Here is a 111340-nt window from a genome sequence, read left to right as displayed (position 1 = left end):
CCGACATGCTGCTCGACGGGCTGGAAGGCATGAAGGCGCGGATCAGAGATCCGGAGGGGCAGCGGCAGGCGGCCGCTGCCCTGATCAGGGTGATCGACCTGACCTTGAAGGCATGATTGCAGACCAATCGATGCACATTGATTGGTCGCTCAGGCGCGCCGGCGCTCTGCCTCCGGGTTCTTGCGCGCCGCAAGAAATTCCTTGACCCGCCGGCCAGGTGCCGGACCGCGCACCGGCTTGAAGCCGTCATCGAGTTCGCCGGAGAGATCGAGCGTCGGTCGCTTGCCGACGGCCTCGTAATTCTCTTCCAGCCAGTCGCTGGCGGCGGTGCGGCCGAGATCACGCAGGTAGGTCAGAAACGCCCATTCGGCGTTGACCTTCGAGGACGCCGACAGATCCTTGAATGCCTCATCGGCATCGATCCGGTGCATGCGGATGTCGCGATACTCACCATGCGGCAGACGGCCGGCGGCGATCAGTTCCTTGACGAAGGCGATCGAGCGGAATTCGCGCAGCAACCCGGCGTTGAAGGCGATCTCGTCGATGCGGTTCTGGATCTCGTTGGCGCTTCTTGGTGTTCCCTCCCGCACCACCGGATTGATCTGCACCAGAAGCACGTCCTCGGTCGCAGCCGTCTTGAAGAACGGATAAAGCGCCGGGTTGCCGCCATAGCCGCCATCCCAATAGGGCACCCCCTTGATCTCGACAGCACGGAACAGTTGCGGCAGGCAGGCCGAGGCCATCACCGTGTCGAGGTCGATCTCGCCATCGGAAAAGACGCGCAACTGTCCGGTCTCGACATTGGTCGCCGATATGAACAGTTCCATCGACTTGCAGGCGCGGACATTGTCGAAATCGATCTCCTGCTGAACCACGTCGCGCAGCGGGTTGAAGCCGAGCGGATTGGCGACATAGGGCGAGAACACCCGCGACATGGTATCGAAGAAGACATAGCCAGGCGTATTCTCGATCGACCAGTTGCCCCAGGCGACATCCCACGGCATGCGGTGTACCGGGCTGAACCGGCCCTTGGCCGCCACCGCGCGCCAGAAATCGTCAAGTTTCTGCCGCGCTCCCTCGACACCTCCGCGCACATATCCGTCGGCCAGCGCCACCGCGTTCATGGCGCCGGCGCTGGTGCCGGACACTGCTGATATCTCCAGCCGTCCGTCCTCCAGCAGGCGGTCGAGCACACCCCAGGAAAAGGCCCCGTGCGAGCCGCCGCCCTGAAGCGCGATGTTGATCTTCTTCTTTGTCTCCTCCGCCTTGCCGTTTTTGGTCATGGCGTCGTCCTTGGTTCGTTTTGGATAGATGAGAAGATTTTGCGCCTCACGCGGCGGTCCAGCCGCCATCGACCGAGAGATGCGTGCCGTTGATCTGCGCTGCCGCGTCCGAGCACAGGAACACCGCCGCTGCCGCGATCTGCTCCACCGTGACGAATTCCTTGGTCGGCTGCTTGTCCAGCATGACCTCACGGATGACGGTCTCGCGATCCATCTGATGGGCTTTCATTTGGTCGGGGATCTGCGCCTCGACCAGCGGCGTCAGGACATAGCCCGGGCAGATGGCGTTGCAGGTGATTTTTTCGCGCGCCAGTTCGAGTGCGACCGTTTTGGTCAATCCCATGATGCCGTGCTTGGCTGAGACATAGGCCGATTTGAACGGCGACGCGACCAGGCCGTGCGCCGAGGCGATGTTGACGATCCGGCCACCGCCGGCCTCCTTCATCAGCGGGATCGCGGCTGCAATGGTGTGGAACGCCGACGACAGGTTGATGGCGATGATGGCGTCCCATTTCTCGATCGGAAAGTCCTCAACCGGCGCGACATGCTGGATGCCGGCATTGTTGATGAGGATATCGACCGATCCGAATGTCTCAGCCGCCTTGGCGATCAGCGCCCGGCATTCGGCCGGTTTCGACATGTCGGCCTTGATGTAGGCGGTTTTCACCCCGTGGTGTTTGGCGATCGCATCAGTGATGGCGTGGTCGGCGGCCGTGTCGGAGAAAGAGTTGACGACGACATTATGGCCTTCGGCCGCCAACGCCTGGGCGATGGCCAGGCCAATGCCCGATGTGGAGCCGGTGATGACTGCGGTTTTTCTGGCGGCCAAGGGCGGAGTCCTCTGGTTGCGGCAAGAGCGAGCTTATGTTGCACTGCAGCATATATGCTCAATGCGACGCAATAACAGCGGCCAGAGTTTTTGAGGAGATGAAATTTTCGTCATGAGCGGCCACACGGCCGCTCACCAGGAGGATATCGTTTGGATCGCCGGTCGCTCGCCAGGCGCCAAAAGACCTCAGGCAACCAGGTCCGGCACCGGCCCGACATAGTGCGACTGCGGGCGGATCAGCCGCCCGGTCGTCTGCTGTTCACGCGCATGCGCGATCCAGCCGGCGACGCGCCCGGCGGCAAAGACATTGCTGAAAGCTTGTGGCGGAAAACCCGCCGCCTCCAACAGCAGCGCGGTGTAGAACTCGACATTGGTCTGCAGCGAGCGCGACGGCTTGGCGATCCGCAGCACCTCGAGTGCCGTTTGCTCGACCGTCTCCGCAAAGGCCAGCCGGCGGCCAGTTTCGCCCTCGCCGCCGAGTTGCCGCACGACGGCCTTCAGCACATCGGCGCGCGGATCGCGCACGCGATAGATGCGGTGCCCGAAGCCCATGATGCGCCTGCCCTGCGCGATCTCGTCGCGAAGCCAGCCGGCGGCATCGCCATGCGCCTGGATCGCATCCAGCATCTCGATCACCGGACCGGGCGCGCCGCCATGCAGCGGCCCCTTGAGCGCGCCGAGCCCGGCCAGCACGGAGGATGTCAGCCCGGCCTTCGTCGAGGCGACCACGCGGGTGGCGAAGGTCGACGCATTGAGGCCATGATCGCAGACGGTCACGAGATAGGTATCGAGCGCCTTCGCCAGCGCCGTCGAGGCGACGCTGCCGCTCAGCATCTTCAACATGTCGGCGGCATGATCGGCGCGGCTGTCCGGCGCGATCGGCTGCTCGCCGCGCTGCAGGCGCAGCAGGGCCGGCGTCAGCACGGCGGGCGCTGCGATGAGCAGCAAGGCATCGGCCAAGGTCTCGCCGTCCGGCAACAGCGCCATGCCAGCGCGCATCGCGCTGTAGACATCGAGCGATGCCAGCAAGGGCAGCGATGGCAATAGCCGCTCGAGCACCTCCGCACGCGCCTGGCCCAGCGCACGCGTCAGTTGCGCATCATCGGGAAGGTCGTCGAAAAAGCCGTCGAGCAGCAGCCCCATCACCTGGGCATAGTTCCAGCGGCCGGCCAGCTCCGGCAGCGAATGACCTCGGATCGTCAGACGGCCACCCAGCCCATCCACATCGGAAAGCAAGGTTTCCGCCGCCACCACGTCATCGAGCCCATTCGCCATAGCCTTGTCTCCTTGAAGCATTTCCGGATCGGAGATAGAGATGGGCAACGTTTCCATCAATCTTGATCAATAGAATCAATATCAGGGCTCGATATGTCCGAATGGTTGTCCCGGGAAGAGGCGCTGGAGAGGCTCAAGGTGCGGGCGCAGACGCTGTACGCCTATGTCAGCCGTGGGCGCATCGGCATGCGGCCCGACCGCGCCGATCCGCGCCGCAGCCAGTACCGCGGCGACGATATCGCCGCACTGGCGACCCGCCGGGCGCGCGGACGGAGCCCATCAGTCATCGCTGAAAGCGCCATCGCGTGGGGTGAGCCCTCGATCGCAACGGCGATTTCGACCGTCTCGCACGGTCGGCTCATCTATCGCGGGCAGGACGCCGCAGTGCTCTCCGGGCACGCCACACTGGAAGAAGCCGCCGCCATTCTCTGGGCTCTGCCGGAACCGGTGGCTTTCGAAGCACCGTCGCCGGATGTGCCCCATCAAGCCGGCCGGGCCTCGGCTTTTGCGCAACTTGCCGTGCTTGCCGGCCAAGGGCGCCCGTCGCTTGGGCGCAACCGGGCCTCGCTGCATGCCGATGCCGCGCACGCTGTCGGCGTGCTGGTCGCCGCGCTGGGCGCACCGGCAGGACCAGATCCCGTCCATCAGCGGCTGGCGCAGGCCTGGTCGGTGGACGCCGGCGGCGCCAATGCGATCCGCCGCGCGCTTGTCCTGCTTGCCGATCATGAACTGAATGCGTCGACCTTCGCCGCGCGCGTCGCAGCCTCGACCGGCGCGCCGCTGGCCGCTTGCCTGCTGGCCGGGCTCGCGACGCTGTCAGGCCCTCGCCATGGCGGTGCCGGCGAGGCGGTGATGCAACTGGCCGAGGATGCGGCCCGACATGGCGCCGATGCGACGATCCGGCGCTGGCTCAGCCACGACCGGCCATTGCCGGGGTTCGGTCATCAGCTCTATCCCGACGGCGATCCCCGGGGCGCCGCGCTGCTGTCGGTGATCGAGGTTGACGGCACACTATCGTCGCTGCGCGATGCTGCCCTTGCCGCGACCGGCGCGCTTCCCAACATCGACTTTGGGCTGGCAGCGCTGACGCGCAGCCTTGGCTTGCCGCGCGATGCGCCGTTTCGCCTGTTTGCGCTCGCACGCAGCGTCGGCTGGGCCGAGCACACGGTCGAACAGATCACAAGCGGAAGTGTCATCAGGCCGCGCGGCCGCTATGAGGGCGTGCTGGTGTAGGGTTGCAAGAGCGCCAAGCGCTCAGGACATCGTGTCGAGCTTGCGCTGCATGGCCGCGATCTGGTCCTTCAGTTCCTGAAGATCGTCGGGTTTTTCTGACGTTTCCTTCCTGGCCGGCTCGGGCGACGGCGCGGCGGCTGGCGCGGTGCCGGCGGGCGGGAACGGCGTGAACAGCCGCATCGCATTCTGGAACATTTCCATGTTGCGGCGTGTCTGTTCCTCCAGCGCCTTGATCGGCGTGGTGATCTTCATCATGTCGAGCGGCGACTTGCCGATCGCCCCCTTCATCTGCTCGCGAAAGCGCTCCTGCTCCTTGGAAAAGGCAAGCATCGACTGTTCGAGGAAGCTCGGCACGATCATCTGCATCTGGTCGCCGTAATAAGCGATGAGCTGGCGCAGGAACGGGATCGGCAGCATGTTCTGCCCGTCCTTGTTCTCCAGTTCGAAGATGATCTGTGTCAGCACCGGATGCGTGATGTCGTCGCCGGTCTTGGCGTCCTGGACGGTGAACTCCTCGCCCTTCTTGACCATCTCGGCGAGGTCCTCGAGCGTCACATAGGTGCTGGTGCCGGTGTTGTAGAGGCGGCGATTGGCGTATTTCTTGATGATGATCGGATCGTCTTTAGCGGCCATCTACATCCTCCCGGGGACACCGGCGCGCCTCTGAGCAAGCCGCCGATAACGATTGTGCCTTTTTTTTGAGGATATGCGCAAAAGCTTCACAATTCCAAGCAGTTTGTGCAGTGCGGGATCACTAAATGCTGCATAGCAGGCAAAATATGCTGCGCAGCAATGGACGAATGGTCGCCCTGGCAAGGCACGGCCTGCTTGCGGCGCATGGGCGCCATGCCCATTTCCGGTTTGACTTGGGGTTGGGAAAGGGCAAGAAAAGTCCCCAACGACAGAGCAACACCCTTGAAGTCTGGAGAAGAAAATGTCCGCTTCCATCGTCATTGCCAGTGCGGCGCGCACGCCGGTCGGCTCCTTCAACGGCGCCTTCGCCGCCACCCCGGCGCATGAACTCGGCGCCGTCGTCATCAGGGAATTGCTGTCGCGTGCCGGTGTCGAACCAGGCGAGGTCGACGAGGTCATCCTCGGCCAGGTGCTGACCGCCGCGCAAGGCCAGAACCCGGCCCGCCAGGCATCGATCAATGCCGGCCTGCCCAAGGAAACCACAGCCTGGGGCCTCAATCAGGTTTGCGGCTCGGGCCTGCGTGCCATTGCGCTCGGCATGCAGCAGATCGCCACCGGCGATGCCAAGGTCATCGTCGCCGGCGGCCAGGAATCGATGTCGCTCTCGACCCATGCCCAGCACCTGCGCGCCGGCGTAAAGATGGGCGACTTCAAGCTGATCGACACCATGATCAAGGACGGGCTGTGGGACGCCTTCAACGGCTATCACATGGGCAACACCGCCGAAAACGTCGCGCGTCAGTTCCAGATCACCCGCGAAGACCAGGACCAGTTCGCGCTGGCTTCGCAGAACAAGGCCGAGGCCGCGCAGAAGGCCGGCAAGTTCAAGGACGAGATCGTCGCCGTCACCATCAAGGGCAAGAAGGGCGACACCATCGTCGACCAGGACGAATACATTCGCCACGGCGCCACGCTCGACGCCATGACCAAGCTGAAGCCGGCCTTCGACAAGGACGGCACGGTGACCGCCGCCAACGCCTCCGGCATCAATGACGGTGCCGCCGGCGCGCTGCTGATGAGCGAGGCGGAAGCGGTGAGGCGCGGCATCACCCCGCTGGCACGCATCGTGTCCTGGGCAACCGCCGGCGTCGATCCGCAGATTATGGGCACCGGCCCGATCCCAGCATCGCGCAAGGCCTTGGAAAAGGCCGGCTGGTCGGTCGGCGATCTCGACCTTGTCGAGGCCAACGAGGCCTTTGCGGCACAGGCCTGCGCCGTCAACAAGGACATGGGCTGGGATCCTTCGATCGTCAACGTCAATGGCGGCGCCATCGCCATCGGCCACCCGATCGGTGCTTCCGGCGCCCGTGTCTTCAACACACTGGTCTTCGAGATGCGCCGGCGCGGCGCCAAGAAGGGGCTGGCCACCTTGTGCATCGGCGGCGGCATGGGCGTCGCCATGTGTATCGAAGCACTCTGAAAAAGAAGTGAGTAGCGAATAGGGAGTAGTCAATAGGGAAGAATTGCGTCAGCGCGACGGGACGTAGAGCCCTACTCGCTATTCGCTACTCCCTATTCGCTCTCCCGACCAAAGGGAGGGAACACGCATGACCAAGGTAGCAATCGTCACAGGCGGATCGCGCGGCATCGGCGCGGCGATCTCGATCGCATTGAAGACCGTCGGCTATTCGGTTGCCGCGAACTATGCCGGCAATGACGCCGCAGCGGCGAAATTCAAGGCCGAGACCGGCATTCCGGTCTACAAATGGTCGGTCGCCGACTATGATTCCTGCGCCGCCGGCATCAAGCAGGTCGAGGCCGATCTCGGCCCGGTCTCGGTGCTGGTCAACAATGCCGGCATCACCCGCGACGCCATGTTCCACAAGATCACGCGCGAGCAGTGGAAAGAGGTCATCGACACCAACCTGTCCGGCGTCTTCAACATGACGCATCCGCTGTGGAGCGGCATGCGCGACCGCAAGTTCGGCCGCGTCATCACCATCTCGTCGATCAACGGCCAGAAAGGCCAGGCCGGCCAGGTCAACTATTCCGCCGCGAAGGCTGGCGACATCGGTTTCAGCAAAGCCCTCGCTCAAGAGGGAGCTCGCGCGGGCATCACCGTCAACGTCATCTGCCCTGGCTACATCGCCACCGAGATGGTCAAGGCGATCGACGAGAGGGTGCTCAACGACCGCATCATCCCGCAAATCCCCGTCGGCCGCCTCGGCGAACCGGAAGAAATCGCGCGCTGCGTCGTCTTCCTTGCATCCGAAGATGCAGGCTTCATCACCGGCTCGACCATCACGGCCAACGGTGGCCAATACTTCGCCTGACGACGTGGCGATGTAGGAGATCGACGGGCCGGCACATCGGCCCGTTTCCGGCACGGTCCCTTTGACGTGCTCGCGACCGTAGCTGACCCAATTCGGCACGCGAAGGTTAATAGCCGGTAGCCGCCCTGTGCAAAAGCTCCTTCGTAACCTGTGGATTCTCGGTGGATAAGCTGTTCACAACACAAGATATTGGGGTGAACAAATCGGGAAAATCGCGCCATCGCTGATTCGTCGCCGATTCGTTCCGGCTATGAGCCGAACGTTAACGACGACAGCCGGAATCGCCTGCCCAACTGCTTAACGCAGGTTAAGAAAGATCAACAATTTCATCATGTTGGTCGAGGCGCGCCTAGCCACCGTGATTGTTTCCAGGCAAAGCTTAACGGCAACACCCTCTTAGCATGAAACGGGCCAGTTCAGCGATTCAGCATGTGGTGCGACTCGCGGCCGCGAAATCCAGATGTAGCCGTGAACAAAAGCTGAATCTGCAGGAGTCACTGATTCGTCGCCGATTCGTTCCAGACTCGTTCTATCCGTTAATCCGCAGCCGATTGGAAGCTTGACAAAACCACCTTCTCGCCGCCGGCGGAACATTCCGCTTTCGCTTCGCGCCCGAAATCCCTATGTGTCGCCTGTCATACGCGCCATTTGAGGCACGCTCCCGACAACCAGAGGCCAGAAGCCTTATTTCCAGGTCCCAGAAGCCTTATTCTAGGTTGATGAACATCCAGCCCAAACACACAGAGCCGCTGATCCTGTCGGGCCGCGACGTGACCGCCGTGCTCGGGCCGACCAACACCGGCAAGACCCATCTCGCCATCGAGCGCATGGTGGCGCATGAGAGTGGGATCATCGGCCTGCCGCTCAGACTTCTGGCGCGCGAGGTCTACGCCCGCGTCTGCGAAAAGGTCGGCGCCCACAAGGTTGCGCTGATCACCGGCGAGGAAAAGATCCAGCCGCCGGGCGCCAGATATTCGGTCTGCACCGTCGAGGCCATGCCGCGCGAGACCGACGCCGCCTTTGTCGCCATCGACGAGGTGCAGCTCGCCGGTGACCTCGAGCGCGGCCACATCTTCACCGATCGCATCCTGCACCTGCGCGGCCGCCAGGAGACGCTGCTACTGGGTGCCGCCACCATGCACGGTATCCTGCAGCGCCTGCTGAGGGGTGTCTCGGTGGTGACGCGGCCGAGGCTGTCGCATCTTGCCTATGCCGGCTCCAAGAAGCTGACCCGCCTGCCGCGGCGCACGGCAATCGTCGCCTTCTCCGCCGACGAGGTCTACGCCATCGCCGAGTTGATCCGCCGCCAGCAGGGCGGTGCCGCCGTCGTGCTCGGCGCGCTCTCGCCGCGCACCCGCAACGCCCAGGTGGCGCTGTTCCAGTCCGGCGATGTCGACTACCTCATCGCCACCGACGCCATCGGCATGGGTCTCAATCTCGATCTCGACCACGTCGCCTTCGCCCAGAACCGCAAGTTCGATGGCTTCCAGTACCGCAACCTGACCGCGGCCGAGCTCGGCCAGATCGCCGGCCGCGCCGGCCGGCATCTGCGCGACGGCACCTTCGGTGTCACCGGCCAGGTCGACCCGCTCGACGAAGAGCTGATCAAGAAGATCGAAGGCCACGATTTCGATCCGGTGAAGGTGCTGCAGTGGCGCACCGCGCATTTCGACTTTGCCAGCCTCGACGCGCTGAAGCGCTCGATCGAGACCAACGCTCCGGTCGAGGGACTGACGCGGGCATTGCCTGCCGTCGATGCACAGGCGCTCGAGCATCTATCGCGCGACGAGGACATTCGCGCGCTCACCACCAATGCCAAGCGCGTGGCGCTGCTGTGGGAAGCCTGCGCGCTGCCCGACTACCGCAGGATCGCGCCGGCGCAGCATGCCGACCTCATTGCCTCGATCTACACGGACCTCGCACGCCACGGCCATGTCGACGAGAATTACATGGCCGAGCAGGTGCGCCGCGCCGACACCACCGAGGGCGACATTGACACGCTGTCGCATCGCATAGCCCAGATCCGCACCTGGACATTCGTGTCGAACCGGCCCGGCTGGCTGGCCGATCAGGCACACTGGCAGGAAAAGACGCGCGAAATCGAAGACAGATTGTCGGATGCGCTGCATGAGCGGTTGACGAAACGCTTCGTAGACCGCAGGACTTCCGTCCTCATGCGGCGCCTTAGAGAAAATACCATGCCTGAAGCCGAAATTAGCCCTACCGGAACCGTCCTTGTCGAAGGCCACCATGTCGGCGAGTTGCAAGGGTTCCGCTTCACCGCCGACCAGACCGTCGGCGGCGAAGACGCCAAGGCGGTGCGCACCGCTGCCCAGAAGGCGCTGGCCGCCGAGTTCGAATCGCGCGCCGAACGCTTCGGCGCCTGCGCCAATGGCGACATCGCGCTCGGCTCGGACGGCACGCTGCGCTGGATCGGCGCGCCGATCGGCACGCTTGTATCAGGCGAAGACGCGCTGAAGCCGCGGCTGGTGCTGCTGGCCGACGAACAGCTGACCGGCCCGGCGCGCGACAAGGTTGCCGCGCGTGCCGAGCGTTTCGTCAATTTCCAGATCGAGTCGCTGCTGAAGCCGCTGGTCGACTTGAAAAACGCCGACCAGATTTCCGGCATCGGCCGCGGCATCGCCTTCCAGCTGGTCGAGAATTTCGGCCTCATCAACCGCCGCGACATCGCCGAGGAGATGAAGTCGCTCGACCAGGAAGGCCGCGCCGCCCTTCGCCGGCTTGGCGTGCGCTTCGGCGCCTACCATGTCTTCGTGCCGGCGCTGATCAAGCCGGCGCCTGCCGGACTGGTGACGCTGCTGTGGGCGCTGAAGAACGACGGCAAGGACAAGCCGGGTTTTGGTGACGTGGTCCATGCGCTCGCCTCGGGTCGCACCTCGGTGGTGATCGACCCTGCTTTCGACAAGACGTTCTATAAGCTTGCCGGCTACCGCAATCTCGGCCGTCGCGCCGTGCGCATCGACATACTGGAACGGTTGGCGGATCTGATCCGTCCGGCGACCAACTGGAAGCCCGGCCTCGGCCAGCGCCCGGACGGCGCCTATGACGGCCAGTCCTTCATGGTGACGCCGCCGATGATGTCGATCCTCGGCGCCACCGCGGACGACATGGAAGAAATTCTCAAGGGTCTCGGCTATCGTGCCGAGCCCAAGCCGGCCGTCGAGGTCAAGGCGCGGCTCGAAGCGCAGGACAACGCCGCCCGCGAAGCGGCGGTGGCGAAACTGGCGACGGAAGAAGCTGCACGAGCCGAGCAGGCCAAAGCGGCGGAAGCCGCGGCAACGGATGCCGCAGCAGAGGCAGCCGTCGAAGGGTCGGAGCCGGCATCGGACGCAGTGGCCGTTTCGGAAACCGCGGCCGAAATTCCCGCCGAAATCACCTCCGACGCCGCGGCGGAACCTGCTTCGCCTGCCGTGGAAGAACAGGCGGACGCTCCGGTCGAAACCGTGCAAGACGAAGCGCCTGTTGCCGAGGCTGCTGCTGAACCGGCACCGGCTGAACCGCAGGCAGAGGCTGAAGCTGCCGAGACTGAAGCCGCAGCGGCAGAAGAAGCCGCAACGGCCGACCTGGCGGCAAATGCCGCGCCCGCAACGGACGCCGCGCCGGACGAACCTGTGGCGGTGACTGAAGCAGCTGTCGGCGAACCCGCGCCGGAAGCCGAAGCACCAAAACCCATCCTGTTGTGGCGTCAGGGCCGCTTCGAACAGCGCCCGCGCAACCGCGATGACAGCCGCAGGAACAATCGCCCGCGCAACGGACAAGCGCGCGGCCGAAGCGATGCGCCTGCGGATGCCGCCGGCGCACCGGCCGCTGCTGCACCCGGAGAACGCCCGGCCCATGAAGGACGGCGCGATGGAGCCGGCAAGCCGCGCTTCGACCGCTCGAAATTCAAGCCCAAGCCGCAGGCCGAAGGCGAACAGCGACGTGATGGCAGGCCGCAGGGCGAACGTCCCGACCGCCGCGAAGGCCGTCCCGACTGGAAGGGTGGCAGGCCGGATGGCAAAGGTGGCCCGCAAGGCGGCAAGCCGGCCTTCCAGCCGAAGCCGCGCGAGGAGCGCCCGGTGCGTTTCGATCCGGATTCGCCCTTCGCCAAGCTCGCCGCTCTCCGCGACCAGCTGAAGAAGTAGAACCCGGCTCGCTTCGATGGTTGCCGAAGGCCGCCAGCGCATCGACAAATGGCTGTTCTTCTCCCGCGCCGTGAAATCGCGCTCGCTGGCGGCGAAGTTGGTCGTCGCCGGCCGCGTCCGCATCAATCGCGACAAAGCAGCGCAGGCCTCCGACCAAGTCAAGCCAGGCGACGTCCTGACCATCACGCTCGAGCGTCGCATCTTCATCTGGAAGGTGCTCGGCGCCGGTACGCGACGCGGCCCGGCCGAGGAGGCCCGGACGCTCTACGAGGATATGTCGCCACCGCCCGCACCGAAGGGCGAAGCCCCTCCCGATGCAATTCCGGGGCTGCGCGAGGCCGGCAGCGGCCGCCCGACCAAGAAGGAACGTCGCCAGACCGACCGATTGCTCGGCGAAGATTGATGCCTGGCGTCCAAAAACACGCAGTGGTTCTGGGACAACGGCACGCCTGAGGCGAGAACTGAGCCCGGCAAACAGACGCTCTGCGGGACATGACTGACTTCCGCCGGGCCTGCAGTCTGGAATTCCATTCCGGAAACACCGGCACCGTCCGCAATGGCTACCCTTGCAAGCGGTCGACAAAGGCGTTACCTGACGGAAAAAGCCCAACAAAATGGGACGTCCCGGAGCCGACCGATGACCTATGTCGTGACCGACAATTGCATCAAATGCAAATACATGGACTGCATCGAAGTCTGTCCGGTCGACTGTTTCTACGAAGGCGAGAACATGCTCGTCATCCACCCCGACGAGTGCATCGACTGCGGCGTTTGCGAGCCGGAATGCCCGGCCGACGCAATCAAGCCGGACACCGAACCCGGCCTCGACAAATGGCTGCAGGTCAACACCGAATACGCCGAGAAATGGCCCAACATCACCGCCAAGAAGGAACCGCCGGCAGACGCCAAATCCTTCGACGGCGAGGCCGGCAAATTTGAGAAATACTTCTCGGCCGAGCCCGGCGAAGGCGATTGACAACACGGCCGCAAAGGCCGGTATTACGCTGGGTAAGAGGCACGTCACATTAACCGGCTTGACAGCCGGCGCTGACCTGTGGCCTTCGCGTATGCAGCAAAACCTTGATTCTTCCGACTTTTTGTGTTACATCAGCGAAACATGCCGGTGACACAACGTCGATTTATGGCGCAGACGCCCCAAATCACTGAAAGGTGAAAATCCCATTCGGACCAGAGCGATCTGGGCCAGGCGGTCGCGATGTTGCGGTTTGCCGGTCCGGCTTTTCCGATGGGTTCATCTGTTGTGCGGCTAACGATCGGCTTCCCCGATCGCGCGAGTTCGGACCGGCAGGACGCCGGTGCCACAACAAGGAGTTCAGGGCGTAATGGCAACGATCACCCCGCAGAAGAAGTCCACCGCTGCGCGTCACGGTTTCAAGACCGGCGAGTACATCGTCTACCCGGCGCACGGCGTCGGCCAGATCGTCTCGATCGACGAGCAGGAAGTTGCTGGACACAAGCTGGAACTGTTCGTCATCGACTTTTCGAAGGACAAGATGCGCCTGAAGGTGCCGGTCGCCAAGGCGACCTCCATCGGCATGCGCAAGCTGTCGGAGGAGGATTATGTCGAGCGCGCGCTGAAGGTCGTGCAGGGCCGCGCCCGTGTCAAGCGCACCATGTGGTCGCGCCGCGCCCAGGAATATGATGCGAAGATCAATTCGGGCGACCTGATCTCGATCTCGGAAGTCGTGCGCGACCTCTACCGCGCCGACAACCAGCCGGAGCAGTCCTATTCCGAGCGCCAGCTCTATGAGGCGGCGCTCGACCGCATGGCCCGCGAGATCGCGGCCGTCAACCGCATGTCGGAAACCGAAGCCGTGCGCTTGATCGAGGTCAACCTCAACAAGGGCCCTAAGCGGGGCGCCAAGGCCGACAATGAAGAGGCCGAGCAGGAAGAAGCTGCCTGATCCTTCTCGCCTTTTCGAGAGATCCTGCCTGAAACGATTGGAGGCTCCGGTTTGACCGGGGCCTCTTTTGCTTTTGGGCGGCAGCTTCGATGTTGATGATGCACCGCGCGCCAGCGTGCTGCATCGCGGCTTGCCGGCGCGTCGAACCGTGGTGCCGTCCAGCACGCGTTTTCGTTTAACGTGTGTCCGCACTTGTCGCCTTGCCAGCAAAGCAGACCGCAGCAATGGTTTCGCGCAATTCCTCGTCGGCGATCGGCTTGTGCAGGATGCGGCTGCCGCTGGCGCTGATCTCCTTGAGGCGCGAAGGCGAGGTATCGCCGGTGATGATGATGGTCGGGACAACGCGGCCGATATGGGCGTGAAGCGCACGGATCGCGTCGGTGCCGGTGCTGTCATTCTCGAGACGGTAGTCTGCGATGATCAGGTCGACCGGCGCATCGCCGGCAGCCAGCGCCGCCGCATGGGCCTTCCGTGCCTCTGCGGCGGAGCGGCCGGGATAGACACGATGTCCCTCCAGGCTGAGCAAGCGCACCATGGCATCGAGAACGTCGCCCTCATCCTCGACCACCATGATGCCGGCGGCACTGCTGGCCGGCGATGTCGTGTCGACCTCTAAGCGAGCCTGCACCGCGCCGGCCTTCGCGACGGTGATGGAAAACAGGGAACCGCGTCCTGGTGTCGAAGCCAATTTCAGGGGGTGCCCCAACAGTTCGGCGGTGCGACGAACGATGGCGAGCCCGAGTCCCAGGCCTTGCGTGCGGTCCCGCGCCGGGTTCTGCAACTGCACGAACTCCTCGAAGACCATCCCCTGCTGATCGGCGGGGATGCCGGGGCCGCTGTCGAGGACCTGTATCTCCACACATGCGCCGCGCCGGCGACAGCCCAGCAGGACACCACCTTGCTTGGTGTAGCGAAAGGCATTCGACACCAGGTTGTTGAGAATACGCTTCAGCATCATCGGGTCGCTGTCGACGCAGAGGCCGCTGTCGACCACGCGCCACGTAAGTCCGCGCTGTTTCGCCTCGGCGGCGAATTCATTGCGAAGATCACCAAAGAGGTCGCGCAGCGGCACCGCCTCGCTCGCGACCGTGACGATGCCCGCATCGAGCCGGGAGATATCGAGCAAAGCGTTGAGCAGCCCACTGAAGTTGCTGACAACCGATTTCGCCCGGCTGGCCAGGTCGCGCGCCTCGCCGGAGGGTACGTCGCCGCGCTGCCCCAAAACGGCAAGCGTCGAGACCAGCAGGCTCAGGGCATGGATCGGTTGGCGCAGATCGTGACTCGCCGCCGCCAGAAAACGCGTCTTGGCACGGTCGGCGGTCTGCGCCCTGTCGCGTTCCTCTTGCAGATGCTCGACCAGCGTTTCGTTCTCCAGTCGCAGGCTGACGGTTTCGCGCAGCATGCGGTAGGTGATACGGCAGTAGTAGAAATTGATCGCCACCAGCGACGCGAGCAGGAACAGGAAGGCGCCGGAAATATCGCTTTGGGTGGTCAGGCAGCGCAGGGCGACCGGCACCACCGTGGCCAGGATGGAACCAACCAGCGCCGGCGGAAAGGCCGACAGAGACGGCACGGTGCCGCAGACGAGACCAGTCAGGACGATGACCGTGAAGGACAGCACGATCGGCGCCTCGGGCATGAATCCGACCCAGCCAAGCACACCCCACAGAAGGCCTGACATGCAGGAAAATGCCGTCGCCAGCCATGCCCAGCGCAAGATCGAGTGGCGATCCCGGGCGCGGCTGAAAAAACGGCGCGACGCCAGCACCCGGATAGCCGTCAGCAGATACAGCGCCGCTAGCCAGCCGATCAGCCAATGGGTGGAAACGGCCGTTCTCAGCACATAGACCGCCGCCATCGAGATCACGATGTTGGAGATGACCACGCCGTAGGAATTGCGATACAGGAGTTCGATCAGGGCCTGGCGTATCTTGTCTTCCTGCATCGAATCCCCCCAATTGCCCCAAGTATTCTCCGGGCGGTCTTCCCCGGTACCGTTGATCTACCGGCAACCTGTTTCGCATAAGTTGGCGATTGATCCATATACGCCGCTGCAGTCCTGGATGATGCCCTGATGAATCGCCCGCTCACCGCCATACTCGCCGACGACCATGCCATCGTGCGCGAGGGGCTGAAGCTGCTCATCTCGGCGATGGACAATGTCTCGGTCGTCGCCGAGGCTGCGGATGGCGAGGCGCTGCTTGGCCAGCTGCGAAGCACGCGCGCCGACCTTTTGATCCTCGACCTCGGCATGCCAGGTGTCGCCGGGATGCAGTTCATCGCCACCATCAGGACCTTGGCGCCACACCTGCGGATCGTGGTGCTGACGGCCAATATCGAGCCGAGGACGGTGCGCGCCGCGCTCAGTGCCGGCGCCAGCGCCTACCTGACCAAGGACGGCGATCCCGAGGAACTCGGCGCCGCCATCGAAGCGGTCAAGAAGGGGGGCACCTATCTGGCGAAAACCGTTCGCTTCGCCGTCAGCGATATGGGCAGGGGCAGCGAGCCGATAGCCGCACAGGAAATCCTCTCCCCGGTGCCGCTGACGCGGCGCGAACGGCAGATCCTTCAACTGGTGGCGCAAGGCATGATCACGCGCGACATCGCCGAACGGCTGGGTATCAGCCTGCCGACCGCTCGCAAGCATCGCGAAAACCTGATGGGCAAGCTCAATCTCCACAACACCGCCGAACTGACCGCCTACGCGGTTCGTCTGGGATTGCCCGCCGGCTGATATCGCAGCCGCTCGGCAACGTCCCCTTAACCATCGGCAGATTAGCCAAGCCCGATCACGATCCAAATACGGCATCTGCCGTATGTTTTCGGCCTGACCCCCAGCCTACTCCTCCCACGGCTTGATCACATGGGAGGAGCCGTCATGCCGTCGCTGGATCTTTGGATTCCGTTCGCCCTCGCAACGCTCGCCTTCGCCTGCATGCCAGGGCCGGCGATTCTCTACATGACCGCGCAGACGCTGGCCCATGGCCGTCAGGCGGGATTGATGGCGGCACTGGGTGTTCATCTCGGCTGTTACGTGCACATCCTGGCCGCGGCGGTCGGACTCGCCGCACTGATGGAACACGCGCCGGTCGCTTTCTCGATGATCCGATTGGCGGGCGCCACATATCTCATTTCGCTGGGCCTTGCCATGTTCCTGGGATGGAACCGGATGGGCGAGGACGGTGCCAGGCCGGCCCCGAACACATTCCGCGACAGCATGGTCGTCGAGATCCTCAATCCCAAGACAGCACTGTTCTTCCTGACCTTCCTGCCGCAGTTCGTGGATCCGTCAGCCGCCATTGCCGTAGGGTTGCAATTCCTCATCCTCGGCATCGTCGTCAATCTCATCTTCTCGATGGCCGACCTGGCGGCGGTCGGCATCGCCTCGCTCGCCGTTGGCCGGTTCACTGGCGGCGGCGCCGGATGGATGATCCCCAAGACATGCGGTTCGATCCTCATCGGACTTGGCGTGGCGCTCGTCAGCCATCATATCTGAACCTGCAAACGAAAAGCCGCGGCTTCAGGGGAGAGCCGACGGTGAAATTTTAGCGGCTGCCGGCAGCAAGGGCCAGTATGCCGGAGGGCGGCTGACGGCCTGCTCGCGCACGGCAAGATATCCCGGAAACCGGCGCCCCTTTTGGGCCATCACCCGAATTCAACACACTCTGGGCCGCGCGCTTACGCGCCGCCGCCTTCCTTCTCAGCCTCCTGCTTCAGCGTTGCGATGAACCGCTTCGTCCGTTGCTGCTGCGGATTGTTGAACAGCACCGCGGCCGGCCCCTTCTCGACGACGACGCCGGCATCGAGGAACACCACTTCCTGGGCGATCTTGGAGGCGAGGCGCAGATCATGCGTCGCCATCACCATGGTCGTGCCTTCGCTGGCGAGCTTGCCAAGCACCTCGACCACCTCTTGCGCCAGTTCCGGGTCGAGCGCCGAGGTCGGCTCGTCGCAGAGCAACACTTTCGGCGACGGCGCCAACGCGCGGGCGATCGCCACGCGCTGCTGCTGGCCGCCCGACAGCGTCGCCGGCCAGGCGTCGGCCTTGTGCGCCATCCCGACCTTCTCCAGCAGAGCCAGTGCCCGCTCGCGTGCCATCTCAGGCGGCCACTTCAGCACCGTCACCAGCCCTTCCATGACGTTCTCGATCGCAGTGCGATGCGGAAACAGCTGGAAGTTCTGGAACACCATGCCAGTCTGCAGCCGCAGGCGCTGGATATCCCTGGCCGGAACCCTGCCGCCGGGGTGGAATTCGAGCGTCTCGTCGCCAATGCGCACCGTGCCCGAGGTCGGGATCTCCAGGAGGTTGATACAGCGCAGCAGGGTGCTCTTTCCCCCGCCCGACGGACCGACCAGCGCCGTGACGCTGCCTTCGGCAATGGTGACCGTCACGCCCTTCAACACGAGATTGTCGCCGAAGCGCTTTTCGATGTTGCTGAGGCCGATCATGAGCGCGCCTCCAGGAAGCCGCCATAGCGGTTGAGCCGGGTCTCCAACCGCGTCTGCAAGGCCGACAGCACCGAACTCAGCGCCAAATAGAGGATCGCCGCCTCGACATAGAGGATCAGCGGCTCATAGGTGGTGGCGACGATGCGCTGCGCCGCCTGGAACATCTCCGGCACGGTGATGGCGGCGGCCAGCGACGTGTCCTTGACCAGCGAGATGAAGGTGTTGGAGAGCGGCGGCACCGCGACCCGGCCGGCTTGCGGCAGAATGGTACGCCGCATCGCCTGGCCCCAGGTCATGCCGATCGAATAGGCGGCTTCCCACTGGCCTTTCGGCACCGAGCCTATTGCCGCGCGGATGATTTCCGACGTGTAGGCGCCGATGTTGAGCGTGAATCCGATCAACGCCGCCGTGAAGGCGTCGAGCAGGATGCCGACCGACGGCAGGCCGTAGAAGATGAGGAACAGCTGCACCAAAAGTGGCGTACCCCGGAAGATCCAGACATAGAAGCGCACAAGCGCGACCAGCGGCTTGGGGCCGAACAGCCGGGCGAGTGCAGCACCCAACCCAACGGCCAGCCCCAAGGCGAAGGACAACAGCGTCAGCGGCACGGTGAAGATCAGCGCCGCCCACAAGAGCGAAGGCAGCGACTCCAGCATCAGTTGCAGCCAGTGCGGCACGTATGACCCTCCAGATTGGTCGAAGCAGCTTGGTCAAGGCGAGAATGCGTCTGCCATATCACGACAAAAGCGGCGGGCCGTCAAAGACGGCTCGCCGCTCTATGTGTCTCATGGCCGCGGAGCGGCTCGCCTCGTAGATTACTTCGAAACATCCTGGCCGAAATAGGTGTCGGCGATCTTCTTATAGGTGCCGTCGGCCTTGATGTCGGCCAGCGCCTTGTTGATCGCGGCGACCAGTTCCGGATCGCCCTTGCGCACGATGACGCCGGAATAGTCGGCGTTTTCCTCTTGCGCGGCAATCTTCACATTGGCGTCGGGCTTGTGCTTCTTGAAGTCGAGGAACGACAGGCTGTCATTGATCGTGGCGTCGGCGCGGCCGGTCAGAAGCAGCTGGATAGACTGGTCGAAGCCATCGGTGCCGACCAGTTCAGCGCCGTTCGTTTCGGCCAGCTTGCCGAAATTCGAGGTCAACGACTGCGCCGACTTCTTGCCCTTGAGATCGGCGAAGCTCTTGATGTCGGTGTTGTCGCCGCGCACGATCAGCACCGCCTTGGAGGCGATGTAGGGATCGGAGAAGTCGTACTTGGCTTTGCGGGCATCGGTGATGCCCACCTGATTGATGACGGCGTCGTAGCGATTGGCGTCGAGGCCGGCGATCAGTCCATCCCACTTGCCTTCGAGGAACTCGGCCTGGACACCAAGCTTCTCGGCAATCGCCTTGGCAATTTCGACGTCGAAGCCGACCAGTGCACCGGACGTGTCATGGTAGGTGAACGGCGCATAGGTGCCTTCCGTGCCGATCTTTATGACACCGGCGTGCTTGATCTGGTCGAGATTGGGGCCGGCATGACCTGAAGCGACAGCCAGGGCCTGCAGCGTTCCGGCGATAATGAGCGACTTGAGCCATTTCATTTTTCTGTGATCCCGTCCTTGGCCGGCTGGCCGGCATATTTGTGAGCGCTGGAAACTGACAGATGCAAGCCGAAAAAATAAGGAACAGGATTTCAAAAACGGCGGGTTTATGAAACCATACTCTCTAAACGGCGCTTTTTCACTCGTGATCGCAGCCATCTCGGACCTCCTGAGAATCCTTCAGGCAACACAATCGCGCCGCTGCGGTCGCGGAACCTTTCCCGCGCATGGCAGTTCTGGCTGTTCTAGGGCACGACGCCGGCATTTCAACCCGGGCGGCAGCCAACTTTGCAAAGTCATTCGCACCACCCAGGGAGCGCCTCATGATGGAAGACACGGCAGGACGGATCATGGTCCGCGCGGCAATGAAGGCTCCCTACCTCGAGCGTGACGAAGAGCATCGGCTTGCATTGCTCTGGAAAGAGGACAACGACCAGAACGCGCTGCACTCAATCACCGTCGCTCATATGCGGCTGGTCATTTCCATGGCCTCCAAGTTCCGCCATTACGGCCTGCCGCTCGGCGATCTGGTCCAGGAGGGTCATGTCGGATTGCTCGAGGCCGCCGCCCGCTTCGAGCCGGAGCGCGAGGTGCGGTTCTCGACCTATGCGACATGGTGGATCCGCGCCTCGATGCAGGACTATATCCTGCGCAACTGGTCTATCGTGCGTGGCGGCACCAGCTCGGCCCAGAAGGCGCTGTTCTTCAACCTGCGACGCCTGCGCGCGCGGTTGGCGAATGGCACGGAGCCGCTCTCCAACGCCACGCTCTATCGCGAAGTGTCGGAGGCGCTTGGCGTCTCCGAAGCCGATGTGGCGATGATGGATTCGCGGCTCTCGGCGCCCGACTCCTCGCTCAACATGCCTATTGCCGACGATGCGGGTTCGACCGAGCGCATGGATTTCCTGATTTCGGACGATCCGCTGCCCGACGAGATCGTCGGCGACAAGATCGATGTCGCGCGCCGCTCGCTCTGGCTGAGGGAGGCGCTTCGCGCGCTCAACGCACGGGAGCTTAGGATCATCGAGGAACGGCGGCTGAACGACGAGGGCGCGACACTCGAAGCGCTCGGCGAAACCCTCGGCATCTCCAAGGAACGCGTCCGCCAGATCGAGGCCCGCGCCATGGAAAAGCTCAAGGTCGCATTGGTGAAGCAGAATCCGGAGTTCATGGCGACTGCCGCCTGAACGGCGGCAGGCGTCCAGCGGCGCCTACTTGTCGGTGACGATCTTGACCTTGTCGCCGGCCGAAACGGCGGCACCGGGCGACAGCGCGTTGAGGACGCGGAACAGGTCGAGCTTGCGGTCGACGCCGACCATCTGCGCCGAAAGTGAACCCATCGTCTGCCCAGGCTGGACGGTGACGACGCGGATGTGCAGCGGCTTCAGCGCCGCCTTTTCGGCAGCACTCAGTATCCGGAACGAGCCGCTTACCGAACGGGCGATCGTGTCCAGAGACGTGCTGGCGGAAGGGGCCGCGGTCAGCAGCCGGTAGACCTGGCCGCCGGCGCGGATCACCGCTATGTCGAATTGCCAGCCTTCGGCGCCGGCATGCGCGGTCGCCGCCTCATTGCCGTTGATGGTTTCCTGCTTGACGCTACTGTCGACGAGACCAGCCACCCAGCCGCTGCGGATATAGTCCGTCAGCGCCCGGTTCTTGTCGATGGAAACGCCATCGAAACGGATCGCTATGTCGCCGGGGCCGGTGGCCGTCACCGCTGCCGCCGAATTGTCGATGATGAAGCCGTCCGGCACCGTGAACGACACGCCAAGGCCCGGGTGCAGGAAGGTTTCGCCGCGCACATAGCCTTCCTCGGGCGTGTCGCCATAGAGCAGGCCGTCTATGCCGGCGAGGAAGGAATCGCGGTCGCGCGTGCCGACGCCCGGCGCGCCGAACTGGCGAGCATGGCGCTGCGCCAGATCGATGCGCTGCGGCGTGTTGGGGTGCGTGGCCAGGAAGTCCAGGCTGGCGTCGGTGGCGCCGCTGATCGAGCGGAAATCGGTATAGGCCGACATCGATTGAAGGAAGCGGCCTGCGGCGAAAGGATCGTAGCCGGCCTCGCCGATCGACTTGATGCCGATGGCGTCGGCTTCCAGCTCCTGGTTGCGCGAAAATTGCGCCAGCCTCAGCTTGCCGCGGATCAGCGCCGCCTTGGCGGTCGGGCTGTCGCCGAGCACATCGGAAACCACCTTGGTCGCCAGGCCTTCCTCTGCCTCGAGCTGTTGGCGCTGCAGGCCGTGATTGGCGGTGACGTGGCCCATCTCATGCGCGATGACAGCGGCAAGCTCGGCCGAATCATTGGCCAGCGCCAGGAGGCCGCGGGTGATGTAGAGATAGCCGCCCGGCAGCGCGAAGGCGTTGACGTTGGGCGAATTTAAAATGGTGATGCGATAGGTCTGTGTCGGGTTGGCGGACACCACCGTTAAACTACCGACCACCTTGGCGACCATGCGCTCGAGCTTGGGGTCGGAATATTCACCGCCATAAGTCGCCAGGATGCGCGGGTGCTGCGCCTTGGCCAATTCGGCGAGCTTGTTGTTGGCGCCGACATTGTCCACCGTGATCGGCTTGTCGGAAGGCTGGAATCCGGATTCCTGAACTTCCGGCGGCGTGAACATCTGGCAGCTTGCCAACGCCACGGCAAAACCGGCCAGCGCGAGAAAACGCGCCAGCGGTTTCATTCCCAATGTGTTAGCGCCGATCGCCAGAACGGCTTCCTTTCGGGTCCCGGCGCATGACCACGAAAATCGGGGGCGATCTTCGGAACGTGTCATGCGCTATCTCAAACTGCTGCAGCATCCGTTGCCCGTCCCTTAGGGCGGGCGGCGGATACTGCAGGCAAATCACGGCCTGTGCCGGACCGGTAGGGCGACCTAGCCACACTCCCCCGGTCATGGCAAGCAAACGCCACATCGCCTGGAGCCGGTTTGACCGTAAATTATGTCCGCTTCCGGGCAACATCGCGTGATGTGGAATATCCAGCACCCGCGCCGATATAGCGCCGGAACGCCTCCGGACCAGCCCCGGTAAAGAAATCATCAGCCTTGCCGGTTGCGGCCACCAACCCATTGTCGACAAACACCATGTGCTCGCCGATGCGGCGTGCATCCTCGGGCTGGTGGGTGACAAATAGCACCGTCATGGCGCGTTCGGCATGAACGGCAGCAACCAGATCCAGCATCTCGTCGCGCAAAGCGGGTCCGAGCGAAGCGAAGGGCTCGTCGAGCAGCAACACCGGTCGGTCGCGCACCAGCACGCGGGCCAGTGCGACGCGCTGGCGTTCGCCCCCGGAGAGCTCGCGCGGCAGGCGTTTCTCCTTGCCCGCGAGACCGGTGCGCGCAAGCGCCTCGGCGACCGCGGCGCGGTCCGCCTCGGTCAGCCCCAGGGAGGGCGAGCGGCCGAGCCCGACATTCTGCTCGACGGAAAGATGCGCGAAGAGATTGTTCTCCTGGAACACCATCGACACCGGCCGCGCCGAGGCCGGCTCGGCGCTGACATCGGCCCCGCCGATCAGCACGCGGCCCGATTGTGGGGTCTCGAAGCCGGCGACCAGATTGAGCAGCGTCGACTTGCCCGAACCGCTCGGACCCATGATGGCGGTGATCTTCGCCGTGGCGAACTCGACGTCGAAGACAAGTGGCACCTCACCATAACTGAACGACACCTTGTCCAGCCGCACCGGCGCGCCCTTCTCGAGCCTGCTGGCCGCCCTCTCACGCATCGCGGACCTTCTCCCTTCCCAGCCAGTGCGCCGCCACGATCAACGCGAGACAGACGAGGCCGAGCAGCAGTGCCAGGCCGGCGGCATCCTCGGTGCGGTAGCTGCCCATCCGTGCCAGAAGAAGGTAGGGCAATGTCTGCACGGAATCACTGCCGAACAGGGCAATGACACCGAGATCGCCCAGCGACAGCGCCATGGCGAAAGCGAAGGCCGTGGCGAGCGGGCGACGCAGCGACGGCGAGTCGACCAGCATCAGCCGGTTCCAGCCCGCAATGCCGAGCTGTGCGCAGAGCCGTTCGTGACGCTCGCTCGCCGCATCATAGGCGGGACGCACGGCGCGCAGGGCGAATGGCATCGCCATCACCGCGTTGACGGTGACGACCATGACCGGGGCGATGGCAAAGACATCGCCGGCATGGCGCAGCAACAGGAACCAGCCGGCGCCGACGACGATCGGCGGCACGACAAGGACAAAGCCGGCGCCTGTATCGGCAGCGTGTTCGAGCAGTGTCTTTGCGCCGGCACGGCGGTTCAGCGCCAGTGCCCGCCGCGCCATGGTCAGCGCCAGCGACAGCATCACCGAGAGCAGTGCCGACAGGAAGGCCAGCACCACGCTGGTCAGCGTTGCCTGCCGGACAGTGGCCTCACCGGCCAACCGGCCGAGATCCGCACCCAACCCGGCCATCACGGTTGCCGCCATCGGCCCAACGACGAACAGCAGCGCCAGGATGATGAGTAGCGCGTTCAACCAGGTCTCGCTCCGATGGACTGAGAGATACCGACGTTGCGCGACCGGCAAATTGGTGTCGCCGACCACATTGGCGCCCAGGCGCGTCAGGGCCAGCACAACGATAAAGGTCAGGGCAATCTGCAACAGCGTCAGTGTAACGGCCCGCGCGGGATCGAAATCAAAGCGCAGCGCCTGGTAGATGCCGACCTCCAGCGTCGTCGCGGCCGGCCCGCCGCCGAGCGTCAGCACGATCGTGAAGGATGTGATGCAGAGCATGAACACAAGCCCGGCGACGCCGGGCAGTGCGGCGCGCAGCGTTGGCCATTCGATCAGCCGGAACGCCGGCCGCGCCGCCATGCCGAGTTGGCTCGCCAACCGCCATTGGTCGGCCGGTATGGTCTGCAGCGCCTCGAGGAACAGCCGCGTCGCCAGCGGCAGGTTGAAGAAGACATGGGCGACGAGGATGCCGGACAGGCCATAGATACCCGGCCAGCTTCCGCCGCCGATCAGGGCAAGCACGCCGGCGAAATAGCCGGCACGGCCATAAAGCGCCAGAATGCCGAGCGCTGCGACAATAGCCGGCAGCGCCAACGGCACGGCGAAGATCTGCAGGATGAAGGCGCGGCCGAAGAAACGTGGATGTCGCGACAGAGCCCGCGCCACGAACAGCGCCGGGATGGCCGAAAGCAGCGTCGAGAGCGCCGCTTGCCAGAGCGTGAAGCGAATGACGCGAAGCAGATAGGGATCGAAGGCTGCCCAGGCGCCCGAGAAATCATGGGCGCCCTCGAAAAGCAGGCCGGCAAACGCGCCGCCGATCAGCAGCGCGATCGCGGCAAGCGCGACAATGCCGGCGCTGACGCGGGGATCAGAGGCTGCGCGTCGCACGCCGGACCACCAATCTCCGGATCGCGGCACTTACAAAGGATTGCGTTCCTTCGCGCCCCCCTCTGTCCTGCCGGACATCTCCCCCACAAGGGGGGAGATTGGCAATTTCGACGCCTCGCTCACTCCAGCAGCATTGGCGATTGGCGAATTCGCCGATGGCAGCCAATCTCCCCCCAAGCGGGGGAGATGTCCGGCAGGACAGAGGGGGGCGCCGTAGAGCACTCATCTTCGATAGCAAACTTATTTGCTCATCACCGCAAGCCATTCATCGACCCAGGCCTTGCGATTGGCAGCGACCTCTTGCGGGCTGAACAGCAAGGTCTTGGTCGGCTTGACCAGTTTATCAAAGGCCGGATTGAGCGGCTTGTCGGTCTTGCCGGCCGGGAACATCCAGTTGGTCTCGGGAATGGCATCCTGGAATTTAGGCCCGGTCATGAAGGCCATAAACTTGGCCGCCAGCGGATTCTTGGCTCCCGTCGTGGTGATACCCGCCACCTCGATCTGCAGATACTCGCCCTCCTCGAAGGAGGCGGCCTGGTAGCGCCCGGTGTTCTCGGCGATCATGTGATAGGCCGGCGACGTCGTGTAGGACAGCACCATCGGCGCCTCGCCCTTGGTGAACAGCCCATAGGCCTCGCTCCAGCCCGGCGTCACGGTCAGCACCTTCGGCTTGAGCTTGGCCCAGGCCTCCGGCGCCTTGTCGCCATAAACCGACTTGACCCACAGAAGCAGGCCGAGGCCCGGCGTCGAGGTGCGTGGATCCTGGATGACGATCTTGTCGTCGGCACTGCCTTCGACCAGCTCTTTCAGGCTTTTCGGCGGGTTCTTCAGCTTCTCGGTGTCGTAAACGACAGCGAAATAGCCGTAATCAAAGGGGACAAAAGTATCGTCGCTCCAGCCACCCGGCACGTTGACATCAGTTACGCCGCCATGCGGCGGGAACAAGCCTGACGCCTTGGCATCGGCGGTGAGATTGGTGTCGAGGCCAAGCACGATATCGGCCTTGGTCGATGCGCCTTCCAATCTGACGCGGTTGAGCAACGCGACGCCGTCGGCGACCGATACGAACTCGACATCGCAGCCGCATTCGGCCTCGAACTCCTTCTTCACCACGGGACCCGGGCCCCAGTCGGCGGTGAAGCTCTCATAGGTGTAGACGGTGAGCTTGTCCTTGGCCAAGGCCTGTCCGGACAAGGCCACGACCGTTGCTGAAACAAGAGCGTATACAAGCGTGCGCATCGGCGCCTCCTTCGTTCGAATTGAAAGGAATTGAGGCGTCGGACTGTCCGAAACGTCTAATCCCTCCGCCGGTACAAACCGGATCAGGTTCAGCGGGTTGGCGAGACTGCCTCTCAGCCGGTCCGCGAAGATCGCGTCCGGCACCCCGTTAGAGCGTTTCGACACATAGGCCGGGCCGATCCGCCACGCAAGTGGGAGTTTGCCGCCTTCCGTTTCCCGTGCCGGGCTGGTAAGGGCCACACGATATGAGCACATTCACCATCCTGCTTGGCGGCGATCTCATCCGCACGCCACGGCTCGACCGCCAGGCCGAAGGCTCCCGCGTCATCGCAGCCGACGCCGGCATCGGCCATGCACGGCTGCTCGGCCTTGTCCCGGAGCTGTGGGTGGGTGATTTCGATTCCGTGCCAGCCAACCTGCCTGACGATCTCGCTTCCCTGCCGCGCCGGACCTTCCCGGCGGAAAAGGACCAGACCGATGGCGAACTGGCCATTGCCGCCGCACTCGAGCGCGGCGCGACCCGCCTGGTGCTCGCAGGCGCTTTCGGCGGCAAGCGCGCCGACCACGCTTTCCTGCATCTGGCGCTTGCCCTGCGGCTGGCCGAGGCCGGGACCGATGTGCTCCTGACCAGCGGCGCCCAGGAAGGCATTCCCCTGCTGCGCGGAACGGCCGGCTTCGACTATGCCGACGGCACGCTGTTTTCGGTGCTCGGCTTTTCCGAGCTTGCCGGGTTGACCGTCACCGGCGCCAAATGGCCGCTGAACCACGTCAAGGTGGTGTTCGGCTCGTCGCTGACCATCTCCAACGAGGTCAAGGGCCACCTCGAAATCGCACTGGACCATGGCCGCGCGATGCTGCTCGCTCATCCCTATCCCTTACCTGAAAGCTGACATGGCCCCGCCTCTTCTCAACCTCGACGGGATAAAACTGACCTTCGGCGGCACGCCGCTGCTCGACGGCGCCGCCTTGACGGCTTCGGCCGGCGACAAGATCGCACTGGTCGGCCGCAACGGGTCCGGCAAGTCGACGCTGCTGAAGATCGCCGCCGGCCTGATCGAGCCGCAGGACGGTGAGGTGTTCCGCCAGCCTTCGGCAACTGTCCGCTATTTGCCGCAGATGCCCGACATGGAGGGCTTTGCCACTGTCCGCGCCTATGTCGAGGCCGGGCTTGGCCCTGCCGACGATCCCTACCGCGCCAGCTATCTGATGGAGCACCTCGGACTGTCGGGTGAGGAACGTCCGAACGATCTGTCGGGCGGCGAGGCGAGGCGTGCTGCCCTTGCCCGCGTCATGGCGCCGGAGCCAGACATCCTGCTGCTCGATGAGCCGACCAACCATCTCGACCTCTCGGTCATCGAATGGCTGGAAGAAGAACTCATCCGCACCTCCTCGGCACTGATCGTCATCTCGCACGACCGCCGCTTTCTCGAACGTGTGTCGCGCGCCACCATCTGGCTCGATCGCGGCCAGACCCGCAGGCTGGACAAGGGCTTTGGCCATTTCGAGGAATGGCGCGACCTGGTCCTGGAGGAAGAAGAGCGCGAGCAGCATAAACTCGGCCGCCAGATCGTTCGCGAAGAGCATTGGCTGCGCTACGGCGTGACAGCGCGGCGCAAGCGAAACATGCGCCGGCTCGGCGAGTTGCAGACCATGCGCCAGCGTTTTCGCGGCCATCGGGGTGCCGAAGGGTCGGCGACCATGGTGGCGAGCGACGCCGCCGAATCCGGCAAGCTGGTGATCGAGGCGAAGAGCATCGAGAAGAGCTTTGGCGATCTCACCGTGGTCAAGGGGTTTTCGACCCGCATCCAGCGCGGCGATCGCGTCGGCCTGGTCGGGCCGAACGGCGCCGGCAAGACGACGCTCTTGAAGATGCTGACCGGCGAGATGAACCCGGACGCCGGTTCGGTGCGGCTCGGCACCAATCTGGAGATCGCCACGCTCGACCAGAAGCGCGAGGCGGTCGACCCGCAGGAGACGCTGGCACAATATCTCACCGACGGGCGCGGCGAGAACCTCGTCATCAATGGCGAGCAGCGCCACGTCGTCTCCTACATGAAGGATTTCCTGTTCAAGCCGGAGCAGGCACGCACCCCGGTGCGCGAATTGTCCGGCGGCGAGCGGGCACGGCTCTTGCTGGCGCGGGTGCTGGCGCGGCCGGCAAACCTTCTGGTGCTCGACGAGCCGACCAACGATCTCGATATGGAGACGCTGGAACTGCTGCAGGAACTGGTCGCTGGCTTTGCCGGCACCGTCATCCTGGTCAGCCACGACCGCGATTTCCTCGACCGCACCGTGACCAGCCTGATTGCACCGGATGGTGACGGCCGCTGGATCGAATATGCCGGTGGCTACTCCGACATGCTGGCGCAGCGCGGCGGCACCAGGCTCGACGACCGCAAGGCGCGCGCGAAGGCCGAAAACGGCGAAGCGCCAGTGACGGCCAAGAGTGAAGCGGCCGCGCCAAAGGGGCCAGCGAAGAAACTGTCGTTCAAGCAGAAATTCGCGCTGGAATCGCTGCCCAAAAAAATCGAGGCTGTGACGGCTTCGATCTCAAGGCTGGAGAACAACATCGCCGATCCGGCCTATTACGAGCGCGACCCGGCCTCGTTCCAAAAGACGATCGCCGCCCTCGACAAGGAGCGCGCTACGCTGGCGGCGCTCGAGGAAGAATGGCTGGAGCTGGAGATGTTGCGCGAGGAAATGGAAGGGTGAAGGATTGCGTGGGGGCTTTTATGCGCCTAGATTATGCGCATAAAAGGAGGCGATCTTTATGCTTCAATCGACGTCAAAACCTCAGCGACAATCTGTGAATACGTCCATCGACTCTCGGTTGATCAGCGATGCGAAAGCTTTGGGCATCAATATCTCACGCGCCGCCGAAGAGGGCATTGCAAAAGCAATCTCGGCAGAAAAAACGCGCCGATGGCAGGAAGAAAATAAGGAAGCCATCGACAGCTCCAATGAGTATGTCAGACGCAACGGACTGCCACTGGCCAAACACCGGCCGTTCTGATGGCGCGTTATGATTTCTATAGGAATGCCGCGGGCGGCGGTTATCTTCTCGACGTGCAATCAGACCTTCTTGAAGGACTAAGCACCAGGATCATCATTCCGCTGATGCCGCCCAAGATAGCCCCGGTTCCTGGTCGCCGATTAAACCCGACCTTCACCATAAACGGCAAAGATCATGTGATGGTCACCCAGTTTATGTCAGCCTTCTCTGCCTCGGAATTGCCGGATCCAGAGGGAAGCCTTTCCAGGCACCACGACGACATCGTCGCCGCGCTCGACATGCTGTTCCAAGGCTTCTGAACTGCTCCTTCTCAGCCAGCCGTCTTGGCCTGCCAGGCCTTGATCGCCTCGTCGAACACCTTCTCGCCGGGAATGCCCTTTTCCATGGTCAGCAGTGCCCGCCGTCCGGTCTTGTAGACGACCGGTACGTCGATCCAGTCCTGGCCGCGAAGCAGGGTCATGTTGGCGTCTTCGTCGGCCTTGGTATCGTTGAGCGCGACGAGGAAGAAGCCGTCGGCGATCTTCGCCGGAATGCCGATCAACGGGCTGCCGGCATCCTGTTCCGAACCCTTCATGGCGACGCGCAGGATGTTGTCGACACCGCCGCCCTCGAAACCGTCGGGCGTCAGGAAGATCATCTCGATGATATGGCTGGCCGGCAGTGTCTGATCGGTGTTGCGGCGGATGGTCATGCGCAACTGGATGTCCTTGCCGGGAATGGTGGCCTCGGCACGGATCGCCGGCTCCGGCGGCAGGTCGCCACCGGGCGATTCCTGCACCAGCGACCAGACGATATTGCCGGGCTCGGCGGAGCCCTGGGCGGTGCTGGTGCGCTCCTCGTAGAAGATCGCCTTCTGGCCGACAGGCAGAGCGGTTTCCGCAGGCGCAGCTGCCGGTGCGGGCGGCGTGCCGGCAGCATCGGGCGGCGCTGCCGGGGCAGCTCCGTTGGCAGGCGGCGTTGCGGGGGCGGCACCTGTAGCGGGGGGCGCTGCCGCGGCAGGTGTGCCTGCGGCCGGAGCGGAAATCGCCGGTGCGTTCGTCGCCGAGGGCGGCGTGGTCAGCGCGGCGACCGATTCGCCTTCGCCGATGCCGCTTTGGCCACCGGCCGGACCCGGGTCGACTTCACTGCCCTGCGGCGTCAGCCGCTGCGTGAATTTCGTGCTTTCGGCCTCCGTGCCGCCAGCCGCGGGCGCCGGAGGCGTTGCCGCGGCATCGGTTGCCGGCTTGGCAGGCGCTGGTTTCACCGGCTCGGTCTTGGCGACCTGATTGCCGCCAAGCCCAAGCATTTTGCCGAAGGCATCCTTGTTCAGCCAGATTCCGTAGCCGCCGCCGGCTACGACCAGAAGAGCGACGGCGGCCGCGATCAGCCCACCATAGCTGCGCTTGCGCTCGGCGGGACGCAGGCGCTGGAAGGTGTCCGACACCGGCTCTTCGTCGCTGGAAAAGACATCTGCCTCGTCCTCCGCCTCGTCGGCATCCATACCTGGAAGAGGCGTGTCGGCGCGAGCCGGCTGGGAAGGCGCCGGCGTCGCCCTTTGCCAGCTCGGCTCGACCTTGGCGGCAGGTGGTGGCGCGGGCTGATAAGATTCAGGCTTTGCAGCGGGCGGTGCGGGCCAGGCCGATTCAGCCTTGGCCGGCTGCCGTGTATGGCTCGGCTGATTCTTGTTGCGATCGATCGACGAAAAGATGTGTTCCAGCTCCGCCAGCGGATCGGTCTCCGGCAGGCTCTTGGCATAGTCCCGCTCGACACTCGCGATCGCGTCTTCCAGCGAACGCATCTGCGTGGCTATGGCTTCGGCGGCCGGCGGCGGCGAATATTCCTCAAGCTTCTTCGCCAGCATGGTGCGAACGCTGGCATAGATGCGCGTACGCTTTTCCGGCGTCTCGTCGCCATGCTTGCCGAGCGCCTTTTTCAGAATAGCAACGTAATCTGCCATGCTTCAGTCGACCTGTATTTTGTTTCCGCGCCGGCCCCCGCAAATCGGCCGCGATGCCCGGAAAGGCTTCAGAAACTAGTCTTGAAACGGATCGGTCACAAGTATCGTGTCGTCCCGTTCCGGGCTGGTGGAAAGGAGTGCGACCGGGGCGCCGATCAGCTCTTCGATGTAGCGGACGTATTTGACGGCCTGGGCCGGCAGATCGTTCCAGCTGCGCGCGCCGGCAGTGGTGCCTTTCCAGCCCTCGAGCGTCTCGTAGACCGGTTCGACACGTGCCTGCGCGCCCTGGCTGGCCGGCAGATAATCGATCATCTCGCCGTCGAGACGATAACCCGTGCAGACCTTGATCTCGTCCAGCCCGTCAAGCACGTCGAGCTTGGTCAGCGCGATTCCCTTGATGCCGTTGACAGCGACGGCCTGGCGTACCAACACCGCGTCGAACCAGCCGCAGCGGCGCTTGCGGCCGGTGACGACGCCGAATTCATGGCCGCGCGTGCCGAGGAATTCGCCGACCTCGTTCTTCTGCTCGGTCGGGAACGGACCTTCGCCGACGCGTGTCGTATAGGCTTTGGTGATGCCGAGCACATAGCCGATGGCGCCTGGGCCGACGCCGGAGCCGGCGGCAGCCTGTCCGGCAACCGTGTTCGACGAGGTTACGAACGGATAGGTGCCGTGGTCTATGTCAAGCAGCGTGCCCTGCGCGCCCTCGAACAGGATACGCTCGCCAGCCCGGCGCTTGTCGTCGAGGATCTTCCAGACCCGGTCCATATAGGGCAGGATGTCGTCGGCGACCGAGGTCAATTCCTGCATGATCGCGTCATGCGTGACTTCCGCATGGCCAAGCCCCCTACGCAGCGCATTGTGGTGCGTCAGCAGCCTGTCAACCTTCACGGGCAGTGTTTCCAAATCCGCCAAGTCCATCACCCTGACCGCGCGCCGGCCCACCTTGTCCTCGTAGGCGGGGCCGATGCCACGACGGGTCGTGCCAATCTTCGTCCCGGAATTGGATGCGGCGTCCTCACGGAATCCGTCCAGCTCCCGATGCAGGGACAGGATAAGCGCTGTGTTTTCGGCTATTTTCAGGCGATCCGGTGCGACTTCGACACCTTGCGCCTTGAGCTTGGCCACCTCGGCGACGAAAGCATGCGGGTCGAACACGACGCCATTGCCGATGATGGACAGCTTGCCCTGGCGCACGACGCCCGACGGAAGCAACGACAGCTTGTAAACCTTGCCGTCGACGACCAGCGTATGGCCGGCATTGTGGCCGCCCTGGAAACGCACCACGACATCGGCCCGCTCCGACAGCCAGTCGACGATCTTGCCCTTGCCTTCGTCACCCCACTGCGAGCCGACGACCACCACATTGGCCATGTTTCTTTTCCCTTGAGACGCCGCCAAGCGGCTTGAATATGGTTCGAAACGACAGGCCTCTATAACGTCAAGACCTCGCGAGCGCGACCTTTCTTTGCCGTCGAAAATGCCCTGAGGCACAACAATTTTCGGCTTTGACATCATTTACTTGGGCGAGCGAGGGCAATAGGCCGGCAAACACCGCAGCTCCGGCGACTGGAATCCCGCGATGCATCGAAGCGCCTACATATTCCTGCTGCTCACCACCTTGCTCTGGGGCGGAAATTCGGTGGCCGGCAAGCTGGCGGTCGATCACGTCTCGCCGATGACGCTGGTCTTCCTGCGCTGGGTTCTGGCCGTGGCGATCATGCTGCCCATCGGCTGGAAGACCATCCAGAAGGACTGGCCGGTCGTCCGCAAGCACTGGTTCGTGCTGGTCGCCCTCGGCGCCAGCGGCTTCACCCTGTTCAACACCATCTTCTACACGGCGCTCAACTACACGACAGCGATCAATGTCTCGATCGAACAGGCGGCGATGCCGATCCTGATCATGACTGCCAATTTCGTCTTCTTCCGCCTGCGCGTGAACTGGGCGCAGATTGTCGGCGTCGTGCTGACCATCGCCGGCGTGATCCTCACCGCCTGCCATGGCGACCCGCGCCGGTTGTTGACGCTGGAACTCAATTTCGGCGACGCCATCATGCTGGTCGCCGTGTTTCTCTACAGCGGCTATTCGGTCGGACTGCGGTTGAAACCGGTGATGCATTGGCAGAGCCTGATGCTGGCCCTGTCGGTTGCGGCACTCGTCACTTCGCTGCCGTTCTTCCTGTGGGAGGTCGTCGCCGGCAAGGTCATCATGCCCGATGCGCGCGGCTGGACCGTCATCGTCTATACGGCGATCGGCGCCTCCGTCGTTTCGCAGATCTTCTACATCAGAGGCAACGAACTGATCGGCGCCAACCGCGCCGGCCTGTTCATCAATCTGGTGCCGATCTTCGGCACGCTGCTGTCGGTGCTGATCGTCGGCGAGACGTTCCACCTCTATCAGGCACTGGCTTTGGTGCTCGTGCTGGGCGGCATCGGGCTTGCCGAATACAGCGGGCGCAAGATGGCGGTGGCGGACCACCGCGGATGACATGTGGCGGCTGACGCTCTCCCCGTTGCAGCGATTCACGCGAACAGCATGGATCTAGCCAATGGCCCGGAAACAGCGGCATAAACCCTGCCGCGTCCTCACTTGGAACATTTCACCTCCAGCGGAGTTTGAACGGCAGGGAGGCGACATGATGAGCCCGAACCCTCGCAGCACGGCAAGCATTGCCGGTCACCCTATCCATCCCATGCTGATTCCGTTTCCGATTGCCTTTTTTGTCGGCGCCTTCGTTTGCGATCTTATCTTCTGGCGAACAGCCGATCCCGGATGGGTCACCGGGTCGCTTTGGCTTCTCGGCGCAGGCCTGATCATGGCAGCCCTGGCTGCGCTTGCCGGCCTGACGGATGTTCTCGGCGATGTTCAGATCCGCAATCTCACGACGGCATGGCTCCATGCCGGCGGCAATGTACTCGTCGTGTTGATCGAGCTTTACAACTGGTACTCGCGGTATGCCGGCGGAGCGGCGGCCGTGATGCCAACCGGCTTCGTCCTATCGCTGATCGTGGTTCTCATCCTGCTGTTTACGGGCTGGAAGGGTTGGGAACTGGTCTACCGACATCGCGTGGCTGTCTCCGATGGATCCGACGAGTTGACCTGAACCGGCCGCCGCGGCGGCCGGCCTCAACGAGGGGGTCGGCGACCGCCTGTCCTCGATCACATCGCGTTGATGTCGAACTGCAGCCGCTTGGCCGAGTCGATCGACTTATGCGCCTTGACCTTTTCCAGCACGGCTTCCGGGAACGGCGCGTCGAGATAGAGCAGCGCTATGGCATCGCCGCCCGGCCGGTTGCGGCCGAGCTGGAAGTTGGCGATGTTGACGCCGTTCTCGCCGCAGACGGTGCCGAGCAGGCCGATGATGCCCGGCGCGTCGGCATTGGTGGTGTAGAGCATGTGCTGGCCGACCTCGGCATCGAGGTTGATGCCCTTGATCTGGATGAAGCGTGGCTTGCCATCCGAGAAGCATGTGCCGGCGATCGAGCGCGTCATGTGCTCGGTCTTCACCGTAAGCTTGATGTAGCCGTCGAACACGCCCGATTTGTCGCGCTTGACCTCGGCGACGATGATGCCGCGCTCCTTCACCATGATCGGCGCCGACACCATGTTGACGTCGGAGACCTGAGGCCGGATCAGCCCGGCGAGTGCGGCGCTGATCAGCGCGCGCGTATTCATCGTCGCGGTGGAGCCGTCGAACAGGATCTCGACCTCCTTGATCGGATCCTCGGTGACCTGGCCGACGAAGGCGCCGAGCACTTCGGCAAGCTTGACGAAAGGCTTCAGCCGCGGCGCCTCCTCGGCGGTGATCGACGGCATGTTGATGGCGTTGGAGACGGCGCCCTTGATCAGATAGTCGGCCATCTGCTCGGCAACCTGGAGCGCGACATTCTCCTGGGCCTCCGTCGTCGAGGCGCCGAGATGCGGCGTCGCCACCACATTCTCCATGCCGAACAGTTCGTTGTTCTCGGCCGGTTCGACCTCGAAGACGTCGACGCCGGCGCCGGCCACCTTGCCGCTCTTCAGCGCCGCGATCAGGTCGGCCTCGACGACCAGCCCGCCACGAGCGCAGTTAATGATGCGCACGCCCTTCTTCATCTTGGCGATCGCCGCAGCATCGATGATGTTGCGCGTCTTGTCGGTCAGCGGCGTGTGCAGGGTGATGAAATCGGCGCGGGCGAACAGTTCGTCGAGCTCGACCTTGTCGACGCCAAGCTCCTCGGCACGGCTGTCCGACAGGAACGGGTCGAACGCGATGACGTGCATCTTGAGGCCAACGCCGCGCGTCGCGACGATCGAACCGATGTTGCCGCAGCCGATGACGCCCAGCGTCTTGCCGGTGATCTCGACGCCCATGAATCGGTTCTTTTCCCATTTGCCGGCATGGGTCGAAGCGTTGGCTTCCGGTATCTGGCGGGCAAGCGCGAAGATCATCGCCACCGCATGTTCGGCTGTCGTGATCGAATTGCCGAACGGCGTGTTCATCACGATGATGCCCTTGCGGCTTGCCGCCGGGATATCGACATTGTCGACGCCGATGCCGGCACGGCCGATGACTTTGAGATTGGTAGCGGCGTTGATCAGTTTTTCGGTGACCTTGGTCGCCGAGCGGATGGCGAGGCCATCATACTGGCCGATCACTTCGGCGAGCTTTTCCTTGTCCTTGCCGAGATCGGGCAGATAGTCGACCTCGACGCCACGATCCTTGAATATCTGCACGGCGGTGGGGGAGAGTTTGTCTGAGACGAGAACGCGGGGCGCCACGGCGGCCTCCTTGAAATGGATTTGATCCTGATGGGAATGGGCGGCCCGAAGGCCGCCGCGAATGATCTCAGGCCGCCGCTTTGAGCGACGCCTTCTGCGCGGCGAAGGCCCAGTCGAGCCAGGGCAGCAGCGCCTCGAGATCCGACGTCTCGACCGTCGCGCCGCACCAGATGCGCAGGCCGGGCGGTGCGTCGCGATAGGCACCGATATCGTAGGCGACGCCTTCCTTGTCGAGCACCGACACCAGCCCCTTGGCGAAAGCCGCCTGCCCCTCGGCGTCGAGCGCGGACACGTCCGGGTCGGTGAAGGACAGGCAGACGGACGTGTTCGACCGTGTCGCCGGCTGGACGGCGAGATGACCGAGCCAGGAGGATTTGCCGACAAAGCGATCGAGGACGGCCGCATTGGCATCCGCCCTGGCGATCAGCGCGTCGAGGCCGCCGGTCGACTTCGCCCAGTTGAGCGCATCGAGGTAATCCTCGACGCACAGCATCGAGGGGGTGTTGATGGTCTCGCCCTTGAAGATGCCTTCGATCAGCTTGCCGCCCGAGGTCAGGCGGAAGATTTTCGGCAGCGGCCATGAAGGCTTGTAGGTCTCCAGCCGCTCGACGGCGCGAGGCGACAGGATCAGCATGCCGTGAGCGCCCTCGCCGCCCAGCACCTTCTGCCAGGAGAAGGTGACGACATCGAGCTTTTCGAAGTCGAGCCTCTGCGCGAATGCGGCGGAAGTCGCATCGCAGACGGTCAGGCCCTTGCGGTCCGCGGGAATGAAATCGCCGTTCGGCACGCGCACGCCCGACGTGGTCCCGTTCCAGGTGAAGACCACATCGCGGTCGAAATCGATCTTGGTGAGATCAGGCAGTTCGCCGTAGCCGGCTTCGATCTTGCGCACGTCGGCGAGCTTCAACTGCTTGACCACGTCGGTGACCCAGCCGGAGCCAAAGCTCTCCCAGGCGACCATGTCGACGCCGCGCTCGCCAAGCAGCGACCACAGCGCCATCTCGACCGCGCCGGTGTCCGACGCCGGCACGATGCCGATGCGGTAACCCGCCGGGACCTGGAGAATTTCCCGCGTCAGCTCGATCGCCTGTTCGAGCTTGGTCTTGCCGATCTTGGCGCGGTGGGAACGGCCGAGCGCGGCATTGTTCAGCGCCTCGACCGACCAGCCGGGACGTTTTGCACAGGGACCTGAGGAAAAATTGGGGTTTGCCGGACGGAGTCCGGGCTTCGTATGCGTCGTCATCGTGGTCTATCCTTCCAGATAGTGGCCCCTCGTTGGGGAGGGGTGGCCCACGGACGGCGATATGCGTTCAGACTTCGGGCGTCAAGAGGAAAGTTTTTGTCGCTGCCGGGATACCGGCGATCCCTGATCAGGATGTCGTGACTTCAGACGCAAACGGCGGACCCCGAAAGATCCGCCGTTCTGATCCACATGCTCGCTGCGCCTACCAGAGATCGTAGCGCAGCCCAAGCTTGACCTGATGATTGCTGATCCCCTTGCGGATCGGATAGGAATCTAGGCTCTCGGCGGCTACATATTCGGCGTCCGGGGCGGAGAAATACTGATAGCCCAGGTCGACGGAAACGTTCTTCGATACCTGATAGGCGAGGCCCGCATTCAGCGTGTAGGCCAGCGAGTACTGGGTCTTGCTGTCACTTACAGCAAAATCGTCCGTGTCGTCGCCATTGTCGGTGAAATAGCTTGCCGACAGGGTGCGCTTGCTGCGGACGATGCCGATACCGGCGCCGAGATAGGGTGTGATGCCGACATAGGTGCCAAGATCGACATAGCCGTTGAGTATGCCCGACAAGGCGTAGTTCTTAAGGGATGCGGACGCCACGGTCGGCTCTGCTGCAGTCGCTGAATCGTCATAGCCGACGCCGATCTCGTTGCCGGGCAGATAGCCGAGATTGAGGTCGGCGCGCAGATAGTCGTTGAAATGGTAGCCGAAGCCGATGCTGGCAAAGATCGGATCTTCCTTGTCGCTGAAGGCTGCGGTTTCGGTGGCGAAATCATGATTGTCGAAGCTCTTCTGCGCCAGATAGGAGACGTCGCCGCGCAGATACCAGCCGGAACCGACCTCGACCGGGACGTAGTCGGGCGCCTGGTCGACATAGATCGGCGGATCGTAGTCGGCCGCGTGCACCGGCGTCAGCGGCAGGAAGGCCAGTGCACCGAGCGCCAGCGCCATACGCGATGTAAGTTTCATGGTCCCCGACTCCCGAATTTGGCAGCCCGCAATCGCAGCGGCAGCCATCGTTTCAAGGAGCATTGTTAACCATAGTGGTTAAGTGCGGGTTAAGGCTAACAGAGCGTTAGCGAATTCATTTCCCCTGTCGATTCCAGGCGGCCCTACGAAAAACCGCCCGGCTGAGGCCGGGCGGTTTGTGAAGAATTCAAGTAATGTAGATGCTGTTACTTGGTGTAGATCGGCTCGGGTTCGGGCTGGTAGGCAACGACCGGCGCGGCGCAACCATTGTTGCCACCGAACTGGTAACGCAGGCCACCGCGCACTTCATGTGTGTTGATGCCACGATCGAAGCCGGGACCGGAGCTGGTGATGTTCCAGTCGAACATGCGGCCGCCCTGGATATGGGAGAAGCGGTAGCCGGCATCGAGAATGATCTTGTCGGTCAGGCAGTACGAAGCGCCGGCCATCAGACCGTAGGCGAAACGCCAGCTTGATCTGCCGGGATTGAACTCGGTGGTGTTCGGGTCGTAGACATCATCCCACTTGACGCGGGCGCCGCCGATGCCGGCGCCAACGTAAGGCGTGATGCCATGGTAGGTGCCGAGATCGACATAGGCGTTGGCAAGCAGCAGCAGGGCGCTCATCTTCGATACTTCGGTCGAAGTACCGTTGATGTCCGAGGTGCCGCCGTTGAAGTTCGACTTGAACCAATAGTCGGCCGTCAGGTCGGTCCGGAAGTGGTCGTTGATCTTGTAACCAACGCCGGCACCGAGCGAGAAACCGCCCTTGAGCTTGCCGAAATCGAAACTTCTGGTGCCGGGCGTGACCGTACAGTTACAGGGATCGACGGTGTAGGTCATATAGTCGATGCCGCGCACGGTCGACTTGTGATAATCGATATCGCCGCGGATATACCAGCCGCCGACCTCGACCGGCTGCTCGTAGATGGCCTGAGGCGGAGCCTCTTCAACCATCGGCTCCGGCAGATCGGCCGCGAACAACGGCCCTGCCAACCCTGCGAACAGGAAGGCGAGCAGGGCCTTTCTTGCTGTCTTGAACATGCTTGTCACCCCTGAGAAGCTCGGAACGGCGAACCCGCCCGAAATGCGATTGGCTTTCAGTCGTGGATAATGAATTGCAAAGGTTAAAAGGCGTTTAACCCTGTTGCTTAACCACGAATCTCGAAACTTCTAGGGATAGGCGCGAGATTTACGGACACCGAACAAAGTGGCGGCTGACAAGAAAAAGCGCGCCGAGGGGCGGGCCTTGGACCGGTTAAGGGAGCGCGGCGCGCCTGGTTGTCAGATCCACGTCCTGCTGGACGCGCTGGGATCAAGCGGCGCTGCGCGTTTCCGAGATGACGTCCACTATGCCATTGACCACGGACTCGACCAATTGCGGGTCGTCGCCTTCGGCCATCACGCGGATCAGCGGCTCTGTCCCTGATGGCCGGATAACCAGCCGTCCGGTCTTGCCGAGGCGGTTGCGGGCGTCTTCGATGGCGGCCTTGACCGGCGCCTCCTCAAGCGGCTTGCCGCCGGAAATGTGGACGTTCTTCAGGAGTTGCGGCACGGGTTCGAATTTCTTCGACAGTTCGCTGACCGGCCGCCCCTGCCGCTTGATGCAGGCGAGCACCTGCAGCGCCGAGACCAGGCCGTCGCCGGTCGTCGAAAAGTCGGACAGCACGATATGACCCGACTGTTCGCCGCCGACATTCAAGCCATGCGCACGCATATGCTCGACGACATAACGGTCGCCGACCTTGGTGCGGTGCAATTGCAGCTTCATGTCGCCGAGGAAGCGTTCGAGGCCCAGATTGGACATCACGGTTGAGACGACGCCGCCGCCCGCAAGCCGCCCGCTCTGGTGCCAGGATTCGGCGATCAGCGCCATGATCTGGTCACCATCGACGATCGCGCCGTTTTCATCGACGATAACGACACGATCGGCGTCGCCGTCGAGCGCGATGCCGATGTCGGCGCGCACTTCGTGCACCTTCTTTTGCAGGCCGGCCGGATGGGTCGAGCCGCATTCCTTGTTGATGTTGAAGCCGTTGGGCTCGACATTGATGGCGACGACTTCGGCGCCCAGTTCCCACAGCGCCTCGGGCGCCACCTTGTAGGCCGCGCCATTGGCGCAATCGACGACGATCCTCAAGCCGGCGAGCGACATCGAGCGCGGCAAGGTGCGCTTGGCGAATTCGATGTAGCGGTCATGCACCCCGTCGACGCGCTTGGCGCGGCCAAGCCCGTCGGAATCGGCGAGCGCCAGTTCGATATCCCTGTCGAGCATGCTCTCGATGCGCTCCTCGATTTCGTCGGAGAGCTTGTAGCCGTCGGGTCCGAACAGCTTGATGCCGTTGTCGTAATAGGGGTTGTGCGAGGCCGAGATCATGACGCCGATATCGGCGCGCAGCGAACGCACCAGCATGGCGACAGCCGGCGTCGGGATCGGGCCGAGCAGGAACACGTCCATGCCGGCGGCACAAAGACCGGCGACCATGGCATTCTCGATCATATAGCCGGAAAGCCTGGTGTCCTTGCCGAGCACGACACGATGACGGTGGCTGCCGCGCTGGAAGGAAAGGCCGGCGGCCATGCCGACCCGCATCGCGATTTCCGCGGTCATCGGAAACTTGTTGGCGCGTCCGCGAATGCCGTCCGTGCCGAAATAATTCCCTGCCATGCTAGTCAGCTTCCTCGACGTTTCTTCCCCGGCACGTCATGCCACAATTGGCCAGGGCGCTATGATCACATTGTGTGATTATACGTTACCAATCCTTAGAAAACCATTGTTGTGCACTGCACACACGTGGCCGCAACCTGACATGCCCAGACTGCCATGTTGCAATATACAAGTCATGCGAGCCTTTCAGCGCGGATGCACCAGGAAAATCTTGCTCTGAACCAGACAACGGACAACGATTTCATCACCTTATCGGGAGAAACCGGTTTTCGGCGATATATACGCCACTTAGCATCTGGCGCAACCGCCCGTTGAGCGATATTGATTTGCAGGGACGTATCATGGGCTGCTGCAACGGAGAAACGCTATGCTCATCCACCGACTTGCCACTTTGACCGGCCTCGCCGTCGCGACCTTGTTCCTGGCCGCGCCAGCCAACGCACTGACGATGGCCGAGTGCAGCACGAAATACAACGCCGCCAAGGATGCGGGGACACTCGCCGGCGCGACCTGGAACCAGTTCCGCAAGGCTCAGTGCGGCACCGACGCCGCCGCGACGACCGACGCCAAGCCGGCCGATACCAAGAAGGCTGCCGAGACGAAGCCGGCCAAGGCGGCCAAGGCTGCCGCCGCTGCGGACGACAGCACGGCCAAGGGCCTGACGGCGAAGGAATGCAGCACCAAATACCAGGCGGCGAAGGCTGCCGGCACGCTGAACGGCATGAAGTGGAACGACTTCCGCAAGTCCGAATGCGCCGCCGGTGCATCCGCCGCTGCCGCCGCCAAGCCTGCAACCACCAAGACTGCCGCGGCTCCCGCCGACAGTGGCGGCAAGGGGCTGAGCATGGCCGAATGCAGCACCAAGTATCAGGCTGCCAAGACGGCCAACACGCTGAAGGGCATGAAGTGGAACGACTTCCGCAAGACCGAATGCGGCGCCGGCGCATCGGATGACGACACGGTGCCGGCCGCCGACGAGGCCAGCTACACCACGGAGCCGGCTAAGCCGACGACGGCTGCGCCCAAGGGCGTCAAGTTCCCGTCCGCGATCTCGGCGAAATATGCCAGCGAGACCCCCGGAAAGGGCCGCATGCACACCTGCCTCGACCAGTACTATGTCCTCAAGGACGCCAACGCGCTCGGCGGCCTGAAGTGGATCCAGAAGGGCGGCGGCTTCTACAGCCTGTGCAATGCCAAGCTGAAGGGCTGATCGCTTAGCCATAGTCTCCAAACAAAGGCCCGCGCATCGCAAGATGCGCGGGCCTTTGTTGTTGCGCGAAGACGCACACTGCCTTGCTCGCATCTGCATGTCGCCGGGCTGCCGGCATCATCAATTCGCCTACACTGCCCACCGCCAAGCTCATCGGTAGTCCGTAAAGATTCTGGTTGAACATATACGGAACAAACCATATACAAAAAGACGTCAAACTTATTATCAACCAGGAGGGTCTTATGCACAGTTTGAGATTGGCGGTATTGGCTGCGACCGCATTTGTCGCTTGGAGCGTCGCCCCCGCAAGCGCACTGACGATGAAGGAATGCGGCGAGACCTATCGAACAGCCAAGGAAGGCGGCACTCTGAACGGCATGGACTGGACGGCTTTTCGCAAGGAGAAGTGCGCGACATCAGCAGCGGACAGTGTCAGCGAGGATACGGTCAAAACCGAGCCGCAGACGAAAAAGGAAACCAGCGCGGCGGTCGCCCCCACTGTAGCGCCCGCGGGCGTGACATTCCCGACCACGCTGGCCGGCGAGTTCAAGACCGAAAAGCCCGCGAAGGCGCGCATGAAGACCTGTCTGCAGGGCTACCATGGCAACAAGGACGCGGGCACGTTGAACGGCCTTCGCTGGATCCAGAAGGGCGGCGGTTATTACAGCCTGTGCAATGCCAAGCTGAAGAGCTGAGCGACAAGGCATCTGAAGAAGAGAAGGCCTGCGAACCGCAGGGTTCGCGGGCCTTTTTGTTGCCTTCGAGGGCACGCCAGCGGCGACGTTGCCAATCTCCCCCCTTGCGGGGGGAGATTGGCTATCATCTAGGCTTTCGCCAATCGTCACCGTCGCAGATGCGAGGTCGCGGACAACTCCTCCTCAACGCCAAAAACAAAAAACGCCGCGGAGTAAGCCGCGGCGTTCGATGAAATCAGTGGTCAAGCTCAACTCGACGGCTGCGGTTCCATACCGCCTTCGGGCTCAGGACCCTTCTTTCGCCGGCCGCCGGACTTCGGCACGGCCGAGCCCCGGCTCGGCGGCGTATCGTCGCCGAGGTCGCGCGCGGGCTTGTGGCCGGCGATCAACTGCTTGATCTCCTCGCCGGACAGCGTCTCGTATTCCAGCAGGCCCTGCGCCAGCGCGATCCATTCCTTCTTCTTCTTGGTCAGGATGGACTTCGCCGACGAATAGGCCTCGTCGATCAGGCGGCGCACTTCGGCATCGATGATCTGCGCCGTTTCTTCCGAGACGTTCTGCGTGCGGGCCACGGAATGCCCAAGGAACACTTCTTCCTGGTTGTCGCCATAGGCGACATGGCCGAGCTTGTCGGAAAAGCCCCAGCGCGTGACCATGGCGCGGGCCAGCTTGGTCGCCTGCTCGATATCCGAAGAGGCGCCGGAGGTGATGTTCTCCTTGCCGAACTTGAACTCCTCGGCGACGCGGCCGCCCATCATGATGGCGAGACGCGAGATCATGTATTTGTAACTCATCGAATAGCGGTCGCCTTCGGGCAACTGCATGACCATGCCGAGCGCGCGACCGCGTGGGATGATCGTGGCCTTGTGCAGCGGATCGGCCGATGGCACGTTGAGCGCGAGAATGGCGTGGCCGGCCTCATGGTAGGCGGTCAGCTCCTTCTCGGCCTGGGTCATGGCCGACGAGCGGCGCTCGGCGCCCATCATGATCTTGTCCTTGGCGTCCTCGAATTCGGCCATGGTGACGAGGCGCTTGTTGCGCCGTGCCGCCATCAGCGCGGATTCGTTGACGAGGTTCATCAGATCGGCGCCGGAAAAGCCCGGCGTACCGCGCGCGATCACCTTGAGGTCGACATTGGGCGCCAGCGGCACGTTGCGCACATGCACCTTGAGGATCTTCTCGCGGCCGACGATGTCAGGGTTCGGCACCACGACCTGGCGGTCGAAGCGGCCTGGCCTGAGCAGGGCGGGGTCAAGCACGTCGGGCCGGTTGGTGGCGGCGATCAGGATGATGCTTTCGTTGGATTCGAAGCCGTCCATCTCGACCAGCAGCTGGTTCAGCGTCTGCTCGCGTTCGTCGTTGCCACCGCCGAGGCCGGCGCCGCGATGACGGCCGACAGCGTCGATTTCGTCGATGAAGATGATGCAGGGTGCGTTCTTCTTGGCCTGGTCGAACATATCGCGGACGCGGCTTGCACCAACGCCAACGAACATCTCGACGAAGTCAGAACCGGAAATGGTGAAGAACGGCACATTGGCTTCGCCGGCAACCGAGCGGGCGAGCAGCGTCTTGCCGGTTCCCGGAGGGCCGACGAGCAGCACGCCGCGCGGAATCTTGCCGCCGAGCCGCTGGAATTTCTGCGGATCGCGCAGGAACTCGACGATCTCTTCCAGATCTTCCTTGGCTTCGTCAACGCCGGCAACATCCTGGAAGGTGACGCGGCCATGCGCTTCGGTGAGCAGCTTGGCCTTCGACTTGCCAAAGCCCATCGCGCGGCCGGAGCCGGACTGCATCTGGCGCATGAAGAATATCCAGACGCCGAGTATGAGGATCATCGGCAGCCAAGAGATCAAATAGCCGAACAGCGAATTGGAACCGTCTGTTTCAGGCCGCGCATTGATGGTGACGTTCTTGTCCTGCAGCCGCGAGACCAGCGAAGGATCGCCGGGCGAATAGGTCTGGAAGCCGCTGGCATTGTCGGTGTAGGTGCCGCTGATGCGGGCGCCCGCGATGGTTACCGTCTTGACCCGGCCCGCCGCGACATCCTGCAGGAACTGCGAATAAGGCACATCGCTGGAAGCCCCTCGCGTCTGCGGCGTCTGGAACAGATTGAACAGGGCTATGAGCAGGACCGCTATGATCGCCCAGAGCGCGAGGTTGCGATAGTTCGGATTCATCAATTGTCCCGTTGGCGTCCGCGGGGCGGACACGCGTCATGAGAGGAAACTTGCGCCTAACATAGGGAGAGCACCTCCCCTTGCCAAGCATAACAGCACGTCTGGGTTAAGCTTTCGCGCAACCATCAGCCGGCACTATGGCCGCTGAAAGGCAAGGGCGGGACCGGGGCCGCGCCAATCAGCCCGGCGACGGCCTGCGCCGGCGCCAGGTCGAAGGACGGCAGGAAGCGGGCAAAGGGACTAACGACCGGCCGCACTTCCACCATCGCCGACTTCAGTTCATATCCAGGCAAACCAAGGCATTCCCCGGCGTGCCACAACGCCGGTTCGGCCGCGAGCGCGGCGCGCATCAGGCTCGGCGGGGCTTTTCCTTGGCCCGTCGCCAGCCGCTTCGCCGCTGCCGTGCCTAGCGGGGCAATCAACAATGCGCTGCTGCTGTCGTTCAATGTGATGCGCCGGCGGCCATCCCACAGGGTGCTGCCAGTAAGGGTTGCGGCGGCCGGCAGGCCGCGCGCCTCGCGGCGCAGGAAGATGCCGGAGCGCCGGGAATCGACAACCGTCCGCGACAATGTGGCGCAAAGAAACCCAGCCCTCAGCCGACCGAACAGAGCCTCGCTGCGGGCCTGATCCGGCAAGAAGGCAATTCCGCCGGTCATGGCCAGCAGGATACGCAACGCATAGACGGCCGCTCGCTCGTCGCCTGTGTTCAGCAAGAGCGGATCAAGACGAATGAGCCCGCAGGACAGCCGGGTCGCGAAATCGCCGATCAAACTTGCGGCGGCGAGGCCGAGTTGACTGCGCGCGCGGCCCTCGTGCGCGGCCAGCGCCAGTGCATCGTCGATGCGCTGCGCACCGTTGCTGTCGGCAAGGGCGGCCCGCACACGCGGCCGCTCGAAGGCCGCGTCGATATTGGTCGGGTCGTCGGCCCAGCCGACATTCTGGCGGCGCAGGACGTCGCGCAGCGCCGCGCGCCGCACCCCGAGAAGCGGCCGAACGATCCACTCGCGCCAGTCATACAAGGTGGCCGGCGCCATGCCGGCAAGTCCCCGGCCTGCCATTTCGGCATGGCCTTGGCCCCCGTCCCGCGCCAATCCTTCCTCGCGCGCTTGCCGCATCAGCACCGTCTCTGCCTGGTCATCGGCGGTATGGCCGGTGAGGATCAGGCCGATGCCTTCGGCTTGTGCCGCCTCGGCCAGCAGCCGGTAGCGCGCCTCGCGAGCGGCGGCGGGCAGGCCGGTCGATGGCTTGGGGCCCGACCATGTCAGGATGCGGTGTGAAATTCCGAGTCTGGCGCACAGCTTCGCCACTGTTTGCGCTTCCGCAGCCGAACCGGACCGCAAACCGTGGTCGATCGTTACCGCCAGCAGCCTGGTTGCCGGCGCCTTACGGTCGAGATGGTGTCTGAGAAGAAGGAGCAGGGCGGTCGAGTCGCTGCCGCCGGACACGGCCGCAACAGCGCCGCTGGTAAAATCGATATGCGAAAAAGGGTTAGTCGAAAGGTCCGGCTCGGTGTCGAGCATAATGCATGTCGCCCAAAAGTGATCCCGGTTTCAGGACAACGACATGTAGGACAAGGATCAGCAGGCAGCCAGAGCCTTCTCCTGCTTGACGCGTTCCTTGAGCGCACTGGAAATATCAGGGTAGCGCTTGCCGACCTCGCTGAAGGTGGCACAGGCAACATCATGCTGCTTGAGGCCGACCAGCGACACGCCGAGCTTCAGCAACATGTCGGGAGCCTTCTTGGCCTTGGGGTAGTCCTTGCTGGCGGCAAGGAACGTCTCGGCCGCGTCGCGGTATTTCTGCTGGCCGAGCAATGACTCGCCCAGCCAGTAATGCGCGTCCGCCGCCTTCGCATCCTTGGGGAAGCGGGCGATGTGATCGCGAAAACCCTGCTCGGCGGTGCCGTAGTCGCCCGAGAGGATGAACTGGTAGGAGTTGCGGTAAAGCTCTTCCGGGTTGTTGGTGGCGGGCAACGCCGCGACCACCGTATCGGATTTTCCGGCCTTGGGCGCCGCCCCGGCGACTGGCGCGGTGTCCTGCGCCGGCGCGGTCGATTGCGTGTTGCCGCCGGCATCGATCACATTGCCGTTCTTGTCGACGGTGATGGTGCCGAAATTCTTTTCCGGCGCTCCCGTACCGGGAATAACCTTTCCGGGGTCGCCGTCGGGAGATTCGATGATGACATCCTCGACCGTCTTGCCGCCTGCCGATTGATCGTTGACGGGCGCGGCGCCGGCATCGGCCGGCGCCCGTATTGCCGGGGCCGCCGCCACATCGTTGTCGGTGCCGGTGGTGGCGTCCGATTTCTTCTGCGCCGGCGGCTGCCCGCCTTGCGTGCCGCCGCCTTCCAGCTGCTGGAAGCGGAATTCATTGTCTTCCTGCTGCTTGCGGATCTGCTCCTGCATCTGCAGGACCTGGAAATTGAGTTCCTCGATCTTGCCGTTCATCTGCCGCAGCTGCTCTTCCAGGCTGGTGACAGCAGCAGGATCGGACTGCACCAGCTGAACCTGGTCCGGTTTCTTCTTTTGACCGAAAAGGCTGGGCAATTCGATACTGGGAAGATGGAAGGTAAAGCCGCTGTCGGTTGATTGCCCTGTGCCGCTCGCCCCGGTGCCGGTAGCCAGGGCGGTGACGCCTGATAGGAGCAGCAGCGCAAGCGTGCCGCTCAGAACCGATCTCAAATGCATGTGCCTCTCGCAGTGATTTCGTTAGCTTGTTCGCGCCTTCCAATCAGCATGGGACCAGCCAAGCGCCCTCGGCTCATAGCAGGAGCCGAGACTTCGGCCAAATTTTGTTTCGGGCATCCGGATGTGAAAAAGGCGGCCCCCAGGGCCGCCTTTCGCACAGGTATGTTGCATTTTTACCGCTAGACGGCCGCCGTTCTTGACGCGCCGGTCGGCTGCGTGATGCTTCAGGAGCCAGCGCCGCTAAGCGTGGTGACCGCGCGGCGGTTCTGCGACCAGCAGGAGATGTCGTCGCAAACCGCGACCGGACGTTCCTTGCCGTAGGAAATGGTCTTGAGACGGCTGGCCGAGACGCCCTTGGCGACAAGGAAGTCACGGGTGGCGGCGGCGCGGCGGGCGCCGAGCGCCAGATTGTATTCACGTGTGCCGCGTTCGTCGGCATGACCTTCGACGACGATGGCATACTGCTTGTACTGGTTCAGCCACTGCGCCTGGCGCGAGAGCGTCGTCTGCGCGTCGGCACGGATCGAGGTCGAGTCCGTATCGAAAAAGATGCGGTCGCCAATGTTGACGGTGAAGTCCTGCGCCGATCCGGGTGTTGCGGCGCCGGCGCCGTTAAGGCCAAGATCGGCCGCGTTGTTCGGCGTCTTCTTCGAGGCGCAACCTGCGATGGCGAGCATCGCCACCAGCGCGATCATGACCGGGTTTCTGGTAAGTGCTGCAATACGGCCCATGCCGCCTCTCCTTCGTAATTCGAGTGGTCTAATTTGAGTGATTTCGTTGATCACCCAGTAACCACGTTTGGGTTAACCGGCATTCAAGAAACACGGTTAAATTTTGGTTTAAGCTGCCCGTCCGCAGCCCGTTGGCCTGAAGCCACATTTCACGCGGACCCTAGGCGTAAATACGGCCAAAACGCGACAAAGAGATGGAAATGAGGAATTGAAGAGTTGGGGAATTGAGGAACTGAAGAGAGAATTCACTTCAGCTTTTCTCTCAGATTGATCAGCATGCCGTAGATATGGGCATAGGATCGCAGCCAATCGTCGTGTTGTGCCTGGCTGATGTATCCAAGGTCGAACGCATAGGAAATCCACGTCTCCACCTCGCTGCATGACCCCATTGCCATCGAAATGAACCGCGCGAATTCGGGTTTGGAGTGAGTCTGCTTGGCAAATCCCTCAGCCAAATTGGCGCAGATTCCTTTGCTGGAGCGACGCAACTGATCAGCCAGTGCGTATTGCTCCATTTTCGGGAAAGCGAGCGTAGCTTTATGGACGTCAAGAGAAATCACATAAGCGCGTTTGTATACCTCTAGATCCTTCGCGCGATTAATGTAGCCGCCCGCCTTCTCCATTCTTCAGTTCTTCAATTCCCCAGTTCCTCAATTCCTCTATTCAAGCAGCGGCGACCAGGCCGGGTCCGAAGCGAAGTTCGCCGTCGGGATCGATTGCTCGTTGCGTCCGGTCAGATCGACCGAAACCAGTTTGGGCCCGCCGGCGGAATCGCGGAAGAACATCAGCACGCGGCCGTTCGGTGCCCAGGTCGGTCCCTCCTGCTGGAAGCCGGAGGACAGGATGCGCTCGCCCGATCCGTCGGTCTTCATGACGCCGATCTGGAATTCGCCGCCGGTCTGCTTGGTGAAAGCGATGAGGTCGCCGCGCGGCGACCATACCGGCGTCGAATAGACGCCGTCGCCAAAGGAAATGCGGGTCTGGCCCGAGCCGTCGGCTCCCATCACGTAGATCTGCGCGCGGCCGCCACGGTCGGAGGTGAACACCACCTTGCTGCCGTCGGGCGAATAGGACGGCGAGGTGTCGATGGCGGTCGAGTTGGTCAGCCTCGTCGTCGAGCGGCTGCGCAGGTCCATGGCGAAGATGTTGGAATTGCCGTCGTCGCGCAGCAGGCTCATGATCACCTTCTGGCCGTCGGGCGAAAAGCGCGGCGCAAAGGTCATGCCCGGAAAGTTGCCGACCAGTTCGCGCTGCCCCGTTTCGATCTGCAGCAGGTAGACCCGCGGCTGGCCGCTTTCATAGGACATGTAGGTGATTTCCTGCCGGTTCGGCGAGAAACGCGGCGTCAGCACGATCGACCTGCCGTCCGAGAGATAGCGAACGTTGGCGCCGTCCTGGTCCATGATCGCGAGGCGCTTCTTGCGCGCATTCTTGGCGCCGGATTCGTCGATGAAGACGACGCGGGTGTCGAAATAGCCTTTTTCGCCGGTCAGCCGCTCATAGATGGCGTCGGCGATGATGTGGGCGACACGCCGCTGATTGGCGTCGTTGGCGAAGAACTGCTCGCCGGCCATCTGCTGGCCGGCAAAGGTATCCCACAACCGGTATTGGGCGCGGATGCGGCCGTCGGCTTCCTTGCTGACGCTGCCGGTGACCAGCGCCTGCGCGTTGATCACCTTCCAGTCGTCGAAGCGCGGTGCTGCATCGGGGTTGGTGATCTTCTCGATAAAGGCGCTCTTGTCGATCGGAGCGAACAGACCCGAACGCTTCAAATCCGCGGTGACGATCTGCGAAATCTGCGCCCCAAGCGCGTCGCCGCCCTGGAAATCCGTGATGGCGATCGGCAGCGGCTCGACATTGCCCTTGTTGACGTTGAGCTCGACCAGCGCCAGCGCCGGCAACGTGCTGGCAGCGGTCATGCCCATCGCCATTGCTGCGACCATCAGGAGCGGCTTGAGGATTGATTTCATGTCTTCTCGCTTCTCGTACTGATTTTCGGATACCCGGGCCTTAGAGGCCCAGCATCTCCCTTGGATCGAAGGTGACGCGGACGTCGGCCCAGATGTCCTGCTTGCCGGCGGGAACTTGCAGGCCGGTGACATCGCATTTTTGCACGGCACGAACGGCACTTTCGTCGAACTGGCGGTTTCCGCTCGACGTTTCGACCGCCGGGCGTCCATCCAGCTTGCCGGAGCCATCCAGGTTGAACCGCACCACGACGACGAAGTTCTCGGAACCTTCAAGGCCCGCGGGAAGGGTCCAGCAGCCGCCAAGCTGGCTTTCCAGAGCACCCATTTCGGACCTGGAAAGCTTCTGGCCCTGATCCTTGTCGCCGCCGAGCGACGCCTGCTGGGTCGAGCGCTTGGCGCCACCGCCGGATGGTTTCTGCTTGTCGAGGAGCGCGGAGATCTCGTCGGCGTTGAATTGCTTGTCGTCGGACTTCGGCTTCGACGACGCTTCCTTGACCGGCTTGTCGGCGTTCTTGCGTTCCGGCGCCTTGGCGCTTTCGGCCTGCGCCGGCTGCGGCTTCGGCCGCGCTTCCGGCGCGGGAGCGGAATCCGGCAGCTGCGTCGCCTCGGCGGGCGGCTCCTGCGCTATGGCTTCAGCGACGGCGTCAGGCTTGACCTCGGGCGTCGGATCGATGGCAGCAGTCTTGTCCTGCGGTGGCGGGGTTGGCGCCGGCTTGGCCGGTGTCGGCTTGGGGTCGGCCTGCTTGACCGGCTCGGGCTTGACCTCTTCCTTGGGCGTCGGCGCCGGCGCCACTTCCGTTGCCGGGGTGGGCTTGGGCTTCTCCTGCGGCTTCGGCACGTCCTCGGGCTTCGGCTTTTCGATCGGGGTCGGCGCGGGCGGCGGCGCCGAGGTCGTGTCGACGGGCTTCGGCTTGGCTTCCGGCGTTATCGGCTTGTCGGTGTCGACGCTGTTCTCGCCGACCTTCTGCGCGTCCGGAACGATGTCCGGGCGCTGCGTCGGCACAGGTGCCGGCTTTTCATGCATCACGGCCTTCTTGTCGCCCTGCAACGTCTGCGCAATGGCTTCCATGGGCACGATATCGACCGCGACCGACTCGACGTCGGACGACGGAAGTGCCGCCGGCGCCGTCAGCGTGAACAGGCCGAAGGTCAGCGCCGCCGTATGCAAGATCACCGATGTGGTGAGGCCGGTCTTCATCGCGCGTCTATTGGTCCTGTTCCTGCAGTGAAACCAGGCCGATGTTCTTGTAGCCAGCGGCCGAAATGCGGGCCATCACCTTCATCGCCGTACCATAGTCGGTGGACTTGTCGCCGCGGATGAAGATGCGCTCCTCATAGCCGGTCTTCGAGATCGCCTGCAGCTTGGCCACCAGCTCCTCGATCGGGATCTCGGTTTCCTGCAGATAGATCTGGCCGGCGGCGTTGATCGAGACGGTGATCGGCTGCGTGTCGGCATTCATCGCCTTGGCCTGCGTATCCGGCAGGTCGATCGGCACGCCGACCGTCAGCATCGGTGCGGCGACCATGAAGATGATCAGCAGCACCAGCATCACGTCGACCATCGGCGTGACGTTGATCTCGGACATCAGCGCATGGTGACGGCCGCGCCGCCTGTGGCCGCGCCCGCCGCGCCCTCCCATGCCCATGGACATACCCATCTGCTACTCCTCAGGCCTTGGGGGCCACTTTTTCATCGATTTGGCGCGAGAGTATGGCGGAGAACTCGTCGGAGAACCCTTCCATGCGCACGGCTATCTTGCTCGCATCGGACGACAGCTTGTTGTAGGCAATGACGGCCGGAATGGCGGCCAGCAGGCCGATGGCCGTCGCCAGCAACGCTTCGGCAATGCCGGGCGCAACCACCGCGAGACTGGTGTTCTTGGAGCCGGCGATCGCCTGGAACGAGGTCATGATGCCGATGACGGTGCCGAACAGGCCGATGAAGGGTGCCGCCGAGCCGGTGGTGGCAAGGAAACCGAGGCGCCCTTCCAGCTTTTCCATCTCGCGGGTCAGCGCCAGGTCCATCGCCTTGTCGATGCGGGTCTGCAGGCCGAGCGGCGACTTGGCGCCCTTCTCGAAACTCTTCTTCCACTCGCGCATGGCGGCGACGAAAATGGCGCCCATGCCGGTGGTCTTGCGATCGGCGAGCGTGCGGTAAAGCTCCTCCAGCGACTGCCCCGACCAGAACACCTGTTCGAACCGGTTGAGCGCCAGCCGCATGCGGGCATAGGAAACCAGCTTGTCGACGATGATCGCCCAGGTCCAGACCGAGGCGCAGAGCAGGCCGATCATGACCAGCTTGACCACCCAGCTGGCCGAAACGAACAGCGACCAAACCGACAATTGCGCGCCCGGGTCGGCGAGTGCGATATTTTCCATCGTTACGTCCTTAAGATTTTCCGGGCGAAGCTGGCGGCTGGCCCCTGGCATCCCTTGTGGTCGGTTCGCACGAAGCTACCGGAACAACCCCAAACTGTGCCGTTATCGGCCTTTTCGGGGCAAATATTGGTGAAAGGAAGGCGTTCGATAACGCCAATCTTCACCAATCTCTTCATGAACCGTTATGGTTAAGGATGGGTTAGTATATAAGGCGCGGCGCATTGCCACGCCCAATGGCAAGGCCATCAATTCAATGGCTGCGCCTAGGGTGTGCTGAGATTCAGGTCAGGCCGAGCCGAAAGCGGTAGATTCCGAGAACCGGAGCGGAGCGTACTTTCGTACGTGAGCACAGTTCTACCGCGATGCGAAGAACGGGGAAGCGCAGGAAGCTGCTGTTTGCAGGCCGGCATCACCTGAATATCAGCGCACCCTCGGCATGAATGCCGCCACCCATACCCTGGGAAACCGCCTTGGGCGGCCATTCTCACCGATGATCGCCGCCTCGACCTTGGCCTCGACCAGCAGTTCGTCGCCACGCTTGAGCTGCTGCGCCATGAAGATGCGCGCGCCGGAAATCTCCTCGGTGCGGGTGTCGACCGTCAGGATGTCATCGATACGGGCGGGGCCGCGAAAGTCGATCTCCATACGGCGCACCACCCAGACTATTCTTTCGCCATGCTTGCCGTCGGCAAGCTCTGTGTGGTGCACGCCGGTCAGCCGGAGATAGTCGGAGCGACCGCGTTCGAAGAATTCGAGATAGCGCGCATGGTAGACGACGCCGGAGAAATCGGTGTCGGCATAATAGACCCGCGCCATCAGCCGGTGGCCGAACGTGGTCAGCGCGCCGGAAAGCCCGGCCAGCAGCGTCGCCGATTCACCATGATCGCCCATTGCGCTTCCTTTTTCAGCCCCGGCGAGGCACCAGTTTCCCGCGGAACATAACATCGGATGGCACTGTTGACGGCGATGATCAAGAGTTTGACGGCGGCGCTGTTCGTGCTGATGGCTTTGGCGCTGCCTGGCCAGACCGCGACATTCTCGATTAAGCGCGGCCTCAACCTCGACCAATGGGTCACATGGCCCGGTGAAGACCAGTGGGGCGACGCCAAGGCCATCCTGCCCTATCCGGAATGGCGGAAATTCCTTGGGGAGAACGACCTCAAGGCACTGAAGGACGCCGGCTTCGATTTCCTGCGCATGCCGGTCGATCCATCGCCCTTTCTGTCCGACCAGACCGTGACCTTGCGTGACGATCTCTATGCCAGCGTGCTGGAATCCGTGCGCATGATCAACCGCGCCGGCCTGAAGGTCGTCGTCGACATGCACCTGATCCCGGCCGGCGGCAGCCGCAAGATCGGCATGGCGCAAGTAATGGACGACCCGCGGACCTTCGACGCCTATCTCGAGATGGTCCGCAAGATGGCCCGCACGCTGGCCGGCGAAGATCCCACCCAGGTCGCCTTCGAGCCGATGAACGAACCGATCGTCGACTGCGACAGTGATGGCACCAGCCTGTGGCCGGACCGCCAGCGCAAACTGTTCGCCGCGGCGCGATCCTCGGCGACGAAACTGACCCTCGTGCTGACCGGCGCCTGCTATTCCGCGGCGAGCTCGCTGGAGAAGATCGACCCGAAGGCGATCCCTGACGATAACGTCATCTGGACCTTCCATTCCTACGATCCGTTCCTGCTCACCCATCAGGGAGCGACCTGGGCCGGCGACTTCATCCCCTATGTGACCGGCCTGCCCTATCCGTTGACCGCGGTGCCGCAGGCACAGCTCGACGTGACGCTCGACACCATCCGCGCCAGGATCAAGGCCGAAGCGCCGTGGACACGGCAGAGCGGCCTGCTTGCCTATCTCGACGAACAGGTCGCCAGCATGGACAGTCCCGACAAGTTGCTGGGCCTCATGGATGCGCCGTTCAAAAAGGTCGAGGCATGGGCGAGTGCCAATGGCGTCAGGCCTGAAAACATCACGCTGGGCGAGTTCGGCATGATCCGCCAGGAATATGGCAATTCCTATGTGATGCCCGCCGGGTACCGGGCCGCCTATGTCAGGGACATGATCGGGCGTGCCGAAGCACATGGCTTCTCATGTTCGGTGTGGAGTTATGGCGGCGCCTTCGGCATCGTCGACGCCTTCAATGGCGACAAAGCCGAGCCGGATGTGATGGACGTGATCCGCGGGCTGCATTGATCGCTCAGCCAAGATCGACCGAGAAGATTCCGGGCGCATTCAAAAAACGTACCGACGCAATGCTGAGCCAATACCCGAGACGACGGGCGGCGCACTGGAAAATTACTCTTCCTGGAACAGGTTGATCTGCTGCTGTGCCAGATCCTTCGGCGCGTCGAGGCCGAGATGGCGCCAGGCATTGGCCGTCAGCATGCGGCCGCGCGGCGTGCGCTGGATGAAGCCCTGCTGGATCAGATAGGGCTCGATGATGTCCTCGATGGCATCGCGCGGCTCTGACAGGCCGGCGGCGATCGTCTCGATGCCGACCGGCCCGCCGCCGAAATTGCGCGCGATCATGCTGAGATACCGCCGGTCGAGCGCGTCGAGGCCGAGCGCATCGACCTCCAGCCGGGTGAGCGCCTCGTCGGCGATCTTGCGGTCGACATGGCCGTCGCCGGCCACCGAGGCGAAATCGCGCACACGGCGTAAGAGCCGGCCGGCGATGCGTGGCGTGCCGCGCGCACGCCGCGCGATCTCCAGCGCACCGTCGTCGCCAAGCGGCATTTGCAGGATGCGCGCGCCGCGCCGCACGATCTGCTCCAGCTCCTCGACCGTGTAGAAATTGAGCCGTACCGGAATGCCGAAACGGTCGCGCAGCGGATTGGTCAGCAGGCCGAGCCGCGTGGTGGCGGCGACGAGCGTGAAGCGGGCAAGGTCGATCTTGACCGAACGCGCCGCCGGTCCTTCGCCGATGATCAGGTCGAGCTGGAAATCCTCCATCGCCGGATAAAGGATCTCCTCCACCGCCGGGCTCAGCCGATGGATCTCGTCGATGAACAGCACGTCGCCTTCCTCGAGATTGGTCAGCAGCGCGGCAAGATCACCGGCCTTGGCGATGACCGGACCCGAGGTCGAGCGGAAATTGACGCCGAGTTCGCGCGCCATGATCTGCGCCAGCGTCGTTTTGCCCAGACCGGGCGGCCCGACGAACAGCACATGGTCGAGCGCCTCGTTGCGGCCTTTGGCGGCCTCGATGAACACTTTGAGATTGGCCCGCACCGCCGCCTGGCCGACGAAATCGTCGAGCGTCTGCGGCCGCAAGGTCTGCTCGGCATCCTCGCCGCGTTTTTCCGGCGCAATCAGGCGGGGCGACAGGCTCATGACGCCTTCCTTACACACGGCAAGGAGCTGAACAAGCGACGGTTCACCGCGCCAGTTCCTTCAGCCCGAAGCGGATCAGCTTTGGCGCATCGGCATCCTCGCCCGCCGTCTTCAGCGCCGCCGCCACAGCATTGGCGGCGGTGTCGCGCGAATAGCCGAGATTGACCAGCGCCGAGACCGCGTCGGTGATGGGCGCGGATGCCACGCCGTCACCGAGTTCCTGTTTCAGGCCGATGGTGCCCGAGGCGGTTCCGGCATAGGCCGGCGCCTTGTTCTTCAACTCGGTGACGATGCGCTCGGCCACTTTCTTGCCGACGCCGGGCGCGCGCGAAACCATGGCGATATCGCGCAGCGCAATGGCGTTGGCGAGATCCGCCGGCGCCAGCGTCGACAGGATGGCCAGCGCCACCTTGGCGCCGACGCCCGGAACATTGTTCATCAGCAGCCGGAACCACTCGCGTTCCAGCACCGACTGGAAGCCGTAGAGACGCAGCATGTCCTCGCGCACATAGGTCTCGATAAACAGCACCACCGCTTCGCCCGGCGAAGGCAGCGCCGCCAGCGTACGCGCCGAGCAATAGGCGACGTAGCCGACGCCATGGATGTCCACGAGGCAATGATCCTCGTCGACCTCGTCGAGCGTGCCCTTGAGCTTGCCGATCATGCCAGATCTTTCATGGAAGATAGGCCCTCATGGGTGCGTTTCAGGAGAGATGATGTCGAGGTCGGGAAAATAGCTGCGGTAGCGAGCAGCGTCGCGGGTCAAAAGACGATGTCCAGCGACGGTCGCGTGAGCGCCGATAAAGAAATCGGGCAAGGTTCTTTCCCTGACGCCACCGGCCCGGCGATAGCGGGAATGCGTGACGCCGGCAAGGAACGCCGCGTCCCAAGATACAAGTTCGCGATCCATCCCAAGCATGTCGACTGCTTTTCGAAGCGCCCTTTCCGTCGCAATCAGCGGCGCCAACTCGGACCAGACGATCGTGTTGACCACCAACGCGCCGTCGCGGCGGCAGGAGGCGATTGCCGATGCCGACCATCCTTTCATCGGTCCGGCTGGACCCCAAACATCGATCAGGACATTTGTGTCAATCAACGTCGAGATCTTCACGCGGCCCCCTCAACCACTCCATGTACTGATCGGTGGTCATGCCTCCCAGATCCAACGTCCCCTCCATCTGTTCGAGGACATCGCTGAACCTGCGCAATTTCTCTTCCTGGGAGAGGTTCTCGTTGACGGCAACCAGCCGAACACCCTCGTCGGTGGCCACGAACTCCACCTCGGAGCCCGGGGCGATGCCCAGACGGTCCCTTATCGGCTTGGGGATTGTGACTTGCCCCTTGGTGGTCACGCGCATGGTAATACCTCTGCGGTATTACTTATCCCTGCAGCGTGAACAAGTCAAGAACATAGCTAGCCGGCCAGCGCCATCCTGTAGGCCACGCTCTGCCGGTGATGCGCGTGGCAGATGGCGATGGCGAGCGCATCAGCGGCATGTTCGGTATCGAAGACGGCTTTCGGCAACAGCACCTTCACCATCATGTGGATCTGCTTCTTGTCGCCATGGCCGACGCCGATCACCGCCTTCTTCACCGCGTTGGGCGCATATTCTGCAACGACAAGCCCCGCACGCGCCGGCACCAGCATGGCGATGCCACGCGCCTGGCCGAGCTTCAGCGTTGCCACCGCGTCCTTGTTGACGAAGGTCTGTTCGACCGCCGCCTCGTGCGGCATCGCGCTGTGCAGGATTTCGGCGAGCCCGTCATGCAGCTGGCACAGCCGCGTTGCCAGCGCCGCCTTGTCGTCGGACTTCACAGTGCCGGAAGCAATGAAGCGCAGCGAATTGCCGAGGCTTTCGACGATGCCCCAGCCGGTGCGCCGAAGCCCAGGATCGATACCGATGATGCGAATCGCTTCCGCCATTTGCCGAGTTTACCTCCGGCCCACAGCGATGCCAGCGAAATGTGAACAAACCGGAAACAGAAGACAGACCGAGGTCTAACCCCGAGCGAAAGCCGTGTTGAGCAGGCTGATCTGGTCGGAAACCGGATTGAGGCGGCGAGCCATCGGTTGCATGTCGACCAAGGCGCCCGAGCCATAGATCTCCTCGTCCATGCGGCGCACCAGTGCTTGCAGGCGCAGCGAGCGGGTGACGAGATCGAGGAAATCCTCGGGCAACTCGGCCCAGCCGGCGGCTTCGTCATGGGCGGAAGCGGTGTCGAGACGCACCTTGGACTTTTCCGACGCGACCTGGTCGCGGGTCATCTCGCCGGAATTGGCGGCGCGCTGCAAAAGCAGCCAGGACGCAACCTGCATCAGCCTGGTGGTCAGCCGCATCGATTCGGCCGCATAGAGCGTGGCGCCCAGCCGCGACAGTTTCTTTGCCTCGGCCCGGCCCTTGCCGTCGAGATATTCGGCGGCCTGTTCGACCAGGCCCATGCCTTCCTGGTAAAGCGGCTTGAAGGATTGCGAGAAAACCCGGCGCTCCGCCAGCTTGACGGTTTTCGCACTGCCCTTCGAAGGCTCGTTCATTGATACGCCCCTGCACTTGCAACCGGCCGATTCGGCTCCCTGCCGATACACCCGGAACCCTATCTGACTGAAGCTTGAAAATGCGCTTCGTCACCGGCGAAGGCAAGCACATGTTTAACAGAAGGTTAACGGCGAGCCGCCATTGGGCGGCCCCGCTGAGACGCGGACAAAAAGGGAAATGAAGACAAAAAAAGAGCCGCGGATAAGGCGGCTCTCAGGAGTTTAACAGGGAGGCGTCAAACAAAGTGGCTCCAACCACTCGGTAAGAATCCAGATCACTGGATGAACATAGTAAACACCTGTAAAGCTTAATGAAGCCTTAACGGCGCGGATGTTTTTTGACCGAACGCCGCCATACTGTGCCGTAACAGGACAGCATCTCCTGCGTCAGGCTAGCTCAGGCTGTCCTCCAGATCGCCGGCACAGCCTCACCTTACCCCAGGTCCAGCTCAGGCCGTCTTCCAGATCGCCGGCAAGGCGATGAAGGCGAACAGCAGCATGGCTGCGTAGAAGCCCATCGAGGAGGCCGCCACCAGCGGTTCGATCGCGGCATTGCCGGCAAGCAGGAAGTAGAGGCCGATCAGCAGGCCGATGCCGCTGATTGCGGTCAGCCAGAAATGAACGGTGGCGAGTGTCTTTTGCCCGATGGCAGGGAACAAATGGTAGAAGAAGGCGAAGACCGCCGACATCAGCCATCCAGCCACCATTGTGTGGGCGTGAGTCGGCATCTGACCGTGATCCTGGCTGATCGACATGTGCAGGCCGAGCGCCATGCCGCACAGCGAATAGATGACGGCCAGTGTGAAGAAATTCCGTGCTACCCCTTGCATGTCTGTCCCCCGAATTGCCTTTTCCCGTTGTGGGAATGGGTTGATCGTCAGGCGATTGTTGTCGCCACCGGGCTCCCGGCGTTAAGCGCGTTAGCATCGGCGATGTTTCCGGACGATGTCGCGCCAACCCCCTCCCGACGATTCGTACATTAGCAGGAAATCAGATAGCGCGTTCACTATCTCAGCCGCTTCTTCATTGCCTGAAACAGATCCGGGTTTTTCGCGACATCGTTCCGAAACAGGCGCCACGCTAAACGCCCGCTCCTCTGACGGCCGGCGCAAATCAGCGCCGCCGCAACCTGACCGGAACACTGCAGGAGCAACCCATGGACTGGTACTCGATCGTCAAATTCCTCCACGTCACTACCGCCATTCTGTGGGTCGGAGGCGGCTTCGTGCTGTTCCTGCTGGGCATGCTTGCCGAGCGGGCGGGCAACATAGAGGAAAAACTGCAGGCAATGCGCGCCAGCGGTCAGCTGGGCGGCAGGTTCTTCGCGCCGATGTCGATGCTGACGCTGATTTTCGGCCTCATCATGTGCTGGTTCTGGGTCGGCTTCTCCGACCTGTGGATCCTCATCGGCCTGGCCGGCTACGCCACGACCTTTTCGATCGGCATGTTCATCTTCAAACCGACCGGCGAGCGCATGGGCGCAATGATCGCCAAAGAGGGCGTCACACCAGAGGTTCTTGCCATCGGCCAGCGTATGATGAGCGCGGCGCGCTTCGACTATGCGGTGATGGTGGTCATCATTGCCGACATGGTGCTCAAGCCGACCGTGCATGACATCGGTATCCTCGCCGGCATGGTGCTGGCCGTCTTGATCGGCGCCACACTGGCCTTTGGCGGCAACCGCCGTCTCGTGCCGAGCGCTGCCTGACCCTGATGACGGGCGGCGGCGCAGCCGCCTTTCTACATCGGACCTGCGATGCCATCCCACAGCAGCTTCAGTGCAACGACTGCGACGGTTGCGTAGGTGAAGGGATAGAAGGTTTCCGGCCGCATCCGCCGCACCAGCCAGGCCCCGGCAATGGTCGACAGCGGCGCCAGCGGCATCAGCACCGCCGATGCCGTCAGATTGGCGGTGTCGAACTGGCCGAGCGCGAAATAGGGCACCAGCTTCAGCGCATTGGTGGCGGCAAAGAAGATCGCGGCGGTGCCCGACAGAACCTTCGGATCGAGACGGATCGGCAAGGCATAGACCTGGAAGGGCGGGCCGCCGACATGGGCGACGAAACTGGTGAACCCGGCGACCGTGCCCCAGACGGCGGCGGCCACGCGGTTGGGCGCGGCAGCGTGATCGGCGCCATGGCGGAACTGCAGATAGAGCCAGCGCAGGACGAAGACGATGGCGACGGCGCCGACGATCAACCGCACCGCCTCTTCGGTCACCAGTGCCGCCGTCAGCCAGCCAAGGCCGATGCCGATGACGGCGCCCGGCATCATGTCGACCAGCATCTTTCTGTTATAAACGCCCCACCATGTCCATACCGAGACGATGTCCATCAGGCACAGGATCGGCAGCAGGATGGCCGCCGCCTGCACCGGCGGCATGGTCAGCGCCATCAGCGGCACGCCGACGAAACCGACGGCGCCGCCAAAGCCGCCCTTGGACAGGCCGACCAGAATGACCGCCGGAATGGCAGCCGCATAGAACCACGGATCGAGAAGCAGGCCTGACATGGGAGGGGGGACTGGTCCGGAGGGAAAGCGGGTCGACGCTTGAATAGCCCAGAATGCCCGGCGGAGCGACAGCAAATATGAGCGTGGCGGCGGCACACTCGGCCGACGCCGGCCAGTGCCTAGCGCCGAGCCGAGACCAGCAGGAACATCGGCCGCTCGAGCTCTTCCGCCAGTTCCGGCTTGGCTGCGATTTGCGCATCGGTCGGCCGGAATTCCTCGACATGGCCGATGGTGAAGCCGGACCGGATCAGTGCGTTGAGGGTGGTGCCGATCGTGCGGTGATGTTTCACCACGCCCTTGGCCAGCCAGTCGGTGCTGCGCGGTCCTTCCACCAGATATTGGTCGACAGGCCACGTCTTGCGGCCTTCGCTATCGATCACCCAGCCGGGTTTGGTCGGCGCCATGAAGATCGGATGTTCCGTCGAAAAGACGAAACGCCCGCCAGGCGCCAGGGCCCGATGCACGGTCCCGAACAGACGCGACACATCCTCGACATAGTGCAAGGCGAGCGAGCTGTAGACGAGATCGAAGCTGGCTTCCGGCAGGCTGAGCCGATCGAGATCGGCCGTCTCATAGCTTATGCCAGCATCGGGGCCGGCGGCCCTTGCCCGGGCAAGCATCTTCTCCGACAGATCCAGGCCAAGCACCTGCGCCGCCCCATGCTCGCGGGCCCAGCGGCAGAACCAGCCGAAGCCGCAGCCGAGATCGACGACCCTCAAGCCGCCGACATCGGGCAGCATGGCGCGCAGTGCCGGCCACTCGGCGGCACCCTCCAGCCCTTCGACCGAACGGCCGAGCTGGCTGTAGCCTGCGAAGAAATCCTCACGATCGTATATATTCTGCGCCATGGTTCCGGCCTCGTTTGGGCCGGCACACTAACCAACCGGCCACCGGCTTTCCACCCAACTCGATCAGGAGGCCTGCAAGGCCTTTGCCCTATCCCGAGAGGCGGTTGCGTCAAACGGCGGCGGCCGACGCCGGATCGGCTGCGCCTTGATAATGGCGGTGCTTGTCTCCGCCTTGTCGGCGATACGGTCCAAAATCCCGTCGAGATCGCCGATCGAACGCACGAACAGTCGGGCGACGAAACAGTCATCGCCCGTCACCTTGTCGCATTCGCCGAATTCGGGAATCTCCTCGATCAGCTTCTGGACGATGTGCAGCTTGCCCGGCAAAGGCCGGATGCGCACGATCGCCTGCAGGGTATAGCCGAGCGCCAGCGGATCGATCTCGACAGTGAACGCCCGGATGACGCCGCGCTCCTCGAGCCGTCGCAGCCGCTCCGAAACGCTTGGCGACGACAGCCCGACCTGGGCGGCCAGTTCCTTCAGCGAGGTCCGTGCATCCTTGACCAGGATTTCAAGGAGATTTCGGTCGAGATCGTCCAGCATCTTTTTCTTTCCCCGATAGTTTGGAGTTTTCTCCTAATATAATTAGGCCACCGGCCATACACCCTTTCCAATCAGATGGAAAGCTTCGCGGCAGCATGAGATTATGGCGGCTCAACCGATATGGAGGTTTGTTGTGAACGAAACGGTGCGCGGCACGGTCGAAATGTCAGCCGCAATGGCCATCCTGGGAACGATCGGATGGTTCGTCGTCCTGTCCGGCCAGCCGATCATGGATGTGGTGTTCTGGCGTTGCGCTTTCGGTGCGCTGACGCTGCTCATCATCTGCGCCGGGCTGGGATTGCTGCGCAACAGGCTGTCGCTGCGCATCATCGGCATCGCCGCGCTCGGCGGCGTCGCCATCGTCGTCAACTGGCTGCTGCTGTTCAGCGCATTCTCGCGCGCGTCGATCTCGATCGCCACCGCTGTCTACAACACGCAGCCTTTCATGCTGGTCGGCTTCGGTGCGCTTTTCTTCGCCGAGCGGCTGACCCTGACCAAGCTGACCTGGCTGGCCATCGCCTTCGCCGGCATGGTTCTGATCGTGCAGTCGGCTCCCGATGCCGGCGATATCGGCACGGATTATTTCACCGGCATCGTCATGGCGTTGGGCGCGGCTTTCTTCTGGGCCGTCGCCGCCATCGTCACCAAGAAGCTCAAGGGCACGCCGCCGCACCTCATCGCGCTGATCCAGGTCTGCGTCGGCGTCGTCATGCTGGCGCCTTTCGCCAATCTTGCAGAGCTTCCGGCCGATGCCTGGAGCTGGACCATGCTGGCGACGCTCGGCATCGTCCATACCGGCCTGATGTACATACTGATGTACGGCGCCATCCAGAAGCTGCCGACGCATCTGCAGGGATCGCTGTCCTTCATCTATCCGATCGTCGCCATCCTGGTCGATGTCGTCGCCTTCGGCCATCGGCTGCATCTGAGTCAGGTCGCCGGCGCCACCGCCATCCTGATCGCCGCCGCCGGCATGAATCTCGGCTGGACGCTGTGGAAGGGCAAACCGCCCGTGGCGAGTCCGCACCCGATCAAATGAAGCGCCCCGCCGGATGCCCGGCGGGTCAAACATCGCGATCCCGGCTGCCCGCCTGTTCAAAGCGGGCACTTTGCTCTATGCCGCAATCCAACCATCTTCGCCCGGCATAGGCGAAACGCGGGACCCGAAGAACCATGAATGAAGCAACGCCCCCCAATCGCTGTCGCATCGTGCTGATCGCGCCGTCCGGCGTGCCGGCGGCCCGTATTGTCGCGGCATTCGATGGCGGCGATGTCGCTTCGCTGATCCTGCCCGAGAACGGCATGGATGAAGCCTCCTTCCAGGCTTTCGCCGAACAGATCGTGCCGGCAGCGCAAGCCGCCGGCGTTGCTGTCATCATCGCCGGCGACACCCGCATAGCCGGCCGCGTCCAGGCCGACGGCATCCATGTCGAGGTCTCCAAGGCCGAACTTGCCGAGATGATCGAGCATTTCCAGGCAAAGATGATGGTCGGCACCGGCGGCGCCAAGACACGTGACGACGCGCTCGAGCTTGGCGAGACGCGGCCAGACTACATCTTCTTCGGCCGCTTCGGTTACGACAACAAGCCCGAACCGCACCCGCGCAACCTGTCGCTCGGCGCATGGTGGGCGGACATGATCCAGATCCCTTGCATCGTCATGGCCGGATCCGACATCGCCTCGGTCGAAGCGGTGGGCGCCACCGGCGCTGAATTCGTGGCGCTGTCGAGCGCCGTGTTTGCCGACGGCACCGATCCCAGGACAGCGGTCGCCACCGCCAACGCGCTGCTCGACGAGACCGCGCCGCGCTTCGAGGACTGAAATGTCCTCGGCGACGCTTCCCCTCCAGGCTCTGCTTGCGGTGCTGATGGTCCAGGCTGCCGCCGCGGAGACCATCCCCCTGCCGCAGCCCAAGCCGGAAATCGGCGTCCACACCGACAAGCCGATCGACAAGCCGTTGCCGCAGCCCGCTACCACGGCCGAGCCCGCGCCGCTGCCGTCGGCCGACACGGTCAATCCCGACCGCTTCGGCGCAAAACCCGCCGACGCGGCCTATGGCGCCTTCCAGCGCGGTCTCTACAAGACAGCTTACAATCTGGCATTGGTCCGGGCGCAAAACGGCGATCCGGCGGCGCAGACCTTGGTGGCCGATATCCTGTCGCGGGGGCTCGGTGTGCCGGTCAATTCGGCGCAAGCGGCGAAATGGTACGCGCTGGCCGCCGAACAGGGTGTGCCGGAATCGCAGTTCCAGTATGCGCTGATGCTGCTCGACGGCCGCTACGTCAAAAAGGATGGAAAAGAGGCCTACGCCTTGATGCAGGCCGCCGCCGAAGCCGGCAACCGGCTGGCGCAATTCAATTTCGCGCAGATGCTGGTCCAGCAGGACCCCGGCGACGCCGGCATGGCCAAGGCGGTTTCCTACTATGAGCGCGCCGCCGCGACCGGCCTCGCGGACGCGCAATATGCAATGTCGCAGATCTACGCCAACGGTGTCGGTGGCAAGCCACGTGACGACGCCCAGGCAAGGCGCCTGCTGGCGCAGGCCGCAAGGCAGAACTACGACACCGCGCAGATCGATCTCGCCGCCTGGATGATCGAAGGCCGCGGCGGTGCGCGCGACCTGAAATCCGCCTTCGGCTGGATGAAGCAGGCGGCGGAGGGCGGCAATGTCGCCGCCCAGAACCGCCTGGCCAAGCTCTATATGCAAGGCATCGGCACCGATCCGGACCTTGTGCTTGCCGGCGCCTGGTACGTCGTCGCCCGCCGTGCCGGCCTCATCGACCCACAGATGGACGACTTCCTGCAGGGGCTGGACGACGACCAGACCAGGCAGGCGCTGCAGAAGGCCAACCGGCTGCCTTGACGGCGGTTCTCGCGGTCATTGCAAGTGTAACCTCGGCTCCCCTCGCCTGGCACCGACCTGCCCGCTCCCTTGCCTCTTCTGGCGATTTGTGGTCTTGGGAGCCCGAAATCGCTTTCCCAGCGAACATCCATACCGATGGCGTGGCCGTTGGCATCATTCCGGATCATCTCATCATGGCCAAGATCAATGGCAACGAAATCCGTCCCGGCTATGTCATCGAGCATGATGGCGGGCTTTGGGTGGCGGTCAGGACCAACACCGTCAAGCCCGGCAAGGGCGGCGCCTACAATCAGGTCGAACTGAAGAACCTCATCAACGGCACCAAGCTCAACGAGCGCTTCCGCTCGGCCGAGATCGTCGAACAGATCCGGCTCGACCTGAAGGATTTTTCGTTCCTTTACGCGCAGGAAGACGCACTGGTGTTCATGGACACCCAGAGCTACGAGCAGCTCGAATTGAACAAGGACTTCGTCGGCGATCGCGCCGCCTTCCTGCAGGACGGCATGATGGTGACGGTCCAGCTCTACGAAGAGCGGCCGATCGGCATTTCGCTGCCCGACTATGTGACGCTGACCATCACCGAGGCCGACCCGGTGGTGAAGGGTCAGACGGCGGCATCGTCCTACAAGCCGGCGATCCTGGAGAACGGCATCCGCGTCCTGGTGCCGCCCTTCATCGGCGCCGGCGAGCGCATCATCGTCGACACCAACGAAATCACTTACGTGCGCCGCGCCGACTGACGCATGTCGCCCAGAAGTGGCCGGGTTCCGGGTCACCGACATGCATCGAGGCAGAATTTAAAGCGCAGCACCGGGAAAAAGCACTATGGCACGCTCAGCCCTTCTCAACGTCATGGTCCAGGCCGCAATGAAGGCCGGCCGCTCGCTGTCGCGCGACTTCGGCGAGGTGCAGAACCTGCAGGTCTCGATGAAGGGCCCCGGCGATTATGTCAGCCAGGCCGACCGCAAGGCAGAGGACATCGTCTTTGCCGAATTGTCCAAGGCTCGGCCCGGCTATTCCTTCCTGATGGAAGAGCGCGGCGTGGTTGAAGGCGACGACGGCCAGCATCGCTGGATCGTCGACCCGCTCGACGGCACCACCAATTTCCTGCACGGCATTCCGCTCTTTGCCGTTTCGATCGCGCTGGAGCGCCAGGGCCAGATCGTCGCCGGCGTCATCTACAATCCGGCGATGGACGAACTCTACACCTGCGAACGCGGGGGCGGCGCCTTCATGAACGACCGCCGCTTGCGCGTCGCCGGCCGCATCAAGCTGGTCGACACCGTGATCGGCTGCGGCATGCCGCATCTCGGCCGCGGCCACCACGGCAATTTCCTGGTCGAACTGCGCAATGTCATGGCCGAGGTTTCCGGCGTCCGCCGCCTCGGCTCCGCATCGCTCGATCTCGCCTATGTCGCCGCCGGCCGCATGGATGGCTTCTGGGAAACTGGCCTGTCGGCCTGGGACATCGCCGCCGGGCTGCTTTTGATCCGCGAGGCGGGCGGCTTCGTCTCCGACATGGATGGCGGCCAGGACATGCTCGACAACGGCTCGGTCGTCGCCGGCAACGAGATCATCCAGCGCGCTTTGCTGAAGGTCGTGAAGAAGCCGCTCTCCTCCCGCTGACAGCCACGCCGCGCTGATGCGCCGCAGTCGCAAAACCGCAATGGAAGCTTGAAATACTGCCCGGCATGCGCCCAAATTGAAGGGCGCGGTGCAGGAACCCGGCTTAGTGAGAGACAACCAACCCTACCCCGATATCCCGTTCATCGGACGCTGGCACTATTCGCGTGCCGAGATGATCGCAGACGGTATCGTCCACGCGGTCGGCATCGTGCTGGCGATCGCGGCAGGGTCGGCACTGCTGGCGCTGGCGGCGTTTCGTGTCGGACCTGGCGAATACATCGCCGCCGCCTTCTACGTGGTTTCGCTGCTCACCGTGCTCTCGGTGTCGATGACCTACAATCTGTGGCCGGTGTCGTCGCCGGCAAAATGGGTGTTGCGGCGTTTCGACCACGCCGCGATCTATCTGCTGATCGCCGCGACCTATACGCCTTTCCTGGCGCAGCTCGAAGGCTCGCCGCTGGCGCGCTGGATGATCGTGCTGGTCTGGGCCGCGGCAGTGCTGGGTATTGCCATCAAGGTGTTCTTTCCCGGCCGTTTCGACCGGCTGGCGATCGGTTTCTATCTCGCCATCGGCTGGAGCGGCATCATCCTGGTCAAGCCACTTGTCCAGACGCTGCCGACGACATCGATAGCGCTGATCGTCGCAGGCGGCATCGTCTACTCCTGCGGCGTCATCTTCTTCGCCTGGAAGGGGCTGCGCTTCCACAACGCGCTGTGGCACGGTTTCGTCGTCACCGGCGCCGGCCTGCATCTGGCCGCCATGGTCGACTGTCTGGTCATCAATCGCCTCTGACATTCTCGACGCGGCAATATTGCCAAGCGCCATTCAATTTGGTCACAATTCCGTTTAGAGTCGCGGTTTACGTGATCGGCGGCGGCATCGGAAACGGGGCACGGATGGCTTTTCTCAGATCCTTCGGCATGGGCAGACGTTCTGATGTCCTGATCTACGACCCGCATAAATTATCGAGCCCGCAGGTCTTTCTGCTGACCATGGTGATCTTCCTGGTCATCGTCGCCTTCATCGCCGCCATCCTCACCCGACAGATCTCAACCGCTTTTGGCAGCAATCCCGGCCTCAATGGCCTGATCGTCGGCGTGCTGGTGGTCGGCATCCTTTTGGCCTTCGCCCAGGTCGGGCGACTGTTTCGCGAAGTGCGCTGGGTCAACTCCTTCCGTGCCGGCTCGGAAACGACAGAACCAGTGCTTCTGGCGCCGATGAAGGCGATGATCGGCCGCTCCTCGGCGACGGCCTTCTCGACCAGTTCGATGCGCACCATGCTCGATTCCATCGCCACCCGCCTCGACGAAAGCCGCGACACCTCGCGCTATCTCGTCGGCCTGCTGGTGTTCCTCGGCCTGCTCGGCACTTTCTGGGGACTGTTGAACACCATCGGTTCGATCCGCGAGACCATCGAATCGCTCGATCCCGGCACCGGTGACGCCGCCGCGGTGCTCGATTCCCTGAAGCAGGGGCTTTCGGCGCCGCTGGCCGGCATGGGCACCGCCTTCTCGTCCTCGCTGTTCGGCCTCTCCGGCTCGCTGGTGCTCGGCTTCCTCGACCTGCAGGCCGGTCGCGCCCAGACACGCTTCTACACCGAACTGGAAAACTGGCTGTCCTCGGTGACCGACCTGTCGTCGGACATCGTCGTCGCCGACCCAGCCAAGACCGAATCCTCCGACGAGATCCGGGTGCTGTCGGAACGGCTGCGCTCGATGCAGGAGAATGGCGGCGGCTCCAACCCGCGCGTCGCCACCGCCATGGCCAATCTCGCCGACGGCATTTCCGGCCTGGTCAAGAACATGCGCTCGGAACAGCAGATCATGCGCGACTGGGTCGAAGCCCAGTCCGACGAGCAGAAGGCGATGCGAAACACGCTGGAAAAGATCGCCGATGCCCTGAAGAAGCCCGGAGTTCACTGAAGTGGCACTCGCCAGGGGCCGGCGCACCGATCGCCGCATCGACTACTGGCCGGGTTTCGTCGACGCGCTGTCGACGCTGCTTTTGGCCATCATGTTCCTGCTCACGGTCTTCGTGCTGGCGCAGTTCCTGCTGGGACGCGAAATCTCCGGCAAGGATACGGCACTCTCGCGCCTCAACTCGCAAATCAACGAGCTGACCCAGCTGCTGGCGCTGGAGCGCTCGACGGCGCAGGACAAGGATGATTCACTGGCCAATCTGCAGGCGTCGCTGTCAGCCGCGCAAGCGGAAAGGAGCCGGCTCCAACAGTTGCTGGCGCAAGGCGCCGGTGCCGGCGACGCCGCCAACCAGCGTGCCGCGGCGCTGGGCGGCGAACTCGACAACCAGCGCCAGATCAGCCAGCAGGCGCTGAGCCAGGTCGAGATCCTCAACCAGCAGATCGCGGCACTGCGCAAGCAGATCGGCGCGCTCGAGGATGCGCTCAACGTCTCCGAAATCCGCGACCGCGATTCCAACACCAAGATCGCCGACCTCGGCCGACGCCTCAACGTCGCACTGGCACAGCGCGTGCAGGAGTTGAACCGCTACCGCTCCGACTTCTTCGGCCGCTTGCGCGAAATCCTCGCCGACCGAGAGAACATCCGTATCGTCGGCGACCGCTTCGTCTTCCAGTCGGAAGTGCTGTTCCCGACCGGCTCCGAGGTGATCAACGATGCCGGCAAGGTCGAGATGAAGAAGCTCGCCGACGCCATCATCGAGTTGCAGAAGGAAATCCCGCCCGAGATCAACTGGGTGCTGCGCGTCGACGGCCACACTGACAATAAGCCGCTCTCCGGCGCCGGCCGCTACCGCGACAATTGGGAGCTGTCGACGGCGCGTTCGACCTCGGTGGTGAAATTCCTGATCGAAAACGGCGTGCCTGCCAACCGGCTCGTAGCCGCCGGTTTCGGTGAGTTCCAGCCGCTCGACCCCGCCGACACCGAAGAGGCGCGCAATAAGAACCGCCGTATTGAACTGAAGCTCACCGAACGTTGATCCAAAATCACGCGAACTTGTTCGTCGGCTCAACTCTAGGGCGCAGATAGAGGCCGACAAGGCCTGAAAAGATTATCTTTTTTTAATTACACATTGTCGCAGGGCGATCCTAACTTGCCGCCCGGGCCGAGAACCGCCGGCGATGAACCCCCTCATCGCGACGCGACGGAACCGGACGGCCCAAGGCCGGAAGGCAGGCGGACAACCGCCGCCTTCCTCTACAAGAGGAGACGCGTGATGCGCTCTTTCAAGACCTCGCTTAGAACTGCTACACTCACGGCGTTCCTCATCGCCGTTCCGCTTGCCGGCGCCTATGCCGCGGGCCATCACAAGGGCGCTCTCGACGCGGCCGATGCGACCGACATGACTGGCCCGCGTGTCGAGGCGCTTATCGCACAGGTGCAGGGCGTCCGGCAGGGCATCGTGGATGCAAGACAGGCCAACAACATCACCCCGGCCGTGGCGGAACGCCTGGAAATGCGCACGGCCCACATCGGTCAGGCGGCAGAGAAAGTCGCCGCGTCCGATCACGGCAGGATACCGGCCGCGCAATATCATGACCTGCTGCGCCGGCTCGACAATGTCGACCAGCGCCTGAGGGTCGATACCGGCAGCGGTTTCCTGATGGGCGACGGCGACGACGGCGGCAACTACCCGAACGGCTGAGACCACAGCGGCTGAAACGGTCCAAGAGGAAGGGACCACCTGGCGCTTTCGGGAGCCATCCCGCGGGCGTCCTTTTTACCAGCCCAGCCAGACCGCGATCAGCGCGGCAATCGCCGGCGCGGTCTGGATAAACAGGATTTTGCGGCCAACCGTTGCCGCGCCATAGAGGCCGGCAACAGCCACGCACAGCAGGAAGAAAACCTTGACCTGGAAACCGGCCGCCCCGAGGTAAAGCCCCCAGATGAGGCCGGCGGCGAGGAAGCCGTTGTAGAGCCCCTGATTGGCGGCGAGCACCTTGGAGGCGCTGGCGAATTCGGGTGTCAGGTTGAAAGCCTTGTGTCCGCGCGGCGTGTCCCACAGCACCATCTCCAGATAGACGATGTAGGCATGGATCAAGGCCACCAGCCCGACCAGGATGTTGCCGATCATTTTTTCCCCCTTGCGTTGTCGCCGGCAGCATTCCATGCGCGGCATCGCCTGCGCAAGGTGCATTTGCCCGACGGCATCCGAGGGTTGCCAACGCATTTGTGTTGGTGTCTTTTCGCGCCGTCCCCAATCACGGAAGCCGCCATGTCCTTTCAGAAACTCGATGACCTCGGCCACAAGCTCGAAGCGCTTGAGCATGCACTGGCCATCCTCGGCGCCGATGAGGCCACCCACATGGCTGTCGGCGGTGGCGAGAAACGTGCCGAGGCGATGTCGGCACTGGCCGGCATGTATCACACCAGGGCAACGGCGCCGGAGATAGCCGACTGGATCGCTGCGGCCGAACAGGAAGCATTGGGTGAAGAGCAGCGCACTGCGGTCTCGGAACTGCGGCGGCAATACACCAACCTGACCTGCCTGCCGGTCGAATTCGTCGAACGCCAGACGACCGCGCGCATGCGTTGCGAGCAGCTGTGGCGCGGCCTGCGCGCCAAGAACGACTGGGCGGGCTTCCAGCCGGCGCTGGAGGGCGTCGTGGCGCTGGTGCGCGAGGAGGCGGCGCTGCGTGCCGATGTGCTCGGCCTCGCCCCCTATGACGCGCTGATGGAGCAGTACGACCCCGGCAACCGCACCGCCGACATCACGCCAGTGTTCGCCGACCTGAAGGCTTTCCTGAAAGGTTTCGTGCCGGAGGCGCTGGCTATCCAGGACGCACGGCTGCGCAAGCGCCCGCTGAAGCCGCTCTCAGGCACCTATGCGATCGACCGGCAGCGCGAGCTCGGCCTTGCCATGATGGCGGCGGTCGGCTTCGACCTGACGCACGGGTCGCTGTCGGTGTCGCACCACCCTTTCTGCGGCGGCGTGCCGAGCGACGTGCGCATCACCACCCGCTACAAGACTACAGACTTCCTGTCGGCGCTGATGGGCGTACTGCACGAGACCGGCCATGCGCTCTACGAGCAGAACCTGCCGAAGGCATGGTCGCACTGGCCGCTCGGCAAGGCGCGCGGCATGGCCGTGCATGAAAGCCAGAGCCTGTTCGTCGAGAAGCAGCTCGGCCGCAACCCGGCCTTCTGGCGCTGGGCGCTGCCGGTGGTCGAAAAGCATCTCGGCGAAGCCTGGTCGCTCGACGACATCCTGCCGCATGTGCATCGCGTCGAGCGCGGCCTGATCCGTGTCGATGCCGACGAGGTGACCTATCCCCTGCATGTCATCCTGCGCTACGAACTGGAGCAGGAACTCGTCGCGGGCCGGCTGGAGGTGGCTGATCTGCCCGAAGCCTGGGACGCCAAGATGCGTGACTATCTCGGCCTCTCCACCATCGACAACCCCGCCGACGGACCGATGCAGGACGTGCACTGGCCGGGTGCGGCCTTCGGCTATTTCCCATCCTACACGCTGGGCGCGATGATGGCGGCACAGCAATGGGCGGCGCTGACGCGGGAGCATCCTGCCGCCGACGAGGATCTCGCCAAGGGCAATTTCGAAGCGATCAACGACTGGCGCCGCCAAAAGATTTGGTCGCAGGGATCACGCTGGTCGACGCCGGACCTGCTCGAACGCGCCACCGGCGAAAAGCTCAACGCTACCTATTTCGTAAACCATCTGAAGCAGCGATACGGAGCCGTATAGCGGCTGCCGGCACAGCGGCAGATGTTTCTGCCTACTCAGCCGCGCCCCTGAAAGCACTGGCGCCGGTTTCGAACTGCAGCTTGGCCAGCCGCGCATAGATGCCGCCCTTGGCGACAAGGCTTTGATGCGTGCCTTCCTCGACGATCGAGCCGCCATCCATGACCAGGATCCTGTCGGCCTTCAGCACCGTTGCCAGGCGGTGGGCGATGACGATCGTGGTGCGGCCCTGCATCAGGCGTTCCAACGCCGTCTGCACCAGCGTCTCGCTTTCGGCGTCGAGTGCCGAGGTGGCCTCGTCGAGCAGCAGGATCGGGGCGTCGCGCAGGATGGCGCGGGCGATCGCAACCCGCTGGCGCTGGCCGCCTGACAGCGTCACGCCGCGCTCGCCGACCTGGCTCTCATACCCGTTCTCGAGCTTGAGGATGAATTCGTCGGCAAGCGCATCCTTCGCCGCCGTCTCGATTTCAGCCTTGCTGGCTCCCGGCCGGCCGAAACCGATATTGTCACGCGCGCTTGCCGCGAAAATGGTGACGTCCTGCGGCACGATCGCGATGCGCTGGCGGACCGAAACGGGATCGGCCTCACGCACATCGACGCCATCGATCAGGATCTTGCCTGTTTCGGGATCGTAGAAGCGCAGGATCAGCGAAAACACCGTGCTCTTGCCGGCCCCTGACGGCCCGACGATCGCCACCGTCTCGCCCGGCATGACCTGAAAGCTCAAGCCATGCACGGCGGCACGGTCCGGCCTTGCCGGGTAGGAGAAGGAGACATTGTCGAAGGCGATCGCGCCCTTGGCGACGGCCGCCAGCGGCTTCGGATCGGCGGGAGCCTGGATCGCCGGCTTCTCGGCCAGGATTTCGGTCAGCCGTTCAGCAGCACCCGCCGCCTGCGCAAGCTCGCCCCAGACTTCCGACAACGCGCCCAACGCGCCGGCGGCGAACACCGAATAGAGCAGGAATTGGCCGAGCGTACCGGGCGATATCGAGCCTTCCAGCACGTCGCGCGAGCCAAACCACAGCACCGCCACGACGGACGAGAAGATGGTGAAAATGGCGAAGAAGGTAAGGAAGGAGCGCGCGAAGATCGAGGAGCGTGCCGCCTCGAAAGCAGCTTCCACCGCGGCCGAGAAATGCCCGGTGACCAGCTTCTCATTGGTAAAGGCCTGCAGCGTGCGCACCGCGCCTATCTGCTCGCTGGCATAGGCGGTGGCATCGGCCAGCGTATCCTGCGCCTGGCGTGATTTGCGCCGCACCGAACGGCCGAAAGCGACCAGCGGCAGCACGATGACAGGAATAGCGGCAATGACCAACCCGGACAGTTTCGGGCTGGTGATGACCATCATCCCCACCGCGCCAAGGCCGAGGATGACGTTGCGCAGCGCCACCGAAGCCGTCGCGCCGACCGCCGACTTGACCTGCGTCGTGTCGGCGGCAAGCCGCGACACGATCTCGCCCGACTGGGCGGTGTCGAAGAAGGCAGGCGACAGCGTCGTCACATGGGCAAACACATCGCGCCTTATATCGGCGACGACGCGCTCGCCCAGCGTGATGACGAAATAGTAGCGGCCGGCCGATGCCGCCGCCAGCACGGCGGCCATCGCCACCAGGGCGGCGAAATATTCGGCAATGAAGGTGGTGCTGGACGACGAGAAACCATGATCGATCATGCGTCGCACCGCCAGCGGCAGCGCCAGCGTGGTTGCCGCCGCGATGACCAGCGAGATGATGGCGCCGACGACCAGTGTGCGATAGTGCGTGATGTAGGGGAATAGGCGCCGGAGCGGCTTGAGCGAACGCCGGCGCTCGTCTGCGCTGGTGATTTGCGCCATCCCGATGTTTCCTCCAGCCGCCCTTGGGGTCTGCGCCTCAATATGCGCTTGCCGCGGCCTTGTGATTCAATTCCGGCTGATGTATAGGCTCGCCGACCGTTTTAGAAGCCGTGGCTCCTCAATAGCTGCGGCTTCGAGTTTTAAAAAGAGGCGCATCGACGCAGGCTTATGCCCGTCAGCCGCGCCGGCAAGCCAGGAACCGAGCCATGAAGAGCGCTATTCATCCCGATTACCACACCATCAAGGTCGTCATGACCGACGGCACCGAATACACGACCCGTTCGACCTGGGGCAAGGAAGGCGATACGATGAACCTCGATATCGACCCGACCACCCATCCGGCCTGGACCGGCGGCCAGCAGACCCTGCTCGACCGCGGCGGCCGCCTGTCGAAGTTCAAGAAGCGTTTCGAAGGTTTCGGCATCTAAGCTCAACGAGCTTTTTGCAGATCAAAAACCCGCCCTTGTGGCGGGTTTTTTGTTGACCACGGGCAGCCTTGGTGGAACGCAATGGTTCTCGGAGGGCAAGATGTTTATTCTCGACGACGAGCGATGGTCCGGCCTTAAAGGCGGATACAAGGTGGCCTACGATCCTCGACCGGCATTGCGAACACTGACCCTTCGCTATGATGACAAAACGGTCTGGGACGAACTTTGGAATGAGTTGCATCATCAGGGGGACGTTGGAGACGCGTCTTACGCTGCGGTCGTTGAAATCGTTCGCATCTCCGAAGGTCACGCTCCGGCTTACTGGGGAGCCTATGGTCTGGCCGCAACCATCGAAGAAGCGCGACTGCTCGACGACCGGAACCCGAAGATTCCTGCTTGGATCGAACCGCATTACAAGGCAGCGTGGCGAACGCTTCTGCATTTGGCATTGCGGGATCTGGCAACTTCCACCGATGACGAGACGGTGAAATGCGCATTGTCCGTCATCGCGCTCTATCGCGGCCAGTTCAACCTCGGCCGCATGGCGATGTGCACAGAGGATGAACGCGCGGAAATGCTGAAGGACTATTTTGGCCACTAGTGCGAGTTGCTACTCGGCCAGCAATTCCCTGAGCGCCATGCGCTTGTAGGCGGCGACCAGCCTGTCGCCCTCCTGGCGCTTGACGGAAATCGCCAGCCGCATGGCGGCCTCACCCATTTGCCAGATGAGGAACGCCGTCGTTTCCAACGCCACCGGATCGGCTGCCGGCCGCAGCCGTTTCAGCACCGCGGTGAGGAATTCCGCGTTGGCGCGGCTGTCGGCGAGTTCGAGTTGGCGCAGCGCCTTGTCGGCTTGCGTGCCCGACCAGATGTCGCGCATCACCGGTTCGGCCAGGAACAGCCGGTAATAGATATCGACCAGTTCCGAAAACGCCCGGCCCAGCCCTTCGGCGTCGCTGACACCAGCCAGTGCGGCTGAGATGCAGGCCTGGCTTTCGGCGGTGTAGCGCTCGGCCAGCGCCCAGATGATCGCCCGCTTGTCCGGAAAGAACTGGTAGAGCGACCCGATCGACACCCCAGCGCGCTCCGCCACCTCCCCCATGCGCATGGCGTCGCTGCCTTGCTCGGCGATCAGCGCCGAGGCAGCCGCCAGCATGCGCTCGACCCGCTCGCGGCTGCGTTGCTGGCTCGGCGCCCGGCGCGGCGAAGCAATCTGCTCCCGCGGGGAAACCGGCGCGGCCGTGTCTTCCATGACTGACTCCAATGCCAGCAAAATCGCTTGACTCGCAAAATACGAGGATTTATCACATTTTGCAAACGTGAGGATTATTCATATTTTAAACAGAGGAAACGGTTATGACTGACCCGACAACCAAACCAATTCTGATCCTCGGCGGCACCGGCAAGACCGGCCGCCGTCTCGCCGAGCGGCTGACGGCGCACGACCTGCCGGTGCGGATCGGCTCGCGCTCCGGTACACCGCGCTTCGACTGGGAAGTCCCAGCGACCTGGGGACCAGCAATGCAAGGCGTCAGCGCCGTCTACATCAGCTACTATCCCGACATCGCCGTGCCGGGCGCCGCTGAAACCGTCGACGCCTTCGCCAGGCTCGCGGTGCAAAACGGTGTCACCCGACTGGTGCTGCTGTCGGGGCGCGGCGAAACGGAAGCCCAGCGCGCCGAAGAGATGCTGAAGGCCTCGGGCGCCGACTGGACCATCCTGCGCTGCGCTTGGTTCTCGCAGAACTTCAGCGAAGGCTTCTTCACCGGGTCCCTGGCTGAAGGCGAAGTGGCGTTGCCGATCGGCAATGTCGGCGAGCCCTTTGTCGATGCCGACGACATCGCCGACGCCGCCTTTGCCGTGCTGACGGAGCCAGGCCATGTCGGCCAGCTCTATGAGTTGACCGGGCCGCGGCTGCTGAGCTTCGCAGACGCGGTCGCCGAGATTGCCAAGGCGGCCGGACGCGACATCCGCTTTGTCAGGATCTCGCATGACGAATTCACTGCCGCAGTGGCCGCGCATGAGCTGCCGCCCGAATTCGGCTGGCTGCTCAATGAGCTGTTCACCCAGGTGCTCGACGGCCGCAACGAGTCGCTCACCGACGGCGTCCAGCGCGTGCTTGGTCGCCAGCCAAGAGACTTCTCCGCCTACGCAACGCAAACCGCCGCAACCGGCATCTGGAGCAACTGACATGATCGCGAAGCTTCTCCCCACCCTCATCTTCATCGCCGCAATCGGCTCAGGCGTCGTCGGTGGCGTCTTCTTTGCTTTCTCCAGCTTCGTCATGCCGGGTCTCGCCCGCATGCCCGCTGCCGGCGGTATCGCCGCGATGAATTCGATCAATGTCACCGCGGTGACGCCGCTGTTCATGACCGCCCTGTTCGGCACGGCGCTTGTCTGCGTCCTTGTCGCCATCGGCGCGGTGATGGGCTGGAGCCAGTCGGGTTCGCTCTGGCTGCTTGCCGGCAGCCTGCTCTATCTCATCGGCATCGTGGTGGTGACGATGATCTTCAACGTCCCGCTGAACGATGCGCTCGCCGCCGTCGATCCGGCAAGCGGCAATGGCGCAGGCCTGTGGTCGCGCTACCTCAATGAATGGGTGATGTGGAACCATGTCCGCACCATCAGCGGCATAGCCGCGCTGGCATCCTTCTGGTTCGCCACGCGTTGACGACGATGGATGGAGCGACCGATGAAGGATCAATACGCAAATATGGCCTTCGTCATGGCCATCGGAGTTGGTGTCGGTGCCGCGATCGGCACCGCTCTGGATGATCTGCCGATGGGCGTTGCCGTGGGTATTGCGATTGGCGCCGCCGTCGGTGCGTGGCGACGCAAGTGACGGCAGCGCTGGCGACCCCTATGCCTTTGTCTTCCGATCGGAATGGCCGAGGTCGCGGTCCGGATCAATGACATCGCGGACCAGTTGCTTCAGTTTGGCCGCGTCCGGAAAGCCGCCGTCGCGCTTGCGATCCCAGACAAGCACGTCATTGCAGGAAATGGTGAAGATGCCGCCGGTGCCGGGCACCAGCGTCACTTCGCCAAGGTCCGTGCCGAAGGTCGACAGCAGCTCCTGCGCCATCCAGCCGGCGCGCAGCAGCCACTGACACTGCGTGCAATAGGTGATGCGGATGACCGGCAACGGCTTTTCGCTCGTGGCGGGTATAGCTCCGCTCATGCCGGACTGAGCTTCGCTCATGCCGCGCTGAGCTTGGCCATAGTCTCGTCGTCGACTTCGAAGTTGGCGTAGACGCTCTGCACGTCGTCGTCATCCTCGAGCGTGGCGACCAGCTTCATCAGCGACTGTGCCCGCTCCTCGTCGACCGGAACGTTGTTTTGCGGCCGCCAGATCGGCTTGACCGATTCAGCCTCACCGAGTGCGCCTTCCAGCGCCTTCGACACTTCGCCCATGTTCTCAAAGCCGCAATAGATGGTGTGGCCTTCCTCGTCGGATTCGACATCGTCGGCGCCGGCTTCGATCGCCGCATCCATGATCTTGTCGGCGCTGCCGGCCGATGCCGGATAGTAGATCTCGCCGGCACGGTCCCACATGAACGACACCGAGCCGGTTTCGCCCATCGCGCCGCCGGCCTTGGTGAAGGCGGCGCGCACATTGGATGCCGAACGGTTGCGGTTGTCGGTCAGCGCCTCGACAATGACGGCGACGCCGCCCGGGCCATAGCCCTCGTAGCGCACGGCTTCGTAGTTCTCGGCATCGCCCATCGAGGCCTTGTTGACGGCGCGTTGGATGTTGTCCTTCGGCATCGACACCGCCTTGGCGTTCTGAATCGCCAGCCGCAAGCGAGGGTTCATCGATGGATCGGGCGTCCCGCTTTTGGCGGCGACGGTGATTTCGCGCGCCAGCTTGGAAAACATTTTAGACCGCACCGCATCCTGGCGGCCCTTGCGGTGCATGATGTTCTTGAACTGTGAATGGCCAGCCATGGTGTCGTCTTCTCGGCTAGAGCATCCCGAAGCGAAGTGATCTGACCTCGTTTCCGCAATGCCCGAATTCAAAATTTCAGAGCGTCTCAGGTGCACCTCGTGGAAGCACGGCGTTCTCTGTCGGAATGGCCGGCTTATAGATAAATCGGCTCAATTCGTCCAGCCGCACCGCGCATGCGGCGTAAGACATGACCTGCTGCGGCCGCTCATGCCTCGAGGTCCGACTTCAGCCGGTCGATGATGCTGAGGGCATGCCCGGCATACTGGCTGATCCAGCGGTCGTGGATCTGCTTGATCGGCAGCGCGTTGAGATGGTTCCAGCGCTCGCGGCCGTCGCGCCGCGCAACGATCAGGTCGGCCTCCTCCAACACCTTGAGATGCAGCATCACGGTGCAGCGATCGATGTCGGGAAAGGCCTCGCACAGCATGCCGGTCGTCTTCGGCGTGTCCTTCAGCTGATCCAGCATTTCACGCCGGCGCGGATGCGCCAGCGCCTTGAAAACATTGTCGTCTTGCGATTGGCTTGACATGTTATGTTTTTATAACATATTGTTGGGTCGATCAAGGGAAGGAGTTGTGGATATGTCACTTGGATTCAGTGTTTCCGGACGCATCGGCAAGCCGGTCGCCGACGTCTTCGACGCGGTCGTCAATCCGAAGAAACTGAGCGGCTATTTCACCACGATCGGCGGCGCCAGCGCCCCGCTGGAAGCTGGCGCCGGCGTCGTCTGGTGGGGCAAGGTGCCGGTCGAGGTCGACGAAGTGGTCAAGGACAGCCGCATCGTGCTGCGCTGGGATGCCACCGACGCCGACGGCAAACCCGCCTACAAGACCCGCATCGAGATGAATTTCGAGCCGCTCGACGATGGCGGCACCTTCGTCACCATCGCCGAGAGCGGTTGGCAGGAAGGCGCGGTCGGCCTGAAGAAGTCCTACCTCAATTGCGAGGGCTGGTCGCAGATGCTGGCCTGCATGAAGGCCTATGTCGAATACGGCATCAATTTGCGCGACGGCTACTATCGCAGCGAGATGAGGGGCGAACCCGCCAACGAGACCAATATCTGAGCGACTATGGGGAGGATGGAGATCCGCAATGAAGAAAGTAACGCCATTCCTGATGTTCGAGGGCAAGGCCGAAGAGGCAATGACCCTCTATTGCGAGACCATTCCCGGCAGCAGCGTGCTTGACGTCACGAATTACGGCCCCGGCGAAGACGGCCCGCAAGGAACGGTCAAGCTGGCGCGGGTGTCGATCGCTGGGCTGGAAGTCATGGTCTTCAACAGCCCCGTGCACCACGCCTTCACGTTCACGCCATCGGTCTCGCTCTATGTGGACTGTTCCTCAGAAGAAGAGCTGAACCGGATTGTCGAGACACTGGGCGAGGACGGCGCGTTCCTGATGCCACCGGACAATTACGGCTTCAGCCGCCGTTTCGCATGGCTCAACGACAGGTTCGGGGTCTCCTGGCAGATAAATCTCGCATGACCAGCCTGAGCAAAGGCGACAACAGCCGAACACGACAACGGAGCCAGCTATGACCACGAAAATCACCGGCGGCATCAACATCGCCATGAAGGTACCGCCGCACCAATATGAGGCGACGATCGCCTTCTACCGCGACGTCGTCGGCCTGAAGCCGTTCACAGACAAAGCACCGGCCATCGGCTTCGAGCTTGGCCCCAACCGCCTGTGGATCGATGAGGCGCCGATGATGAGCCAGGCCGAGGTGTGGCTGGAGCTGTTCACCAAGGATTTCCCCATGGCTGCGGATCATTTCGCCAAGGCCGGTGTTGTGCGTTGCGACGCCATTGAGCCCTTGGGCGAGGGCTTCCGCGGCGGCTGGATCACCAACCCTGCCAACATTATTCACATGCTGCGCGAACCGGACGCCTGGTGAGCGCCGAATCCCGAAAGGAGCATCCGATGGACATCCGCGAAAAACCATTCGCCGAAGCCGGCATGCTGATCCGGCGGCCTGTCGCCGATGTATTCGAGGCCATCGTCGATCCGGCCATAACCACGAAATTCTGGTTCACCCATGGCAGCGGCCGGCTGGACAGCGGCAAGCAGGTCCTCTGGGAGTGGCGCATGTACGGCGTCTCGACGACAGTCGACGTCAGCGAGATCGTCGCGAATGAAAAGATCGTCATGCAATGGAGCGATCCGCCAACCACCGTGGTCTGGACATTCACCGAAATGCCTGGCGAGACGACCTTTCTCGAGGTTCGCAATTTTGGCTTCGCCGGGGATGGCGACGAGCAGGTGAAAGAGGCCGTCGGCTCAACCGGCGGCTTCACGCTGGTGCTGGCCGGCGCCAAGGCGTGGCTGGAACAGGGCCTGACGCTCGGCCTGATCGGCGACCGTCACCCGAAGGGCGTGCCAGGACATTAGGTATTCAGGGTCTGCCTCAATGCCCGCCGCCCGACTTCTTACGTCGCCGCGCCAGCATGTTGAGCCCCTCGACCAATGCCGAAAAGCCCATCGCCGCATAGATGTAGCCCTTGGGCACATGGTAGCCCATGCCGTCTGCGATCAGCGTCATGCCGATCATCAGAAGGAAGCCCAGCGCCAGCATGACGATGCTCGGGTTCTTGGCGATGAAGTTGGCCAGCGGCCCGGCCGCCAGCATCATCACGGTGACCGCGACGATCACGGCGATGTACATGATGGCGATCTCGTCGGTCATGCCGACGGCGGTGATGATCGAGTCGATCGAGAAGACCAGGTCGAGCAGCAGGATCTGGAAGATCGCGCCGGCAAGGCTGATCTGCAGCGTCTCGCCCATCATCGTATCCTTGTGGTCGTCGGGATCGACGGTGTGATGGATCTCCTTGGTCGCCTTCCAGACCAGGAACAGGCCGCCGGCGATCAGGATCAGGTCGCGCCAGGAAAAACCGTGACCGAAGGCCGTGAACACCGGCGTGGTCAGCTGGACGATGATCGAAATGGTGGCCAGCAGCACCAGCCGCATGATCAGGGCCGCCGAGATGCCGAGCCGGCGGGCACGGGCCCGTTGTGCTTCCGGCAGCTTGTTGGTCAGGATCGAGATGAAGATCAGATTGTCGATGCCGAGCACGACCTCGAGCACAATCAGCGTCAGCAGCGCGACCCAGGCCGTCGGGTCGGAAACAAATTGAAAATGCGGCGCCAGGAATTCGATGAGCTGCATGGAGGTCGTCCCCTCTTTTAACGATCTAGAGCAGTGTCGCCGGCAGTTAGGTATTAAGCGTGCCTATATCAATGTCACGACCAGAAGGACGGTGCGGTTTCCTCCAGCCGTGGCCCGCGACGAAACGGCGCAATCCGCTCGGTCAGCCCTGTGCGGTCTGAAATATCGACGCCGACGCCGCACAAAGTCGCCGGTCCGGTCGCCGCCTCGAAGCGGCCTTTCGGCACCTTCGACAGGAACCGGTTGAGCGGCTCCTCCTTGTCCATGCCGAGCGAGGAATCATAGTCGCCGCACATGCCGGCGTCGGACATATAGCCGGTACCGCCGTTGAGGATCTGGTGATCACCCGTCGGCTGGTGGGTGTGGGTGCCGATGACGAGGCTGGCGCGGCCGTCGACGAAATGCGCGAAGCACATCTTTTCCGAGGTCGCCTCGGCGTGGAAGTCGATAATCACGGCATCCGCCTGCTCGCCGAGCGGACAGGCGGCAAGCTCGCGTTCGCCGGCCTGGAACGGATCGTCGAGCTCGGGATGCATGAACACCCGGCCCATGATGTTGGCGACCAGCACGCGCGCGCCGCTCCTGGCGATATAGACACCGGAGCCGCGCCCGGGCGTGCCCTTGGGAAAGTTGGAGGGACGCAGGAAGCGCTCTTCGCGCGGCGCGAAGGCCAGCGCATCACGCTGGTCCCAGACATGGTTGCCGGTGGTGACGACATCGGCACCGGCCGCGATCGTCTCGCGAAAGATGTCTTCGGTGATGCCGAAGCCGCCGGCGGCGTTCTCGCCGTTGACGATGACGAAATCGAGTTTGAAGTCGGAGATCAGTCCGGGCAGCTGTTCCCACACCGCCGTGCGTCCTGTCTTTCCAACCATGTCACCGAGGAAGAGAAGTCTCATATGATCCCGCACCGAAGGTCAGCGAAAGCTGCATGACGCCAGTGAAGATCATGCGTCCCTTGTACTTATCTACAATTTTGGCGCGAAGCGGCGCAACCCGCTCTCGGTGAGTATTTCCGCAATGACGACGTCATGTTCCTCATCCGGCACCATTGCCACCTCCTGGCAGTCGAAGGCGATGCCGACCAGCCGCGGCGGCTCTCCCTTGTCGATCAGCTTGGCGATGGCGCGGTCGTAATAGCCGGCACCATAGCCGATGCGATGGCCGCGTACATCGAAAGCGGCAAGCGGCACCAGCATCACAGAGGGGTCGAGCACCTCGGCTTCCTCGTGAGGGCCGACCGTGCCGAAACCCATCTCGACCATCGGCGCGCCGCGCACCAGTTCGCGAAAGACAATGGTGGTCTTGTCGAGAATGGCCGGCAGGCAAAGCCGCGCGCCCTTTTCGCGCAAGGCAAACATCAGCGGCCGAACGTCGACTTCCGAACGCATCGGCCAGAAGCCGGAAACGATCTGGCCCGGCTCGACATGGAGGTGATCGCGTGCCGTCTCGGCCATTTCAAGCGCGACCTCCACCCGCCAGAACTCATCGAGCGCATCGCGGCGTCCGAGGGCCTCACGGCGAAGCTGCTTTTTCAGGTCTTTGAGAGAGGTCATTCAGCCAGGGTAGAAAAGGTCAGATCTGGATGGAGTTTTGGGAGCGACGTTTTCCACCGCAATCATCCACCGAAATGCGGGACGCGTGGCAATAAGTGACGATCCACACAACCGGTGGAGAGAGCGATCCCGGGAACCTACAAAGTAGGTGGGCGCCGTGTGAGAAAACCCACGGGTCTTCCCAGGGACAGCTCCCTAAGGATCGTTAAGGCCCCGGGGAAAATGTTCTCCTGCCGGGAAGCACAGACCGTCCCGCCCAATATAGGCTGCCGGCCGGCTAAGCGCCAGTGAGACGGGCATATGTTTCCATCAGGGTTCAAGCCCATTCGCCGCGGCCGGCGCACCCTTGCACAGGGTGAGCCGCGTCCTTACGGTTGCCATGACCAACCGAGGAGCAAGAATGCGTTTCGAAGGCACGGCGGCCTATGTCGCCGACAAGGATCTGATGGTGGCAGTCAACGCGGCGATCGCGCTGGAGCGGCCCTTGCTGGTCAAGGGCGAGCCAGGCACCGGCAAGACGGAACTCGCCCGCCAGGTGGCTGCTGCACTCGGCCTCGACCTCATCGAATGGCACGTCAAGTCGACGACGCGGGCGCAGCAGGGCCTGTACGAATATGATGCCGTCTCGCGGCTGCGCGACAGCCAGCTTGGCGACGAGTGCTTCAACGACATCAGGAACTACATCAAGCGCGGCAAGCTCTGGGAGGCGTTCGCCGCCGGCAGGAAGGTCGTGCTTTTGATCGACGAGATCGACAAGGCCGACATCGAATTCCCCAACGACCTCCTGCAGGAACTCGATCGGATGGAGTTCTTCGTCTACGAGACCGGCGAAACCATCCGCGCCGCCGTCAGGCCGATCGTCATCATCACCTCCAACAACGAGAAGGAGTTGCCGGACGCGTTCCTGCGCCGCTGCTTCTTCCACTACATCCGCTTTCCCGACGTCGATACGCTGCACAGAATCGTCGATGTCCACTATCCCGGCATCAAGCAGAACATGGTGCGCGCGGCGCTGACCCAGTTCTACGAAATCCGCGACGTGCCCGGCTTGAAGAAGAAGCCGTCGACCTCCGAGGCGCTCGACTGGATAAGGCTGCTGGTCGCCGACGATATCGCGCCGGAAGATCTGCGCGCCGATCCGAAGAACGCCCTGCCCAAGTTGCATGGCGCATTGCTGAAGAACGAGCAGGACGTGCATTTGTTCGAGCGGCTGGCGTTCATGGCACGAAGGCAGCAATAGGTCAGCAGCAGCGCTTTCCCTCCTGTGGACCGTTGCCCGCAGCCGAACAGGCAGGCAGCCTCGGCCAAACCTTCAGAGGAGATGACATGTCTGAGATTATCGTCCGCCCGCTCGCGCAGTCCGACCACGCCGATTGGCGGCGGCTGTGGACCGACTACCTCACCTTCTATGAGACGAAGCTGCCGGAAGAGGTCTATGCCGTCACCTGGAAGCGGCTGTTCACCGAAGGTGAGTTCGAGCCGAAAGGCTTCATCGCCACGCTGGACGGCAAGGCGGTTGGGCTCACCCACTATCTCTACCACCGCTCAGGCTGGTCGGAAAAAAACAACTGCTATCTGCAGGACCTGTTCGCCGACCCTGACGTGCGCGGCAAGGGCATCGGCGCGGCGCTAATCGAGGCGGTGAGACAGGAAGCCGAAAAAGTCGGCGTCAAGAACGTCTACTGGATGACGCACGAGACCAACACCACCGCGCGCAAACTCTACGACCACGTTGCGCGCCGCACGGGCTTCATCGAGTATGATCTGCTGTAGATAGACAATGTTCATCCCCTTCTTCCTCGAACTGAAGGCCGCGCGTGTTCCCGTTTCGCTCAGGGAATATCTGTCGCTGCTGGAGGGGCTGAAAGCCGGGCTGGTCGACTACGACGTCGAAGGCTTTTATTACCTCGCCCGTGCGGCGTTGGTGAAGGACGAGCGCCACATCGACCGCTTCGACCAGGTGTTTGCCCATGTCTTCAAGGGCATCGAAGCACTGGGCGGGCCGGATGCCGTCGATGTCGCCAATATCCCCGAGGAATGGTTGCGCCGCCTCGCCGAAAAGCACCTGAGCGACGAAGAGAAAAAACTGGTCGAGGCGCTGGGCGGTTTCGAGAAACTGATGGAAACCTTGAAGCAGCGGCTGCAGGAGCAAAAAGGCCGCCACCAGGGCGGCTCGAAATGGATCGGCACCGGCGGCACCTCGCCTTTCGGCGCCTATGGCTACAATCCCGAAGGTGTGCGTATCGGCCAGCATGAAAGCCGCAACCGCCGCGCGGTGAAGGTGTGGGACAGACGTGAGTTCAGGAATTTCGACGATGCCGTCGAACTCGGCACCCGCAACATCAAGATCGCGCTGAAGCGCTTGCGTCGCTGGGTGCGCGAAGGCGCCGAGGAGGAATTCGACCTGCCCGGCACCATCCACGCCACCGCCGAGCACGGCTATCTCGATGTGCAGACGCGGCCCGAACGGCGCAACGCGGTGAAGCTTTTGATGTTCTTCGATGTCGGCGGCTCGATGGACGACCACATCAAGAGCGTCGAGGAGCTGTTTTCGGCCGCCCGCGCCGAATTCCGCCAGCTCGAATATTTTTATTTCCACAACTGCCTCTATGAGGGCGTGTGGAAGGACAATCGCCGCAGGCATGCCGAGGTGATTCCGACCTTCGACCTGCTCCACAAATATGGACCGGACTACAAGGTGATCGTTGTCGGCGACGCGTCGATGAGCCCCTACGAGATCGCTCACCCCGGCGGTTCGGTCGAGCACTCCAATCCGGAGGCAGGCAGCGTCTGGCTCGGCCGCCTGCTGCAGCAATGGCCGAACGCGGTATGGCTGAACCCCGAAGACCCCAAGAACTGGGGCTACACCCATTCGATTGCGATGATCCGCGACATCTTCGGCGGCCGCATGTTCCCGCTGACGCTGGCCGGGCTCGAAGGCGCGACCAAGCAGCTTTCAAGGAAGCATTAGTTGTCAGAGGTGCGGAACCATCACCTCAGAGACCATCAATCGTGAAAGTTGGCGCCGCCCCTCACTGTCCTGCCGGACATCTCTCCCCGTAAACGGGGCGAGAGGGCCTGGCCGCAACGCCGGCGCCTTTCTTGCAACGCTGACAATTGGCGAAATCGCGGACGACAGAGCCCCTCGCCCCGTTTACGGGGAGAGGATGCCGGCAGGCAGGTGAGGGGCGGCGCAGACGCCTGAAGAAGGGGGAATTCAACCTTGGAACGTCAGACACTGGGCAGTCGTGTAACAAATGCCTATCTTGACGCGAATATCCGGTTGCAATCAACAACGAGCCGGCAAGGCTGAGGAGATCACATGGACACCCATACCTACCCTGTAACTCGCACCGACGCCGAATGGCGCGCCCGGCTGACGCCGGAGCAGTATGCCGTCATGCGCGGTCACGGCACCGAACGGCCGGGAAGCTGCGCCTTGCTCTACGAGAAGCGCGCCGGCACCTTTTCCTGCGCCGGCTGCGACCAGCCCTTGTTCGAATCCAAGCTGAAGTTCGAGAGCGGCACCGGCTGGCCGAGCTTCAACGACCCGGTGCCGGGCTCGGTCGAAAACACCGTCGACCGCAGCTACGGCATGGTTCGCACCGAATGTCATTGCGCCCGCTGCGGCAGCCATCTCGGCCATGTCTTCGAGGACGGCCCGCCGCCGACCGGCCTGCGCTATTGCATCAACGGGGTGGCGCTGAAATTCGAGCCTTCGGCCTGAGCCATCCGGGTTCGACACTATTATGAAAGGTCGGCATCTGTCGCCCTTTTCGTTTAAGTATCCGTTGCCCCCCTCTGGGCAGACGATCAGACCACGATCATCGCCACCAGCCACAGCGTAGCGCCCAGCGTCATCATCCAGGCCTTGGCACCGGGTATCTTTTCGGTGGTCCGCCACACCGCCAAGGTTAGGAACAGGCTGTAGGGCACCGACGCGAAATGCACTGCCAGCACAAGCCCGAGCGGCAACTTCAATCCGAGCAGAACGAGCGCCAGCACCGATGCGGCGATGCTGACCGCGGTGCCGACGAGGACAAGGTCGCGCCAGAACAGCCGGTCGAGCGGCACCTGGCCTTGCCAGCGTGAGCGGAAAAAGGAGCCGATACCTTCTGGCAACACCGGATGTCTATCCCTGCCCCAGGACTTCGGTTACCGCGCGCTCGATACGCGAGCATTCGGTCACCAGCCAGTCGGCCATGGCTGGCCAGTTGTCCTCGGCACAGCAGTTCACCCGCCACATCGAGTTGATGCCAAGACCCTCGCAACTCTGTTCCGGCCTGAGCTTCAGCCTGGCCTCGATATCGGGCTGGAATGGCTTCAACCGCGACCACGCCTGCGTGGCGCCGAACTTCTCGTTGCGACCGAAGAAGACGCCGACCTGGCTCTGCGCCGGCGCAACATACATGGAAAGAACCAAGGCGAAGTCGGGCAGCCCGCGCTGCCAGAACCAGGGTCCGCGCCTCGCCATCAGAGCCCTTTCTTCGGGATGCCGCTCGGCGAACAGCGTCCAGAAGCCGCGCTGGCGGAATTCAGAGGCGCGGCGGGCGCCGAAGTCGAATTCGCTCATGGCTCGATGCTCGCTTCGGCATCATGCTCGGCCCGAGACTGTTTCGAAATTCGCTCTGGCGAGTCATATGGTGGTGGTTTCGAGAACCGGAGCGGAGCGTACTTAAAGTACGCGAGCACCGGAAGCGCAGAAAACGCCAACAGATGGCCGCCAGAGTAGAATTTCCAGACAGTCTCTACACCATACCGAGTGCGGCCTTGTACAGATCGAGGATGGTTTCCTCTTCCTGACGCTCGGCCTGGTCCTTCTTGCGCAGCCGGATGATCGTGCGCATCGCCTTGGTGTCGAAGCCGGTGCCCTTGGCCTCGGCGAACACTTCCTTGATGTCGTCGGAAATCGTCTTCTTCTCTTCCTCGAGCCGCTCTATGCGCTCGATGAAGGCACGCAGCTGGCCGGCGGCAACAGTCTGGCTGGTATCGGTGATATCGTCGGCCATATTTTTCTCCAAAAGCATCGGCTCCGCGACTCGCGGACGACTGCGGCAAAATTTGAGCCGGTTCGATGCCCGACCGGCGGCGGCGGGTCAAGCCGTTATCGACCAAGCCACAAGGGGCTGCCGCCAGAAGCCGACAGCCAGTCCGTTTTGCGAACTCTAATTGAAAGCGATCAGCAGATCCTTGGCATCGATCTGGTCGCCTGCCTTGACCAGCACCTCGGCGACCGTGCCGTCGCGCTCGGCATGCAGCGCCGTCTCCATCTTCATCGCTTCGATGGAAAGCAGCACGTCACCGGCCTTCACAGCCTGGCCGGCAGCCACCGAAAGCGCCGAGACGACGCCCGGCATCGGTGCGCCGACATGCGCCTCGTTGCCGGGTTCGGCCTTGCGGCGGGCCTTGGCGGCGGACGCGCCATGCGCCCGGTCGGGCACCTTGACACGACGCGGCTGGCCGTTGAGCTCGAAGAACACGGTGACCATGCCCTTCTCGTCGACATCGCCGATGGCCAGGCAGCGCACCACCAGCGTCTTGCCCTTCTCGATGTCGACGAAGATCTCGTCTTCCGGCTTCATGCCGTAGAAATAGGTCGGCGTCGGCAGGACGCTGACCGGCCCATAGGTTTCCTGCGCGCCGGCGAAATCCGTGAACACCTTCGGATACATCAGCCACGAGGCGAATTCGAACTCCGACAGCTTGCGCTCGAGCTTCTCCTCGATTTCCTTGCGGTTGGCCTTGAGGTCGGCTGGCTTGAGCAGTGAGCCGGGCCGCACCGTGATCGGCTTGTCGCCCTTCAGCGCCTTCCTCTGCAGCGCCGTCGGCCACCCGCCTGGCGACTGGCCAAGATCGCCGCGCAGCATCGAGACGACCGAGTCCGGAAAGGCGATATCCTTGTCCGGGTTTTCGACATCGGCAACGGTCAGGTCCTGGCTGACCATCATCAATGCCATGTCGCCGACGACCTTGGAGGACGGCGTCACCTTGACGATGTCGCCGAACATCAGATTGACGTCGTGATAGGTCTGCGCCACCTCGTGCCAGCGCGTCTCCAGTCCGAGCGAGCGCGCCTGTTCCTTCAGATTGGTGAACTGCCCGCCCGGCATCTCGTGCAGATAGACTTCCGAGGCCGGCCCCTTGAGGTCGCTTTCGAAGGCGGCGTACTGGTTGCGCACCGCTTCCCAGTAGAACGAGATTTTCCTGATCCATTGCGGGTCGAGACCGGGGTCGCGTTCTGTGCCCTTCAGCGCCTCGACGAGCGAGCCAAGGCATGGCTGCGAGGTGTTGCCGGAGAAAGCATCCATCGCCGCGTCTATGGCGTCGACGCCGCTTTCCACCGCCGCCAGCACCGTCGCCGCCGACAGGCCCGACGTGTCGTGGGTGTGGAAATGGATCGGCAGGTCGGTCGCCTCGCGCAGCGCCTTGAACAGCACGCGTGCCGCCGCCGGCTTCAGCAGTCCGGCCATGTCCTTGACGGCGATGATGTGGGCGCCGGCCGCCTGCAATTCCTTGGCCAGGCCGACATAGTATTTGAGGTCGTATTTCGCCCGCGCCGGATCGAGGATGTCGCCGGTATAGCAGATCGCCGCTTCGATCAGCTTGCCCTCGGCGCCGACCGCATCCATGGCGACGCGCATGTTGTCGACCCAGTTCAGGCAATCGAAGACCCGGAACAGGTCGATGCCACCGCTTGCTGCCTGCTTGACGAAATGCTGCACGACATTGTCGGGATAGTTGGTGTAGCCGACGCCATTGGCGCCGCGCAGCAGCATCTGCAACAGCAGATTGGGCGCCGCCTCGCGCACCAGCGACAGCCGCTCCCACGGATCCTCGGTGAGGAAGCGCATGGCGACGTCGAAGGTGGCGCCACCCCAGCATTCCAGCGATAGAAGCTGCGGCAAGGCGCGCGCATAGGTACCGGCGATGCCGGCAATGTCATGCGTTCGCACACGGGTGGCGAGCAACGACTGGTGGCCATCGCGCATCGTCGTGTCGGTGACCAGCACTTGCCTCTGATCGCGCATCCAGGCGGCGAACTTCTCCGGCCCGAGCACATCCAGCTTCTGCTTGCTGCCGCCGGGCACATTGCCGTTGAGGTAAGGCACCACGGGTGCGGCCGCATCGGCCTTCGGCTGCGGCCGGCCGCGCGTCTCGGGATGGCCGTTGACGCTGACGTCGGCGAGATAGTTGATGAGCTTGGTGGCGCGGTCCTGGCGCTTGACCTGCTGGAACAGTTCCGGCGTCGTGTCGATGAACTTGGTCGTGTAGGAATTGTCGGCGAAGCTCGGATGGTTGATGATCGCTTCGAGGAAAGTCAGGTTGGTGGCGACGCCGCGGATGCGGAACTCGCGCAGCGCCCGGTTCATGCGGGCGATCGTCTCGGCCGGCGTCGGCGCCCACGCCGTCACCTTTTCCAGCAGCGGATCGTAGAAGCGGGTGATGACAGCGCCCGAATAGGCGGTGCCGCCATCGAGGCGGATGCCGAAGCCTGTTGCGCCGCGATAGGCGGTGATGCGGCCGTAATCGGGGATGAAATTGTGTTCGGGATCTTCCGTGGTGATGCGGCACTGCAGCGCGTGGCCGTTCAGCCTTATGTCCTTCTGCGCCGGCACGCCTGATTCCGGTGTGCCGATGGCAAAGCCGTCGAGGATGTGGATCTGCGCCTTGACGATATCGATGCCGGTCACCTGCTCGGTGACGGTGTGCTCGACCTGGATGCGCGGATTGACCTCGATGAAATAGAATTTGCCGGTGTCGGCATCCTGCAGGAACTCGACCGTGCCGGCGCCGATATAACTGGTCTCGCGGGCGATCTTCAGCGCATGGCCGCAAAGCTCCTCGCGCTGCGACATTTCGAGATAGGGCGCCGGCGCCCGCTCGACGACCTTCTGGTTGCGGCGCTGGATCGAACAGTCGCGCTCGAACAGGTGCACCGCATTGCCATGGGTGTCGCCCAGCACCTGCACCTCGACATGGCGGGCGCGTTCGATCAGCTTTTCAAGATAGACCTCGTCCTTGCCGAAGGCGGCTTTCGCCTCGCGCTTGCCCTCGGTGACTTCACGGGCAAGGTCGGCTTCGGCGCGGATGGCGCGCATGCCGCGGCCGCCGCCGCCCCATGACGCCTTCAGCATCACCGGATAGCCGATTCCCTTGGCCAGTTTCTTGACCGCCTCCATGTCATCCGGCAACGGATCGGTGGCGGGGATCACCGGCACCCCGACCTCGATGGCGAGATTGCGCGCCGCGACCTTGTTGCCGAGCCGCCGCATTGTGTCCGGCTTCGGCCCGATGAAGGTAATGCCGGCTTCGGCACAGGCGTCGGCGAATTCGGGACTTTCCGACAACAATCCGTAGCCGGGATGAATAGCATCGGCACCCGACAGCCTGGCGACGCGGATCACCTCCTCGATCGACAGATAGCTTTCGATCGGCCCCATGTCCCGGGTCAGATGCGGCCCGCGTCCGACCTGGTAGCTCTCGTCGGCCTTGAAGCGATGCAGGGAGTATTTGTCTTCCTCGGCCCAGATCGCCACGGTTTTGAGGCCGAGTTCGTTGGCCGCGCGAAAAACGCGAATGGCGATTTCGGACCGGTTGGCGACGAGGATCTTCGTGATGGCCAAGGACTGGGCTCCAGCAACGGAAGGAAGAGAAATCGGCGCAATGATTAGCGTGAAAATGCTGCAGTGCAAACAAAATTGACGTGCGTTTAAACCGATTGAAATGGAATCATTGAGCCAGAAGCCCTTCGCATTCATCCGAACAGCAAGAAAAGCCCGGCTTTGCAGTTAGCGCACGATCATTCACCGGCTAAGAACCCGGCTCTATCGGCCGCCCCCCGTGATGGCAAAAGAAAATGCCCGGCGCGAGCGCCGGGCATCGTACATGGTCTGGAGACTGACGAGCTTACATCTTCTGGATGTAGGTGTACTTGCCGTCGTCGCCCTTCTTCCATTCGTACATGACGTAGCCGGGCAGCGTCGGGTCGCCCTTGGCGTCATAGGACAGGTCGCCGAGCACGGTCTTGAACGGGCCGTTTTCATGCAGCGCCTTGGCAACTGCCTGCGGATCGTTCGACTTGGCAGCGGTGGCTGCCGCGGCGATCGCCTGCATGGCTGCGTAGGAGTAGAGCGTGTAGGCTTCCGGTTCGAAACCCTGCGCGCGGAACTTCTCGACGAGTTCCTTGTTGGCGGGGATCAGGCGCGGATCCGGACCGAACGTGTTGAGCGTGCCCGCAACCGCGTCGCCCGCGATCGAAGCCAACTCGTTCGACACGATGCCGGCGCCGGAGACCAGCGTCGCCTTGAGGCCCTGGTCGGCGGCCTGGCGGATGATCAGGCCGGCTTCGGTGTGCAGGCCGCCCCAATAGATGATGGAAACGCCGGCTTCCTTCATCTTGGCGATCAGCGCCGAGAAGTCCTTGTCGCCGACATTGATGCCTTCGTACATGACTTCCGTCAGGCCCTTGGCATTCATCGCCTTCTTGGTTTCGTCGGCAAGGCCCTGACCGTAGGTGGTCTTGTCGTGCACGACGGCGATCTTGGCATCCTTGAAGTTGGCGGCCAGATAAGCGCCGGCAATGCTGCCCTGCTGGTCATCGCGTCCGCAGGTGCGGAACACGTTCCACAGGCCGCGTTCGGTGAACTGCGGGTTGGTTGCGGCCGGCGTCACTTCGACGATGCCGTTCTCGGCATAGACTTCCGAGGCCGGGATCGAGACGCCGGAGTTGAAGTGACCGACCACGAACTTGACGCCGTCGCCGACGAACTTGTTGGCGACCGAGATGCCCTGCTTCGGATCGGAAACGTCGTCGCCGACTTCGAGCTTGATCTGCTCGCCATTGATGCCGCCAGCCGCATTGATGTCGGCGACAGCAGCTTCCGCACCCTTCTGCAACTGCGCGCCGAAGGCGGCATTCGGACCGGTGATCGGGCCAGCGACGCCGACCATTACGTCAGCCCACGCGGCACCGCCGAACGCGACAAGCGCGGTCAGGGCGACGGCGGACAAAAGTGACTTTTTCATTTAAACGCTCCCATTAACGGAGTGGGCGTGGATGAAGCTTTCATGCGATGCCCACCCTTATCGCAGAAAGCATAGTTTGCCGATTTTCAGGCACTTGTCACGCCGATTCAATTTCGAGACGGCGTTAATGATGAACGTCAACCTTTCGGTTTCCAGCTCAAGAGTGAAGCTCTTTCGTAGAGCCAATTATACTGTGTCACCATCTGGTTGGTGCGCGTGTATTGGTAGCCGACGAAGCCGAGGATCATCAGCACGATGGTGTCGACGACATAATAGTGCAGCGAGAACATGGTGCCGCCGAACAGCGCGTGATGGATGAAGCGGATCGCGATGCCGAGGCCCAGCATATAGGCGAACAGCTGGATGAAGCTGCGCCACGTCTGAGCACTGGCCTTGCCCGTCATCCACGCCGCCCAGCCGCCGAGCAGACAGGTGACGAAGAAGAACTGCCAGATCGAGGGTTCCTCGTAAAGAATGCCCTGCATGGTGAAGTCTCCTTAGCATGATCCCGAAAAGTTGCGGACTTTCCGGACAAGATCATGCGACAAACAAACAATCTGGAGCGGAATGGCGGATGCACGCATTCCGCTCCGAACTCAGTGGTGCCCGCCTTCGAGATAGGCGGCGCGCACTTCCGGATTGGCGAGCAGTTCCTTGCCGGTGCCGCTCATCGTCACATTGCCATTGACCATGACGTAGCCGCGCGTGGCGAGCTTGAGCGCGCCGAAGGCGTTCTGCTCGACCAGGAACACGGTCAGCCCTTGGGTGCGGTTCAGTTCGCGGATGGCGTCGAATATCTGCTTGACGATCAGCGGCGCGAGACCCAGCGACGGCTCGTCGAGCAAAAGCAGCTTCGGCCGTGCCATCAGCGCGCGTCCGATCGACAGCATCTGCTGCTCACCGCCCGACAGCGTGCCGCCGCGCTGGGTGATGCGCTCTTTCAAACGCGGGAACAGCGTGAACACCTTCTCGACGTCCTCGTCATAGTGCTTGAGGTTGTCGAGGCTGGCGCCCATCTGCAGGTTTTCCATCACCGTCATGCGCGGAAATATCCGCCGGCCCTCGGGCGACTGGGCAATGCGCATGCGCGCGATCTCGTGCGTCGGCATCTGGGTGATGTCGGTGCCGGCAAAGGTGATGGTGCCGGCGCGAGCCCGCGGCGCGCCGAAAATAGTCATCATCAGCGTCGACTTGCCGGCGCCGTTGGCACCGATCAGCGCCACGATCTCACCTTGGTTGACGGTGACATCGACGCCGTTCAGCGCCCGGATGTTGCCGTAATAGGTCTGCACGCCCTTGATATCGAGCAGTGTTGTCGCGGCCATCACTTGCCCCCTCCGCGCTTGCCCGCCACGGGCTTGGCAGCGGTCTTGCTCCCGGTCTTTCCGGTGGCTGCCTTTGCAGTCTTTGCGGAAGCATGGCTTGTCGCCACCTTGCCCGCATCGACGCGGCGCGAGAATTCCGTGTCCTTGCCCTGGCCGAGCAGCCTGGCCTGTTTGACCCATTCCTCGCGCGCGATACGTCCGTCAAAGGCGAGATAGGCTTCGGCGGCCTCGACGTCGGCCTTTTTCCAGGCGCCGATCTGGTCGAAATGGAAGATGCCGTGATCGTTGAGCTTCTTCTCGTTGACCGTGCCGATGCCCTTGATGCGGGTCAAATTATCGGCCTTGCCGCCGCGAGGTGCCGCCAGCCGGTTGGAGATCTCTCCAGCCTTTGCCGGGGCCTTGGCTGCCGGCTTGGCCGACGCGGTCGACGTCGCCGCCGCGCCGGTTGCCGCCTTTGAAGCCGCTTTCGGAGCAGGCTTTGCCTTCGCTGCCGGCACGGCTGCCAGCGAGGCTGCCTTGTTTGCCGCGGCGAGCGACCTGGCGTCAACCTGACCGGCCTTTGACGCTCCCTTGGCCACCGTAACCCGCTCGCCCGAACTATGGCCGACCGTGTCGGTCACCGGCCCGGCGAGATAGGACGACGATGTTCCCGGACCATGCGCGGCATCCGGCCCTGTATCGAGCTGTTCGATGACATCTTCGTCGCCGACTTCGGTAAGGACCGCTTCGACTTCCTCGTCGTCGACGCCGAGATAGGCGGCGATGACGCGCGGGTCGGTGCGCACCGACTGCGGACTGCCGTCGGAGATCTTGCGGCCGTACTCCAGCACCACGACATGGTCGGAGATCTGCATGACCACCGACATGTCGTGCTCGATCAACAGGATCGAGGTACCGGATGTGTTCTTGATGTCGATCAGCAGCTCGTTCAGCGCCGCCGATTCCTTCGGATTGAGGCCGGCCGCCGGTTCGTCGAGGCACAGAAGCTCGGGTCCCGTGCACATGGCGCGAGCGATCTCGAGGCGGCGCTGCGCGCCATAGGGCAGGTCGCCGGCCGGGTCGTCGGCACGGTCGACAAGATCGGCCTTTTCCAGCCAATGCTTGGCGAGTTCCACCGATTCGGCCGAAGCCTTGCGATAGCCGCTGAAGCCGAACAGGCCGAGGACCGTGTAGCCCGATGCCTTCATCAGTTTGTTGTGCTGGGCGACCAGCAGGTTCTCCAGCAGGGTCATGCCGGAGAACAGGCGGATGTTCTGGAAGGTGCGCGCCACCTTGGCGCGCGCCGGGATCTCATGGTTGGGCAGCCGCTCGAGCAGGAAGGTCGAACCATCGTTCCGGTTGAGCGTGATCATGCCTTCCGACGGCTTGTAAAAACCGGTGATGCAGTTGAACACCGTGGTTTTGCCGGCGCCGTTAGGGCCGATCAGCGCGGTGATCTCGCCGCGCTTGGCGGCGAAAGACAGATCGCCGATGGCCACAAGGCCACCGAACTTCATCGACAGATGATCGACCTGCAGGATAGCGTCGTTCACGCCGGAATTGGCCTTCTGAACAGGGTTCGCATTCATCAGCCGTGTCCTTCCTTGGTGAAGGAGCTTGAGACAGCCTTTCGCTCCTTGAGGAAGGCGGTTGGTTCACGACTGCCGACGAAGCCGCGCGGCTTCCACAGCATGACGATGACCATGGCCATACCGAACAGAAGCATGCGGTAGAGCTCCGGTGTGAAGTCCGGCCCGAAGACCTGCTTGAGGAAGTCGAGTTCGCGCAATGCCTCGGTGCCGCCGATCATCACCATTGCGGCGACCGCGATGCCGACCAGCGAACCCATGCCGCCGAGAACGACGATGGCCAGGATGATGGCCGATTCCAGGAAGACGAAGGATTCCGGGCTGACGAAGCCCTGCCGTGCAGCGAAGAACGCGCCGGCGAAGCCGCCGAACATCGCACCCGTGGCGAAGGCTGTGAGCTTCGTGGTGGTGGTATTGATACCGAGCGAGCGGCAGGCGATCTCGTCCTCCCGCAACGCTTCCCAGGCACGGCCGACCGGCATGCGCCGCAGCCGGATGGTGACGAAGGCTGTCAGCAGCGCCAGCGCCAGGATCAGGTAATAGAGGAAGATCTTGTAGTAGGCGCTCGATGTCGCCAGATGCAGCACCTTGGCGATGTAATTGGGGTCCGACACGTTGAAGGTCATCAGGCCGAAGAAGGTGACCTTCGGGATGCCGGAAATACCGGCCGAACCGTTGGTGACCTCGCGCCAGTTGATCAGCACCAGGCGGATGATCTCACCGAAAGCCAAGGTGACGATCGCCAGATAGTCGCCGCGCAGGCGCAGCACCGGGAAGCCGAGCAGCACGCCCCAGAAGGCGGCCATGGCGCCGGCGGCCGGCAAAAGGATCCAGAACGACAGGCCGTACTGCGTGCCGAGCAGCGCATAGGCATAGGCGCCGACCGCGTAGAAGGCGACATAACCGAGGTCGAGCAGGCCGGCGAGGCCGACGACGATGTTCAGGCCCCAGGCCAGCATCACATAGATCAGGATCTGGATGCCGAAATTGTCGACCCATTTCAGCGAGCCTTGCAGCCCGCCGACGAACGACCAGGACATCAGCGACAGGATCGCCACCACCAGGATCGGATAGAGGATCAGCGCGGCAATGCCGAGTTTGGTGAAGTTGGCGTGAATGAAACCGCGGAAGTAATAGATCACGCAGGCCAGCACGTAGATGATTGCCAGGGCGCGCAGGAACTGCAGATAGCCGGCCGGCACGGCTCCCACCCATCCGACGAGAGAGCTATTGACCGCAAACAACACCACCGCCGCGACCAAGGCCACGATGAAGGCCGGCAACTGGAAGAAACGTGACGCCACGCTGGCCGGCAACAGGCCAGTGGCGACGTCGGTGATCTTCTGGTTGGCCAGGAAGGGCTGGCCATAAGCGACATAGAGGAAGCGCCCGATGGCCGTGGCGATCACCACGGCGGCAAGCAGGCCCCAGCGCGTCGTCAGGACCAGTTCATTGGAAATGTTCTGGCCGGTCTTCAGGCCGATGAACAGCACGAACAGGCCGAACGATATGGCAGCGGCATAAAGTGACTCGCGCAACGCGCGCTGCATAGGCGTGGCGACGGTGTCGCGCTCCGGAGATACGGTGACGGCCATGGTCTCAGACCTTTTCGACTTCTGGCCGGCCCAATATGCCGGAAGGCAGGAAGATCAGCACGATGGCCAGGATCGAGAACGCCGCGACGTCCTTGTAGTCGATCGAGAAATATGCCGACCACATGCTCTCGATGAAGCCGATCATCAGCCCGCCGAGCACAGCACCCGGCAACGAACCAATGCCGCCCAGCACCGCCGCCGTGAAGGCCTTCACGCCCGGCGTGAAGCCATCCGAGAAGGCAATGACGCCGTAATACATCAGGAACAAAGTGCCGGCGACCGCGGCAAGGGCCGCACCCATGATGAAGGTGATCGAGATCGTGCGGTCGACATCGATGCCGAGCAGCGCCGCCATCTTGCGGTCCTGCTCACAGGCCCGTTGCGCTCGCCCGAGCGAGGTCTTGTTGACCAGATACCAGAACAGCGCCAGCAGCAGCGCCGTGACGACGACGATGATGATCTGCTTCAGCGACACGCTGATGCCGTTGATGTTGTAAACCTGGCTGACCATCGGCGGGATCGGCTTGTTGCGGGGACCCTGCGTCACCTGGACGAAGTTCGACAGCGCGATCGACATGCCGATGGCGGTGATCAGCGGGGCCAGTCGGAACGAACCGCGCAGCGGCCGGTAGGCGACTTTTTCAATCGTCCAGTTGTAGAGGCTGGTGAGCAGCATCGCCACGATCATCATGACCAGCAGCGCCAGCACAACCGGCACGGAATAGAACAGCGCGCCAAGGGCGAGGAAGACGATCAGTGCTGTGAAGGCACCCACCATGAAGATGTCGCCATGGGCGAAATTGATCATGCCGATGATGCCGTAGACCATCGTGTAGCCGATCGCGATCAGCCCATAGATCGATCCCAGCGTCAGCCCGTTGATAAGCTGCTGGACAAAGTACTGCATGTGTACATGGCTCCCCTGGAATGTCGCCCATGCAGACGCATTCCTTTTCGTATTTCCCCTAGTCGTAAAGTTTCGAGCCCGGATTGCAACGTCATTTTTCAATCGTCATGCGTGTTTTCGAAGCACGCTACCCGATTGCCCGTTTTCCACCATCCGGCCCCTGGACTATCGCGGACCCTACCATTGGCATAACGCAATGTCTTTGACGATTCGACCGCATCATGCGCTCCGTTTCGAAGAAATCGCCGTCAAAATTAGGTGATGAAAGGAATCCTTGCGTTTTTGGCATGATCCATTTTTCAAGCCCTCGCTTTCCGCAAGGTCAGGATTCCCATCACTTGACAACAAATCCATGCGCGAACGGGTCGCGGTCCTCGATGAAGATGGTGTTCAGTCCGGTCATCCGCGCCCAGCCGCCGATAGAGGGAATGATGGCCGGTTTGCCGGCCACGGTGACGTCTTTTTCGACCTTGCCCTTGAACAGCGAACCGATGATCGATTCATGGACGAAGCTGTCGCCGGCCTTGAGTTTGCCCTTGGCATGAAGCTGCGCCATGCGCGCCGAGGTGCCGGTGCCGCAGGGCGAGCGGTCGATCGCCTTGTCGCCGTAGAACACGGCATTGCGGGCATCCGCCCCATCCACCGTCGGAGCACCGGTCCACAGCATGTGCGACAGCCGGTTGATGCCAGGATTCTCGGGATGGACGAAGGAATATTTCTCGTTAAGCCGCTGGCGCACCACCGGGCTCCAGGCGATGAAGTCGCCCGCCGAATAATCGGCCATGTCGCGATAGTTCTTCTGTGGTTCGACGATGGCGTAGAAGTTGCCGCCATAGGCGACGTCGACGGTGATTTCGCCGAGCCCAGGGCATTCGACCGTCAGCCCCTCGGCATGGAGGAAGGACGGCACATTGGTGATGCGCACCTCCTCGACATAGTCGCCGACCTGTTTGTATTCAGCGATGACAAGTCCGGCCGGCGTGTCGAGCCGAAGCACGCCCGGCGTCTTCGGCTTGATCAGACCGTGCTCGATCGCCATCGTCACCGTGCCGATGGTGCCATGGCCGCACATCGGCAGGCAGCCGGAGGTTTCGATGAACAGGATGGCGATGTCGCAATCCTCGCGCGTCGGCGGATAGAGGATCGAACCGGACATCACGTCGTGGCCGCGCGGCTCGAACATCAGGCCGGTGCGGATCCAGTCATACTCGGCCAGAAAATGCGCACGCCGCTCCATCATCGTCGCGCCCTGCAGCAGCGGGCCGCCCCCAGCGACCAGCCGCACCGGATTGCCGCAGGTGTGGCCGTCTATGCAGAAGAAGGATTTCTTGGCCATGACGCTCCTCGAAAATCAAAACCCGAAAATATCAAAATCGTTGCGGACTGAAGGGGGCCAGTTCGATCGGTGGAGTCTGCCCCAGGACTAGATCCCTGATCAACCGTCCGGTGGCCGCCGCCTGGGTCAGGCCGAGATGGCCATGGCCGAAGGCATAGACCACCGACCGCCTTCCCGGCGCGCCGCCGATGACGGGCACTGAATCCGGCAGCGAGGGGCGGAACCCCATCCATTCGCGCCCACCCGAGGGATCGAGCCCCGGCAGGAATTTCTGCGCCTTCTGCAGCAGCGCCTTAGACCTGGCATAATTGGGCCGCCGCTCGATGCCGCCGAGTTCGACGGCGCCACCGACACGCAGGCCCGTTGCGAGCGGCGTGACGACGAAGCCATGGCCGGAGAAGATCAGCATCCGCTTCACGTCGAAGGCACTCGTCGGCAACGTGGTGTTGTAGCCGCGCTCGGTCTCCAGCGGAATGCGATCGCCGAGTTGCTTCGCCAGCAGATGCGACCATGCGCCTGCTGCGACGACGAGGTGTCGCGCCTGTCTGGTCGTGCCGTCTGCCAATGTCAGCGTCGCACCATCCTGATCCGCCGCGACTTGGCCGATCCGGGCCATCTCAAAGCGGGCACCCTTGCTTTGTGCGTAGGCCCACACCGCCTTGCCCAGCAGTTTCGGGTCGGCGACCGTCTTCCATCCCGGCACGAACGTGCCTTTGATGAAGCGCGGCGACAGCCCCGGCTGCAAGGCGGCCAGCTCCTCGCCCTCGACATGGCGGAAACCGATGCCGAAACGCTCACGCGCCGCCCAGCCGGGCAGCCCGGCCTGGAACTCGGCTTCGCTTTCATAGAGCTCGAGCGAGCCATCCTCGCGCAGCATCGACCGCGTGCCGGAGCGATCGAGCAGGCCCATCCACTCCGCCTCGGCGAGCTTCATCATGCCCGCCTGAGCAGCAAGGCTCACCTCGTATTTTCCCAGCGCACCGGCGCGCCAGAAGCGGACCAGCCAGGGCAGAAGCTTCGGCAGATAGGCGGGCGGAATGCTGAGCGGGCCAAGCGGATCGGCCAGCCATTTCGGCAGCTGCCGGATCATGCCCTTGTGGGCCAGCGGCAGCACATCGGAAAAGGCAAAGGCGGCGGCGTTGCCGGAGCTCGTCTCCTCGCAAATGCCGGTGCGGTCGAAGACGGTGACCCGGCGTCCGGCCTCGGCGAGAGACGCAGCGGCACAGATGCCGATGATGCCGCCACCGATGATGGCGATGTCCAAGCCTTCTCCCCGTTCACGGGGAGAAGGTGCCCGAAGGGCGGATGAGGGGCGGCGCGCCGCTTCTGTCGACTTGGAATTTCCTGACACGTAGGCGCTGCCCCTCATCTGGCTGCCGCCATCTTCTCCCCGTGAACGGGGAGAAGAAAGCCATCAAAATGTCGGCAGCTTCGGCCGCACGGCGAGCGCATCCTTGACGATCTTCTCGACAGCCTTGCGGCGCTCGCCAGACAGCGGCTGCCGCGGCATGCGAACGCGGTCATTTGTGTTGATCGCGAACACTTCGGCAAGCTTGATGTTTTGGACCAGGTAAGTCGAGACATCGAGATCGAGCAGCGGCCGGAACCAGCGGTAGATGGCGAGCGCCTCCTCGCGGCGGCCCTGCTTCATCAGCTGGAAGATGGCGACGGTCTCGCGCGGGAAGGCTGTGACCAGTCCCGCCACCCAGCCGATGGCGCCGACCGAGAGCGCCTCGAAGGCCAGATTGTCGACGCCGGTGAACAGGTCGTAGCGAGTGCCCAGGCGATTGATGATCTCGGTCGAACGACGGATGTCGTCGGAGGATTCCTTGATCGCGACAAAGCGCTTGTCCGACGCTAGCTCCTCCATCTGGTCGACGGTGACGTCGACGCGGTAGGCAAGCCGGTTGGAGTAGATCATGACCGGCAGGTCGCCCGCCTGCGCGACCGCGCGCAGCGCCGCGACCGTCTCTTCCGCATTGGTGTGGTAGATCGGGCTCGGCACGACCATGAGGCCATTGGCGCCTTCTTTGGCGGCGCGCTTGGCGATGCTGGCCGCCTCGCGTGTGCCGGCCTCGTTGACGGTCAGCAGCACCGGCTTCTTGCCGGCGACCTTCTGTGCGGTCTTCAGCACCTCGATCTTCTCGTCGGGCGACAGCATCGGCCCCTCGCCGAGCGATCCGCAGACGATGATGCCGTCGCAGCCGGCCTCCATCTGCAGGCTGAAGCAGCGCTCCATCTCGGCATGATCGAGACGATCATCCGCGGTGAATTTGGTCGTGACGGCAGGGAAAACTCCGGTCCACATGATCATCTCTCCATCTGATATATCAGTGGTATATCTATTAACAAACCCGCTGTCAATGCGGATTCCGTTATGATATATTCAAGATATATCAGGAGAGCGCATTTGATATCCATGGCAGCAAGCCTCCCGGCAGAGCCGGCCGCGACCAAGGCCTACCATGTGCTCGAGCACATGATCGTCACGCTCGAACTGGCCCCGGCAAGCTTCGTCACCGAGGGCGCTCTGATCGACAGGCTCGGGCTTGGCAGGACACCGGTGCGCGAAGCGATCCAGCGGCTGGCATGGGAAGGGCTGCTCGACGTCAGGCCGCGCGCCGGCATCGCCATCGCCCCGCTCCATCCCGGCGACTGGTTGCGCGTCCTCGATGCGCGTCGCGGCGTCGAGGTGGTGCTCGCCCGCTCGGCCGCCCGCTTCGTCACCCGCGAAGCCGCCGACCTGTTTCACGAAGCAGCGCTTGCCATGCAGAAGGCGGTGATCTCGGGTAATGTGCTTGCCTTCATCCAGGCCGACAAGGCACTCGACGAAGCGCTGGCGCTGGCTGCCGACAATCCCTTCGCCGCCCGTCTGGCCGCCCCCTTGCAGACCCATAGCCGCCGCTTCTGGTTCCGCTACAAGGCCGAGACCGGCCTTGCCGAATCCGCCGAGCACCATGTCGCGCTGATCCGCTCGATCCTTGCCGGCGACGAGGAGGCCGCGGCCAAGGATGCCAAACGCCTGATGGCGCTGCTGCGCGGCCACGCCGAGACGGCCGCCACGCGCTGAACGTCCTTTTATATCCGGTGCGCTTTCGTCGCCGGTGCTTCCTCGAAGCTCGGGTCAAGTCCCGGGCAAGGCAGCCGCCGCCATCAACGGACCGTCCCAGCCTTCGCCTGCCGTGATGACGCAGCTCTGACCATGCGTGTCGGTGGCAAGAATTGTCCAGGTACCCTGGTCGGAGACGAATATCTCAAGAATCAGGCTCGGGTTGACCAGGCCGCGCGCCGCCTCGCTTTCGTGGAATTTTTCGCCGAGCGCTTTGATCATATCCGCACGGGCCGCGCATTGCGCCGCCAGCGCCGGGACGGCGGGAAACGCAGAAATTGCCACGAAAAATAGCGTTGCCACAAGACGGGTCATCTGACACCTCCTTGCGCCAGACGATGTCCCCGAAGCTGTCGCCAGCGCCGTTGCTTGATCTGCCGTACCTCCTTGCGGCAGGACTGCAAACCAAGACGGCAGAACCTACTTGGTTCCATCACATTAGCGTTCAAGCGGATAGGGTCGCGGCCGGATTGCAAAAAAGGCCCGGGCGCGAGCGCCCGGGCCTTAATACAAATCAATTTGTTGTCCGGTCAATTCATCGTCGGGATGACGAATTAGGCACCATCCTTGATGCCCGCCCGCGCGACCGCAGCCGAAGGCGAGGACGCGCAACCAAGAAATCGTCCGGTCAGTTCATCGTCGGAATGACGAATTCGGCACCATCCTTGATGCCGGACGGCCAGCGCGAGGTCACCGTCTTGGTCTTGGTATAGAAGCGGAACGCGTCCGGGCCGTGCTGGTTGAGATCGCCGAACGAAGATGCCTTCCAGCCGCCGAACGTGTAGTAGGCGATCGGCACCGGGATCGGCACGTTGATGCCCACCATGCCGACCTGGACACGGCTTGCAAAGTCGCGCGCGGCATCGCCGTCACGGGTGAAGATGGCGACGCCATTGCCCATCTCGTGATCGTTGGCGAGCTTGATCGCGCTCTCATAGGTCGGGGCGCGCACAACAGAGAGCACCGGCCCAAAGATCTCTTCCTTGTAGATACGCATGTCCGCGGTGACGTTGTCGAACAGGCAGCCACCCATATAGTAGCCGTCTTCATAGCCCTGCATGGAGAAGCCGCGGCCGTCGACGACCAGCTTGGCGCCTTCCTTGACGCCGGTATCCACGTAGCCCTTGACCCGTTCCAACGCCTGCGCCGTCACCAGCGGGCCGAAATCGGCGGAAGAGTCCGTCGAAGGACCGACCTTCAGGCTCTCGACGCGCGGGATCAGCTTTTCCATCAGCCGGTTGGCGGTATCGTTGCCGACCGGGACGGCGACCGAGATCGCCATGCAGCGCTCGCCGGCCGAGCCGTAGCCGGCGCCGATCAGCGCATCGACGGTCTGGTCCATGTCGGCATCGGGCATGATGATCATGTGGTTCTTGGCACCGCCGAAGCACTGCACGCGTTTGCCGGCGGCCGTGCCGCGCGAATAGATGTAGTGGGCGATCGGCGTCGAGCCGACAAAGCCGATGGCCTTGATGTCGGGATCGTCGAGGATGGCGTCGACCACGTCCTTGTCGCCATTGACGACATTGAGGATGCCCGCCGGCAGACCGGCTTCGAGGAACAGTTCGGCGATGCGCATCGGCACGCCCGGATCGCGTTCCGACGGTTTCAGGATGAAGGCGTTGCCGCAGGCGATGGCCGGCGCGATCTTCCACAGCGGGATCATCGCCGGGAAGTTGAACGGCGTGATACCGGCGACCACGCCGAGCGGCTGGCGCATCGAATAGACGTCGATGCCGGGGCCGGCGCCGTCGGTGAATTCGCCCTTCATCATGTGCGGTGCGCCGATGCAGACCTCGACCACTTCGAGGCCGCGCTGGATGTCTCCCTTGGCATCGGCGATCGTCTTGCCGTGCTCGCGCGCCAGGATGTCGGCCAGTTCGTCATAGTCGCGCGCGACCAGTTCGAGAAACTTCATCAGCACGCGTACGCGGCGCTGCGGGTTGGTCGCGGCCCATTTCGGCTGCGCTGCCTTGGCATTCTCGACCGCCGCGCGCAGTTCCGCCTGCGAGGCCAACGCCACCGTGCCGCGCACCGAGCCGTCCATCGGCTGCATGACATCCTGCTTGCGGCCGCTGGTCCCGGCGACATGCTTGCCGCCAATGAAATGACCATAGTCGATCATGATTTCTCTCCCTGTTTGTGATGCTGCATTGTCCGCCTTTGGCCGGCGGATGGCAACGCGAGTGAGAACGCAACCGTTGTGCGGAGAATAGATAACGATTGACGAGCGAGCATCAATTCCCGCAAATGGTGGGATGCAATTGCTGCCGTGCGGATTGAGAGATTGAGTTCCACCACAGAACGCAGCGTCGATAATTGTCATCTGGACCCTCCCCATGAACTGGGATGACGTCCGCATCTTCCTCGCCGTGGCGCGCGCAGGCCAGATCCTTGGCGCCGCCAAACGGCTGGAGCTCAACCACGCCACCGTCTCACGCCGCATCGCCGCACTCGAGGAAGCGCTGCGGACAAAGCTGTTTCGCCGCTTGACCACCGGCAGCGAGCTGACGCCCGCCGGCGAGCGTTTTCTCGACATTGCCGAGCGCATGGAGGGCGACATGATCGCCGCGCGCTCGACCATTTCAGGCGAAGGCGACGACGTTTCCGGCACGGTGCGCATCGGCGCGCCTGATGGTTTTGGTGTCGCCTTCCTGGCCAAGCGCCTCGGCGAACTGACCGCCCTGCACCGCGAGCTGACGATCCAGCTTGTGCCGGTGCCGCGCTCCTTTTCCTTGTCGCGCCGCGAGGCGGACATCGCCATCACCGTCGAGCGGCCGACAGAAGGCCGGCTGGTGGCGGGAAAGCTGGTCGACTACTCGCTCGGCCTGTTTGCCTCGTGCGCTTATGCTGAAGCGCATGGCTTGCCCAAAACCGCCGCCGAGCTCGGCCAGCACACGCTCATTGGCTACGTACCCGACCTCATCGTCAGTCCCTCGCTCGACTATGCGGGCGAATTCAGCGCCGACTGGCGCACCAGTTTCGCCATCTCCTCGGCGCTCGGCCAGGCCGAGGCGGTGCGCTCGGGCGCCGGCATCGGCATCCTGCACACCTTCGTCGCCCGCTCGATGCCGGAATTGGTATCCGTCGATGTGGTCGCGCCGATCCGCCGTGCCTACTGGCTGGTCTATCACGAATCGGTCAGGCCGCTGCGCCGCGTCCAGATCGTCGCCAGCTTCATCACCAAGATGGTGGAGCGGGAGCGGAGCCTATTTGTTTAGCCGTGCCGCCTTTTCCTTGCCACAAAACCGGCCAGAGTGGCATCAGACGTGCAGCCGCCGCGTAGAGACGATCCCTTAGAAAGCTGGCGCGGATAGACATGCGAGCCGTTCTTGCCATCCTGCCGCTGCTTCTCGTTTCGGCTTGCGCCAATCCGTGGACGAAGGTCCCGGGAGCCGAACTGCCCAAGCCGATCCGCTACGCAATGGCGCGGCCTTCGCCTTTCGTTCTCGGCAATTATTGCGGCCCCGGCACCCGCACCGGCGACCTGTCGGCCCGGCCGGCCGACCGCCTCGATGCGGCTTGCCAGACGCATGATGCCTGCTATATCGCCCGCCACAACCATTGCGACTGCGACGGCACCCTGGTCGCCTCGGCGAAAGCGATCCGCGACGACAAGACAGCGCCACGCAAAATGCGCGGCGAGGCCGAACTGTTGATCGCCACCTTCGCCATTCCCGTCTGCAAGGTCTTCCCGCAGGGCTTCATGCCGCCGCGCGATCCCGCGCAATTGAGCGCCCTGAAGGCCGGAGTCGCCGGGTGAAGGGTTGCGCATCCATCGCCATCGTTTTGTTCGGGCTGGCTGTCCTTGCCGGCTGTGCCGGCGCTGGCCGCAATGCCTGCGACCTGCTGCAGGGCCAGAGCGCTTGCGCGCGACCCGCGCTCTCGGCCGGGACAGCTGGGCCGCGGATCGCCGCCGCGCAGTTTTTCGGTGACGCCGGTACGAACGACTACGAAAAACGGTTCCTGGCGCTGCTCGCCCATCACCAGCTCGGCGCCATGGACCGCGCCAACGGCACCGGCCCTTTCGGTCACGACCGCCATGAGATCGCCAACAGCGATTTCCAGGCGACCTACCGGACACTGCAGCAACTGGCCGGGCCGGTTGCCGAAACGCATCTGCCGCCGGCCGGCGCCAGCAGCGGCGAGGGCCATTTCGATGGACGCTGGCGGGTGTCGCGGCAGACACTCTACATCGATGCGGCTGCGCGGCCCTCAGTGCCCAGGGTGTTCGATTTCTCCGGCCTGCAGGCGCGCAGCGTCGAGATCGTGCTGCGCCAGTCCGGCAAGCAACCGGCCGACATCGAAGGCACCTGCGACGGCACGCTGGCGATCCGTGCCGGCGGCGGTTCACGCACCATCGCCACGGGCACGGCATTCCGCCTTCGCCTGGCCGGCGAGGACGACACGGTCAGCCTGTTCCCAAGCGAAAGCCTGAACCGCTGCACGGCAAGGATCCGCTCCAGCCTTGCCCCGGCCGGCGCGCCGCTCACCATCCAGCGCGAGGAGACCGCAGATCCGGCTCTCGCCGCCTTCGACAGTCGCTACGAGCGTTGCCCGACGCCAGACTCAACCGGTCTCGATCCTCTCAGCCGCGCCTTCTATGCCAGCCGCTGGCTGTCGCAGACCTGCGCCTTGCCGATCGGAAAGCCGCGCCTGCTGCGCAAATCGCGCGATGGCTTCAACGCCAAGGTCGAGGCGCTGATGGGAGCGCCGCTGTCCGACAGCGCCATCGACAAGGGCGACCCGGAGCTGCCGCTCGACTTCTCCAAGGCGCCAAGGCTGAAGCTGATCTACCTGTCGTCGCTGGAGTTCAAGGCCGACTTCTCCGGCCGCATCATCGAACGGCTGATCCGCCACCATGCAGCCCTCGGCACCAAGGTGCGCATCATGGTCACCGACGTGCTGGAGCGCGACAAGGACGACGCCCTGCTGCATCGGCTGGCGGCCGAATTCCCCAATGTCGAATTGCAGGAATATCGCTGGCGGGCGGACCATGGTGCGCCGATCGACGAGCAGATTTCACAACTGCACAAGGTCCATCACGTCAAGATGCTGGCGACGCTTGCCGACGATCCACGGCGGTCGCGCGCCATCATCGGCGGCCGCAACATCCATGACGGCTTCCTGTTCCACCAGCCGATCGATCTGTCGCGCTATCCCGATCTTGAGCAATACGGCAAGACCGACGGGCTCTCGCTGAACTACTATTCGAACTGGAGCGACTTCGACATCGAGTTCGCCGATCCGGCCACGGTCGAAATGCTGGCTGCGCATCTTTCGACAGTGTGGCTGCGCGACGCCGACACCAATCTGGCGCGCCCCTTCTCCATTCCGGTCCGGTCCGACGGCGCCCGCCCGTCAGGCACGGCACGACACTTCATTTCGGTGCCCTACGAGGACGGCCATGCGCTGGAGGACTATTTCGTCGAACTGGTCGACGCTGCCCAGCACCATATCCAGATCGTCAATCCCTACCTCAACCTGACGCCCAAGCTTGCCCAGGCTGTTGACCGGGCGCTCGCCCGCGGCGTCAGGATCGACATTGTCGGCCGCATCGATCTCAAGGGCGATATCGGCGGCAAATTCCTCACCGCGCTCAACAAGCTGTTCGTCGAGAAATATGGCGACCGCATCAACATCCGCGAATTCAAGGCGCCTGACGTGGTGCTGCATTCCAAGATCATGATGATCGACGAAAGGTTGGTCGCCATCTCGTCGGTCAATCTCAACAACCGCAGCTTCTTCCACGACAGTGAGAACGGCATGATGGTGCTCGATCCGGCCTTCTACACCAGGATGAAGCCGATCTATGACGACTATGTCGCGCACTCCAATCCGGTCGCCACCAATGTAACGATCCCGTGGGCCTACCGGCTGCTTTTCGACCAGGACTGGGTCCGGCAGGCGTTCTGACCCTCTACCGTAGATAGCGCTCCTGCGCGAGGTCGCGAACGTCGATGTCAGGCACCCGGCTGGAGATGATGTCGGCCAGAACCTTGCCCGAGCCACAAGCCATGGTCCAGCCGAGCGTGCCGTGGCCGGTGTTGAGATAGAGATTGGAAAGCTCGGTGCGGCCGATCAGCGGCGGACCATCCGGCGTCATCGGCCGCAGCCCGCACCAGAACGTCGCATCCCGCATGGCGCCGGCGCCCGGAAAGAGATCGCCAACCGAGTGTTCCAGCGTGCGCCGCCGCGATTCATGCAGCCTGAGGTCGAAACCGGAAATCTCGGCCGTGCCGCCAACCCGGATGCGGTCGCCGAGCCTGGTGATCGCCACCTTGTAGGTCTCGTCCATCACCGTCGACACCGGCGCCGCCGCGGCGTCCTTGATCGGCACGGTGATCGAATAGCCCTTGACCGGATAGACCGGGATCGGCCGCTTCACCCGGCGCATGAAACCTGCCGAATAACTGCCCAGCGCCATCACATAGGCATCGGCGGTCTTCCAGCCCTTGCTGGTGCTGAGATTGGCAATGCGGTTGCGGCTGCGGATGACGCGCCAGATCGTCACGTCGTATTCGAACTTGACGCCGCGGGCCACACAGAGTTCGGCCAGCCTGTCGGTGAACATCTTGCAGTCGCCGGTCTCGTCGTGCGGCAGCCTGAGGCCACCGACGAACTTTTCGCGCACCCCGGCAAGGCCAGGCTCAGCCGCGATGCAACCGTCCTGGTCGAGGATCTCGTAAGGCACGCCATACTTCTTCAGCACCTCGACATCGCCTGATGTGCCGTCGAGCTGCTTTTGCGTACGGAACAATTGCAGCGTGCCCTGGGTGCGCTCGTCATAGGCGATGCCGGTCGCTTCGCGCAGCGCCTTCAGCGTGTCGCGGCTGTATTCGGCGAGCGGAACCATGCGCGCCTTGTTGATCGCATAGCGCTCGGCCGTGCAGTTGCGCAGCATCTTGATCAGCCATGTCCACATATGCGGATCGAAGGCCGGCCGCACCACCAGCGGGCCATGCTTCATCAGCAGCCATTTGATCGCCTTCAGCGGAATGCCGGGGCCGGCCCAGGGCGAGGCGTAGCCGGGTGATATCTCGCCGGCATTGGCGAAGCTGGTTTCCAGCGCCGGGCCTTTCTGGCGATCGAGAACCGTCACCTCGTGGCCGGCCTCGGCAAGAAAGTACGCCGTGGTCACTCCGATGACGCCGCCGCCCAGCACCATGATCTTCATCGTTCACTCCTTGCCGCGCCGCACGCCCTTGAGGACGCCTGGACGCGGCCGTATTTCCGATTTGCGCACGATCCCCAGCGAAAATCGATGCCGACTTTCGGGATCATGCAGTGTTGCCTGTTCACGCCGCCGTGGGACCGGGGTCGTCATCCCCTGTCTGCCGCATTCCGGCCCTTTCGCCAAGGGGCCGCCAATCGGCTGCGGCGCTGTAGACGAGGGTGAGCCCATGCGGCCGTCGCGCCTCGTCTCGGGATTTCTCCCTGACGGCACGCCGCGCGGCCTCCGGCTGGTAGAGCACGGTCGCGATCAGGACCGACTCCCGCCTGCCGTCGGCCTGTTCGATCCATGCAGTCTGACCCTCGGCCATGCCGAGCATGCAAAGCCCCCGCCTTGTCATGATCGACAGGCTGGAGCCGACCGGACCGCGCACCTCATTCTGCACCAGAGTTCGGGTCTCGGCAGGGCCGGCATCGACACGAAACACCAGCCTGCTGTTCAGCGTCACGATATCGGATCCGACCGAATCGATCGCGACGACCTCGGCTTTGGAAAGCTTCTCTTCAAGCATTGGAACAATCGGATCCGCGAAAGCCCGCCAACGCTCCAACATGATCTCGAGGACGGCGAAGTCCTTCGTCGTCAGCCGGAAATTCGCGCCTGTCATCGCCGTCTCCATGCTCAGGACCCTTCCCGCCCGCAGGCCGGCGCATCGACCGCT

At 63.2% G+C, this 111340-nt stretch carries 114 protein-coding genes, 1 other RNA gene and 1 riboswitch (2 of these 116 only partly in view); of the genes, 48 read left to right on the top strand and 67 right to left on the bottom strand.

Going from position 1 to position 111340, the window contains the following annotated elements:
- Nucleotides 1–116: the 3' end of a TetR/AcrR family transcriptional regulator gene (locus tag NP945_RS20385; protein ID WP_256747366.1), read on the top strand. It extends 481 nt beyond the left edge of the window; the window shows 116 of its 597 coding nt (coding positions 482–597); its start codon lies beyond the left edge, outside the window; it ends in the stop codon at nucleotides 114–116.
- Between the two features lie 33 nt (nucleotides 117–149).
- Here NP945_RS20385 and NP945_RS20380 read toward each other — a convergent pair whose 3' ends face one another.
- The 3 genes from NP945_RS20380 to NP945_RS20370 form a co-directional block, all read right to left on the bottom strand.
- Nucleotides 150–1283 carry a patatin-like phospholipase family protein gene (locus NP945_RS20380; protein WP_127270167.1) on the bottom strand — a complete coding sequence of 378 codons (1134 nt, stop codon included), beginning with the start codon at nucleotides 1281–1283 and terminating at the stop codon, nucleotides 150–152.
- 46 nt (nucleotides 1284–1329) lie between these two features.
- Entirely contained in the window at nucleotides 1330–2112 is a 783-nt protein-coding gene (locus NP945_RS20375; protein WP_127809045.1) for a 3-hydroxybutyrate dehydrogenase, read from the bottom strand.
- Nucleotides 2113–2298: 186 nt separating this feature from the next.
- Nucleotides 2299–3387, bottom strand: a complete 1089-nt coding sequence (locus NP945_RS20370) for a citrate synthase/methylcitrate synthase (RefSeq protein WP_256747365.1) — start codon at nucleotides 3385–3387, stop codon at nucleotides 2299–2301.
- Nucleotides 3388–3480: 93 nt separating this feature from the next.
- Here NP945_RS20370 and NP945_RS20365 point away from each other — a divergent pair, with 93 nt between their 5' ends.
- Nucleotides 3481–4620 carry a citrate synthase gene (locus tag NP945_RS20365; protein WP_256747364.1) on the top strand — a complete coding sequence of 380 codons (1140 nt, stop codon included), beginning with the start codon at nucleotides 3481–3483 and terminating at the stop codon, nucleotides 4618–4620.
- A 21-nt stretch (nucleotides 4621–4641) separates the two neighbouring features.
- On the opposite strand, the gene phaR is transcribed toward NP945_RS20365, so the two are convergent.
- The gene (gene phaR, locus NP945_RS20360) at nucleotides 4642–5253 is read right to left on the bottom strand and encodes a polyhydroxyalkanoate synthesis repressor PhaR (protein WP_027037157.1); all 612 of its coding nucleotides are present in this window, start codon (nucleotides 5251–5253) and stop codon (nucleotides 4642–4644) included.
- A gap of 301 nt (nucleotides 5254–5554) precedes the next feature.
- Between phaR and NP945_RS20355 the strand changes: the two genes are divergently transcribed.
- From NP945_RS20355 to NP945_RS20330, 6 genes are all read left to right on the top strand, one after another.
- Complete coding sequence (locus tag NP945_RS20355) at nucleotides 5555–6733, top strand: acetyl-CoA C-acetyltransferase (RefSeq protein WP_256747363.1); 1179 nt, start codon at nucleotides 5555–5557, stop codon at nucleotides 6731–6733.
- Between the two features lie 127 nt (nucleotides 6734–6860).
- A complete protein-coding gene (gene phbB / locus NP945_RS20350; RefSeq protein ID WP_023814310.1) occupies nucleotides 6861–7586 on the top strand; it encodes an acetoacetyl-CoA reductase in 726 nt (241 codons plus the stop codon).
- A gap of 719 nt (nucleotides 7587–8305) precedes the next feature.
- On the top strand, nucleotides 8306–11731 hold the full coding sequence (locus NP945_RS20345) for a helicase-related protein (protein WP_256747362.1): 3426 nt from the start codon (nucleotides 8306–8308) through the stop codon (nucleotides 11729–11731).
- Between the two features lie 16 nt (nucleotides 11732–11747).
- Complete coding sequence (locus NP945_RS20340; RefSeq protein ID WP_127297242.1) at nucleotides 11748–12134, top strand: RNA-binding S4 domain-containing protein; 387 nt, start codon at nucleotides 11748–11750, stop codon at nucleotides 12132–12134.
- A gap of 234 nt (nucleotides 12135–12368) precedes the next feature.
- Entirely contained in the window at nucleotides 12369–12707 is a 339-nt protein-coding gene (fdxA, locus tag NP945_RS20335) for a ferredoxin FdxA (protein WP_013529180.1), read from the top strand.
- 367 nt (nucleotides 12708–13074) lie between these two features.
- Entirely contained in the window at nucleotides 13075–13656 is a 582-nt protein-coding gene (locus NP945_RS20330; protein ID WP_013529179.1) for a CarD family transcriptional regulator, read from the top strand.
- A 175-nt stretch (nucleotides 13657–13831) separates the two neighbouring features.
- On the opposite strand, the gene NP945_RS20325 is transcribed toward NP945_RS20330, so the two are convergent.
- Complete coding sequence (locus NP945_RS20325; RefSeq protein WP_256747361.1) at nucleotides 13832–15601, bottom strand: ATP-binding protein; 1770 nt, start codon at nucleotides 15599–15601, stop codon at nucleotides 13832–13834.
- Nucleotides 15602–15730: 129 nt separating this feature from the next.
- Between NP945_RS20325 and NP945_RS20320 the strand changes: the two genes are divergently transcribed.
- Together NP945_RS20320 and NP945_RS20315 are read left to right on the top strand one after the other, a co-directional pair.
- Entirely contained in the window at nucleotides 15731–16390 is a 660-nt protein-coding gene (locus NP945_RS20320; protein WP_256747360.1) for a response regulator transcription factor, read from the top strand.
- A 144-nt stretch (nucleotides 16391–16534) separates the two neighbouring features.
- The gene (locus NP945_RS20315) at nucleotides 16535–17152 is read left to right on the top strand and encodes a LysE family translocator (protein ID WP_256747359.1); all 618 of its coding nucleotides are present in this window, start codon (nucleotides 16535–16537) and stop codon (nucleotides 17150–17152) included.
- A gap of 182 nt (nucleotides 17153–17334) precedes the next feature.
- On the opposite strand, the gene NP945_RS20310 is transcribed toward NP945_RS20315, so the two are convergent.
- The 3 genes from NP945_RS20310 to NP945_RS20300 all read right to left on the bottom strand — a co-directional run bounded on the left by NP945_RS20310 (nucleotide 17335) and on the right by NP945_RS20300 (nucleotide 19694).
- The gene (locus tag NP945_RS20310) at nucleotides 17335–18105 is read right to left on the bottom strand and encodes an amino acid ABC transporter ATP-binding protein (RefSeq protein ID WP_256747358.1); all 771 of its coding nucleotides are present in this window, start codon (nucleotides 18103–18105) and stop codon (nucleotides 17335–17337) included.
- Nucleotides 18102–18782, bottom strand: a complete 681-nt coding sequence (locus tag NP945_RS20305) for an amino acid ABC transporter permease (protein ID WP_127267252.1) — start codon at nucleotides 18780–18782, stop codon at nucleotides 18102–18104. The genes NP945_RS20310 and NP945_RS20305 overlap by 4 nt, the downstream gene beginning before the upstream one ends.
- A gap of 138 nt (nucleotides 18783–18920) precedes the next feature.
- Nucleotides 18921–19694, bottom strand: coding sequence for an amino acid ABC transporter substrate-binding protein (locus NP945_RS20300; protein WP_127267251.1), 774 nt, complete (start codon nucleotides 19692–19694; stop codon nucleotides 18921–18923).
- A gap of 323 nt (nucleotides 19695–20017) precedes the next feature.
- On the opposite strand from NP945_RS20300, the gene NP945_RS20295 reads away from it, so the two are divergent.
- The gene (locus NP945_RS20295; RefSeq protein ID WP_023814301.1) at nucleotides 20018–20881 is read left to right on the top strand and encodes an RNA polymerase factor sigma-32; all 864 of its coding nucleotides are present in this window, start codon (nucleotides 20018–20020) and stop codon (nucleotides 20879–20881) included.
- Between the two features lie 24 nt (nucleotides 20882–20905).
- Here the strand turns inward: NP945_RS20295 and NP945_RS20290 are convergent, their stop codons facing one another.
- The 4 genes from NP945_RS20290 to thiB form a co-directional block, all read right to left on the bottom strand.
- Entirely contained in the window at nucleotides 20906–22375 is a 1470-nt protein-coding gene (locus tag NP945_RS20290; RefSeq protein ID WP_127267258.1) for a M48 family metalloprotease, read from the bottom strand.
- A 257-nt stretch (nucleotides 22376–22632) separates the two neighbouring features.
- Nucleotides 22633–23415: a thiamine ABC transporter ATP-binding protein gene (gene thiQ / locus NP945_RS20285; protein ID WP_127318662.1), complete on the bottom strand. Its 783-nt coding sequence runs from the start codon at nucleotides 23413–23415 to the stop codon at nucleotides 22633–22635.
- Nucleotides 23408–25030: a thiamine/thiamine pyrophosphate ABC transporter permease gene (gene thiP, locus NP945_RS20280; RefSeq protein WP_256747357.1), complete on the bottom strand. Its 1623-nt coding sequence runs from the start codon at nucleotides 25028–25030 to the stop codon at nucleotides 23408–23410. Before thiP ends, thiQ begins: the two co-directional genes overlap by 8 nt.
- 240 nt (nucleotides 25031–25270) lie before the next feature.
- A complete protein-coding gene (gene thiB / locus NP945_RS20270) occupies nucleotides 25271–26269 on the bottom strand; it encodes a thiamine ABC transporter substrate binding subunit (protein ID WP_256747356.1) in 999 nt (332 codons plus the stop codon).
- A gap of 43 nt (nucleotides 26270–26312) precedes the next feature.
- A riboswitch (TPP riboswitch) is annotated at nucleotides 26313–26427 on the bottom strand.
- Nucleotides 26428–26514: 87 nt separating this feature from the next.
- Here thiB and NP945_RS20265 point away from each other — a divergent pair.
- The 4 genes from NP945_RS20265 to NP945_RS20250 are packed head-to-tail and all read left to right on the top strand — an operon-like array spanning nucleotide 26515 to nucleotide 29581.
- Nucleotides 26515–27159: a thiamine diphosphokinase gene (locus NP945_RS20265; protein ID WP_256747355.1), complete on the top strand. Its 645-nt coding sequence runs from the start codon at nucleotides 26515–26517 to the stop codon at nucleotides 27157–27159.
- Between the two features lies 1 nt (nucleotide 27160).
- Nucleotides 27161–28981 carry an ABC-F family ATP-binding cassette domain-containing protein gene (locus NP945_RS20260; protein WP_256747354.1) on the top strand — a complete coding sequence of 607 codons (1821 nt, stop codon included), beginning with the start codon at nucleotides 27161–27163 and terminating at the stop codon, nucleotides 28979–28981.
- 58 nt (nucleotides 28982–29039) lie between these two features.
- The gene (locus NP945_RS20255; RefSeq protein ID WP_127270148.1) at nucleotides 29040–29282 is read left to right on the top strand and encodes a type II toxin-antitoxin system CcdA family antitoxin; all 243 of its coding nucleotides are present in this window, start codon (nucleotides 29040–29042) and stop codon (nucleotides 29280–29282) included.
- Nucleotides 29282–29581, top strand: coding sequence for a CcdB family protein (locus tag NP945_RS20250; RefSeq protein WP_127270146.1), 300 nt, complete (start codon nucleotides 29282–29284; stop codon nucleotides 29579–29581). Before NP945_RS20255 ends, NP945_RS20250 begins: the two co-directional genes overlap by 1 nt.
- A gap of 11 nt (nucleotides 29582–29592) precedes the next feature.
- Here NP945_RS20250 and NP945_RS20245 read toward each other — a convergent pair whose 3' ends face one another.
- Nucleotides 29593–31218, bottom strand: a complete 1626-nt coding sequence (locus tag NP945_RS20245) for a hypothetical protein (RefSeq protein WP_256747353.1) — start codon at nucleotides 31216–31218, stop codon at nucleotides 29593–29595.
- Nucleotides 31219–31293: 75 nt separating this feature from the next.
- Nucleotides 31294–32592: an adenylosuccinate synthase gene (locus tag NP945_RS20240; RefSeq protein WP_127267133.1), complete on the bottom strand. Its 1299-nt coding sequence runs from the start codon at nucleotides 32590–32592 to the stop codon at nucleotides 31294–31296.
- 208 nt (nucleotides 32593–32800) lie between these two features.
- Between NP945_RS20240 and NP945_RS20235 the strand changes: the two genes are divergently transcribed.
- A complete protein-coding gene (locus tag NP945_RS20235) occupies nucleotides 32801–33706 on the top strand; it encodes a DMT family transporter (RefSeq protein WP_256747352.1) in 906 nt (301 codons plus the stop codon).
- Nucleotides 33707–33857: 151 nt separating this feature from the next.
- Entirely contained in the window at nucleotides 33858–34322 is a 465-nt protein-coding gene (locus NP945_RS20230; protein WP_127399338.1) for a DUF2231 domain-containing protein, read from the top strand.
- 56 nt (nucleotides 34323–34378) lie between these two features.
- Here the strand turns inward: NP945_RS20230 and serA are convergent, their stop codons facing one another.
- The 5 genes from serA to glmM all read right to left on the bottom strand — a co-directional run bounded on the left by serA (nucleotide 34379) and on the right by glmM (nucleotide 40857).
- On the bottom strand, nucleotides 34379–35980 hold the full coding sequence (serA, locus tag NP945_RS20225; protein ID WP_127267135.1) for a phosphoglycerate dehydrogenase: 1602 nt from the start codon (nucleotides 35978–35980) through the stop codon (nucleotides 34379–34381).
- A 67-nt stretch (nucleotides 35981–36047) separates the two neighbouring features.
- Entirely contained in the window at nucleotides 36048–37223 is a 1176-nt protein-coding gene (locus NP945_RS20220) for a phosphoserine transaminase (RefSeq protein ID WP_127397218.1), read from the bottom strand.
- A 202-nt stretch (nucleotides 37224–37425) separates the two neighbouring features.
- A complete protein-coding gene (locus NP945_RS20215; protein WP_127267137.1) occupies nucleotides 37426–38190 on the bottom strand; it encodes an outer membrane protein in 765 nt (254 codons plus the stop codon).
- Between the two features lie 206 nt (nucleotides 38191–38396).
- Entirely contained in the window at nucleotides 38397–39233 is an 837-nt protein-coding gene (locus NP945_RS20210) for an outer membrane protein (RefSeq protein ID WP_127322289.1), read from the bottom strand.
- A gap of 271 nt (nucleotides 39234–39504) precedes the next feature.
- The gene (gene glmM / locus NP945_RS20205) at nucleotides 39505–40857 is read right to left on the bottom strand and encodes a phosphoglucosamine mutase (RefSeq protein ID WP_256747351.1); all 1353 of its coding nucleotides are present in this window, start codon (nucleotides 40855–40857) and stop codon (nucleotides 39505–39507) included.
- A gap of 367 nt (nucleotides 40858–41224) precedes the next feature.
- Between glmM and NP945_RS20200 the strand changes: the two genes are divergently transcribed.
- Entirely contained in the window at nucleotides 41225–42067 is an 843-nt protein-coding gene (locus NP945_RS20200) for a hypothetical protein (protein ID WP_256747350.1), read from the top strand.
- 242 nt (nucleotides 42068–42309) lie between these two features.
- Complete coding sequence (locus NP945_RS20195) at nucleotides 42310–42762, top strand: hypothetical protein (protein WP_256747422.1); 453 nt, start codon at nucleotides 42310–42312, stop codon at nucleotides 42760–42762.
- A gap of 248 nt (nucleotides 42763–43010) precedes the next feature.
- Here the strand turns inward: NP945_RS20195 and ftsH are convergent, their stop codons facing one another.
- The 10 genes from ftsH to ybgC all read right to left on the bottom strand — a co-directional run bounded on the left by ftsH (nucleotide 43011) and on the right by ybgC (nucleotide 53597).
- Nucleotides 43011–44939, bottom strand: a complete 1929-nt coding sequence (gene ftsH / locus NP945_RS20190; RefSeq protein WP_023811859.1) for an ATP-dependent zinc metalloprotease FtsH — start codon at nucleotides 44937–44939, stop codon at nucleotides 43011–43013.
- Nucleotides 44940–45064: 125 nt separating this feature from the next.
- Nucleotides 45065–46459, bottom strand: coding sequence for a tRNA lysidine(34) synthetase TilS (tilS, locus tag NP945_RS20185; protein ID WP_256747349.1), 1395 nt, complete (start codon nucleotides 46457–46459; stop codon nucleotides 45065–45067).
- 57 nt (nucleotides 46460–46516) lie between these two features.
- Nucleotides 46517–47626, bottom strand: coding sequence for a tol-pal system protein YbgF (gene ybgF, locus NP945_RS20180; protein ID WP_256747348.1), 1110 nt, complete (start codon nucleotides 47624–47626; stop codon nucleotides 46517–46519).
- A 224-nt stretch (nucleotides 47627–47850) separates the two neighbouring features.
- Complete coding sequence (pal, locus tag NP945_RS20175) at nucleotides 47851–48357, bottom strand: peptidoglycan-associated lipoprotein Pal (RefSeq protein ID WP_013529149.1); 507 nt, start codon at nucleotides 48355–48357, stop codon at nucleotides 47851–47853.
- 245 nt (nucleotides 48358–48602) lie between these two features.
- Nucleotides 48603–48980, bottom strand: coding sequence for a four helix bundle protein (locus NP945_RS20170; protein WP_256747347.1), 378 nt, complete (start codon nucleotides 48978–48980; stop codon nucleotides 48603–48605).
- A 36-nt stretch (nucleotides 48981–49016) separates the two neighbouring features.
- Complete coding sequence (gene tolB, locus NP945_RS20165; protein ID WP_127270138.1) at nucleotides 49017–50327, bottom strand: Tol-Pal system beta propeller repeat protein TolB; 1311 nt, start codon at nucleotides 50325–50327, stop codon at nucleotides 49017–49019.
- 40 nt (nucleotides 50328–50367) lie between these two features.
- Entirely contained in the window at nucleotides 50368–51525 is a 1158-nt protein-coding gene (locus NP945_RS20160) for a TonB family protein (RefSeq protein WP_127327631.1), read from the bottom strand.
- A 7-nt stretch (nucleotides 51526–51532) separates the two neighbouring features.
- On the bottom strand, nucleotides 51533–51985 hold the full coding sequence (tolR, locus tag NP945_RS20155; protein WP_023811855.1) for a protein TolR: 453 nt from the start codon (nucleotides 51983–51985) through the stop codon (nucleotides 51533–51535).
- Between the two features lie 10 nt (nucleotides 51986–51995).
- Nucleotides 51996–52706 carry a protein TolQ gene (gene tolQ / locus NP945_RS20150; RefSeq protein ID WP_013529145.1) on the bottom strand — a complete coding sequence of 237 codons (711 nt, stop codon included), beginning with the start codon at nucleotides 52704–52706 and terminating at the stop codon, nucleotides 51996–51998.
- 420 nt (nucleotides 52707–53126) lie between these two features.
- A complete protein-coding gene (gene ybgC / locus NP945_RS20145; RefSeq protein ID WP_256747346.1) occupies nucleotides 53127–53597 on the bottom strand; it encodes a tol-pal system-associated acyl-CoA thioesterase in 471 nt (156 codons plus the stop codon).
- A gap of 57 nt (nucleotides 53598–53654) precedes the next feature.
- Between ybgC and NP945_RS20140 the strand changes: the two genes are divergently transcribed.
- Entirely contained in the window at nucleotides 53655–54905 is a 1251-nt protein-coding gene (locus tag NP945_RS20140; RefSeq protein WP_256747345.1) for a glycoside hydrolase family 5 protein, read from the top strand.
- Nucleotides 54906–55007: 102 nt separating this feature from the next.
- Here NP945_RS20140 and ruvB read toward each other — a convergent pair whose 3' ends face one another.
- From ruvB to NP945_RS20105, 7 genes are all read right to left on the bottom strand, one after another.
- Nucleotides 55008–56045 (bottom strand): Holliday junction branch migration DNA helicase RuvB, encoded by a 1038-nt coding sequence (gene ruvB, locus NP945_RS20135; protein WP_023811851.1) that lies wholly within the window; start codon nucleotides 56043–56045, stop codon nucleotides 55008–55010.
- 43 nt (nucleotides 56046–56088) lie between these two features.
- Entirely contained in the window at nucleotides 56089–56709 is a 621-nt protein-coding gene (ruvA, locus tag NP945_RS20130) for a Holliday junction branch migration protein RuvA (RefSeq protein ID WP_013529140.1), read from the bottom strand.
- Nucleotides 56710–56736: 27 nt separating this feature from the next.
- The gene (locus NP945_RS20125; protein WP_256747344.1) at nucleotides 56737–57156 is read right to left on the bottom strand and encodes a type II toxin-antitoxin system VapC family toxin; all 420 of its coding nucleotides are present in this window, start codon (nucleotides 57154–57156) and stop codon (nucleotides 56737–56739) included.
- A complete protein-coding gene (locus NP945_RS20120) occupies nucleotides 57134–57403 on the bottom strand; it encodes an AbrB/MazE/SpoVT family DNA-binding domain-containing protein (protein ID WP_256747343.1) in 270 nt (89 codons plus the stop codon). Before NP945_RS20120 ends, NP945_RS20125 begins: the two co-directional genes overlap by 23 nt.
- Before the next feature lie 56 nt (nucleotides 57404–57459).
- On the bottom strand, nucleotides 57460–57969 hold the full coding sequence (gene ruvC, locus NP945_RS20115; protein WP_127268489.1) for a crossover junction endodeoxyribonuclease RuvC: 510 nt from the start codon (nucleotides 57967–57969) through the stop codon (nucleotides 57460–57462).
- Between the two features lie 75 nt (nucleotides 57970–58044).
- Nucleotides 58045–58578, bottom strand: a complete 534-nt coding sequence (locus NP945_RS20110; RefSeq protein WP_127320883.1) for a DUF1465 family protein — start codon at nucleotides 58576–58578, stop codon at nucleotides 58045–58047.
- A gap of 449 nt (nucleotides 58579–59027) precedes the next feature.
- Nucleotides 59028–59408 carry a hypothetical protein gene (locus NP945_RS20105; RefSeq protein WP_127268487.1) on the bottom strand — a complete coding sequence of 127 codons (381 nt, stop codon included), beginning with the start codon at nucleotides 59406–59408 and terminating at the stop codon, nucleotides 59028–59030.
- Nucleotides 59409–59734: 326 nt separating this feature from the next.
- On the opposite strand from NP945_RS20105, the gene NP945_RS20100 reads away from it, so the two are divergent.
- Nucleotides 59735–60286 (top strand): DUF2269 family protein, encoded by a 552-nt coding sequence (locus NP945_RS20100; protein WP_127268486.1) that lies wholly within the window; start codon nucleotides 59735–59737, stop codon nucleotides 60284–60286.
- A gap of 32 nt (nucleotides 60287–60318) precedes the next feature.
- Here NP945_RS20100 and NP945_RS20095 read toward each other — a convergent pair whose 3' ends face one another.
- From NP945_RS20095 to NP945_RS20085, 3 genes are all read right to left on the bottom strand, one after another.
- Nucleotides 60319–61089 (bottom strand): sulfite exporter TauE/SafE family protein, encoded by a 771-nt coding sequence (locus tag NP945_RS20095; RefSeq protein ID WP_256747342.1) that lies wholly within the window; start codon nucleotides 61087–61089, stop codon nucleotides 60319–60321.
- 119 nt (nucleotides 61090–61208) lie between these two features.
- Nucleotides 61209–61937, bottom strand: a complete 729-nt coding sequence (locus NP945_RS20090) for a bifunctional 2-polyprenyl-6-hydroxyphenol methylase/3-demethylubiquinol 3-O-methyltransferase UbiG (RefSeq protein WP_127398905.1) — start codon at nucleotides 61935–61937, stop codon at nucleotides 61209–61211.
- 63 nt (nucleotides 61938–62000) lie between these two features.
- A complete protein-coding gene (locus tag NP945_RS20085; RefSeq protein ID WP_256747341.1) occupies nucleotides 62001–62480 on the bottom strand; it encodes an Lrp/AsnC family transcriptional regulator in 480 nt (159 codons plus the stop codon).
- Nucleotides 62481–62613: 133 nt separating this feature from the next.
- Between NP945_RS20085 and NP945_RS20080 the strand changes: the two genes are divergently transcribed.
- The 9 genes from NP945_RS20080 (at nucleotide 62614) to NP945_RS20040 (ending at nucleotide 70591) form a co-directional block, all read left to right on the top strand.
- On the top strand, nucleotides 62614–63519 hold the full coding sequence (locus tag NP945_RS20080) for a DMT family transporter (protein WP_256747340.1): 906 nt from the start codon (nucleotides 62614–62616) through the stop codon (nucleotides 63517–63519).
- A 134-nt stretch (nucleotides 63520–63653) separates the two neighbouring features.
- Nucleotides 63654–64301, top strand: a complete 648-nt coding sequence (locus tag NP945_RS20075) for a thiamine phosphate synthase (RefSeq protein WP_256747339.1) — start codon at nucleotides 63654–63656, stop codon at nucleotides 64299–64301.
- Between the two features lies 1 nt (nucleotide 64302).
- A complete protein-coding gene (locus tag NP945_RS20070) occupies nucleotides 64303–65343 on the top strand; it encodes a tetratricopeptide repeat protein (RefSeq protein ID WP_256747338.1) in 1041 nt (346 codons plus the stop codon).
- A gap of 173 nt (nucleotides 65344–65516) precedes the next feature.
- Entirely contained in the window at nucleotides 65517–66083 is a 567-nt protein-coding gene (efp, locus tag NP945_RS20065) for an elongation factor P (RefSeq protein ID WP_256747337.1), read from the top strand.
- An 85-nt stretch (nucleotides 66084–66168) separates the two neighbouring features.
- The gene (locus NP945_RS20060; RefSeq protein ID WP_013529126.1) at nucleotides 66169–66969 is read left to right on the top strand and encodes an inositol monophosphatase family protein; all 801 of its coding nucleotides are present in this window, start codon (nucleotides 66169–66171) and stop codon (nucleotides 66967–66969) included.
- Between the two features lie 106 nt (nucleotides 66970–67075).
- Nucleotides 67076–67762: a hemolysin III family protein gene (locus NP945_RS20055; RefSeq protein ID WP_164748660.1), complete on the top strand. Its 687-nt coding sequence runs from the start codon at nucleotides 67076–67078 to the stop codon at nucleotides 67760–67762.
- A 104-nt stretch (nucleotides 67763–67866) separates the two neighbouring features.
- Complete coding sequence (locus tag NP945_RS20050) at nucleotides 67867–68892, top strand: MotA/TolQ/ExbB proton channel family protein (protein ID WP_027037204.1); 1026 nt, start codon at nucleotides 67867–67869, stop codon at nucleotides 68890–68892.
- A 1-nt stretch (nucleotide 68893) separates the two neighbouring features.
- A complete protein-coding gene (locus tag NP945_RS20045; protein ID WP_127272583.1) occupies nucleotides 68894–69925 on the top strand; it encodes a peptidoglycan -binding protein in 1032 nt (343 codons plus the stop codon).
- A gap of 237 nt (nucleotides 69926–70162) precedes the next feature.
- A complete protein-coding gene (locus NP945_RS20040; protein WP_256747336.1) occupies nucleotides 70163–70591 on the top strand; it encodes a hypothetical protein in 429 nt (142 codons plus the stop codon).
- Nucleotides 70592–70666: 75 nt separating this feature from the next.
- Here NP945_RS20040 and NP945_RS20035 read toward each other — a convergent pair whose 3' ends face one another.
- Nucleotides 70667–71020, bottom strand: coding sequence for a DUF1304 domain-containing protein (locus NP945_RS20035; protein WP_127327622.1), 354 nt, complete (start codon nucleotides 71018–71020; stop codon nucleotides 70667–70669).
- A gap of 141 nt (nucleotides 71021–71161) precedes the next feature.
- Here NP945_RS20035 and NP945_RS20030 point away from each other — a divergent pair, with 141 nt between their 5' ends.
- Nucleotides 71162–72649, top strand: coding sequence for a carboxypeptidase M32 (locus NP945_RS20030; RefSeq protein ID WP_256747335.1), 1488 nt, complete (start codon nucleotides 71162–71164; stop codon nucleotides 72647–72649).
- 31 nt (nucleotides 72650–72680) lie between these two features.
- Here the strand turns inward: NP945_RS20030 and NP945_RS20025 are convergent, their stop codons facing one another.
- Complete coding sequence (locus tag NP945_RS20025; RefSeq protein ID WP_256747334.1) at nucleotides 72681–74480, bottom strand: ABC transporter transmembrane domain-containing protein; 1800 nt, start codon at nucleotides 74478–74480, stop codon at nucleotides 72681–72683.
- Between the two features lie 206 nt (nucleotides 74481–74686).
- Here NP945_RS20025 and rpmE point away from each other — a divergent pair, with 206 nt between their 5' ends.
- A complete protein-coding gene (gene rpmE / locus NP945_RS20020; RefSeq protein WP_023811830.1) occupies nucleotides 74687–74908 on the top strand; it encodes a 50S ribosomal protein L31 in 222 nt (73 codons plus the stop codon).
- Between the two features lie 100 nt (nucleotides 74909–75008).
- A complete protein-coding gene (locus NP945_RS20015) occupies nucleotides 75009–75509 on the top strand; it encodes a hypothetical protein (protein ID WP_256747333.1) in 501 nt (166 codons plus the stop codon).
- Between the two features lie 9 nt (nucleotides 75510–75518).
- On the opposite strand, the gene NP945_RS20010 is transcribed toward NP945_RS20015, so the two are convergent.
- Nucleotides 75519–76160 carry a TetR/AcrR family transcriptional regulator gene (locus NP945_RS20010; protein ID WP_256747332.1) on the bottom strand — a complete coding sequence of 214 codons (642 nt, stop codon included), beginning with the start codon at nucleotides 76158–76160 and terminating at the stop codon, nucleotides 75519–75521.
- Nucleotides 76161–76264: 104 nt separating this feature from the next.
- Here NP945_RS20010 and NP945_RS20005 point away from each other — a divergent pair, with 104 nt between their 5' ends.
- From NP945_RS20005 to NP945_RS19995, 3 genes are read left to right on the top strand one after another with little or no spacing between them, the layout of a single operon-like run.
- Nucleotides 76265–77098, top strand: coding sequence for an NAD(P)H-binding protein (locus tag NP945_RS20005; RefSeq protein WP_256747331.1), 834 nt, complete (start codon nucleotides 76265–76267; stop codon nucleotides 77096–77098).
- A gap of 1 nt (nucleotide 77099) precedes the next feature.
- Entirely contained in the window at nucleotides 77100–77579 is a 480-nt protein-coding gene (locus NP945_RS20000) for a DUF1772 domain-containing protein (protein WP_256747330.1), read from the top strand.
- Nucleotides 77580–77600: 21 nt separating this feature from the next.
- A complete protein-coding gene (locus NP945_RS19995; protein WP_256747329.1) occupies nucleotides 77601–77750 on the top strand; it encodes a hypothetical protein in 150 nt (49 codons plus the stop codon).
- 18 nt (nucleotides 77751–77768) lie between these two features.
- Here NP945_RS19995 and NP945_RS19990 read toward each other — a convergent pair whose 3' ends face one another.
- The 3 genes from NP945_RS19990 to NP945_RS19980 form a co-directional block, all read right to left on the bottom strand.
- On the bottom strand, nucleotides 77769–78086 hold the full coding sequence (locus NP945_RS19990) for a SelT/SelW/SelH family protein (protein WP_164748661.1): 318 nt from the start codon (nucleotides 78084–78086) through the stop codon (nucleotides 77769–77771).
- 17 nt (nucleotides 78087–78103) lie between these two features.
- Complete coding sequence (locus tag NP945_RS19985; protein ID WP_023811824.1) at nucleotides 78104–78853, bottom strand: YebC/PmpR family DNA-binding transcriptional regulator; 750 nt, start codon at nucleotides 78851–78853, stop codon at nucleotides 78104–78106.
- A 206-nt stretch (nucleotides 78854–79059) separates the two neighbouring features.
- Complete coding sequence (locus NP945_RS19980; RefSeq protein ID WP_127399198.1) at nucleotides 79060–79383, bottom strand: helix-turn-helix transcriptional regulator; 324 nt, start codon at nucleotides 79381–79383, stop codon at nucleotides 79060–79062.
- Nucleotides 79384–79435: 52 nt separating this feature from the next.
- On the opposite strand from NP945_RS19980, the gene NP945_RS19975 reads away from it, so the two are divergent.
- From NP945_RS19975 to NP945_RS19960, 4 genes are read left to right on the top strand one after another with little or no spacing between them, the layout of a single operon-like run.
- Nucleotides 79436–79918: an SRPBCC domain-containing protein gene (locus NP945_RS19975; RefSeq protein ID WP_127269212.1), complete on the top strand. Its 483-nt coding sequence runs from the start codon at nucleotides 79436–79438 to the stop codon at nucleotides 79916–79918.
- A 28-nt stretch (nucleotides 79919–79946) separates the two neighbouring features.
- Nucleotides 79947–80339, top strand: coding sequence for a VOC family protein (locus NP945_RS19970; RefSeq protein ID WP_127269213.1), 393 nt, complete (start codon nucleotides 79947–79949; stop codon nucleotides 80337–80339).
- A 49-nt stretch (nucleotides 80340–80388) separates the two neighbouring features.
- Complete coding sequence (locus tag NP945_RS19965; protein WP_127269214.1) at nucleotides 80389–80751, top strand: hypothetical protein; 363 nt, start codon at nucleotides 80389–80391, stop codon at nucleotides 80749–80751.
- 26 nt (nucleotides 80752–80777) lie between these two features.
- Nucleotides 80778–81245: an SRPBCC family protein gene (locus tag NP945_RS19960; protein ID WP_127269215.1), complete on the top strand. Its 468-nt coding sequence runs from the start codon at nucleotides 80778–80780 to the stop codon at nucleotides 81243–81245.
- 16 nt (nucleotides 81246–81261) lie between these two features.
- On the opposite strand, the gene NP945_RS19955 is transcribed toward NP945_RS19960, so the two are convergent.
- The 4 genes from NP945_RS19955 to ssrS form a co-directional block, all read right to left on the bottom strand.
- A complete protein-coding gene (locus tag NP945_RS19955; RefSeq protein WP_127269216.1) occupies nucleotides 81262–82023 on the bottom strand; it encodes a TerC family protein in 762 nt (253 codons plus the stop codon).
- A gap of 74 nt (nucleotides 82024–82097) precedes the next feature.
- The gene (locus NP945_RS19950; RefSeq protein WP_127270387.1) at nucleotides 82098–82922 is read right to left on the bottom strand and encodes a YmdB family metallophosphoesterase; all 825 of its coding nucleotides are present in this window, start codon (nucleotides 82920–82922) and stop codon (nucleotides 82098–82100) included.
- Between the two features lie 69 nt (nucleotides 82923–82991).
- Nucleotides 82992–83579: a 5-formyltetrahydrofolate cyclo-ligase gene (locus NP945_RS19945; RefSeq protein ID WP_256747327.1), complete on the bottom strand. Its 588-nt coding sequence runs from the start codon at nucleotides 83577–83579 to the stop codon at nucleotides 82992–82994.
- Between the two features lie 96 nt (nucleotides 83580–83675).
- Nucleotides 83676–83831: non-coding RNA, 6S RNA (gene ssrS / locus NP945_RS19940), on the bottom strand.
- 148 nt (nucleotides 83832–83979) lie between these two features.
- Here ssrS and NP945_RS19935 point away from each other — a divergent pair.
- The 4 genes from NP945_RS19935 (at nucleotide 83980) to msrB (ending at nucleotide 87306) form a co-directional block, all read left to right on the top strand.
- Nucleotides 83980–84819 carry a MoxR family ATPase gene (locus tag NP945_RS19935; protein WP_256747326.1) on the top strand — a complete coding sequence of 280 codons (840 nt, stop codon included), beginning with the start codon at nucleotides 83980–83982 and terminating at the stop codon, nucleotides 84817–84819.
- An 86-nt stretch (nucleotides 84820–84905) separates the two neighbouring features.
- Entirely contained in the window at nucleotides 84906–85352 is a 447-nt protein-coding gene (locus tag NP945_RS19930) for a GNAT family N-acetyltransferase (RefSeq protein WP_127270385.1), read from the top strand.
- A 7-nt stretch (nucleotides 85353–85359) separates the two neighbouring features.
- A complete protein-coding gene (locus NP945_RS19925; RefSeq protein WP_256747325.1) occupies nucleotides 85360–86550 on the top strand; it encodes a VWA domain-containing protein in 1191 nt (396 codons plus the stop codon).
- Nucleotides 86551–86901: 351 nt separating this feature from the next.
- A complete protein-coding gene (gene msrB / locus NP945_RS19920; RefSeq protein ID WP_127270383.1) occupies nucleotides 86902–87306 on the top strand; it encodes a peptide-methionine (R)-S-oxide reductase MsrB in 405 nt (134 codons plus the stop codon).
- An 86-nt stretch (nucleotides 87307–87392) separates the two neighbouring features.
- Here msrB and NP945_RS19915 read toward each other — a convergent pair whose 3' ends face one another.
- The 13 genes from NP945_RS19915 to NP945_RS19855 all read right to left on the bottom strand — a co-directional run bounded on the left by NP945_RS19915 (nucleotide 87393) and on the right by NP945_RS19855 (nucleotide 102644).
- A complete protein-coding gene (locus NP945_RS19915) occupies nucleotides 87393–87704 on the bottom strand; it encodes a hypothetical protein (RefSeq protein ID WP_127270382.1) in 312 nt (103 codons plus the stop codon).
- A 7-nt stretch (nucleotides 87705–87711) separates the two neighbouring features.
- The gene (locus tag NP945_RS19910; RefSeq protein ID WP_256747324.1) at nucleotides 87712–88152 is read right to left on the bottom strand and encodes a hypothetical protein; all 441 of its coding nucleotides are present in this window, start codon (nucleotides 88150–88152) and stop codon (nucleotides 87712–87714) included.
- A 175-nt stretch (nucleotides 88153–88327) separates the two neighbouring features.
- Nucleotides 88328–88588: a DUF2312 domain-containing protein gene (locus NP945_RS19905; RefSeq protein WP_013529099.1), complete on the bottom strand. Its 261-nt coding sequence runs from the start codon at nucleotides 88586–88588 to the stop codon at nucleotides 88328–88330.
- 156 nt (nucleotides 88589–88744) lie between these two features.
- Nucleotides 88745–92203, bottom strand: a complete 3459-nt coding sequence (gene pyc / locus NP945_RS19900) for a pyruvate carboxylase (RefSeq protein WP_256747323.1) — start codon at nucleotides 92201–92203, stop codon at nucleotides 88745–88747.
- Nucleotides 92204–92486: 283 nt separating this feature from the next.
- Complete coding sequence (locus NP945_RS19895) at nucleotides 92487–93605, bottom strand: branched-chain amino acid ABC transporter substrate-binding protein (RefSeq protein WP_256747322.1); 1119 nt, start codon at nucleotides 93603–93605, stop codon at nucleotides 92487–92489.
- A gap of 137 nt (nucleotides 93606–93742) precedes the next feature.
- Nucleotides 93743–94090, bottom strand: coding sequence for a DUF6867 family protein (locus tag NP945_RS19890; protein ID WP_023811804.1), 348 nt, complete (start codon nucleotides 94088–94090; stop codon nucleotides 93743–93745).
- Between the two features lie 111 nt (nucleotides 94091–94201).
- Nucleotides 94202–94930: an ABC transporter ATP-binding protein gene (locus NP945_RS19885; RefSeq protein WP_027037230.1), complete on the bottom strand. Its 729-nt coding sequence runs from the start codon at nucleotides 94928–94930 to the stop codon at nucleotides 94202–94204.
- Nucleotides 94930–96498, bottom strand: coding sequence for an ATP-binding cassette domain-containing protein (locus NP945_RS19880; RefSeq protein ID WP_256747321.1), 1569 nt, complete (start codon nucleotides 96496–96498; stop codon nucleotides 94930–94932). The genes NP945_RS19885 and NP945_RS19880 overlap by 1 nt, the downstream gene beginning before the upstream one ends.
- Nucleotides 96498–98093 carry a high-affinity branched-chain amino acid ABC transporter permease LivM gene (gene livM / locus NP945_RS19875; protein ID WP_256747320.1) on the bottom strand — a complete coding sequence of 532 codons (1596 nt, stop codon included), beginning with the start codon at nucleotides 98091–98093 and terminating at the stop codon, nucleotides 96498–96500. The genes NP945_RS19880 and livM overlap by 1 nt, the downstream gene beginning before the upstream one ends.
- A gap of 4 nt (nucleotides 98094–98097) precedes the next feature.
- Complete coding sequence (locus NP945_RS19870; RefSeq protein WP_127267457.1) at nucleotides 98098–99000, bottom strand: branched-chain amino acid ABC transporter permease; 903 nt, start codon at nucleotides 98998–99000, stop codon at nucleotides 98098–98100.
- A gap of 334 nt (nucleotides 99001–99334) precedes the next feature.
- A complete protein-coding gene (locus tag NP945_RS19865; protein ID WP_128362834.1) occupies nucleotides 99335–100336 on the bottom strand; it encodes a 4-hydroxyproline epimerase in 1002 nt (333 codons plus the stop codon).
- 31 nt (nucleotides 100337–100367) lie between these two features.
- Entirely contained in the window at nucleotides 100368–101705 is a 1338-nt protein-coding gene (locus tag NP945_RS19860) for an FAD-binding oxidoreductase (RefSeq protein ID WP_256747319.1), read from the bottom strand.
- A gap of 45 nt (nucleotides 101706–101750) precedes the next feature.
- Nucleotides 101751–102644, bottom strand: a complete 894-nt coding sequence (locus tag NP945_RS19855; RefSeq protein ID WP_256747318.1) for a dihydrodipicolinate synthase family protein — start codon at nucleotides 102642–102644, stop codon at nucleotides 101751–101753.
- A 111-nt stretch (nucleotides 102645–102755) separates the two neighbouring features.
- Between NP945_RS19855 and NP945_RS19850 the strand changes: the two genes are divergently transcribed.
- Nucleotides 102756–103406, top strand: a complete 651-nt coding sequence (locus NP945_RS19850) for a GntR family transcriptional regulator (RefSeq protein WP_256747317.1) — start codon at nucleotides 102756–102758, stop codon at nucleotides 103404–103406.
- 54 nt (nucleotides 103407–103460) lie between these two features.
- On the opposite strand, the gene NP945_RS19845 is transcribed toward NP945_RS19850, so the two are convergent.
- Nucleotides 103461–103760 (bottom strand): hypothetical protein, encoded by a 300-nt coding sequence (locus NP945_RS19845; RefSeq protein WP_256747316.1) that lies wholly within the window; start codon nucleotides 103758–103760, stop codon nucleotides 103461–103463.
- Nucleotides 103761–104073: 313 nt separating this feature from the next.
- A complete protein-coding gene (locus NP945_RS19840; protein ID WP_023811796.1) occupies nucleotides 104074–105570 on the bottom strand; it encodes a CoA-acylating methylmalonate-semialdehyde dehydrogenase in 1497 nt (498 codons plus the stop codon).
- 214 nt (nucleotides 105571–105784) lie between these two features.
- Here NP945_RS19840 and NP945_RS19835 point away from each other — a divergent pair, with 214 nt between their 5' ends.
- The 3 genes from NP945_RS19835 to NP945_RS19825 all read left to right on the top strand — a co-directional run bounded on the left by NP945_RS19835 (nucleotide 105785) and on the right by NP945_RS19825 (nucleotide 109361).
- On the top strand, nucleotides 105785–106666 hold the full coding sequence (locus tag NP945_RS19835) for a LysR family transcriptional regulator (protein WP_127268690.1): 882 nt from the start codon (nucleotides 105785–105787) through the stop codon (nucleotides 106664–106666).
- 98 nt (nucleotides 106667–106764) lie between these two features.
- A complete protein-coding gene (locus tag NP945_RS19830; protein ID WP_256747315.1) occupies nucleotides 106765–107208 on the top strand; it encodes a hypothetical protein in 444 nt (147 codons plus the stop codon).
- A complete protein-coding gene (locus NP945_RS19825) occupies nucleotides 107205–109361 on the top strand; it encodes a phospholipase D-like domain-containing protein (RefSeq protein WP_256747314.1) in 2157 nt (718 codons plus the stop codon). Before NP945_RS19830 ends, NP945_RS19825 begins: the two co-directional genes overlap by 4 nt.
- 4 nt (nucleotides 109362–109365) lie before the next feature.
- Here the strand turns inward: NP945_RS19825 and NP945_RS19820 are convergent, their stop codons facing one another.
- The 3 genes from NP945_RS19820 to rnk all read right to left on the bottom strand — a co-directional run.
- A complete protein-coding gene (locus tag NP945_RS19820) occupies nucleotides 109366–110622 on the bottom strand; it encodes a D-amino acid dehydrogenase (RefSeq protein WP_256747313.1) in 1257 nt (418 codons plus the stop codon).
- Between the two features lie 121 nt (nucleotides 110623–110743).
- Entirely contained in the window at nucleotides 110744–111298 is a 555-nt protein-coding gene (locus NP945_RS19815; protein WP_127397565.1) for a nucleoside-diphosphate kinase, read from the bottom strand.
- 2 nt (nucleotides 111299–111300) lie between these two features.
- Nucleotides 111301–111340 carry the end of a nucleoside diphosphate kinase regulator gene (gene rnk, locus NP945_RS19810; RefSeq protein ID WP_127267089.1) on the bottom strand. 383 nt of this gene lie beyond the right edge of the window, so the window shows 40 of its 423 coding nt (coding positions 384–423); its start codon lies off the right edge, out of view; the stop codon is at nucleotides 111301–111303.

Source organism: Mesorhizobium sp. LMG17149, assembly GCF_024518695.1.
Lineage (GTDB): Bacteria > Pseudomonadota > Alphaproteobacteria > Rhizobiales > Rhizobiaceae > Mesorhizobium.
This window is presented reverse-complemented; position numbering and strand designations above follow the sequence as displayed.

Coding starts and splice junctions, on each gene's coding strand:
- NP945_RS19935 (WP_256747326.1), top strand. CDS start 83,980: ATGCGTTTCGAAGGCACGGCGGCCTATGTCGCCGACAAGGATCTGATG.
- NP945_RS20035 (WP_127327622.1), bottom strand. CDS start 71,020: ATGATCGGCAACATCCTGGTCGGGCTGGTGGCCTTGATCCATGCCTAC.
- NP945_RS20200 (WP_256747350.1), top strand. CDS start 41,225: ATGCTCATCCACCGACTTGCCACTTTGACCGGCCTCGCCGTCGCGACC.
- fdxA (WP_013529180.1), top strand. CDS start 12,369: ATGACCTATGTCGTGACCGACAATTGCATCAAATGCAAATACATGGAC.
- NP945_RS20265 (WP_256747355.1), top strand. CDS start 26,515: ATGAGCACATTCACCATCCTGCTTGGCGGCGATCTCATCCGCACGCCA.
- NP945_RS20095 (WP_256747342.1), bottom strand. CDS start 61,089: ATGTCAGGCCTGCTTCTCGATCCGTGGTTCTATGCGGCTGCCATTCCG.
- NP945_RS20325 (WP_256747361.1), bottom strand. CDS start 15,601: ATGCAGGAAGACAAGATACGCCAGGCCCTGATCGAACTCCTGTATCGC.
- NP945_RS20210 (WP_127322289.1), bottom strand. CDS start 39,233: ATGTTCAAGACAGCAAGAAAGGCCCTGCTCGCCTTCCTGTTCGCAGGG.
- NP945_RS20290 (WP_127267258.1), bottom strand. CDS start 22,375: ATGAAACCGCTGGCGCGTTTTCTCGCGCTGGCCGGTTTTGCCGTGGCG.
- NP945_RS19965 (WP_127269214.1), top strand. CDS start 80,389: ATGACCACGAAAATCACCGGCGGCATCAACATCGCCATGAAGGTACCG.
- efp (WP_256747337.1), top strand. CDS start 65,517: ATGGCCAAGATCAATGGCAACGAAATCCGTCCCGGCTATGTCATCGAG.
- NP945_RS19835 (WP_127268690.1), top strand. CDS start 105,785: ATGAACTGGGATGACGTCCGCATCTTCCTCGCCGTGGCGCGCGCAGGC.
- ruvA (WP_013529140.1), bottom strand. CDS start 56,709: ATGATCGGCAAGCTCAAGGGCACGCTCGACGAGGTCGACGAGGATCAT.
- msrB (WP_127270383.1), top strand. CDS start 86,902: ATGGACACCCATACCTACCCTGTAACTCGCACCGACGCCGAATGGCGC.
- NP945_RS19865 (WP_128362834.1), bottom strand. CDS start 100,336: ATGGCCAAGAAATCCTTCTTCTGCATAGACGGCCACACCTGCGGCAAT.
- ruvC (WP_127268489.1), bottom strand. CDS start 57,969: ATGGCGGAAGCGATTCGCATCATCGGTATCGATCCTGGGCTTCGGCGC.
- NP945_RS19815 (WP_127397565.1), bottom strand. CDS start 111,298: ATGGAGACGGCGATGACAGGCGCGAATTTCCGGCTGACGACGAAGGAC.
- NP945_RS20215 (WP_127267137.1), bottom strand. CDS start 38,190: ATGAAACTTACATCGCGTATGGCGCTGGCGCTCGGTGCACTGGCCTTC.
- NP945_RS19960 (WP_127269215.1), top strand. CDS start 80,778: ATGGACATCCGCGAAAAACCATTCGCCGAAGCCGGCATGCTGATCCGG.
- rpmE (WP_023811830.1), top strand. CDS start 74,687: ATGAAGAGCGCTATTCATCCCGATTACCACACCATCAAGGTCGTCATG.
- NP945_RS19995 (WP_256747329.1), top strand. CDS start 77,601: ATGAAGGATCAATACGCAAATATGGCCTTCGTCATGGCCATCGGAGTT.
- NP945_RS19975 (WP_127269212.1), top strand. CDS start 79,436: ATGTCACTTGGATTCAGTGTTTCCGGACGCATCGGCAAGCCGGTCGCC.
- NP945_RS20330 (WP_013529179.1), top strand. CDS start 13,075: ATGGCAACGATCACCCCGCAGAAGAAGTCCACCGCTGCGCGTCACGGT.
- tolQ (WP_013529145.1), bottom strand. CDS start 52,706: ATGGAAAATATCGCACTCGCCGACCCGGGCGCGCAATTGTCGGTTTGG.
- NP945_RS20295 (WP_023814301.1), top strand. CDS start 20,018: ATGATGGAAGACACGGCAGGACGGATCATGGTCCGCGCGGCAATGAAG.
- NP945_RS19950 (WP_127270387.1), bottom strand. CDS start 82,922: ATGAGACTTCTCTTCCTCGGTGACATGGTTGGAAAGACAGGACGCACG.
- NP945_RS19870 (WP_127267457.1), bottom strand. CDS start 99,000: ATGCAGTACTTTGTCCAGCAGCTTATCAACGGGCTGACGCTGGGATCG.
- NP945_RS19880 (WP_256747321.1), bottom strand. CDS start 96,498: ATGAATGCGAACCCTGTTCAGAAGGCCAATTCCGGCGTGAACGACGCT.
- NP945_RS19855 (WP_256747318.1), bottom strand. CDS start 102,644: ATGTGGACCGGAGTTTTCCCTGCCGTCACGACCAAATTCACCGCGGAT.
- NP945_RS20105 (WP_127268487.1), bottom strand. CDS start 59,408: ATGCAAGGGGTAGCACGGAATTTCTTCACACTGGCCGTCATCTATTCG.
- NP945_RS19910 (WP_256747324.1), bottom strand. CDS start 88,152: ATGAGCGAATTCGACTTCGGCGCCCGCCGCGCCTCTGAATTCCGCCAG.
- NP945_RS19980 (WP_127399198.1), bottom strand. CDS start 79,383: ATGTCAAGCCAATCGCAAGACGACAATGTTTTCAAGGCGCTGGCGCAT.
- NP945_RS20310 (WP_256747358.1), bottom strand. CDS start 18,105: ATGATCGGCCTCAGCAACATCGAAAAGCGCTTCGGCGACAATCTCGTG.
- NP945_RS19830 (WP_256747315.1), top strand. CDS start 106,765: ATGCGAGCCGTTCTTGCCATCCTGCCGCTGCTTCTCGTTTCGGCTTGC.
- NP945_RS20255 (WP_127270148.1), top strand. CDS start 29,040: ATGCTTCAATCGACGTCAAAACCTCAGCGACAATCTGTGAATACGTCC.
- ruvB (WP_023811851.1), bottom strand. CDS start 56,045: ATGAGCCTGTCGCCCCGCCTGATTGCGCCGGAAAAACGCGGCGAGGAT.
- NP945_RS20015 (WP_256747333.1), top strand. CDS start 75,009: ATGTTTATTCTCGACGACGAGCGATGGTCCGGCCTTAAAGGCGGATAC.
- NP945_RS19905 (WP_013529099.1), bottom strand. CDS start 88,588: ATGGCCGACGATATCACCGATACCAGCCAGACTGTTGCCGCCGGCCAG.
- NP945_RS19925 (WP_256747325.1), top strand. CDS start 85,360: ATGTTCATCCCCTTCTTCCTCGAACTGAAGGCCGCGCGTGTTCCCGTT.
- tolB (WP_127270138.1), bottom strand. CDS start 50,327: ATGAAATCAATCCTCAAGCCGCTCCTGATGGTCGCAGCAATGGCGATG.
- NP945_RS20245 (WP_256747353.1), bottom strand. CDS start 31,218: ATGGCAGATTACGTTGCTATTCTGAAAAAGGCGCTCGGCAAGCATGGC.
- ftsH (WP_023811859.1), bottom strand. CDS start 44,939: ATGAATCCGAACTATCGCAACCTCGCGCTCTGGGCGATCATAGCGGTC.
- NP945_RS20220 (WP_127397218.1), bottom strand. CDS start 37,223: ATGACGACGCATACGAAGCCCGGACTCCGTCCGGCAAACCCCAATTTT.
- NP945_RS19970 (WP_127269213.1), top strand. CDS start 79,947: ATGAAGAAAGTAACGCCATTCCTGATGTTCGAGGGCAAGGCCGAAGAG.
- NP945_RS20340 (WP_127297242.1), top strand. CDS start 11,748: ATGGTTGCCGAAGGCCGCCAGCGCATCGACAAATGGCTGTTCTTCTCC.
- NP945_RS20070 (WP_256747338.1), top strand. CDS start 64,303: ATGTCCTCGGCGACGCTTCCCCTCCAGGCTCTGCTTGCGGTGCTGATG.
- NP945_RS20300 (WP_127267251.1), bottom strand. CDS start 19,694: ATGAAATGGCTCAAGTCGCTCATTATCGCCGGAACGCTGCAGGCCCTG.
- NP945_RS19985 (WP_023811824.1), bottom strand. CDS start 78,853: ATGGCTGGCCATTCACAGTTCAAGAACATCATGCACCGCAAGGGCCGC.
- tolR (WP_023811855.1), bottom strand. CDS start 51,985: ATGGGTATGTCCATGGGCATGGGAGGGCGCGGCGGGCGCGGCCACAGG.
- phbB (WP_023814310.1), top strand. CDS start 6,861: ATGACCAAGGTAGCAATCGTCACAGGCGGATCGCGCGGCATCGGCGCG.
- NP945_RS20005 (WP_256747331.1), top strand. CDS start 76,265: ATGACTGACCCGACAACCAAACCAATTCTGATCCTCGGCGGCACCGGC.
- NP945_RS20075 (WP_256747339.1), top strand. CDS start 63,654: ATGAATGAAGCAACGCCCCCCAATCGCTGTCGCATCGTGCTGATCGCG.
- NP945_RS20050 (WP_027037204.1), top strand. CDS start 67,867: ATGGCTTTTCTCAGATCCTTCGGCATGGGCAGACGTTCTGATGTCCTG.
- NP945_RS19850 (WP_256747317.1), top strand. CDS start 102,756: ATGGCAGCAAGCCTCCCGGCAGAGCCGGCCGCGACCAAGGCCTACCAT.
- thiB (WP_256747356.1), bottom strand. CDS start 26,269: ATGCGCACGCTTGTATACGCTCTTGTTTCAGCAACGGTCGTGGCCTTG.
- NP945_RS20195 (WP_256747422.1), top strand. CDS start 42,310: ATGCACAGTTTGAGATTGGCGGTATTGGCTGCGACCGCATTTGTCGCT.
- NP945_RS19955 (WP_127269216.1), bottom strand. CDS start 82,023: ATGCAGCTCATCGAATTCCTGGCGCCGCATTTTCAATTTGTTTCCGAC.
- NP945_RS20235 (WP_256747352.1), top strand. CDS start 32,801: ATGCATCGAAGCGCCTACATATTCCTGCTGCTCACCACCTTGCTCTGG.
- NP945_RS19990 (WP_164748661.1), bottom strand. CDS start 78,086: ATGAGCGGAGCTATACCCGCCACGAGCGAAAAGCCGTTGCCGGTCATC.
- NP945_RS20060 (WP_013529126.1), top strand. CDS start 66,169: ATGGCACGCTCAGCCCTTCTCAACGTCATGGTCCAGGCCGCAATGAAG.
- NP945_RS20025 (WP_256747334.1), bottom strand. CDS start 74,480: ATGGCGCAAATCACCAGCGCAGACGAGCGCCGGCGTTCGCTCAAGCCG.
- NP945_RS19930 (WP_127270385.1), top strand. CDS start 84,906: ATGTCTGAGATTATCGTCCGCCCGCTCGCGCAGTCCGACCACGCCGAT.
- NP945_RS20000 (WP_256747330.1), top strand. CDS start 77,100: ATGATCGCGAAGCTTCTCCCCACCCTCATCTTCATCGCCGCAATCGGC.
- NP945_RS20110 (WP_127320883.1), bottom strand. CDS start 58,578: ATGAACGAGCCTTCGAAGGGCAGTGCGAAAACCGTCAAGCTGGCGGAG.
- NP945_RS20090 (WP_127398905.1), bottom strand. CDS start 61,937: ATGGCGCAGAATATATACGATCGTGAGGATTTCTTCGCAGGCTACAGC.
- NP945_RS20355 (WP_256747363.1), top strand. CDS start 5,555: ATGTCCGCTTCCATCGTCATTGCCAGTGCGGCGCGCACGCCGGTCGGC.
- tilS (WP_256747349.1), bottom strand. CDS start 46,459: ATGCTCGACACCGAGCCGGACCTTTCGACTAACCCTTTTTCGCATATC.
- livM (WP_256747320.1), bottom strand. CDS start 98,093: ATGGCCGTCACCGTATCTCCGGAGCGCGACACCGTCGCCACGCCTATG.
- NP945_RS20345 (WP_256747362.1), top strand. CDS start 8,306: ATGAACATCCAGCCCAAACACACAGAGCCGCTGATCCTGTCGGGCCGC.
- NP945_RS20380 (WP_127270167.1), bottom strand. CDS start 1,283: ATGACCAAAAACGGCAAGGCGGAGGAGACAAAGAAGAAGATCAACATC.
- NP945_RS19885 (WP_027037230.1), bottom strand. CDS start 94,930: ATGGCCGCGACAACACTGCTCGATATCAAGGGCGTGCAGACCTATTAC.
- phaR (WP_027037157.1), bottom strand. CDS start 5,253: ATGGCCGCTAAAGACGATCCGATCATCATCAAGAAATACGCCAATCGC.
- NP945_RS20100 (WP_127268486.1), top strand. CDS start 59,735: ATGGACTGGTACTCGATCGTCAAATTCCTCCACGTCACTACCGCCATT.
- NP945_RS20240 (WP_127267133.1), bottom strand. CDS start 32,592: ATGGCCAATGTGGTGGTCGTCGGCTCGCAGTGGGGTGACGAAGGCAAG.
- NP945_RS19845 (WP_256747316.1), bottom strand. CDS start 103,760: ATGACCCGTCTTGTGGCAACGCTATTTTTCGTGGCAATTTCTGCGTTT.
- thiQ (WP_127318662.1), bottom strand. CDS start 23,415: ATGCGTGAGAGGGCGGCCAGCAGGCTCGAGAAGGGCGCGCCGGTGCGG.
- NP945_RS20140 (WP_256747345.1), top strand. CDS start 53,655: ATGGCACTGTTGACGGCGATGATCAAGAGTTTGACGGCGGCGCTGTTC.
- NP945_RS19860 (WP_256747319.1), bottom strand. CDS start 101,705: ATGAGGGGCAGCGCCTACGTGTCAGGAAATTCCAAGTCGACAGAAGCG.
- NP945_RS19945 (WP_256747327.1), bottom strand. CDS start 83,579: ATGACCTCTCTCAAAGACCTGAAAAAGCAGCTTCGCCGTGAGGCCCTC.
- NP945_RS19820 (WP_256747313.1), bottom strand. CDS start 110,622: ATGAAGATCATGGTGCTGGGCGGCGGCGTCATCGGAGTGACCACGGCG.
- NP945_RS19890 (WP_023811804.1), bottom strand. CDS start 94,090: ATGCAGGGCATTCTTTACGAGGAACCCTCGATCTGGCAGTTCTTCTTC.
- NP945_RS19895 (WP_256747322.1), bottom strand. CDS start 93,605: ATGAAAAAGTCACTTTTGTCCGCCGTCGCCCTGACCGCGCTTGTCGCG.
- NP945_RS20230 (WP_127399338.1), top strand. CDS start 33,858: ATGAGCCCGAACCCTCGCAGCACGGCAAGCATTGCCGGTCACCCTATC.
- NP945_RS20010 (WP_256747332.1), bottom strand. CDS start 76,160: ATGGAAGACACGGCCGCGCCGGTTTCCCCGCGGGAGCAGATTGCTTCG.
- NP945_RS20370 (WP_256747365.1), bottom strand. CDS start 3,387: ATGGCGAATGGGCTCGATGACGTGGTGGCGGCGGAAACCTTGCTTTCC.
- glmM (WP_256747351.1), bottom strand. CDS start 40,857: ATGGCAGGGAATTATTTCGGCACGGACGGCATTCGCGGACGCGCCAAC.
- NP945_RS20160 (WP_127327631.1), bottom strand. CDS start 51,525: ATGAAGACCGGCCTCACCACATCGGTGATCTTGCATACGGCGGCGCTG.
- ybgC (WP_256747346.1), bottom strand. CDS start 53,597: ATGGGCGATCATGGTGAATCGGCGACGCTGCTGGCCGGGCTTTCCGGC.
- NP945_RS20315 (WP_256747359.1), top strand. CDS start 16,535: ATGCCGTCGCTGGATCTTTGGATTCCGTTCGCCCTCGCAACGCTCGCC.
- NP945_RS20040 (WP_256747336.1), top strand. CDS start 70,163: ATGCGCTCTTTCAAGACCTCGCTTAGAACTGCTACACTCACGGCGTTC.
- NP945_RS20030 (WP_256747335.1), top strand. CDS start 71,162: ATGTCCTTTCAGAAACTCGATGACCTCGGCCACAAGCTCGAAGCGCTT.
- NP945_RS20250 (WP_127270146.1), top strand. CDS start 29,282: ATGGCGCGTTATGATTTCTATAGGAATGCCGCGGGCGGCGGTTATCTT.
- NP945_RS20085 (WP_256747341.1), bottom strand. CDS start 62,480: ATGCTGGACGATCTCGACCGAAATCTCCTTGAAATCCTGGTCAAGGAT.
- NP945_RS19840 (WP_023811796.1), bottom strand. CDS start 105,570: ATGATCGACTATGGTCATTTCATTGGCGGCAAGCATGTCGCCGGGACC.
- NP945_RS20365 (WP_256747364.1), top strand. CDS start 3,481: ATGTCCGAATGGTTGTCCCGGGAAGAGGCGCTGGAGAGGCTCAAGGTG.
- NP945_RS20260 (WP_256747354.1), top strand. CDS start 27,161: ATGGCCCCGCCTCTTCTCAACCTCGACGGGATAAAACTGACCTTCGGC.
- pal (WP_013529149.1), bottom strand. CDS start 48,357: ATGGGCCGTATTGCAGCACTTACCAGAAACCCGGTCATGATCGCGCTG.
- ybgF (WP_256747348.1), bottom strand. CDS start 47,626: ATGCATTTGAGATCGGTTCTGAGCGGCACGCTTGCGCTGCTGCTCCTA.
- NP945_RS20320 (WP_256747360.1), top strand. CDS start 15,731: ATGAATCGCCCGCTCACCGCCATACTCGCCGACGACCATGCCATCGTG.
- NP945_RS20120 (WP_256747343.1), bottom strand. CDS start 57,403: ATGCGCGTGACCACCAAGGGGCAAGTCACAATCCCCAAGCCGATAAGG.
- NP945_RS20170 (WP_256747347.1), bottom strand. CDS start 48,980: ATGGAGAAGGCGGGCGGCTACATTAATCGCGCGAAGGATCTAGAGGTA.